At 71.7% G+C, this 111,738-nt stretch carries 106 protein-coding genes, 4 tRNA genes and 1 pseudogene (1 of these 111 only partly in view); 68 read left to right on the top strand and 43 right to left on the bottom strand.

All coding sequences use genetic code 11. The features are described 5' to 3' along the window. Positions 1-214 (bottom strand): thiamine pyrophosphate-binding protein (locus ABEB12_RS19500; protein WP_345702953.1); only part of this gene is annotated, 214 nt, incomplete at its 3' end. A 129-nt stretch (positions 215-343) separates the two neighbouring features. Here ABEB12_RS19500 and ABEB12_RS19505 point away from each other — a divergent pair. Together ABEB12_RS19505 and ABEB12_RS19510 are read left to right on the top strand one after the other, a co-directional pair. Beyond that, the gene (locus tag ABEB12_RS19505) at positions 344-862 is read left to right on the top strand and encodes a MarR family transcriptional regulator (protein ID WP_221497636.1); all 519 of its coding nucleotides are present in this window, start codon (positions 344-346) and stop codon (positions 860-862) included. 148 nt (positions 863-1,010) lie between these two features. Next, entirely contained in the window at positions 1,011-1,637 is a 627-nt protein-coding gene (locus tag ABEB12_RS19510) for a UdgX family uracil-DNA binding protein (protein WP_185060175.1), read from the top strand. A 22-nt stretch (positions 1,638-1,659) separates the two neighbouring features. Here ABEB12_RS19510 and ku read toward each other — a convergent pair whose 3' ends face one another. Next, the gene (ku, locus tag ABEB12_RS19515) at positions 1,660-2,577 is read right to left on the bottom strand and encodes a non-homologous end joining protein Ku (protein ID WP_185060176.1); all 918 of its coding nucleotides are present in this window, start codon (positions 2,575-2,577) and stop codon (positions 1,660-1,662) included. Between the two features lie 156 nt (positions 2,578-2,733). Between ku and ABEB12_RS19520 the strand changes: the two genes are divergently transcribed. Beyond that, positions 2,734-3,591 carry an SDR family oxidoreductase gene (locus ABEB12_RS19520; protein ID WP_185060177.1) on the top strand — a complete coding sequence of 286 codons (858 nt, stop codon included), beginning with the start codon at positions 2,734-2,736 and terminating at the stop codon, positions 3,589-3,591. 9 nt (positions 3,592-3,600) lie between these two features. On the opposite strand, the gene ABEB12_RS19525 is transcribed toward ABEB12_RS19520, so the two are convergent. Both ABEB12_RS19525 and ABEB12_RS19530 read right to left on the bottom strand, forming a co-directional pair. Beyond that, positions 3,601-3,795: a nucleoside triphosphate pyrophosphohydrolase family protein gene (locus tag ABEB12_RS19525; protein ID WP_221497637.1), complete on the bottom strand. Its 195-nt coding sequence runs from the start codon at positions 3,793-3,795 to the stop codon at positions 3,601-3,603. Positions 3,796-3,912: 117 nt separating this feature from the next. Then, positions 3,913-4,341: a MarR family transcriptional regulator gene (locus ABEB12_RS19530; protein WP_185060178.1), complete on the bottom strand. Its 429-nt coding sequence runs from the start codon at positions 4,339-4,341 to the stop codon at positions 3,913-3,915. 70 nt (positions 4,342-4,411) lie between these two features. Here ABEB12_RS19530 and ABEB12_RS19535 point away from each other — a divergent pair, with 70 nt between their 5' ends. Both ABEB12_RS19535 and ABEB12_RS19540 read left to right on the top strand, forming a co-directional pair. Then, on the top strand, positions 4,412-5,143 hold the full coding sequence (locus ABEB12_RS19535; protein WP_185060179.1) for an SDR family oxidoreductase: 732 nt from the start codon (positions 4,412-4,414) through the stop codon (positions 5,141-5,143). Between the two features lie 355 nt (positions 5,144-5,498). After that, a pseudogene (locus tag ABEB12_RS19540) lies at positions 5,499-6,404 on the top strand (RNA polymerase sigma factor); the annotation flags it as partial. Positions 6,405-6,702: 298 nt separating this feature from the next. Here ABEB12_RS19540 and ABEB12_RS19545 read toward each other — a convergent pair. Further along, the gene (locus ABEB12_RS19545; RefSeq protein ID WP_185060181.1) at positions 6,703-7,593 is read right to left on the bottom strand and encodes a LysR substrate-binding domain-containing protein; all 891 of its coding nucleotides are present in this window, start codon (positions 7,591-7,593) and stop codon (positions 6,703-6,705) included. Positions 7,594-7,738: 145 nt separating this feature from the next. On the opposite strand from ABEB12_RS19545, the gene ABEB12_RS19550 reads away from it, so the two are divergent. Genes ABEB12_RS19550 through ABEB12_RS19565 form a run of 4 tightly spaced genes read left to right on the top strand, consistent with a single transcriptional unit; the run spans position 7,739 to position 12,400 of the window. Further along, positions 7,739-8,950: an enolase C-terminal domain-like protein gene (locus ABEB12_RS19550; protein WP_221497638.1), complete on the top strand. Its 1,212-nt coding sequence runs from the start codon at positions 7,739-7,741 to the stop codon at positions 8,948-8,950. Continuing rightward, a complete protein-coding gene (locus tag ABEB12_RS19555) occupies positions 8,947-10,053 on the top strand; it encodes an iron-containing alcohol dehydrogenase (protein WP_185060182.1) in 1,107 nt (368 codons plus the stop codon). Before ABEB12_RS19550 ends, ABEB12_RS19555 begins: the two co-directional genes overlap by 4 nt. Continuing rightward, the gene (locus ABEB12_RS19560) at positions 10,050-11,027 is read left to right on the top strand and encodes an NAD(P)-dependent oxidoreductase (RefSeq protein WP_185060183.1); all 978 of its coding nucleotides are present in this window, start codon (positions 10,050-10,052) and stop codon (positions 11,025-11,027) included. The genes ABEB12_RS19555 and ABEB12_RS19560 overlap by 4 nt, the downstream gene beginning before the upstream one ends. Before the next feature lie 26 nt (positions 11,028-11,053). Beyond that, positions 11,054-12,400, top strand: coding sequence for an MFS transporter (locus tag ABEB12_RS19565; protein ID WP_185060184.1), 1,347 nt, complete (start codon positions 11,054-11,056; stop codon positions 12,398-12,400). 219 nt (positions 12,401-12,619) lie between these two features. Here ABEB12_RS19565 and ABEB12_RS19570 read toward each other — a convergent pair whose 3' ends face one another. Beyond that, positions 12,620-13,387: a helix-turn-helix domain-containing protein gene (locus tag ABEB12_RS19570; protein WP_185060185.1), complete on the bottom strand. Its 768-nt coding sequence runs from the start codon at positions 13,385-13,387 to the stop codon at positions 12,620-12,622. Positions 13,388-13,440: 53 nt separating this feature from the next. On the opposite strand from ABEB12_RS19570, the gene ABEB12_RS19575 reads away from it, so the two are divergent. The 4 genes from ABEB12_RS19575 (at position 13,441) to ABEB12_RS19590 (ending at position 17,475) form a co-directional block, all read left to right on the top strand. Next, positions 13,441-14,145: an O-methyltransferase gene (locus ABEB12_RS19575; RefSeq protein ID WP_345702957.1), complete on the top strand. Its 705-nt coding sequence runs from the start codon at positions 13,441-13,443 to the stop codon at positions 14,143-14,145. Between the two features lie 1,235 nt (positions 14,146-15,380). After that, the gene (locus tag ABEB12_RS19580; protein ID WP_185061271.1) at positions 15,381-15,809 is read left to right on the top strand and encodes an Hsp20 family protein; all 429 of its coding nucleotides are present in this window, start codon (positions 15,381-15,383) and stop codon (positions 15,807-15,809) included. A gap of 720 nt (positions 15,810-16,529) precedes the next feature. Beyond that, entirely contained in the window at positions 16,530-17,024 is a 495-nt protein-coding gene (locus ABEB12_RS19585; protein ID WP_185060187.1) for a J domain-containing protein, read from the top strand. Between the two features lie 106 nt (positions 17,025-17,130). After that, entirely contained in the window at positions 17,131-17,475 is a 345-nt protein-coding gene (locus ABEB12_RS19590; protein ID WP_345702958.1) for a MerR family transcriptional regulator, read from the top strand. A 37-nt stretch (positions 17,476-17,512) separates the two neighbouring features. On the opposite strand, the gene ABEB12_RS19595 is transcribed toward ABEB12_RS19590, so the two are convergent. Next, positions 17,513-18,016, bottom strand: a complete 504-nt coding sequence (locus ABEB12_RS19595) for a MarR family transcriptional regulator (protein ID WP_185060188.1) — start codon at positions 18,014-18,016, stop codon at positions 17,513-17,515. A gap of 305 nt (positions 18,017-18,321) precedes the next feature. Between ABEB12_RS19595 and ABEB12_RS19600 the strand changes: the two genes are divergently transcribed. Both ABEB12_RS19600 and ABEB12_RS19605 read left to right on the top strand, forming a co-directional pair. Next, entirely contained in the window at positions 18,322-19,266 is a 945-nt protein-coding gene (locus ABEB12_RS19600) for a zinc-binding dehydrogenase (RefSeq protein ID WP_185060189.1), read from the top strand. 187 nt (positions 19,267-19,453) lie between these two features. Then, positions 19,454-19,909 carry a hypothetical protein gene (locus tag ABEB12_RS19605; RefSeq protein WP_345702978.1) on the top strand — a complete coding sequence of 152 codons (456 nt, stop codon included), beginning with the start codon at positions 19,454-19,456 and terminating at the stop codon, positions 19,907-19,909. A gap of 74 nt (positions 19,910-19,983) precedes the next feature. On the opposite strand, the gene ABEB12_RS19610 is transcribed toward ABEB12_RS19605, so the two are convergent. From ABEB12_RS19610 to orn, 3 genes are all read right to left on the bottom strand, one after another. Then, positions 19,984-20,056, bottom strand: a tRNA-Lys gene (locus ABEB12_RS19610). A gap of 190 nt (positions 20,057-20,246) precedes the next feature. Next, positions 20,247-20,322, bottom strand: a tRNA-His gene (locus ABEB12_RS19615). A 99-nt stretch (positions 20,323-20,421) separates the two neighbouring features. Beyond that, positions 20,422-21,042: an oligoribonuclease gene (gene orn / locus ABEB12_RS19620; RefSeq protein WP_185060190.1), complete on the bottom strand. Its 621-nt coding sequence runs from the start codon at positions 21,040-21,042 to the stop codon at positions 20,422-20,424. A gap of 174 nt (positions 21,043-21,216) precedes the next feature. On the opposite strand from orn, the gene ABEB12_RS19625 reads away from it, so the two are divergent. Then, complete coding sequence (locus tag ABEB12_RS19625; protein ID WP_185060191.1) at positions 21,217-22,767, top strand: helicase HerA-like domain-containing protein; 1,551 nt, start codon at positions 21,217-21,219, stop codon at positions 22,765-22,767. Here the strand turns inward: ABEB12_RS19625 and ABEB12_RS19630 are convergent. The 3 genes from ABEB12_RS19630 to ABEB12_RS19640 are packed head-to-tail and all read right to left on the bottom strand — an operon-like array spanning position 22,764 to position 25,332. Next, positions 22,764-23,279, bottom strand: a complete 516-nt coding sequence (locus ABEB12_RS19630) for a hypothetical protein (protein ID WP_185060192.1) — start codon at positions 23,277-23,279, stop codon at positions 22,764-22,766. The genes ABEB12_RS19625 and ABEB12_RS19630 overlap by 4 nt on opposite strands. A gap of 58 nt (positions 23,280-23,337) precedes the next feature. Next, positions 23,338-24,825, bottom strand: a complete 1,488-nt coding sequence (locus ABEB12_RS19635) for a PH domain-containing protein (protein WP_185060193.1) — start codon at positions 24,823-24,825, stop codon at positions 23,338-23,340. 21 nt (positions 24,826-24,846) lie between these two features. Then, positions 24,847-25,332 carry a PH domain-containing protein gene (locus tag ABEB12_RS19640; RefSeq protein ID WP_185060194.1) on the bottom strand — a complete coding sequence of 162 codons (486 nt, stop codon included), beginning with the start codon at positions 25,330-25,332 and terminating at the stop codon, positions 24,847-24,849. Positions 25,333-25,425: 93 nt separating this feature from the next. Here ABEB12_RS19640 and ABEB12_RS19645 point away from each other — a divergent pair, with 93 nt between their 5' ends. Both ABEB12_RS19645 and ABEB12_RS19650 read left to right on the top strand, forming a co-directional pair. Next, positions 25,426-25,746, top strand: coding sequence for a metalloregulator ArsR/SmtB family transcription factor (locus ABEB12_RS19645; RefSeq protein WP_185060195.1), 321 nt, complete (start codon positions 25,426-25,428; stop codon positions 25,744-25,746). Then, positions 25,743-26,243, top strand: coding sequence for an SRPBCC domain-containing protein (locus ABEB12_RS19650; protein ID WP_185060196.1), 501 nt, complete (start codon positions 25,743-25,745; stop codon positions 26,241-26,243). The genes ABEB12_RS19645 and ABEB12_RS19650 overlap by 4 nt, the downstream gene beginning before the upstream one ends. A 330-nt stretch (positions 26,244-26,573) precedes the next feature. Here the strand turns inward: ABEB12_RS19650 and glgX are convergent, their stop codons facing one another. Next, the gene (gene glgX, locus ABEB12_RS19655; RefSeq protein ID WP_185060197.1) at positions 26,574-28,637 is read right to left on the bottom strand and encodes a glycogen debranching protein GlgX; all 2,064 of its coding nucleotides are present in this window, start codon (positions 28,635-28,637) and stop codon (positions 26,574-26,576) included. Positions 28,638-28,723: 86 nt separating this feature from the next. Between glgX and ABEB12_RS19660 the strand changes: the two genes are divergently transcribed. The 6 genes from ABEB12_RS19660 (at position 28,724) to ABEB12_RS19685 (ending at position 33,920) form a co-directional block, all read left to right on the top strand. Further along, positions 28,724-29,488 (top strand): ATP-binding cassette domain-containing protein, encoded by a 765-nt coding sequence (locus ABEB12_RS19660; RefSeq protein WP_185061273.1) that lies wholly within the window; start codon positions 28,724-28,726, stop codon positions 29,486-29,488. 55 nt (positions 29,489-29,543) lie between these two features. Beyond that, a complete protein-coding gene (locus ABEB12_RS19665; RefSeq protein ID WP_185060198.1) occupies positions 29,544-30,323 on the top strand; it encodes an enoyl-CoA hydratase-related protein in 780 nt (259 codons plus the stop codon). Between the two features lie 28 nt (positions 30,324-30,351). After that, complete coding sequence (locus tag ABEB12_RS19670) at positions 30,352-31,341, top strand: methyltransferase domain-containing protein (protein WP_185060199.1); 990 nt, start codon at positions 30,352-30,354, stop codon at positions 31,339-31,341. Between the two features lie 143 nt (positions 31,342-31,484). Next, positions 31,485-32,156, top strand: a complete 672-nt coding sequence (locus tag ABEB12_RS19675) for a LuxR C-terminal-related transcriptional regulator (protein ID WP_185060200.1) — start codon at positions 31,485-31,487, stop codon at positions 32,154-32,156. A 1-nt stretch (position 32,157) separates the two neighbouring features. Continuing rightward, the gene (macS, locus tag ABEB12_RS19680; RefSeq protein WP_185060201.1) at positions 32,158-33,297 is read left to right on the top strand and encodes a MacS family sensor histidine kinase; all 1,140 of its coding nucleotides are present in this window, start codon (positions 32,158-32,160) and stop codon (positions 33,295-33,297) included. Further along, positions 33,294-33,920: a response regulator transcription factor gene (locus ABEB12_RS19685; RefSeq protein ID WP_345702959.1), complete on the top strand. Its 627-nt coding sequence runs from the start codon at positions 33,294-33,296 to the stop codon at positions 33,918-33,920. Before macS ends, ABEB12_RS19685 begins: the two co-directional genes overlap by 4 nt. A gap of 116 nt (positions 33,921-34,036) precedes the next feature. Here ABEB12_RS19685 and ABEB12_RS19690 read toward each other — a convergent pair whose 3' ends face one another. Beyond that, entirely contained in the window at positions 34,037-34,966 is a 930-nt protein-coding gene (locus tag ABEB12_RS19690) for a nucleoside hydrolase (RefSeq protein ID WP_185060202.1), read from the bottom strand. 182 nt (positions 34,967-35,148) lie between these two features. On the opposite strand from ABEB12_RS19690, the gene ABEB12_RS19695 reads away from it, so the two are divergent. Both ABEB12_RS19695 and ABEB12_RS19700 read left to right on the top strand, forming a co-directional pair. After that, entirely contained in the window at positions 35,149-35,325 is a 177-nt protein-coding gene (locus tag ABEB12_RS19695; protein ID WP_185060203.1) for a hypothetical protein, read from the top strand. A 32-nt stretch (positions 35,326-35,357) separates the two neighbouring features. After that, positions 35,358-36,116, top strand: coding sequence for an acyltransferase (locus ABEB12_RS19700; RefSeq protein ID WP_185060204.1), 759 nt, complete (start codon positions 35,358-35,360; stop codon positions 36,114-36,116). A 248-nt stretch (positions 36,117-36,364) separates the two neighbouring features. On the opposite strand, the gene ABEB12_RS19705 is transcribed toward ABEB12_RS19700, so the two are convergent. Genes ABEB12_RS19705 through ABEB12_RS19715 form a run of 3 tightly spaced genes read right to left on the bottom strand, consistent with a single transcriptional unit; the run spans position 36,365 to position 39,933 of the window. Then, positions 36,365-37,627, bottom strand: a complete 1,263-nt coding sequence (locus ABEB12_RS19705) for a glycosyltransferase (RefSeq protein ID WP_185060205.1) — start codon at positions 37,625-37,627, stop codon at positions 36,365-36,367. A gap of 9 nt (positions 37,628-37,636) precedes the next feature. Next, positions 37,637-39,178 carry a 1,4-alpha-glucan branching protein domain-containing protein gene (locus tag ABEB12_RS19710; RefSeq protein WP_185060206.1) on the bottom strand — a complete coding sequence of 514 codons (1,542 nt, stop codon included), beginning with the start codon at positions 39,176-39,178 and terminating at the stop codon, positions 37,637-37,639. Then, complete coding sequence (locus tag ABEB12_RS19715; protein WP_185060207.1) at positions 39,175-39,933, bottom strand: methyltransferase domain-containing protein; 759 nt, start codon at positions 39,931-39,933, stop codon at positions 39,175-39,177. The genes ABEB12_RS19710 and ABEB12_RS19715 overlap by 4 nt, the downstream gene beginning before the upstream one ends. Positions 39,934-40,176: 243 nt before the next feature. Between ABEB12_RS19715 and ABEB12_RS19720 the strand changes: the two genes are divergently transcribed. The 8 genes from ABEB12_RS19720 to ABEB12_RS19755 all read left to right on the top strand — a co-directional run bounded on the left by ABEB12_RS19720 (position 40,177) and on the right by ABEB12_RS19755 (position 48,131). Then, positions 40,177-40,959 carry an electron transfer flavoprotein subunit beta/FixA family protein gene (locus ABEB12_RS19720; protein ID WP_185060208.1) on the top strand — a complete coding sequence of 261 codons (783 nt, stop codon included), beginning with the start codon at positions 40,177-40,179 and terminating at the stop codon, positions 40,957-40,959. Positions 40,960-40,986: 27 nt separating this feature from the next. Continuing rightward, the gene (locus ABEB12_RS19725; RefSeq protein ID WP_185060209.1) at positions 40,987-41,943 is read left to right on the top strand and encodes an FAD-binding protein; all 957 of its coding nucleotides are present in this window, start codon (positions 40,987-40,989) and stop codon (positions 41,941-41,943) included. A 194-nt stretch (positions 41,944-42,137) separates the two neighbouring features. After that, positions 42,138-42,923 carry a GNAT family N-acyltransferase gene (locus ABEB12_RS19730; RefSeq protein ID WP_185060210.1) on the top strand — a complete coding sequence of 262 codons (786 nt, stop codon included), beginning with the start codon at positions 42,138-42,140 and terminating at the stop codon, positions 42,921-42,923. Next, positions 42,920-43,870, top strand: coding sequence for a 1-acyl-sn-glycerol-3-phosphate acyltransferase (locus ABEB12_RS19735; RefSeq protein WP_185060211.1), 951 nt, complete (start codon positions 42,920-42,922; stop codon positions 43,868-43,870). The genes ABEB12_RS19730 and ABEB12_RS19735 overlap by 4 nt, the downstream gene beginning before the upstream one ends. 56 nt (positions 43,871-43,926) lie before the next feature. Continuing rightward, complete coding sequence (locus ABEB12_RS19740) at positions 43,927-45,147, top strand: aminotransferase class V-fold PLP-dependent enzyme (RefSeq protein WP_185060212.1); 1,221 nt, start codon at positions 43,927-43,929, stop codon at positions 45,145-45,147. Further along, positions 45,147-46,241 (top strand): tRNA 2-thiouridine(34) synthase MnmA, encoded by a 1,095-nt coding sequence (mnmA, locus tag ABEB12_RS19745; protein WP_185060213.1) that lies wholly within the window; start codon positions 45,147-45,149, stop codon positions 46,239-46,241. The genes ABEB12_RS19740 and mnmA overlap by 1 nt, the downstream gene beginning before the upstream one ends. Before the next feature lie 93 nt (positions 46,242-46,334). Then, positions 46,335-47,054: a hypothetical protein gene (locus ABEB12_RS19750; RefSeq protein WP_185060214.1), complete on the top strand. Its 720-nt coding sequence runs from the start codon at positions 46,335-46,337 to the stop codon at positions 47,052-47,054. A 36-nt stretch (positions 47,055-47,090) separates the two neighbouring features. Next, positions 47,091-48,131, top strand: a complete 1,041-nt coding sequence (locus ABEB12_RS19755) for a uroporphyrinogen decarboxylase/cobalamine-independent methonine synthase family protein (RefSeq protein WP_185060215.1) — start codon at positions 47,091-47,093, stop codon at positions 48,129-48,131. Positions 48,132-48,198: 67 nt separating this feature from the next. On the opposite strand, the gene ABEB12_RS19760 is transcribed toward ABEB12_RS19755, so the two are convergent. Further along, a complete protein-coding gene (locus tag ABEB12_RS19760; RefSeq protein WP_185060216.1) occupies positions 48,199-48,393 on the bottom strand; it encodes a hypothetical protein in 195 nt (64 codons plus the stop codon). Positions 48,394-48,480: 87 nt separating this feature from the next. Here ABEB12_RS19760 and ABEB12_RS19765 point away from each other — a divergent pair, with 87 nt between their 5' ends. From ABEB12_RS19765 to ABEB12_RS19780, 4 genes are all read left to right on the top strand, one after another. Next, positions 48,481-49,581, top strand: a complete 1,101-nt coding sequence (locus ABEB12_RS19765) for an aminotransferase class V-fold PLP-dependent enzyme (protein ID WP_185060217.1) — start codon at positions 48,481-48,483, stop codon at positions 49,579-49,581. A 47-nt stretch (positions 49,582-49,628) separates the two neighbouring features. Continuing rightward, positions 49,629-50,060 (top strand): YccF domain-containing protein, encoded by a 432-nt coding sequence (locus tag ABEB12_RS19770; protein WP_185060218.1) that lies wholly within the window; start codon positions 49,629-49,631, stop codon positions 50,058-50,060. After that, the gene (ligA, locus tag ABEB12_RS19775) at positions 50,057-52,159 is read left to right on the top strand and encodes an NAD-dependent DNA ligase LigA (RefSeq protein ID WP_185060219.1); all 2,103 of its coding nucleotides are present in this window, start codon (positions 50,057-50,059) and stop codon (positions 52,157-52,159) included. The genes ABEB12_RS19770 and ligA overlap by 4 nt, the downstream gene beginning before the upstream one ends. An 81-nt stretch (positions 52,160-52,240) precedes the next feature. Next, the gene (locus ABEB12_RS19780) at positions 52,241-52,960 is read left to right on the top strand and encodes a 3-keto-5-aminohexanoate cleavage protein (protein ID WP_185060220.1); all 720 of its coding nucleotides are present in this window, start codon (positions 52,241-52,243) and stop codon (positions 52,958-52,960) included. Between the two features lie 476 nt (positions 52,961-53,436). On the opposite strand, the gene ABEB12_RS19785 is transcribed toward ABEB12_RS19780, so the two are convergent. Then, positions 53,437-54,093: an ACT domain-containing protein gene (locus ABEB12_RS19785; RefSeq protein ID WP_185060221.1), complete on the bottom strand. Its 657-nt coding sequence runs from the start codon at positions 54,091-54,093 to the stop codon at positions 53,437-53,439. Between the two features lie 169 nt (positions 54,094-54,262). On the opposite strand from ABEB12_RS19785, the gene gatC reads away from it, so the two are divergent. The 3 genes from gatC to gatB are packed head-to-tail and all read left to right on the top strand — an operon-like array spanning position 54,263 to position 57,578. Further along, on the top strand, positions 54,263-54,565 hold the full coding sequence (gatC, locus tag ABEB12_RS19790; protein WP_185060222.1) for an Asp-tRNA(Asn)/Glu-tRNA(Gln) amidotransferase subunit GatC: 303 nt from the start codon (positions 54,263-54,265) through the stop codon (positions 54,563-54,565). Continuing rightward, entirely contained in the window at positions 54,562-56,082 is a 1,521-nt protein-coding gene (gatA, locus tag ABEB12_RS19795; RefSeq protein ID WP_185060223.1) for an Asp-tRNA(Asn)/Glu-tRNA(Gln) amidotransferase subunit GatA, read from the top strand. The genes gatC and gatA overlap by 4 nt, the downstream gene beginning before the upstream one ends. Further along, positions 56,079-57,578 carry an Asp-tRNA(Asn)/Glu-tRNA(Gln) amidotransferase subunit GatB gene (gatB, locus tag ABEB12_RS19800; RefSeq protein WP_185060224.1) on the top strand — a complete coding sequence of 500 codons (1,500 nt, stop codon included), beginning with the start codon at positions 56,079-56,081 and terminating at the stop codon, positions 57,576-57,578. The genes gatA and gatB overlap by 4 nt, the downstream gene beginning before the upstream one ends. Before the next feature lie 3 nt (positions 57,579-57,581). Here the strand turns inward: gatB and ABEB12_RS19805 are convergent, their stop codons facing one another. Beyond that, a complete protein-coding gene (locus ABEB12_RS19805) occupies positions 57,582-58,742 on the bottom strand; it encodes a PQQ-dependent sugar dehydrogenase (RefSeq protein ID WP_345702960.1) in 1,161 nt (386 codons plus the stop codon). A gap of 97 nt (positions 58,743-58,839) precedes the next feature. Between ABEB12_RS19805 and ABEB12_RS19810 the strand changes: the two genes are divergently transcribed. Continuing rightward, positions 58,840-59,451, top strand: a complete 612-nt coding sequence (locus ABEB12_RS19810; RefSeq protein WP_345702961.1) for a DoxX family protein — start codon at positions 58,840-58,842, stop codon at positions 59,449-59,451. On the opposite strand, the gene ilvD is transcribed toward ABEB12_RS19810, so the two are convergent. Both ilvD and ABEB12_RS19820 read right to left on the bottom strand, forming a co-directional pair. After that, complete coding sequence (ilvD, locus tag ABEB12_RS19815) at positions 59,444-61,285, bottom strand: dihydroxy-acid dehydratase (RefSeq protein ID WP_185060225.1); 1,842 nt, start codon at positions 61,283-61,285, stop codon at positions 59,444-59,446. The genes ABEB12_RS19810 and ilvD overlap by 8 nt on opposite strands. A 7-nt stretch (positions 61,286-61,292) precedes the next feature. After that, positions 61,293-61,673 carry a PH domain-containing protein gene (locus ABEB12_RS19820; RefSeq protein ID WP_185060226.1) on the bottom strand — a complete coding sequence of 127 codons (381 nt, stop codon included), beginning with the start codon at positions 61,671-61,673 and terminating at the stop codon, positions 61,293-61,295. Between the two features lie 299 nt (positions 61,674-61,972). Here ABEB12_RS19820 and ABEB12_RS19825 point away from each other — a divergent pair, with 299 nt between their 5' ends. From ABEB12_RS19825 to ABEB12_RS19860, 8 genes are all read left to right on the top strand, one after another. Then, positions 61,973-63,841, top strand: a complete 1,869-nt coding sequence (locus tag ABEB12_RS19825) for an acetolactate synthase large subunit (protein ID WP_185060227.1) — start codon at positions 61,973-61,975, stop codon at positions 63,839-63,841. Continuing rightward, positions 63,838-64,344, top strand: coding sequence for an acetolactate synthase small subunit (gene ilvN, locus ABEB12_RS19830; protein ID WP_185060228.1), 507 nt, complete (start codon positions 63,838-63,840; stop codon positions 64,342-64,344). The genes ABEB12_RS19825 and ilvN overlap by 4 nt, the downstream gene beginning before the upstream one ends. A gap of 28 nt (positions 64,345-64,372) precedes the next feature. Then, complete coding sequence (gene ilvC / locus ABEB12_RS19835; protein ID WP_185060229.1) at positions 64,373-65,377, top strand: ketol-acid reductoisomerase; 1,005 nt, start codon at positions 64,373-64,375, stop codon at positions 65,375-65,377. 136 nt (positions 65,378-65,513) lie between these two features. Continuing rightward, a complete protein-coding gene (locus ABEB12_RS19840) occupies positions 65,514-67,148 on the top strand; it encodes a DHA2 family efflux MFS transporter permease subunit (RefSeq protein WP_185060230.1) in 1,635 nt (544 codons plus the stop codon). Between the two features lie 393 nt (positions 67,149-67,541). Beyond that, complete coding sequence (gene serA / locus ABEB12_RS19845; protein ID WP_185060231.1) at positions 67,542-69,146, top strand: phosphoglycerate dehydrogenase; 1,605 nt, start codon at positions 67,542-67,544, stop codon at positions 69,144-69,146. A 267-nt stretch (positions 69,147-69,413) separates the two neighbouring features. Continuing rightward, positions 69,414-71,279, top strand: coding sequence for a hypothetical protein (locus ABEB12_RS19850; RefSeq protein WP_185060232.1), 1,866 nt, complete (start codon positions 69,414-69,416; stop codon positions 71,277-71,279). Further along, the gene (locus ABEB12_RS19855) at positions 71,276-71,890 is read left to right on the top strand and encodes a class F sortase (RefSeq protein WP_345702962.1); all 615 of its coding nucleotides are present in this window, start codon (positions 71,276-71,278) and stop codon (positions 71,888-71,890) included. The genes ABEB12_RS19850 and ABEB12_RS19855 overlap by 4 nt, the downstream gene beginning before the upstream one ends. A 218-nt stretch (positions 71,891-72,108) precedes the next feature. Continuing rightward, positions 72,109-73,155 carry a 3-isopropylmalate dehydrogenase gene (locus ABEB12_RS19860; protein ID WP_185060233.1) on the top strand — a complete coding sequence of 349 codons (1,047 nt, stop codon included), beginning with the start codon at positions 72,109-72,111 and terminating at the stop codon, positions 73,153-73,155. 26 nt (positions 73,156-73,181) lie between these two features. On the opposite strand, the gene ABEB12_RS19865 is transcribed toward ABEB12_RS19860, so the two are convergent. Next, complete coding sequence (locus tag ABEB12_RS19865; protein WP_345702963.1) at positions 73,182-73,580, bottom strand: NlpC/P60 family protein; 399 nt, start codon at positions 73,578-73,580, stop codon at positions 73,182-73,184. Between the two features lie 50 nt (positions 73,581-73,630). Then, entirely contained in the window at positions 73,631-73,942 is a 312-nt protein-coding gene (locus tag ABEB12_RS19870) for an EthD family reductase (RefSeq protein ID WP_185060234.1), read from the bottom strand. Positions 73,943-74,179: 237 nt separating this feature from the next. Between ABEB12_RS19870 and cimA the strand changes: the two genes are divergently transcribed. Beyond that, on the top strand, positions 74,180-75,844 hold the full coding sequence (gene cimA / locus ABEB12_RS19875; RefSeq protein ID WP_185060235.1) for a citramalate synthase: 1,665 nt from the start codon (positions 74,180-74,182) through the stop codon (positions 75,842-75,844). Here cimA and ABEB12_RS19880 read toward each other — a convergent pair. Beyond that, the gene (locus ABEB12_RS19880) at positions 75,787-77,025 is read right to left on the bottom strand and encodes an FAD-dependent oxidoreductase (RefSeq protein WP_185060236.1); all 1,239 of its coding nucleotides are present in this window, start codon (positions 77,023-77,025) and stop codon (positions 75,787-75,789) included. The two genes, cimA and ABEB12_RS19880, sit on opposite strands and share 58 nt — an antisense overlap. A 310-nt stretch (positions 77,026-77,335) precedes the next feature. Here ABEB12_RS19880 and ABEB12_RS19885 point away from each other — a divergent pair. Both ABEB12_RS19885 and ABEB12_RS19890 read left to right on the top strand, forming a co-directional pair. Beyond that, positions 77,336-77,407 (top strand) — tRNA-Gln (locus ABEB12_RS19885). Between the two features lie 27 nt (positions 77,408-77,434). Next, a tRNA-Glu gene (locus ABEB12_RS19890) sits at positions 77,435-77,507 on the top strand. 417 nt (positions 77,508-77,924) lie between these two features. Here ABEB12_RS19890 and ABEB12_RS19895 read toward each other — a convergent pair. Continuing rightward, on the bottom strand, positions 77,925-78,626 hold the full coding sequence (locus ABEB12_RS19895; RefSeq protein ID WP_185060237.1) for an IclR family transcriptional regulator domain-containing protein: 702 nt from the start codon (positions 78,624-78,626) through the stop codon (positions 77,925-77,927). Between the two features lie 47 nt (positions 78,627-78,673). On the opposite strand from ABEB12_RS19895, the gene leuC reads away from it, so the two are divergent. From leuC to ABEB12_RS19910, 3 genes are all read left to right on the top strand, one after another. After that, positions 78,674-80,086, top strand: a complete 1,413-nt coding sequence (gene leuC, locus ABEB12_RS19900; RefSeq protein ID WP_185060238.1) for a 3-isopropylmalate dehydratase large subunit — start codon at positions 78,674-78,676, stop codon at positions 80,084-80,086. Beyond that, positions 80,086-80,697 (top strand): 3-isopropylmalate dehydratase small subunit, encoded by a 612-nt coding sequence (gene leuD, locus ABEB12_RS19905; RefSeq protein WP_185060239.1) that lies wholly within the window; start codon positions 80,086-80,088, stop codon positions 80,695-80,697. Before leuC ends, leuD begins: the two co-directional genes overlap by 1 nt. A 101-nt stretch (positions 80,698-80,798) precedes the next feature. Further along, positions 80,799-81,347 (top strand): HU family DNA-binding protein, encoded by a 549-nt coding sequence (locus tag ABEB12_RS19910; protein WP_185060240.1) that lies wholly within the window; start codon positions 80,799-80,801, stop codon positions 81,345-81,347. Positions 81,348-81,553: 206 nt separating this feature from the next. On the opposite strand, the gene ABEB12_RS19915 is transcribed toward ABEB12_RS19910, so the two are convergent. The 3 genes from ABEB12_RS19915 to cofC all read right to left on the bottom strand — a co-directional run bounded on the left by ABEB12_RS19915 (position 81,554) and on the right by cofC (position 85,545). Continuing rightward, a complete protein-coding gene (locus tag ABEB12_RS19915) occupies positions 81,554-82,420 on the bottom strand; it encodes an NUDIX domain-containing protein (protein ID WP_221497642.1) in 867 nt (288 codons plus the stop codon). Positions 82,421-82,425: 5 nt separating this feature from the next. After that, the gene (locus ABEB12_RS19920; RefSeq protein ID WP_185060242.1) at positions 82,426-84,753 is read right to left on the bottom strand and encodes an RNA degradosome polyphosphate kinase; all 2,328 of its coding nucleotides are present in this window, start codon (positions 84,751-84,753) and stop codon (positions 82,426-82,428) included. A gap of 69 nt (positions 84,754-84,822) precedes the next feature. After that, entirely contained in the window at positions 84,823-85,545 is a 723-nt protein-coding gene (cofC, locus tag ABEB12_RS19925) for a 2-phospho-L-lactate guanylyltransferase (protein WP_345702964.1), read from the bottom strand. 72 nt (positions 85,546-85,617) lie between these two features. Here cofC and ABEB12_RS19930 point away from each other — a divergent pair, with 72 nt between their 5' ends. After that, positions 85,618-86,511, top strand: a complete 894-nt coding sequence (locus ABEB12_RS19930) for a lysophospholipid acyltransferase family protein (protein WP_345702965.1) — start codon at positions 85,618-85,620, stop codon at positions 86,509-86,511. Next, on the top strand, positions 86,508-87,542 hold the full coding sequence (locus tag ABEB12_RS19935; RefSeq protein ID WP_345702966.1) for an NAD(P)H-dependent glycerol-3-phosphate dehydrogenase: 1,035 nt from the start codon (positions 86,508-86,510) through the stop codon (positions 87,540-87,542). Before ABEB12_RS19930 ends, ABEB12_RS19935 begins: the two co-directional genes overlap by 4 nt. Before the next feature lie 762 nt (positions 87,543-88,304). On the opposite strand, the gene ABEB12_RS19940 is transcribed toward ABEB12_RS19935, so the two are convergent. Then, entirely contained in the window at positions 88,305-88,955 is a 651-nt protein-coding gene (locus tag ABEB12_RS19940; protein WP_185060243.1) for a pyridoxamine 5'-phosphate oxidase family protein, read from the bottom strand. 81 nt (positions 88,956-89,036) lie between these two features. On the opposite strand from ABEB12_RS19940, the gene pdxR reads away from it, so the two are divergent. Continuing rightward, a complete protein-coding gene (pdxR, locus tag ABEB12_RS19945; protein WP_185060244.1) occupies positions 89,037-90,470 on the top strand; it encodes a MocR-like pyridoxine biosynthesis transcription factor PdxR in 1,434 nt (477 codons plus the stop codon). On the opposite strand, the gene ABEB12_RS19950 is transcribed toward pdxR, so the two are convergent. Further along, positions 90,467-91,072, bottom strand: coding sequence for a LysE family transporter (locus tag ABEB12_RS19950; protein WP_185060245.1), 606 nt, complete (start codon positions 91,070-91,072; stop codon positions 90,467-90,469). The genes pdxR and ABEB12_RS19950 overlap by 4 nt on opposite strands. 82 nt (positions 91,073-91,154) lie before the next feature. Between ABEB12_RS19950 and ABEB12_RS19955 the strand changes: the two genes are divergently transcribed. Both ABEB12_RS19955 and ABEB12_RS19960 read left to right on the top strand, forming a co-directional pair. Next, positions 91,155-91,607: an Lrp/AsnC ligand binding domain-containing protein gene (locus ABEB12_RS19955; protein ID WP_185060246.1), complete on the top strand. Its 453-nt coding sequence runs from the start codon at positions 91,155-91,157 to the stop codon at positions 91,605-91,607. A 54-nt stretch (positions 91,608-91,661) separates the two neighbouring features. Further along, positions 91,662-92,789 (top strand): D-alanine--D-alanine ligase, encoded by a 1,128-nt coding sequence (locus tag ABEB12_RS19960; RefSeq protein WP_185060247.1) that lies wholly within the window; start codon positions 91,662-91,664, stop codon positions 92,787-92,789. A gap of 269 nt (positions 92,790-93,058) precedes the next feature. Here ABEB12_RS19960 and ABEB12_RS19965 read toward each other — a convergent pair whose 3' ends face one another. After that, positions 93,059-93,586 (bottom strand): DUF3515 domain-containing protein, encoded by a 528-nt coding sequence (locus ABEB12_RS19965; RefSeq protein WP_345702967.1) that lies wholly within the window; start codon positions 93,584-93,586, stop codon positions 93,059-93,061. Between the two features lie 2 nt (positions 93,587-93,588). After that, positions 93,589-93,825 (bottom strand): Lrp/AsnC ligand binding domain-containing protein, encoded by a 237-nt coding sequence (locus tag ABEB12_RS19970; protein WP_185060248.1) that lies wholly within the window; start codon positions 93,823-93,825, stop codon positions 93,589-93,591. A 268-nt stretch (positions 93,826-94,093) separates the two neighbouring features. On the opposite strand from ABEB12_RS19970, the gene ABEB12_RS19975 reads away from it, so the two are divergent. From ABEB12_RS19975 to ABEB12_RS19990, 4 genes are read left to right on the top strand one after another with little or no spacing between them, the layout of a single operon-like run. Next, positions 94,094-95,044 (top strand): thiamine-phosphate kinase, encoded by a 951-nt coding sequence (locus ABEB12_RS19975; protein ID WP_185060249.1) that lies wholly within the window; start codon positions 94,094-94,096, stop codon positions 95,042-95,044. Positions 95,045-95,080: 36 nt separating this feature from the next. After that, positions 95,081-95,902 (top strand): SAM-dependent methyltransferase, encoded by an 822-nt coding sequence (locus tag ABEB12_RS19980; protein ID WP_185060250.1) that lies wholly within the window; start codon positions 95,081-95,083, stop codon positions 95,900-95,902. Then, a complete protein-coding gene (locus ABEB12_RS19985; protein ID WP_185060251.1) occupies positions 95,899-97,053 on the top strand; it encodes an ABC transporter substrate-binding protein in 1,155 nt (384 codons plus the stop codon). Before ABEB12_RS19980 ends, ABEB12_RS19985 begins: the two co-directional genes overlap by 4 nt. Continuing rightward, on the top strand, positions 97,053-98,294 hold the full coding sequence (locus ABEB12_RS19990) for an amidohydrolase family protein (protein WP_185060252.1): 1,242 nt from the start codon (positions 97,053-97,055) through the stop codon (positions 98,292-98,294). Before ABEB12_RS19985 ends, ABEB12_RS19990 begins: the two co-directional genes overlap by 1 nt. A gap of 409 nt (positions 98,295-98,703) precedes the next feature. Here the strand turns inward: ABEB12_RS19990 and ABEB12_RS19995 are convergent, their stop codons facing one another. From ABEB12_RS19995 to ABEB12_RS20015, 5 genes are all read right to left on the bottom strand, one after another. Beyond that, positions 98,704-100,329, bottom strand: a complete 1,626-nt coding sequence (locus ABEB12_RS19995) for a lactate permease LctP family transporter (protein ID WP_185060253.1) — start codon at positions 100,327-100,329, stop codon at positions 98,704-98,706. Between the two features lie 31 nt (positions 100,330-100,360). Then, on the bottom strand, positions 100,361-101,641 hold the full coding sequence (locus tag ABEB12_RS20000) for a (Fe-S)-binding protein (RefSeq protein WP_345702968.1): 1,281 nt from the start codon (positions 101,639-101,641) through the stop codon (positions 100,361-100,363). After that, the gene (locus ABEB12_RS20005) at positions 101,638-102,804 is read right to left on the bottom strand and encodes an FAD-binding protein (protein WP_185060254.1); all 1,167 of its coding nucleotides are present in this window, start codon (positions 102,802-102,804) and stop codon (positions 101,638-101,640) included. Before ABEB12_RS20005 ends, ABEB12_RS20000 begins: the two co-directional genes overlap by 4 nt. After that, positions 102,801-104,255: an FAD-linked oxidase C-terminal domain-containing protein gene (locus ABEB12_RS20010; protein ID WP_185060255.1), complete on the bottom strand. Its 1,455-nt coding sequence runs from the start codon at positions 104,253-104,255 to the stop codon at positions 102,801-102,803. The genes ABEB12_RS20005 and ABEB12_RS20010 overlap by 4 nt, the downstream gene beginning before the upstream one ends. A 486-nt stretch (positions 104,256-104,741) precedes the next feature. Continuing rightward, complete coding sequence (locus tag ABEB12_RS20015; RefSeq protein ID WP_185060256.1) at positions 104,742-105,041, bottom strand: hypothetical protein; 300 nt, start codon at positions 105,039-105,041, stop codon at positions 104,742-104,744. A gap of 391 nt (positions 105,042-105,432) precedes the next feature. Here ABEB12_RS20015 and aceB point away from each other — a divergent pair, with 391 nt between their 5' ends. After that, on the top strand, positions 105,433-107,025 hold the full coding sequence (gene aceB / locus ABEB12_RS20020) for a malate synthase A (RefSeq protein ID WP_185060257.1): 1,593 nt from the start codon (positions 105,433-105,435) through the stop codon (positions 107,023-107,025). 63 nt (positions 107,026-107,088) lie between these two features. Further along, entirely contained in the window at positions 107,089-107,844 is a 756-nt protein-coding gene (locus tag ABEB12_RS20025) for a hypothetical protein (RefSeq protein ID WP_185060258.1), read from the top strand. A 67-nt stretch (positions 107,845-107,911) separates the two neighbouring features. Here the strand turns inward: ABEB12_RS20025 and ABEB12_RS20030 are convergent, their stop codons facing one another. The 3 genes from ABEB12_RS20030 to ABEB12_RS20040 are packed head-to-tail and all read right to left on the bottom strand — an operon-like array spanning position 107,912 to position 110,656. Beyond that, entirely contained in the window at positions 107,912-109,282 is a 1,371-nt protein-coding gene (locus tag ABEB12_RS20030; RefSeq protein ID WP_185060259.1) for an FAD-dependent oxidoreductase, read from the bottom strand. Then, on the bottom strand, positions 109,279-109,410 hold the full coding sequence (locus ABEB12_RS20035) for a hypothetical protein (RefSeq protein WP_345702970.1): 132 nt from the start codon (positions 109,408-109,410) through the stop codon (positions 109,279-109,281). Before ABEB12_RS20035 ends, ABEB12_RS20030 begins: the two co-directional genes overlap by 4 nt. Before the next feature lie 4 nt (positions 109,411-109,414). Further along, entirely contained in the window at positions 109,415-110,656 is a 1,242-nt protein-coding gene (locus ABEB12_RS20040) for a saccharopine dehydrogenase NADP-binding domain-containing protein (protein ID WP_185060260.1), read from the bottom strand. A gap of 98 nt (positions 110,657-110,754) precedes the next feature. Here ABEB12_RS20040 and ABEB12_RS20045 point away from each other — a divergent pair, with 98 nt between their 5' ends. Further along, the gene (locus tag ABEB12_RS20045) at positions 110,755-111,393 is read left to right on the top strand and encodes a TetR family transcriptional regulator (RefSeq protein WP_221497645.1); all 639 of its coding nucleotides are present in this window, start codon (positions 110,755-110,757) and stop codon (positions 111,391-111,393) included. Here ABEB12_RS20045 and ABEB12_RS20050 read toward each other — a convergent pair. After that, on the bottom strand, positions 111,390-111,738 hold the 3' portion of the coding sequence (locus ABEB12_RS20050; protein WP_185060261.1) for a DcrB-related protein. 218 nt of this gene lie beyond the right edge of the window; the window shows 349 of its 567 coding nt (coding positions 219-567); its start codon lies beyond the right edge, outside the window — the gene reads right to left on this strand; it ends in the stop codon at positions 111,390-111,392. The genes ABEB12_RS20045 and ABEB12_RS20050 overlap by 4 nt on opposite strands.

A 111,738-nucleotide genomic window follows, 5' to 3' on the forward strand; every position in this document is an offset into this window, starting at 1 on the left:
ACACGCCCACCCGCCCGGTGAACTTCGCATATCCAACGGCCTCGAACGCGGCCATCTCCTCATGTCGCGCCTGCACGAACTCCGGTTGGTTCTCCGCCCGCCCCCACGCGGCGAGCAGGCCGTTGATGCCGTCCCCGGCGTAGCCGAACACGGTCCGCACACCCCACTCCCGCAACCGGGACAACACGAAATCGCCCACCGTCTGTGCCGCCATCGCTCCTCCAAGCTCTCGCCTCGGCCATACTCGCGCGACCCGGGTATCACCCGATCCACATATTCCGCGAACCGCATTTCGTGCATCACGCATGTTCTGCGAAACGGTGAAGCCCGTTAGCGTTGATGGGTGCCCACTTTGACTGCGGCCACACCTGAGAACAGCCACGAGCCGTCGACGCCGGACCCGGACGACTACGCGCGCCAGCTCGAAGCCGCCACGCGCGCGCTGCTCGAGGTGAACGAGGCCGTCCTGCAGGAGATGGACAGAACCGTGGGCATCGCGTCGATCCGGGCACTGCAGGCCCTGGAACGCCGAGGACCGCTCCTGGTCACCGAACTCGGCAACGAACTCGACATGCTCGCCTCCACCGCCAGCCGCCTGTCCGACCGGCTCGCCGACGCACAACTGATCACTCGCCGCGTGGCGCCCAAGAACCGGCGCGCCACCCAGCTGGAACTCTCCGCCCGGGGCCGCACTGTCCTCGCGGAACTCGCCGAGGCCCGCACCGCCGCGCTGCACACGGTCACCCGGCACCTGAGCAACGACGAACAAGCAGCCCTGCTCACCGGAGCCCGTGCCTTCACCCAGGCGCGCAACCAGCAAGTCGACCAGCCGTCCGGCCCGAACCCCGACCAGAGACCGTGACCGACAGCTGGTGGTTTCCGGCACGAAGCGCGGGGTGACAGCCCGATCATGGTTCGCCCCGCGTCGAGCCGGATCGGCGGGTTGCTCGCCACGCTGTGCCACTACCGATCACATGGTTCGCCGCCGGACCAAGGGGTAGCGGCAAGGGATGGCGACCAAAGCTGAGTCGAAGACCGACCCCGATCCGGCCACCATCTCGGATCTGGACGGGTTGCGCGCGGCGTCGGCCGGTTGCACCCGTTGCGAGCTGTACCGGCCGGCCACCCAGACGGTGTTCGGGGAAGGGCCGGCGCACCCTTCCCTGGTGCTGGTGGGTGAGCAGCCCGGGGATCGGGAAGACCTTGCCGGGGAACCGTTCGTGGGTCCGGCCGGGCGGCTGCTCGACAAGGCGTTGGCCGAGGCGAAGATCCCTCGCGAGCGGGCTTACCTGACCAATGTGGTAAAGCACTTCAAGTTCGAGCAGCGTGGGAAGCGACGCATCCACCAGCGGCCCACCGTGGGCGAGATCCGTGCCTGCCGGCCGTGGTTCGACGCCGAGTTGCGCATCCTGCGACCGACCTTGTTGGTGACCCTCGGCGCCACGGCCGCGAAGGCGTTGCTGGGTTCCTCTTTCCGGGTGACCGCGCACCGGGGTGAGGTGCTGGACCGGCGGGCCGGGCCGCCGCTGTTGCCCACCGTGCACCCGTCCGCTGTGTTGCGCGCCCCGGACGACCGGCGCGCGGCCGAGTTCGATGCGCTGGTCGCGGATCTGAAGGTGGCCGCCGCCCGGTTGTGAACCGGTGGTGGTTCGGGCCGGGTCAGGAGGCTTTGCGGCCCTGGCCCTCGGTGGCTTGCTCGACGGCCCGCCGCAGCTCGATCCGGGTCATCTTGGACCGGCCCTTCACACCCAGCTCGCGTGCCATGTCGGTGAGCTGGGCCTTGCTGGCCGAGTCCAGGTCCGGTGTTCCGCGCCGGGCGGAGACGCTGCGCTCCAGGGCGTCCAGCAGGTCGGACATCGGGGTGGCTTCGGCCGGCTCGGCCTCGGCGACCACTTCCCGGCCGGCGCGTTTGTCCTCGATGAGCCGTTCCACGCGCTCGCGGTAGGTGTCGTGGTGGTCGCCGGGTCGCCACGGTCCGCTCATCGACTCGATCAGGGACAGCGCCATGTCCAGCTCCTTGCCGCGGGTGCCGGCCCGTTCGCCGGACTCGCCGGGTGGTTGGCGGATCTCGTCGGCGAAGTGCAGTGTGTCCAGTGCGAGGTGGCCCCGGTCGGCGCGGATCGCGGCCAGGTGCTCCCGGCCGCGCATGATGAAGGTGGCGATGCCGACCCGGTTCAGTTTTTCCAGCGCGGCGACGAGCAGTTGGTAGGGCTTGCGGCTGGCCTCGCCGCCCGGCGCGAGCCAGTAGGTGCGCTGGAAGTAGACCGGGTCGATCTCGTCCAGGTCCACGAACCCGTCGATGTCGAGCGACCTGGACCGGCCCGGCGCGATCGCGTCCAGTTCCTCCGGTTCGACGACCACGTACTCGCCGTCGCCGAGGTCGCGGCCCTTGACGATGTCGGCGTAGTCCACTTCGCGTTGGGTGCGTTCGTTGACCCGGCGGTTGCGGATGCGGTCTCCGGTGCCGCGTTCGAGCTGGTGGAAGTGGATGGCGTGGTCGTCGGTCGCGCTGTAGAGCCCGACCGGGATCGTCACAAGGCCGAAGCTGATCGATCCGGTCCAGATCGCGCGAGGCATAACGGTCCTCGCCCCTTTCGTCGGAGCCAATCGGTTCTCTGCCTCGGTACCTCTTCCCACCACGGCTTGCCGCAAACCGGGCCGGACAGGTGAACCCGGACCAGGGCCGCGTGCCGCGGTGGGTGTGACGGCCGTGCTTTCGGGTACCGACGTGGCATGACACACGATCCGACGCCGCCCAGCCAGCGGCAGTCCCCGCCCGGTCGTACCGGGGAAATGACGCCGCAACCAAGGGACGAGATGGCCGACTACGTCGGCCGAGGCCTGCTGGAGGGCAAGGTCGCGCTGGTCACCGGGGGTGACTCCGGGATAGGTCGGGCGGTGGCCATCGCGTTCGCGAAGGAGGGCGCGGACGTGGCAATCGCGTACCTGGAGGAACACGACGACGCCGAGCACACCGAGCGGCGCATCCGCGAGACCGGCCGACGTTGCCTGCGCACCAGCGCGGACCTGACCGGGCTGGCGGAGTGCGAGCGGGTAGTCGCGGACACGGTAAAGACGCTCGGCGGGTTGAACATCCTGGTCAACAACCAGGCCACCCAGCGGGAGGTCCAGGACCCGGAGGAGATCTCGGACGAGCAGTGGCTGCGCACCTTCGACACCAACGTGCACAGCTTCTTCCGGGTGACGAAGGCCGCCCTCCGGCACATGTCCGCCGGCGACACGGTGATCAACACCGGGTCGGTGAACGGCCTGCGGGGCAACAAAGCGCTGATCGACTACTCGGCGACCAAAGGAGCCGTGCACTCGCTGACCCATTCGCTGGCCCAGGCCCTGGTGGATCGGGGCATCCGGGTGAACTGCGTGGCGCCCGGCCCGGTGTGGACGCCGCTGATCCCGGCCACCCTGGACCCGGACCACGTGGGATCGTTCGGGGGCAACACCCCGATGGGCCGGCCGGCCGACCCGGACGAGATCGCCCCGTCCTACGTGTTCTTCGCCTCCGACCGGTTGTCCTCGTACTACTCGGGTGAGGTGCTCGCCCCGGTGGGTGGGGAGACGCTGCCCGGATGAGCTATCTGCTCAGTCCGTGCTCTCCGGGTCGAGTGGCGCGTCGTGCCAGACCAGCCACTTACGTGCGACCTCTTTCACGATGTCGATGTCGTGATGGTGGGCCAGCGGCAGGACGTGGCTCAGTACATCGGCAACCTCGGCGCGGAAGGTCGCGTCTATGTCTGCCGCGCTGAGTCCCTTCGATCGCGCCTGCCCTTGACGCATCAGGTGCGCCTGCGTCAGCTCCCCGACCTCCTCGTGCAGCTTCAGGATCTGCCAGTCGCTATCTCGGTCGATCCCAAGGCGAGAGGCGTAGGCCTGTGAGACGTGCGCGCGCGGTACCTACCCTTGCCGGGCCTGGGTGAGCGCGGCCAACGCGGCGCGCTCGGGCGCGCGGAGATCGCCATAGCGCTCCGCGACGGCTGCCGCGACCGACCGCTTGAGCGTGGTACCGAACGATCGCCCGTGGTCGGTGAGTTGTAACCGGGTGACTCGCCGGTCTCGTGGGTCGTGTTGCCGCGCGACCAGCCCTCGGCGGGCCAGCCGGTCGGCCATCCCGGTGATGTTGGTCTTGTCGCAGCCGAGCAGCTCGGCCAGCTCACCGAACGAGGGGTGCCGGTTCTCCAACACGCACAGCATCTCGATCTGCTGTGCGGTCAGCCCAGCTCCGCGGGCGACCGTGCCGAGGATGGCCCTCATCTCCCGGTGCACCTCCATCAGTGCACGGGTGAGCTCGTCGACGGCGCTTTCCACCAGGGAAGAGTACCTCATCGACAGTCCATCATCTCGACTATATAGTCGAGTATCTCAACTGACGATGTGCTCATGTATTGGAGAAACTATGACGGAGAAGGTCGCGCTGGTCACCGGCGCCTCCCGGGGAATCGGGCGGGCCATCGCCGAGCGGCTGGGTGCGGACGGCGCGCGCGTGGTGGTGAACTACCTGGCCGACCGGGTTGCGGCCGACGAGGTCGTCGCGGCAATCCAGCAGGCTGGCGGTGTGGGTGTGGCGGCCAGGGCCGACGTGGCGGACCCTGCTCAGTTGCGCGGCCTGTTCGACCTTGCCGAGAGCCGGTTCGGCCGGCTGGATGTGTTGGTGAGCAACGTCGGAACCGCGCGGTTCGGCCCGATCGCGGAGGCCGCCGACGAGGACTTCGATGCCATGTTCGCCACCAATGCGCGGGCCGGCTTCGTAGCACTGCGAGAGGCCGCCAACCGGCTCCGGCCCGGTGGGCGGGTGGTGGTGATCTCCAGCGGGGTCACGGTCACGACGCGGCCCGGCGCCGGGGTGTATGCGGCCAGCAAGGCCGCCGTGGAGCAGCTCGTGCGAATTTTGGCGCTCGAGCTCGGCCCTCGGGGCATCACGGTGAACAGCGTGTTGCCCGGCGCGGTCCGGACCGATGCGCTGGTGGCCGGACTCTCGGAGTCCGCGCTGGAAGAGGCGGTCGCGCAGACTCCGCTGGGCCGGCTCGGCGAACCGGCGGACATCGCCGATGTCGTCGCCTTCCTGGTCTCCGAGCAAGGCCGCTGGGTCACCGGGCAAGCTGTACGCGCCGGCGGCGGACTGTTCTGAAGGTCAACGCGTGGTCGCGCCGTCGTCCCGCGGCGGCTCATCGCTGGGGGGCGCCGAACGCCAACACGTTGTCCACGACCACACGCGGAGACGACACACCGTATTGGGGACGGTTTCGGCGAAAGGGTGTCCGGTCCTTCATGGTTGCCGGTGTCATGCGCGACGTGGATGTGCGGGCGGTGCTTTCGGGCCGAGGGCGGGAGTACGACATGGCGGCACGGTTGGTGACGTGTCGCCGCGTGGCCGCGCGTCCGGGCCGCGATAGCCGGCGCGGTCCGCGTTCGGGATGAAGGATCCCTCGGGTCGGCCCGTCGCGAGCGATGCTTCGCGTGATGAGGGTCCGGCCGCCCCGGTGTCGGTCGATTCGGTGCGGGACTACCTGCTGCGGATCAGGCGGGTGGTGTTGCTCACCGCGGAGGAGGAGGTGGACCTCGGCAAGCGGATCGAGGCCGGGCTGTACGCGAGCGAGCGGCTCGAGCGTGAGGGCGGGGCGAGTGGGCAGCTGCGGTGTGATCTGCGCGCGGTCGCGCTCGACGGGCAGCGCGCCAAGAACCGGCTGCTGGAGGCGAACCTGCGGCTGGTGGTCTCGCTGGCCAAGCGCTTGACCGGCCGGGGAATGCCGTTCCTGGATCTGATCCAGGAGGGCAACCTGGGTCTCATGCGCGCGGTGGAGAAGTTCGACTACACCAGGGGCTACAAGTTCTCCACCTACGCCACCTGGTGGATCCGCCAGAGCATGAGCCGGGCCATCGCTGAACAGGCCCGCACCATCCGCATCCCGGTGCACATGGTCGAGGCCATCAACAAACTCGGCCGCTACCAGCGCGAGCTGCTGCGGGATCTCGGCCGCGAGCCCACCGTTGAGGAACTTGCCCGGGAGCTGGACATCACCCCGGAGAAGGTGCTGGAGATCCAGCGTTATGCCCGCGAACCGTTGTCGCTGGACCAGGACATCGGCGCCGAGGGCGCCAGCCGGCTCGGCGACTTCATCGCGGACTCCGACGCCGTGGCGACCGTGGACGCCGCATCGTCGACCTTTCTGCGTGACCAGGTGTGTTCGGTGTTGGCCACGCTGCCCGAGCGGGAGGCCGGTGTTCTGCGGCTGCGCTTCGGACTGACCGACGGACGGGCGCGCACACTGGACGAGATCGGCCAGGTCTACGGGGTCACCCGGGAACGCATCCGCCAGATCGAAGCCAAGATCATGACCAAGCTGCGCCACCCGTCCCGCTCGGAGGCGCTGCGGGACTATCTCGAGTGAGCCTGCGCGGTGTGCGCCGAGCGTGTGCGATGGGGTTGCCCGGTCGTGGGCGCCGCGTGGTGGGCAGGCATCGGTGATGCGCACGTTCACCGGAGACATTGCGGGCCTTCTTTCGGCTGGTCGAGCAGGGCATCTCGCTCGATGTCGACACCGTCGATGACCTCGGTGTCGCGGACGGCGATGCCCATGCCACCTACCGCGCCTGGGCGTAGCGGCCGCTTTACCGGTGGGAGGTGCCCGTCACCGGCCGGCGGCCGTCGCTATGAGCAGGGCGCTGTGACGTCACTTTCGCGGCGGGTCAGCGCATCTTGGTGCCTGCTTCACGAGCCGCGTCGAGGAAGGCGCGTGCGGCTGGGGCGATGCCATCGCGGTGGTGGGCGACGGCGATGCGCATCGCCGGGCACGGGCCGGTGATCGGGCGGTAGAGCACGCCGGCCCTTGCCAGCCGCTGGGTCGCGGACGCGATGAATGCTAGTCCGACTCCTGAGGCGACCAGAGCGATGATCGACTGGGCTGGGTATGCCTCCATCGCGATCTTGAGGCTGAAGCCGGCTTCCCGGCACATCAGCAGCACGGTGTCGTAGATCTGTGGCGCGATCTGCCTGGGGAAGATCACTACCTGTTCGCCCTCCAGATCGGCCAGCGAGACCGTGTCCTGCTCGGCCAGCCGGTGGCCGGTGGGTAGCGCGAGTTGGTAGGGCACTTGCGCGATCTCTTCGGTGGCGAGTCCGTGGTCGGTGACCGGCGGGTGCAGCACCCCGACATCGATGTCGCCGATCAACAGTGCTCGCTCCTGCTGCGCGGTCGTGAGTTCGCGCACGACCAGTCCCGCGCTGGGTAGCCGGGCGCGGAAGCCCGCGGCGACTTCCGGGAAGGCGATGTAGAGCGCGGGCGCGGTGACTCCGACGGTCAACTGGCCGATCTCGCCGCGGGAGGTGCGTAGCGCGCGTTCGGCGGCGACGTCCATCTGCCGCAGCGTCTTGCGCGCCTCGACGAGGAACGCCTCGCCGGCTCTGGTGAGGGAGACCGTGCGCTTGGTGCGGTGCGCGAGCTGCACCGCGATCAGCCGCTCCAGCCTGCGGATCTGCTGGCTCATGGCGGACTGGCTGATGTGGCAGCGCTGCGCGGCGCGGTGGAAGTGCAGTTCTTCGGCGAGCGCCACGAAGCACTCCAGCGCCGATCGGTCCATGCGGCCACTATGCACCCGACGCCCGGCTCATTGAGAAGCAGACCGAATCAGTCAATGCGAACTGTGAGTTGGACCTTATCGGAAACCGAACCTACCTTCGGTCCAACGCAGTACTCACCGACGAGACGAACGGGAGCGGACGCAGATGCCGTCAGGCACGTTGCCGCTGGCCACCGGCGCGCCGATCCGGATCACCTCGGTGGAGACCACAGTGGTCAACGCGGAGATGCGCAACTGGGTCCTGGTGAAGGTCCGCACCGACCAGGACGGCCTGTACGGCTGGGGCGAGGCGAGCCTCAACTGGAAGACCCGCGCGGTCACCGGCGCCATCGAGGACCTGACCCCGCTGGTGCTCGGTCGCGACCCACGCGACATCGAGCAGCTGGTGCGGATCATGACTAAGCACAGCTACTACCGGCTCGGCATCATCGGGGTCACCGCGATCAGCGGCATCGAGCACGCGCTGTGGGACATCTTCGGCAAGTCGGTCGGCCAGCCGGTGTGGCGGCTGCTCGGCGGCCGGGTCCGCGATGCGGTCCGGGTCTACACCCACCTCGGCCTCGGTGACATGCGCTCGGTCTATGACACCGTCGACGTCGGTGTGCTGCGTGAGAAGGCCGCCGCCGTGGTGGAGCAGGGATACGACGCGCTGAAGGTCGTCATCGTCCCCTACGGGCACCACCTCACCGTCGCCGCCGAGCGCAGACACGTCGACACCATGATGGCCACGCTGCGCGACACCGTCGGCCCGGACGTCGATGTCATGGTCGACTTCCACGGCCGCACCGCCTCGGTCGCCGCCGCGCTCCAGTACATCGATGTGCTTGCGCCCTACGACCCGCTGTTCTGCGAGGAGCCGGTGCAGCCTGGCGACACCGAGGCGTTGCGGCAGGTCGCCGCGCGCGCCCGCTGCCCGATCGCTGCCGGGGAGCGGCTGGTCGGTCTCAGCGAGTTCCTCCCGGTGTTCGCGGCCAAGGCGCTGCACGTCGCCCAACCGGACCTCAACCACACCGGCGGGCTGCTGGAAGGCAAGCGGATCGCCGCGGTCGCCGACGCCGAGCTCATCGGCATCGCCCCGCACAACCCGAACGGCCCGATCGCCGGCGCGGCCGCGCTGCACTTCGACGTCAGCACACCGAACTTCCTGATCCAGGAGGAGATGAGCGGGGCCGTGAGCTGGTACGACGACGTCGTGCGCACCCCGATGCGTCGGACAGGTAACCAGTGGGCGATACCCACCGAGCCGGGCCTGGGGGTCGAGGTCGACGAGCGGGAGGCGGCCAAGCACCCGTACCAGCCCGAGGTGGCGCACTCCAGCGCCGCGGTGCTCGCCGACGGAACGGTGGTCGACTGGTGAGCGCACGGTCCTTCACCACCCCGGGCGGGGTGCACAACGCGACCCCGGCCCGGATCGTGTTCGGCGCGGGCAGATCGACCGATCTCCGTGCGGAGGTGACCCGGCTCGGCGCGCGCCGGGCACTCGTCGTCACCACCCCCGGCCGCGCCCCGCTCGGCGACCGACTCGCCGAGCTGATCGGCGACCGCTGCGCCGGGATGCTGCCCGAAGCGGTCAGCCAGGTGCCGGTCGAGCTGGCCCGCCGGGGCAGGGAGAAGGCCGCGAGCGCGGGCGCCGACTGTCTCGTCGCGGTCGGTGGCGGCGCCGCGACCGGACTGTGCAAGGGGATCGCCTACGAGACACGGCTGCCGATCATTGCCGTGCCCACCACCTACTCCGGTTCGGAGATGACCGGGTTCTGCGGCATGACGATTGACGGGGTCAAGCGGATGCATGAGAGCACCGCGATGCTGCCCGCGACCGTGGTCTACGACCCTCGGCTGTCCCAATCACTGCCCGTGACCATCGGCGCCGCGAGCGCCATGAACGCGCTCGCGCACTGCATCGACGCGATCTACCTGCCGTCACTCAGTCCGTTGCTCGCGCCCGCCGCCATCGAGGGCGCCCAGGTCGTTGCCGCCGCGCTGCCCGCGTTGCTCGCTGACCCCGACGCCCTTGACGCACGCACCGAGCTGCTCTACGGCGCCCACCTCGCGGGTGCGGCGCTCACCGGCGGATTCGCGATCCAGCACGCCGTCGCGCACACACTCGGCGGCAGCTTCGGTGTCGAGCACGGGCTCGCCCACACCGTCGTGCTGCCCTACGTCACCGACTACCTGGTGCGCCGCGCACCGCGGCCGCTCGGCCGCATCGCCGCCGCGATCGGCACCGACGAGCTGCCAGGGCATCTGTGGGACCTCGCGGTCAGTGCCGGGCTGCCGGTGCGGCTCGCCGACCTCGGGTTGTCGCGCGACGACATCGAACGAGCAGTGCGCATCGCGCTCACCGCCGAGGACCACGCGGATCCCCGGCTCGCGGGCAACCCGGCGCCGGTGACCGAGGAAGCGGTCCGCACGATCATGACCGAGGCCACCTCGGGTGCGCGGCCGGGCGGCGCATCGTGAAGATCGTCCTGGTCGGTGAAGCGGCGAACCACGAGCAGCGGCTTCGCCCACTGCTGGACCGCCCACACAAGATCGTCGCACTGCCCAGGGACGCCGCCGGGTCGGCCGAACACGACGCGGTGATCGAGTCCGACGACGTGGTGGTGACACTGCGCTGGACGCGGGAGGCCGGCTCGCCGCCGTTCCGACTGCTGCACGTGCCCGGCGCCGGGCTCGACGGCATCGACCTCCCATCGCTGGCCGCGGCGACCATGGTCGCCAACGTGTTCGAGCACGAGGTCCCGATCGCGGAGTACGTGCTGGCCCGGTTGCTGGAGTGGGAGATCCGCGCCTGCGCCATGCGGGCCGCGTTCGACCCGGTGCGCTGGCCCGCCCTGTACCGCGACCGGGTGCCGCACGGCGAGTTCGGCGGCCGCGCGCTCGGACTCGTCGGCTACGGCCGGATCGGGCGGGCGATCGCGGCCAGGGCGGCCGCGTTCGGGGTCGCGGTCACCGCGGTCGACGACCACGCCGAGTCCGACTCCGCCGCGACCGTGCTGCCCACCACACGGCTCGGCCAGCTGCTCGCCGGCTCCGACTACCTCGTCCTCGCCTGCCCACTGACCACCGAGACCAGCGGGCTGATCGATGCTCCCGCGCTGCGCGCGATGCCCGACCACGCGGTGCTCGTGAACATCGCCCGCGCCCAGATCATCGAGGAGACGGCGCTGTTCGCGGCGCTGCGAGACGGCGTGATCGGCGGAGCGATCCTCGACGTCTGGTACCACTACCCGGCCTCGGCCACCGACAACGCACCGCCCGCGGCATACCCCTTCTGGGAGCTGCCGAACGTCTGGTGCACCCCGCACTCGGGCGCATGGACCGAGCAACTGCCCGCCCGGCGCTACGCGGTCATCGCCGACAACATCAACCGTCTCGCCGCGGGACGGCCGCTGCGCAACGTCGTTCCCACCCCGCACCGCACCAGCCGCTGATTGGTCACGCTCAAGGAGGAGCCACCATGAACGCCACCGCGTCCCGCGAGCAGATCTGGGGAGAGTCGCGCAGCAGGCTCATCCCCGGAACGGTGATCGGCAGCCTCATCGAGTGGTACGACATCGCCGTGTACGGGCAGGCGGCGGCGCTGGTCTTCCCGATGCTGTTCTTCCCCGGGTTCTCCGACACCGCGAGCCGGGTAGCCGCATTCGCCACGTTCGGCGTCGGCTACTTCGCCCGCCCGCTCGGTGCGATCCTCTTCGGACACCTCGGCGACAAGTACGGCCGCCGCTTCTCCCTCGTCGCCACCCTGGTGCTCATGGGAGTCGCCACCGTCGCGATCGGACTGCTGCCCACCTACGCCGCCGTCGGGATCGCCGCGCCGGTCCTGCTGGTCATCTGCCGGCTCCTGCAAGGGCTCGGGGTCGGCGCGGAGTACGTCGGAGCGGTCACCATGGTCGCCGAGTTCGCGCCCGCGAAACGCCGCGGCTACTACGCCTCGCTGCCCGCGTCTGGCGTGTTCCTCGGCATCGGCCTCGCCGCCGCGGTGAGCGCCGCGGTGGCCACACTGCCCAACGAGCAGCTGATGAGCTGGGGCTGGCGCATCCCGTTCCTGCTCAGCTTCGTGGTCGTCGGGCTGGGCCTGGTAATCCGGCTGCGCGTGCCGGAATCGCCGGTGTTCACCGACCTGAAGGAGGCGAGGACGCGAGCCACGGTCCCGGCGTTGGAGATGGCCAAGGCCATGCCGAAACGGCTCTTGCTCGTGATGCTCGCCAACGGTGTGCTCGCGTTCAACATCTACGTCATCCAGACCTTCTCGCTCGGCTACCTCGCCGACAAGGGGGTGCCGAAGAGCATCGCGCTGGTGGCCCTGCTGTTCGGCTGCGCGGTCGGCGCGGTCGCGATCCCAATCGTCGGCGTGCTGTCGGACCGCTCCGGCCGCAAGCCCGCCTACATCCTGGTGACCGTGCTGTGCGCGATCGTGCCGTTCCCGTTCTTCCTGTTGCTCGACACCACGAACACCGTGCTGGTAGTCGTCGCATTCGGGGTGGCCTTCGGCAGCTGCCTCGCGATGTTCGGCTCGCAGGCCGCCTACTTCGCTGAACTGTTCCCCGCCGCGTACCGGTTCAGCGGCTTCGCGCTCGGCCGGGAGATCCCCGGCGCCGCGCTCGGCGGACCGGCCCCGGTGATCGCCCTGGGCCTGGTCAGCCTGGGTGCCGGATCGCCGTACCTGCTGGCCGCGGCGATGGCACTGGTCGCCGTGGTCAGCCTGCTCGCGGCGATCGCCCTGCCCGAAACCAGGGGAGTCGACCTCGACCAGATCCAGGCCACACCCCAGCGGCAGACCCGAGCACCCGAGGTACTCGGCTAATGACGGTCGCCACCCGCCCGGCAACGAGCCGCGGGGCAATGTTCTGGCGCTGCTCCAGCTGGGGCCGCCGGGGCGTGGACGACGAGGCGGGCACCCTCAACCTGACCACAAATCAAGTCGTGCGCCAAGCGCGGCACCACTCGGGCACGCTGACCGCATCCGGCAGTGCGTGGCTACCCGCACGACCGCGGTGGTTGCGGCGGCACGCGGAGTAGCGCGCTAATTCAGCGGGCCGCCGGCCAGCAGGTCTGCTTGGTAGCGGCCCGGGGTCTGGCCGACGATGGCGGTGAACGCCTCGATGAAGCTCGACGGGTTGGACCACCCGCACTCCATCGCGGTGTCGGTGACGGACCGGCCGTTGGTGAGATGGACCAAGGCGTGGTGGATGCGCAAGATGGTGCGCCAGCGGTGGAAGCTCATCCCGAGCTCGGTGTGAAACAGGCGGCTGAGGGTCCGCTCACTCGCTCCGGCGATTCGTCCCAGCTCGGCCAGGGTCACGGCCCGGGCGGGATCGGCATGCAGGAGATCGGTGATCGCGCGCAACCGGTCGTCGCGTGGTTGGGGCAGGTGCAGCGACTGATCGGGCGGCTCGGCGAGCTCGTCGATCACCACCGCGAGCAGTCGTTCGTCGGCGCCGGGTCGGCGCTCCGGTCGTCCGGTCAGGGCCAGGAGAACCTCCCGCAGCAAGGACCCCACCGCGAACACGCTCGGGTGCGCCACAAGCTCGCCGCACAATCCGAGCGGGATGGCGAGGACACGGGCGTCGGTGTCACCGTAGAAGCGGTGGGCGTGCTCGAACCCCGGCGGCGTCCAGGTCACCCGGTTGGCCGGTGCGACCCAGGTCCCGCGCTCGGTCGTGGTAGCCAGGGCGCCGGCGGCGGCGTACACCAATTGCCCCTCGGTGTGAGAGTGGGTGTCGAGGTGGTAGCCGTGCGGAACCCAACCACCGCGACGGGTCGTTGGGGAAGGTTGGCGGGTTTGCCGCATCGCCGGTCAGTTTACCGGTGGCCTGACACCCGCGGCCGGCCGAGGATCGCCGTATGAACCCCACCCCCGAGGTCCTGGCGATGCTTGACCCTCGTTGCGCCGCTGTGCTCGAACGTCTCTACGCCGAGGCTGAGAACCAGCCTCCTCCCGATCTGTTCGAGGGTGCTGGCGACGGGCTCGAGACGGTTCCGGTCGGCGCGGCGTTCACCGCTGAGCAAACCCGGGCACTGGACGACCAGTTCATGACCCTCGAGAAGGACCAGGCCGCGTTCTGCTATCTCCAGGCCCGCGCCACGCGGGCGCGCACGGTCGTGGAGTTCGGGACCTCGTTCGGGCTCTCGACGATCTGGTTGGCCGCCGCGGTTCGTGACAACGGTGGGGGCGTGGTGATCGGTACCGAGCGAGTGGCCCGCAAGGCCGAGCAAGCGCGGGTGAACCTCCGCGAAGCGGGACTCGAGCAGTATGTCGACATTCGCCTGGGCGACGCCCGAGAGACCTTGCGCGACCTCGACGGACCCGTGGACCTGCTGCTCAACGACGGTTTCCCCGATGTCGCGCTCGATGTTCACCGTGTGGTGACCCCGGCCCTGCGACCGGGTGCGCTGGTCATCACCGACAACGTCGGGCTGATGCCCGACCACTACGGCCCCTACCTCGCCTTCCTCCGCGACCCCGCCAACGGATTCATCTCCGTCCAATTGCCCTTCCACGGCGGCACCGAAGTCTCGGTACGGATATCGCCCAGTCCTGAAATCTGAGGCTGTATCACTGAGCCGGGCCGCCGGGCCCGCACCCGGGGAGGGCAAGACGTTCGCCGCCGGCCCGGAAATCGAACGCTCAGATCCGACGAGCGGTGGTGGTGTCACGACTGGTGTGGGTGAGGGGTGCCGCGCGACCGTTCGCCGCCGCCGGCCGAACGCTCGTCTTGCGCCCTTGGATACCAGCAAGGTTGGACCTTGACGGGGTTGTGCGCGGGTGTTAAAAAATGCGTCGTCAGTGACGGATGTTGGTTACAGAGGCGTCGCACAGGGTGGCGCGATGGCACGGTGCACAAGGGATTGAGGGAGGTTGAGGAACGGTCTGGATGGCGGCAGCCGCGATTCTCTGAGCGGCGCCCAGAATCCTGGATAGTTTCTCCCTCTGAGTGGGCCGGCCCGGCGCATTTCGCTGGGCCGGCCCCCTTTCCTTATTCAGGGTCGCATACCTACACCACGTCCCGTGCGGACACGAAGTTCCGCGTCCGCGTTCGACCGGCGGATCTACTCGAGTTGTGCCGCTGACCAGGCGACTCGCGCCACGAACGGGATCAAGGCCCGGACAACGGCTACGCCCCGGACAAGCTTCCGGCGAGGATGAGGAGCCGCGGTTGACAACCCGCGAACAAAGATGTAAAAAATGCGCCGTAAGTGAGCGCGGGTGACGCAAAGACGCCTAGCGAGGTAGGCGCAATGCCGAGTCCGCCAAGGATTGCCAGAGGTGAAGACGGTCTCGACGGAGGTGGTCACCACGACGTTTCGGTGTGCATCAGGATCAAGACAGGTTTGAAATTCCCTCTAGTGGGCCGGCCCAGTGAATCGCTGGGCCGGCCCCTTTCATTGGGGCCGGCCCAAGCCGCTGAAGACCGGCCGGCGCGTTACCGAGGTCGTGCTCGCGGCGGCTCGGGTGCGATGAGTGCGTCGGCCAACGTCGCGCTGAGGTTGAACCACTGGTCCGGCCCGATGATCTGGCCGGGTTCGGCGCCGCGTTCCGCTGCGCCACCACCTCGACTTGAGCACCACGCCTGAGTAACTCCGGGCCTGGCCTCAACGCTCGGCCCAGCCGTTCGACAGCACCTGCAGCACTATTCAGATAGTCCTTCCTGGTGAATATCTCCAGTCATTGCTGGAGATCTGTTGCGTGATCGTGTGTGACGGAGATACTTGGGTATGTCCGCGCAAGGAGCGGACGTGGGGCATCGCCAACAGGGCTGAGATGAAGGAGGAGCGTGGCCGCGATGCTGATGCGTACTGATCCTTTTCGTGAGTTGGACCGGTTGACCCAGCAGGTTTTCGGGGCGAACGGCACGCCGGGACGTCCGGCTGTGATGCCGATGGACGCCTACCGCGACGGTGACCGGTTCGTGGTGCATTTCGACCTTCCCGGTGTGGACCCGGAAAAGATCGATCTTGATGTGGAGCGCAACGTACTGACGGTGAAGGCCGAGCGCGCGCTCCCGGCGGAGAAGGGCGAGTACCAGGTCGCCGAACGACCGCGTGGGGTGTTCAGCCGCCAGTTGTTCCTGGGCGACACCCTCGACGCGGACCGGATCGAGGCCTCGTATGACGCCGGGGTGTTGACCTTGCGGGTACCGATCGCCGAGCAGGCCAAGCCACGCAAGATCGAGATCGCGGCCGGTTCCGGGGCCAAGCAGCTCAGCGCCTAACCGCACCCGGATCGCGCGGCCGGGGCCACGCCCCGCAACGCTGTCAGGTTTCGTCTGCTGGCGAGGTGAGCACGATGTCCAGCGCGGCAACGCTCGGCTCCCCGGTGCCCGGGGAGTTGGCTGACCAGGAGTGGGTGGACCGGCGGTTCACCGAGATCATGGCCCGCAACTGGCCGGCCGGGGACCTACCGGTCGCGGTGCGCCGGCCACCCACGACGTGGACCCGGCTCGCCGCCGTGCGCGACCAGCCCGCGAACGGCTGCTGCCGGGTCCGGCCGCGGCGGGGGGTGTCCGTGTGGTTGGCCGCCAAGCGCGTGCCGAGGCAACGTTCCCCGCCCGCACCCGCTGTGGTGGGCAGGACCGAAATGTGCAGAGCTTCGGTGAGTTCGAGGAAAGGGGGTGGCGGTCAAGGACCGAACGAAGGACGGTGTGGTGGATCGCTCGTCCCGCGCGATCGATCCGAACACGGCACCACAGGTCCGCCGACCGTGAGCGGTGAGGGTGTCCAGCGTCCGTTGACGCACACCGGCGGGAGCGGCCCGGGCCGTCACCACCAGGCGCGACCCGGCGGCACACCGCCCAAACGATCACATGGTTGACACCTCGCGCCATCGCGAAAGTGGCCCCGTCGGCATCCCCCTCGCCGGCGGGGCCAGCCACCGTTGCACCCACCCCCCATTGCCATTCATCCACCTACAGCGCGATCAGCGGTAACCAGTCATGACCAGCCATCACGACCACCCAGGCGGCACACCACCCCACCGGCCCAGGCGGGTGGGGTGGTGGGACCCCCGCGCGATGCTGCCGGTCGCCCCCGAGGCCACCCCGCAACAGATCAACACCGCCTACCGGGCCGCGGTACGCCGCCTGCACCCCGACACCCGCCCCACCATCCACGACCCAGCCACGCACGACTCAACCGGCGACCGCGCCACCGGTCAGGACCGCGAGCCCACCCTGGCCGAGCTGCAGGCCGCCCGCCGCGAGCTCCTCCGACAGGCCCACCAGAACCGACACGCCCGCGCCACACGACGCCGCGCCGCGACAACGACCGGGACACCTCGACAGCGCACCCAGGAGCCTGACCAGGTCACCTCCCCGCCCGCCCCCACCCCGCTGTCACGTCAACACCTACGCGATCGACCGCATGCCGGCTGGCCACGCGACCTCGATGCCCTTGCCGGCCCGGTCCGCTACCACGGCCCCGCTCCCTGAACACCTCTCACGCCACCAGACCGATCAGATCTACAATGGTCGATAGAGATAACTTGAATGATCGATCGGCGATCTCCGCCCACACGGAGGAGGGGAGGTAAACGCGGTGGACCTGGGCCGTCTCGATGACCGCGACTACCCGGCGGTCACCATGGGCCAGGCCGCCGAGCTGCTCGACGTACAGCCGGCGTTCCTACGCAGCCTGGATGCCGCACACCTCCTGCGCCCGGCCCGCTCCGCCGGCGGACACCGCCGCTACTCCCGCCGCCAACTCGAGCAAGCCGCCCGCATCCGCGGCCTGCTAGACGAAGGCCTCAACCTCGACGCCGCCCGCCGCATCGCCGAGCTCGAAGACCAGGTCGCCGAGCTGACCACCCAACTCGACACCGCGAGGCGCCACCTGCACTCCTCTCGTGGGGCCCATCCTGCCGTCGAAGATCCCGATGAGTGAAGCGCTTCGACATGAGCAGCGTCGAGCGGGCGAGTCCTTATGCTCCACCTTTGCGACGGCGAGGTGTAGCCGAGCGAGGCGGCGTCGAGCGCATGTGGTCGCGCACCGGCGCCAGCAGGCCGGCGAGGGTTTCGACGTCGTCGCGTGAGAGCGGTTCGAACAGCAGGCCGCTAACGACCTCGATGTGACCCGGCAGCACCTTCGCAAGCAGCGCACGTCCGGCATCGGTGATGGCGACCGTGATGCTCCGCTCATCGTCCGGAGAGGGACCGCGCGCGACCAGCCCCGCCTTCTCGAGCAGGCCCGCCTGGTAGGTCAGACCGCTGCGGCTGTAGACGACGCCGTCGGCCAGGTCGGTCATTCGATGACTGCCCGTCGGCGAGTCACCGAGCCGGGCGAGCAGCTGGAACTGGACGTAGCTGAGATCGCCGGCGTCACGCAGCTGCTGCTCGACCGCGTGCCGGAGCAGGCCGGTCACCTCGATCAGGTCGAAGTAGGCGCCGAGCTGCACGGGGTCCAGCGACGGCCGCGAGTCAGGCATGGTCGAAGCCTACTGCTTCGAATTCGAAGAGTGTGGACAGGTGCACGGTGTAGGCAATGCCGGGATGAGCCGTCCGTGTGGAGCCCGGCGAGTCTGGCCGTCCTCTGTGCCGGTGTCAGTTTACCGACGCCGACCCGCCGGTTCGGGAAGTCAAGTTCGCCGGGCGCTCGTGGCCGCCGAAATCGCCGCGGCGAGGGGCGCGGACCGGCGGTGACCGACATCACTTACTTCGAATTCGAAGCAACGGGTACCGTCTTCGGTGGATGCTTCAAATTCAAAGCAAGTGAGCGAAGGTGAGCACTTTGATGAAGGCAGTGCGTTTCCACGAGTACGGCGACCCGGATGTCCTGCGCTACGAGACCGTGGACCTGCCCGTCCCTGGTGCCGGGCAGGTCCGGATCCGGGTTGCCGCGACGTCGTTCAACTCCGTCGACGGCAACATCCGCGGCGGCTTCATGCGCGGCCCCATCCCGGTGGAGCTGCCCCATACTCCTGGCCTCGACGTCGCCGGCACAGTCGACGCGCTGGGCGAAGGCGTCGACGGCATCGAGGTCGATGAGCAGGTCATCGGCTTCTTGCCGATGGACGGCAATGGAGCCGCCGCGCAGTACGTTCTCGCGCCGGCCGAGGTCCTGACGCCGGCGCCCAAGAGCGTCCCGCTGGCCGACGCCGCCGCGTTGCCGGTGGTGGGACTTACCGCGTGGCAGGCGCTGTTCGACCATGGCAAGCTGACGGCGGGGCAACGCGTGCTGATCAACGGCGCCGGAGGGGCGGTCGGCGGCTACGCCGTGCAGCTGGCCAAGGGCGCCGGTGCCCACGTGATCGCCACGGCCAGCCCGCGCAGCGGCGACGCGACCACTTCCGCCGGCGCCGACGAGGTCATCGACCACACCACCACCGGTGTGACCGAGGCGGTGACCGAGCCGGTCGACCTCGTGCTAAACCTCGCACCGGTCGCCCCGGAGCAACTGGCCGCGCTCGTCACGCTGGTCCGGCCGGGCGGTGTCGTGGTGAACACGACGGTGTGGATGCCCGCCCCCAGTGACGAGGAACGCGGCGTGCGCGGCATCGACCTGTTCGTCCGCAGCGACGCCGAACAGCTGTCGCGGCTAGTGGCCCTGATCGACCGAGGCGAGCTGCGCGTCGACGTCGCCGAGCGGGTGGGCCTGGCCGAGCTGGCGGCGCTGCACGCACGGGCCGCGGCGGGCGCGGTGCACGGCAAGGTCATCGTCGTCCCGCCCATCGCCTGACTCCGACTCTGAAAGACAAGAGTCACGGCACTGAGCTTGGATCCCGAGATGGCCGAGGCGCTGGCCCCGATGGCCGGCGCGATGGCGGACGCCACCCCCCGGCCGTTGGCGATGGCGCGGGCGATGGCCAGCCTGTATCCGACCCCGTGGAGCTCGAGCTCGCGACGCTCCGCGTCTGTGGGCAGGCATCGACGCAGGTAAGGCCCACCACCACGTTGTGGTCGTCAACAGCGATGGGACGCGAATGCTGTCCCGCCGCGTCGCCAACGACCAACCGGCTGTCGAGGGGCGGCGCGTCGGTTTCGTGGGCACCGTCCCGGAGGCTTGTGGCGTCTGCCGGGCGTTCGCTTGGGGCGGCTGGGTCCGCTGGCTCGTGCGTCATGCCGTGGGCGTTACGGGTGCGGCAGCAATCGCGGCGGGGCGGCCCGGGACCGGCCGGCAGTGCGCCGGTATTCGCCTCTCCCGAAGGGAAGGCGTGGCATCCGGCCACGGTGACGCACCGATTCCGGCGGCGGCCGAGTTGGCGGGGGTGCGGCGCTGCCGGTTGCACGATCTGCGACACCTGGCGGCGTCACTGCAACTGGCCGCCGAAGCGGCCGCCCGAATCGTGCCCCGCCGCAAACACCGACCGCCAGCTGCCTAGCGACTCCCTAGCAACCCGGGAAAACGATAGCGGCCCGAGACACAGTCTCGGGCCGTTTGCGCTGGTAATGAGTGTGCGCCGCCAGGGACTCGAACCCCGAACCCGCTGATTAAGAGTCAGCTGCTCTGCCAGTTGAGCTAGCGGCGCGTGCAACCACCGTGCTGCTTGGTGCGGTGAAACCGTAGCACAGGGGGATAAGGGCACGACCAAGCGGGGGTCGTGTCCGTGTCGGTGGTGTCTGGAGCAGGGTAACCCGTTAGCCCGGGATGATGCGAGAGTCAAGTAACCCTGGGCAGAAAAATGCCCGCGCCCGGATGACTCCGGAAACGCGGGCTTCTGGGGTGAGTGACGGGGCTCGAACCCGCGACCTTCGGGACCACAACCCGACGCTCTACCAGCTGAGCTACACCCACCATGCACATCGCTTGCCGCTGATTCTACGTGCGGCACCTCGCGGTGCCCACACAGCCTAGCGTGCGCCGATCTGGCGCCTCCACCCGGTTCGACTTGGCTCAGCCGGCGGTGGGGCGGACCGGCTCGGCCAGCACGTCGGCGGCCACCGAGCGGGCCTGGTCGGTGCTCGGGCCGGGCTGCGGCACGAAGGCGGTGCCCCGGTAGTAGCGCAGCTCGCGCAGTGACTCCTCGATGTCCGAGAGCGCGCGGTGGGCCAGGCCCTTCTCCGGCTTGGCGTAGTAGATCCGCGGGTACCAGCGCCGGCACAGCTCCTTGATCGAGCTGACGTCGACCATCCGGTAGTGCAGGTGGGCGTCCAGCTCCGGCATGTCCCGGGCCAGGAACATCCGGTCGGTGGCGATGGAGTTGCCGGCCAGCGGAGCGGCGCCGGGCTCGGGCACGAACTTGCGCACGTAGTCCAGCACGGTCTGTTCCGCCTCGCCGATCGTCACCGCGGAGGCGGCCACCGCCTCGGTCAGCCCGGAGCGCTCGTGCATCTCCCGCACCACGTCCTGCATGCCGGACAGTTTCGCCGGTTCGGCATGGATCACTACGTCGACGCCCTCACCGAGCACGCGCAGTTCACTGTCGGTCACCAGCGCGGCGATCTCGATCAGGGCGTCGGACTCGACGTCCAGGCCGGTCATCTCGCAGTCGATCCACACCAAGCGGTCATTCACCCCGCCACTCTAGAGCGTGGTCTGTGGATCTATGCCGAGCGAGCGGCGATCCAGATGGATGCATGATCCACAGACCACGCTCTGGGTTGTCGACGGCGGGAACGCTCGTCCCAACGCTAGGCTGCGCCTGCAACAGGCGGGGTCATCGCGACTAGTCGAAAGGTCGATCCGAATATGGGGGACAAGGCAGGCGCGGCGCGGGAGATCGCGGCCGGTTACGTCAGCAGCGGAGCGGTGCTCGAGCTGGGCTCGGTCTACCTGGACGGCAAGGCCGACCCGGGCGCGCTGGTCCGGGTGCCGCTGGCCATGCTGAACCGGCACGGGCTGGTCGCCGGTGCCACCGGTACCGGCAAGACCAAGACCCTGCAGAACCTGGCCGAGCAGCTCTCCGGCGCCGGTGTCCCGGTGGTCATGGCGGACATCAAGGGTGACCTCTCCGGGCTGTGCCGGCCCGGCACCGAGTCGGACCGCACCAAGGCGCGCGCCGCCGAGACCGGCGACGACTGGGCGCCCACGCCGTACCCGGTGGAGTTCTTCTCCCTGGGTGACGACGGCATCGCGCTGCCGGTGCGAGCCACGCTGACCCAGTTCGGCCCGATCCTGCTGTCCAAGGTGCTCGGGCTGAACGACACCCAGGAGTCCACCCTCGGCCTGATCTTCCACTGGGCCGACCAGAACAACCTGCCGCTGCTGGACACCAAGGACCTGCGCGCGGTCATCCAGCACCTGACCAGCGACGAGGGCAAGGCCGACCTGAAGGGCATCGGCGGCGTCTCCTCGGCCACCGCCGGGGTCATCCTGCGCGCGCTGGTGAACCTGGAGGCCCAGGGCGGGGCGCAGTTCTTCGGCGAGCCCGAGCTGGACCCGCGCGACCTGATGCGCCAGCACGAGGGGAAGGGCGTCATCACCCTGCTGGAGCTGTCCGAGCAGCAGACCAACCCGAAGCTGTTCTCCACCTTCCTGATGTGGCTGCTGGCCGAGCTGTTCGAGGTGCTGCCGGAGGCCGGCGACCTGGACAAGCCGAAGGTGGTGTTCATCTTCGACGAGGCGCACCTGCTGTTCGCCGACGCGTCGAAGGCGTTCCTGGAACGCATCGAGCAGACGGTGAAGCTGATCCGGTCCAAGGGCGTCGGCGTGTTCTTCTGCACCCAGCTGCCCACGGACATCCCGAACAACGTGCTCTCCCAGCTGGGTGCGCGGATCCAGCACGCGCTGCGCGCGTTCACCCCGGAGGACCAGCAGGCGCTGGCCCGGACGGTGAAGACCTACCCGACCACGCCGCACTACAAGCTGGACGAGGCGCTCACCTCGCTGGGCATCGGCGAGGCGATCGTCACCGTGCTGTCCGAGCGGGGTGCACCGACGCCGGTGGCCTGGTGCCGGCTGCGCGCGCCGCGTTCGCTGATGGCCGCGATCGGCTCGGAGGCGATCACCGAGTTCTGCCAGGTCTCGCCGCTGCACCCGAAGTACGGCCAGACGGTCGACCGGGAGTCCGCCTACGAGAAGCTGACCGCCCGGATCGCCGAGTCGCAGGCCCCGGACGGCGAGGCGCCGGCCCCGGAGCCGGAGCGGGCGCCGGCCCGGCGAGCGGCGGCCGAGAAGGAGGATCCGGGCATGCTCTCGGAGATCATGTCCAACCCGGCGGTGAAGTCCTTCCTCCGCTCGGCGGCCAGCGCGGCCGGCCGGGAGATCACCCGAGGGCTGTTCGGCAACCGCCGGCGCTAACCGCGGATCCGGCCCCAGGGCTTGACCACGGACAGGGTGAACGCGACCAGCAGTGCCAGCGGGGACACGATCGGCGGGTAGATGTAGTCGCCGATGGACAGGTCGGCGGGCTGCCCGGCCAGCCACAGCCGGGACTGCCCGGCGGCGCCGTCCACCTGCCCGCGCAGGGCCACCAGGACCAGGCCGGTGAGCAGCACGTTCAGCGCCAGCTTGGCCGCCACCCACCAGTAGCGGACCAGGCCCCACTTGGTGCCCAGGCCGAGTACGACCCCGGTCGCCAGGCACACCAGCCCGGTGACCAGCAGGGGCCACACCGCGAACACCTCCAGCGCGAGGAAGCTCTGCGCGCGCACGGCCGGGTCGTCGGTGAGGCCGGCGCGGACGATGAACACGGCCATCACCAGGTCCACGCCCAGCCAGGCGCCGGCCGAGCTCAGGTGGGCGATCAGCACCGCCCGGCGGGCGTTTCGGCTGAGCCGGCGGGTTTGTTGCCGCGCCACGGTGGTGGTCATGCGGAAACTGTGCCCGGGCGGGAGGCCCCGGCGCGTCGGCCCAGCGGCGGCATCGCGGCTACCTCCCCAGGCGTACCACGTCCGGGTTGATCGCGGTCGCCAGCGCGAGGGCGTCGGCCAGCGGGATGTCCCGGACGACGTGCGCGGCCCCGCCGCCGGCGGTGATCGGGTCCAGCGTGACCAGGCCCGACCAGCGCTGCGTGGGGCTCTGCCGGATGCGCCAGCCGATGATGCCCCGCCGCTGCAGGGCGACCCGCCGGCGCACCACCGAGCCGTAGCCGATGACCAGGTACTCCGGGCGTAGTACGTGCCCGAGGTTGCGGTACCGGTCCAGGCCGAGCAGCGCGGCCGCCGGGAGCAGCAGCAGCGCCCCCGGCCAGAGCGGTGGCACCCAGGCCGACGCGCCCCACGCCGATGCGGTCCACGCCGATGCGACCCAGGCCACCCCGGCCAGCGCCAGCGCGGGCAGCACCGCGCGCACCACGGCCCGGCGCAGCGCGGCCGGGGGATGGCGGCGCAGCGGGGCGGATGCGCCGTCGGCCGGGTCGTCCAGCAGCAGCGCGGCGGCGGCCACCCGGTGCGCCTCGGCGCGCGGTGCGGCCGGCAACAGGGCACCGCCGCCGGTGCTCCTGGCGTCCAGGCCGGTGGTGATCGCCGTGCACCTGGCCGCCCCGGCCAGGCGCAGCGGCAGCGGTTCCACGATCACCACCCCGCGCACCCTGCGCTGCTCCAGGGACAGCGAGCGGGTGGTGAGCAGGCCCCGGCGCAATCGCAGGCTGCCGTCCTGCTCACGGCTGAGCCGGAACCGCCACCAGCCCTCCAGGTAGATCGCCACCGAGCCCAGGCCGGAAACCACCAGCACCGCCGCCGCGAGGGCCGGCACGGCCAGCCAGGCCGGCGTGGCGCTCAGCTCCTCGGCGGCCTCGGCGGTCGAGCCGATCAGGTCGATGCCGGCGTCGCTGGCGATCTTGAAGCCGCCGCCGAGCAGGGTGCCCAGCGCGACCAGGCCGGCCGGGGTGAGCGGCGCGTAGCGCAGCCAGGACAGGCGCAGCTCGGCCAGCTCCGTTCCGCCGGGCCCCGCGTCGGCGTCGGGCCGGGGGTCGTCGCACAGCAGCAGCTCGCGGCGCAGCCGGTCGGCCTCCTCCCGGGTCACCGCGTCCAGGGTCAGCCGGCCCTCCTCGCCCGAGTTCGAGCCGGTGCCGATCTCCACCACGCACAGCCGGAACAGCCGGTGCGGCGGGCTGGCCCGGACGTCCACCGTGCGCACCCGGTCGCGGCGCAGTGAGCGTTCGTGGCGGCGCAGCAGACCGCCGCGCAGCTCCACCCGTTCCGTGCTCACCCGGTAGCGCACGGTGGCCCAGCGGACCGCCCCGAGCGCGACCAGCACCGCCGGCCCGGCCATCGCGGCGAGCGGCTGCCAGCCGTCCGCGTGCCGGCCCCCGATCAGGGTGATGGCCAGCCAGGGGATCAGCGCGCCGGCCTGGCGCAGCGGGAAGACGGCGAGCACCCGGGCGTCCAGCCGGCGCCAGCCCGCGTCAGTTCGCATCGGTCGCGTCGGTTCGCATCGTCAGGTCGCGTCGCCGGGTTCGTGCTGGGTGACCTCGGTGAGCCGGCGGGCCAGCGCGGCGGCGACATCCGCGTCCAGGCCCTCGATGCGCACCGCGCCGGCCGAGGAGGCGGTGGTCACGGTGACCGTGGCCAGGCGGAACAGCCGTTGCAGCGGGGAGCGCTCGGTGTCGATGGTCTGGATGCGGGAGATCGGGGCCACCCGCCAGGCCAGCCACAGCCAGCCGGCCTGGGTGTAGACGGCCCGTTCGTCCACCTCCCAGCGGTGCACCCGGTAGCGCCACCGGGGCACGACCACCACGTAGCCGGCGCCGGCGACCAGGGTGATCACCAGCAGGGCCGTACCCATCGGCCGGTCCAGCTCGGCCAGCACCAGCGCGACCAGCTCGGCGACGGCCACGGTGAGCACGCCGAGCGCGGCCCGCACGGTCCAGCAGCGCAGCGCGCGCGGGTCGACCCGGTTGGCGGGCGGGCGCGGGGCGGTCACGCCGCCACTCTGCCAGCCGGCCGGCGGGTTCCGGGCGTGCGGCGCGATCTGTATCAGCTTGCGCGTATATAAGCTCTACGTAATACTCGGGCCATGGACGTGTTCGAGGCGGTGGCCGAACCCAGTCGGCGGGCGTTGTTGGACGCCCTCGCGGCCGGCGAACGGACCGCCGGTGAGCTGGTCGCCACGCTGCCCAACCTGACCCAGCCGGCCGTGTCGCGACACCTGCGGGTGCTCCGCGAGGTCGGCCTGGTGGAGGTCCGGCCGGACGCGCAGCGGCGCATCTACGCGCTGCGCGCGGACGGGTTGGTGGAGATCGACCGCTGGCTCGGCCGGTACCGCCGCTACTGGGCGGCCCACCTCGACGCGCTGGAACGCCACCTGGCCGACACCCACCGGAAGGACCCCGAATGACCGAGCCCCTGGGCACCCTGGACATCGACGGCGAGCACGCGACGATGACCTTCGTCCGGCATCTGCCCTACCCGATCGAGGCGGTATGGGCGGCGATCACCGACCCGGACCGGCGGGCGGCCTGGTTCGGCGAGACCAGCCTGGAACCGCGCCAGGGTGGCCGGATCGAGATGGTCGCCACCGACCCGCCCGCCCCGGTGGAGCAGAAGCGGATGACCGGCCGGATCCTGGTGTGGGACCCGCCCAAGGTGTTCGAGCACGAGTGGCACCAGCGGATCGTGAACGACGGAGTGGTGCGCTACGAACTGGCCGAGGAACCCGGCGGCACCGTCCTCACCTTCACCCACAGGGGGTTGACGGTGCGCAACGCCAAGGGCTTCATTCCCGGTACGCATGCGTTCCTGGACCGGCTGGGTGCTTACCTGGAGGGTGCTTGCCCGCCCGGGTGGGAAGCGCGTTATGCGGAGGTCGCGCCTTTGTACCCGACTTGGGGATGAGGTGGTGCGGGTAGGCGTCGGGGTGCCGGTTTAAAGATCGGCTTGGACGGCGCGGCCTGGTGGTCTGCCGTGGCTTGAGTGGCGCCTGTTGCGTTTGGGGCTTCTGGGCTGTGCGCGACATTACGACACGCCTGTTCGATCTTGGTCAAACCTGCCTCGTGTACATCTCGCGGGCCGCCGCGCGGCCGGTTCCATGATCAGCATGACACTGTGGTCGTTTCAGGCGAACGGAAGTGACCACCATGTCATGCTGATCACGAGCCGTGCCTGGCCCAACGGGCCCCGCCCAAGCCACGGCAGACCACCATGCCGCGCCGTCCCAGCCGATCTTTAAACCGGTGCCCGGGCGCCGGCGGCGAGCAAGAGCAGGGCAGACCGGGCCGGAAGCGGGAGGACGGCGCCGCCGGACAGGGGGGTGGGGTCCGGAGGGGTGCCGGTCGGGTCGGTGGAGTCCAGGACCGGCGCCAACGCGACATCCGGCAGGACGCAGTCGGTGGGTTCGCTCCCGGCGTGTAGGAGGAGCAGCCAGTGGCCGCCGGCCAGCATGCCGAGGGTGCGGGCGGCCGGGTCGTGCCAGTCGGGGTCGGCCATGGTGCGGCCGGACGGGTGCCACCACACCACGTCCTCCTGGCTCAGGAACCGGTTGCGGTCCGGGGCCAGCGGGTGGCGGCGCAGCTCGAGCAGGCGCCGGGTGAACGCGGTCATCGCGTCGGCGTCGGCGTCCGGTGTCCAGTCCAGCCAGGAGATCGGGTTGTCCTGGCAGTAGGCGTTGTTGTTGCCGCCCTGGGTTCGCCACCGCTCGTCCCCGGCCGTGATCATCGGGGTGCCGGTGGCCAGCAGCAACGTGGTGAGCAGCGCGCGGGCGGTGGCCAGCCGGCCGGCCCGGACCCCGGCGTCCGGGGTCTCGCCCTCCACCCCGAAGTTCTGCGAGCGGTTGTGGTCGCTGCCGTCCCGGTTCTGCTCGCCGTTGGCCTCGTTGTGCTTGCGCCGGTAGGAAACCAGGTCCCGCAGGGTGAACCCGTCGTGGGCGGTGACGAAGTTCACCGACGCCCACGGGCGGCGTTCGGAGGCCGCGTACAGGTCCGAGGAGCCGGTCAGCCGGGAGGCCAGCTCGTTCACCCCGGTCGCGCCGCGCCAGAAGTCCCGCGCGGTGTCGCGGAACCGGTCGTTCCACTCCGACCACTGCGCGCCGAACCCGCCCACCCGGTAGCCGTCGCCGGTGGCGTCCCACGGCTCGGCGATCAGCTTCCGGGTGGCCAGCAGCGGGTCGGCGGCGATCAGGTTGAGCAGCCCGGCGCGCGGGTCGAACGGGCCCGCCCCGGGCCGGCCGAGCACGCTGGCCAGGTCGAACCGGAAACCGTCCACGCCCAGCTCGGACCAGTGGCGCAGCGAGTCGGCGACCAGCCGGGCGACGGTCAGCGAGGCCGGGTCCAGGGTGTTGCCGGTGCCGGTGATGTTGGCCAGCTCGCCGTTCCCGTGCCGCGCGTAGTAGGCCGGCGAGTCCAGGCCCCGGTAGCACAGCGTCGGCCCGCCGACGCCGCCCTCGCAGGTGTGGTTGTAGACCACGTCCAGGATGACCTCGATGCCGGCGCCGTGCAGCGCCTCCACCATGGCCCGGAACTCCGCCACCTCCTCACCCGGCTCGGCGGCGTAGGCGGCGTGCGGCGCCAGGAAGCCCAGCGTGGCGTAGCCCCAGTAGTTGTGCATGCCCCGGGTGAGCAGCTGCGGCTCGTCGCAGAACGCGTGCACCGGGAGCAGCTCGACAGCGGTCACGCCGAGCCCTCGCAGGTACTCCAGCACCGCCGGGTGGGCCAGGCCCAGGTAGCTGCCGCGCAGCCGTTCCGGCACCTCGGGGTGGCAGCGGGTGAACCCGCGCACGTGCAGCTCGTAGATCACCGTGTCCGCCCACGGCACGTCCGGCCTCGGCTCGGTGGCCGGGGACACCGGCGAGGTGACCACGGACAGCGGCACCGCGCCCAGCGAGTCGACGGTGCTGGGCGAGCCGTGCAGCGGGTCCTCGGCGTAGTCCAGGGCGGCGGGCAGCGAGGTCAGCCGGCCGGTGATCCGCCGGGTGTACGGGTCGACCAGCAGCTTGGCCGGGTTGGCGTGCAACCCCGCCGCCGGGTCGTACCGTCCGTGGACCCGGTAGCCGTAGCGCTGGCCGGCGCGCACCCCGTCCACCGAGCCGTGCCAGACCCCGAAGGTCCGCTCGGCCAGCTCGATCCGCCGTTCCTCGGCGCCGAACTCGTCGATGAGACACAGCTCGACGGCCTCCGCGCTGCCCGAGGCGACCGAGAACCGAGCCCCGCTGTCGGTGAGGTGCGCACCCAACGGAAAGACTGTGCCGGTTGGCGGCGCGGCTATGGCGTGTCCCAAGCCTGGAGGCTGCGGCATCATCGGTAAGGATAGGGGCTGTGACGGAGGCCAGCGAGCGAACGGATCGGCGGGACCACACCGAGCTGACCGATCTGGTGATTCGGATGGACGGCGTCTCGGTACGTCGGGGCACGACCAACCTGGTCAGCGCGGTGGACTGGTCGGTGGAGCTGGACGAGCGCTGGGTGGTGCTCGGCCCGAACGGCGCCGGGAAGACCACGCTGCTGCGGATGGCCGCCGCCGAGCTGCATCCCAGCGAGGGCATCGTGGATCTGCTCGGTGAACGGTTGGGCCGGGTGGACGTGTTCGAGCTGCGGCCCAGGATCGGGTTCTGCTCGGCCGCGTTGGCATCCCGGGTGCCCGGCGACGAGATCGTCCGGGACGTGGTGGTGAGCGCCGGCTACGCGCTGCTCGGCCGGTGGCGTGAGCAATATGACACCTTCGATCTGACCCGCGCGGACCACCTGCTGAACGTGATGGGAATGAACGCGCTGGCCGGCCGCCGGTTCGCGACGCTCTCCGAGGGGGAACGCAAGCGGGCGCTGATCGCCCGCGCGCTGATGGCCGACCCGGAGCTGCTGCTGCTCGACGAGCCGGCCGCCGGGCTGGACCTCGGCGGCCGGGAGGACCTGGTCGAGCGGCTGTCCGGGCTGGCGCTGGACGCCGACGCACCGGCCAGCGTGCTGGTCACCCACCACGTGGAGGAGATCCCGCCCGGCTACACCCACGCGCTGCTGATGCGGGGCGGCGGGGTGGTCGCGCAGGGCCTGCTGCCCGAGGTGATGACCGACCAGAACCTGTCCCGCACGTTCGGCCTGCCGCTCAAGGTGCGGCTCGAGGACGGGCGGTACAGCGCGCGCCGGGGGTAGGGTGCCCTCACGCAGGCGATCACCGCTCGGCGAGTGGGCGAGGAGGCACAGAGGCGTGGGTGAATTCGTGGCCCTCGAGGTGGACGGCGCGGTCGGCACGATCCGGCTGAACCGGCCCCCGATGAACGCGCTGAACAAGCAGCTCCAGGAGGAGATCCGGGCCGCCGCCCAGGAGGCGGCCGGCCGGGCCGACGTGCGGGCCGTGGTCGTCTACGGCGGGGAGAAGGTGTTCGCCGCCGGCGCCGACATCAAGGAGATGGCGGCGATGTCCCACGCGGACATGACGGCGCGCGCCCGCGGCCTCTCCTCCTCGTTGAGCGCGGTCGCGGAGATCCCCAAGCCCACCGTGGCGGCGATCACCGGTTACGCGCTCGGCGGCGGCTACGAGCTGGCGCTGTGCTGCGACCGCCGGGTGTGCGGGGACAACGTGAAGGTCGGCCAGCCGGAGATCCTGCTCGGGATCATCCCCGGCGCGGGCGGCACGCAGCGGCTGTCCCGGCTGATCGGGCCGTCCCGGGCCAAGGAGGTCATCTACTCCGGCCGGTTCGTGGCCGCCGAGGAGGCGCTGGCGCTGGGCATGGTCGACCAGGTGGTCGCCCCGGACGACGTGTACGCCGAGGCGCACCGGTGGGCGTCGGGGTTCGCGGAAGGCCCGGCGATGGCCCTGGCCGCCGCCAAGAAGGCCATCGACGGTGGGCTGGACGGTGACCTGCGCAACGGCCTGCACCTGGAGAGCGAGCTGTTCGCCGCGCTGTTCGCCACCGAGGACCGGGCCGCCGGCATGGAGTCGTTCATCGCCAACGGCCCCGGCAAGGCGAAGTTCGTGGGCCGATGAGCGCCGAGACGAGCTTGCGAGTCGGGAAATGAGCGCGGCCGCCGTGCCGCCGCCCGATGCCGGGCCCGACCCGGAGCCGAACCCGCACGCCACCGCCGAGCAGGTCGAGGCGGCCCGGCGGGACCCCAAGCTGGCCAACGTGCTCTACCACGACTGGGAGGCCGGCTCGTACGACGAGAAGTGGTCGATCTCCTACGACGAGCGCTGCATCGACTACGCCACCGGGCGGTTCAAGCTGGTCGCCGGCTCGGACGGCTGGCCCTACGACCGCGCCCTGGAACTGGGCAGCGGCACCGGGTTCTTCCTGCTCAACCTGATCCAGGGCGGGGTGGCCAAGCGCGGCTCGGTGACCGACCTGTCCCCGGGCATGGTGCGGGTGGCGTTGCGCAACGCCGCCGGGCTCGGCCTGGACGTGGACGGCCGGGTGGCCGACGCGGAGCGCATCCCCTACGAGGACGACACGTTCGACCTGGTCGTGGGGCACGCCGTGCTGCACCACATCCCCGACGTGGCCGCATCGCTGCGCGAGGTGCTGCGGGTGCTCAAGCCGGGCGGGCGGTTCGTGTTCGCCGGTGAGCCCACCAAGATCGGCGACCTCTACGCCCGCAAGATCAGCCAGGCCACCTGGTGGGCGGCCACCCGGGTCACCAAGCTCGGCCCGTTGCGCGACTGGCGCCGGCCGCAGGCGGAGCTGGATGAGTCCTCCCGCGCCGCCGCGCTGGAGGCGGTCGTGGACATCCACACCTTCGACCCGGACCGGCTGGAAGCGATGGCCCTGGGCGCCGGCGCGCGGGACGTGAAAGTCGTCACAGAGGAACTCGCCGCCGCCCTTTTCGGGTGGCCGGTACGCACGTTCGAGGCGGCCGTGCCGCCGGGCAAACTGGGCATGCGCTGGGCCATGTTCGCCTGGCGGACCTGGGAACGACTCGGTGAACTGGACACCACGGTGCTACAGCGAGTGGTGCCGAAGCGGTTCTTCTACAACGCCCTGCTGACCGGGACGAAGGCCGTTCGGTAACGCTCCGGAGTTCCGTGCGCCGATTGGGTGTAGTGCACCCTTTCCGCGGATACGGGCGTCGTCTGGATGGAACCATTAGGCTCGGCTCGCCCGATTTGACTGCCTCCGTGCGGGTGACGGAAAGCGGAAGGGGAACCACAGTAGTGAGCGCGACCTACGACGACCCGAGCTCGATCACCGTCGTCGTCGTGGATGATCATCCGATCTGGCGGGAAGGGGTCGCGCGGGACCTTTCCGCGCAGGGTTTCGTGGTGGTGGCCACCGTGGCGGACTCGGCGTTCACCGCCCGGATCGCCGCCGCCACCCAGCCCCGCGTGGTGGTCATCGACCTGGACCTGGATGAGCTTTCCGCCGTCGAGGCCGTGCGTACCATCGCCAACACCATGCCGGACACCCGGGTGCTGGTGCTCTCCGAGCGCGCCGGGCACCGGGACGTGCTGGACGCGGTGAAGGCCGGCGCGGCCGGCTACCTGGTCAAGACCGCGTCCGCGGACGAGCTGGTGGACGCGGTGCGCCGCACTGCCGTCGGGGACGCGGTGTTCACGGCGGGCCTGGCCGACCTGGTGCTCGGCGAGTACCAGCGCCTGGCCGCCGAACCGGAGCCGGAGGCGGCCTCGGTGCCCCGGCTGACCACCCGGGAGACCGAGGTGCTCCGCCTGGTCGCCACCGGGCTCACCGCCCGCCAGATCGCCGCCAAGCTCACCCTCTCGCCGCGCACCGTGGAGAACCACATCCAGAGCACGCTGCGCAAGCTGCACCTGCACAACCGGGTCGAGCTGGTGCGTTACGCCATCTCGCAGGGCCTGACCGAATAGCGTGTCGGACCGGGCGCCCGAGCAGATGCTCGACCCTTTGTGGCGCGGGTTGGTCGGCTACCGGGTGATCGCGCTCGGCTACGCGGGCGTCCTGGTCCTGCGGGGCTTTCCCGAGTACCGGTGGCCTCTCGGTGCACTCCTGGTTCTGGGTGGGCTGGCCTGCTGGACCGCGGTCACCGGTGTCGGCTACCTGCGGCCGGTGTGGCCGGGACGGGGTTGGTTGGCCGTTGCCGACCTGGTCGTCTCCGTGGCGGCGGTGGCTTCCACGCTGGCGGTGGAGACCCCGGCCCGGATCGCGTCCGGGGTGCCGGTGCTGCCCACGGTGTGGGTGGCCGGGCCGGCGATCGCGCTGGCCCTGGTTCACGGGCCGTTGTTCGGCGTGCTCGGCGGGCTGGTCGTGCAGGCGTCGGTGGCGGCGGTGCGTGGGCACCTGGGCGCCCCGGAGCTGACCGACCTGTTGCTGATCGTGGCGTCCGCGCTGGCGGTGGGCTACGCGGCGACCGTGCTGCGCCGCTCGGCCGCGCAGCTGCGGGACGCGGTGGCGCTGCGCGCGGCGGTGGCCGAGCGGGAACGGCTGGCCCGGTCCATCCACGACGGCGTGCTGCAGGTGCTCTCCCAGGTCAGCCGGCGCGGCCGGTCGCTGGGTGGCGCCGCCGCCGAGCTGGGCGAGCTGGCCGGGGAGCAGGAGGTCGCGCTGCGCACGCTGATGACCACCGACCCGCCGTCGGTCCGGCCGGACGGTTCGGTGGACCTGGCGAACGAGTTGGCCGCGCTGGCCACCAGCCGGGTGACCGTGTCCACCCCGGCGACCGCGGTACCGCTGCCTGAAGCGGCGGCCCGCGAGGTGACCGACGCGGTGCGGACCGCGCTGGCCAACGTGCGGACCCACGTCGGGGCGGAGGCGCCGGCCTGGGTCCTGGTGGAACGGCTGGACGACCGGGTGGAGGTGAGCGTGCGCGACGACGGGCCGGGAATTCCGGCGGGCCGGCTGGCGGCGGCGGCCGCCGAGGGGCGTCTCGGCGTCACCGGGGGGATCGTCGGCCGGATCGAGGGGGTCGGCGGCTCGGCCCGCTGCGTCACCGGTCCCGGCCTGGGCTGTGAGTGGATCTTCGAACTGCCCGTGGGGGGTGGGTCGCGGTGACCGTGACGGTGATGGTCGTCGACGACCACCCGATGTGGCGCGAGGGCGTCGCGCGGGACCTCGGCGAGCGTGGTTTCCAGGTGGTGGCCACGGCGCCCGACGGCCCGTCCTCGGTGCGCATCGCGCTGGCCACCCGGCCGGCCGTGGTGCTGATGGACCTCAACCTGGGCGCGTCCTCGGGCGTCACCGCGATCGGTTCGATCCGGGCACAGCTGCCGGACACCCGGATACTGGTGCTCTCCGCGAGTGGGGAGCACCAGGACGTGCTGGCCGCCGTGGCCGCCGGTGCCAGCGGCTACCTGGTGAAATCGGCCAGCGCGGAGGAGCTCGTGGAAGCGGTGCGGCGGACCGCCGCCGGGGACGCCGTGTTCACCCCCGGCCTGGCCGGCCTGGTGCTCGGCGAGTCGAACCGCAAGGACTCCGGCCTGCGCCTGACCGACCGGGAGACCGAGGTCCTGCGCCTGGTCGCCAAGGGCATGACCGCGAAGCAGATCGCCGACCGGCTGGTGCTCTCCCACCGCACCGTGGAAAGCCACGTCCAGAGCACCCTCCGCAAACTCCAACTCCACAACCGCGTAGAACTCACCCGCTACGCCGTAGAACAAGGCCTAACCGACGACTAACCCACCCCACCCCCGCGCGAGTCGGGGATTCGTGCTCGGTGAGTCGGGGATCTGGGTACGGCGAGTCGGGGATCTGGGTACGGTGAGTCGGGGATTCGGGTACGCGCGCACCGGTTTCAGGTGTCGATGGTGAGTAGGCGGCGCAGGATCTCCGCGTGAAGGGCGGAGATGTCGGCGTCCACCGCAACCTCCACCGGCCGGCCGCCGGCGTTCGTGACGCGCAAGGTGCCGCGGTCGGCGGCGGGGGCGCAGTCGACGGCCAGGTGCATCGGCTCGGTGCGCAGTGTCCCGGGACAGGCCGCCTCCAGCACGGCGACCGCGTCGTGCAGCGGCACCGCGTCCACGCCGCGCCGGGCGCGGAACCGCGCGCGGTAGTACTCGGTGATCGCGGCCAGGGTGGCGCACCGGGGACCGCCGGCGGCCAGCCGGTCCACCCACTCGCCGGGCATGGCGCAGCGCAGCGTGAGGTCCAGTGGGACCAGGGTGATCGGCACGGACTCCTCGGCCAGCACCCGGTGCGCCGCCTCCGGGTCGCAGTGCACGTTGAACTCGGCGGTCGGCGTGGTGTTCCCGCCGCTGATCGCGCCCCCCATGGCCACGATCCGGCCGATCTTCGGCGTCAGCTCGGGGTGGCTGGCGAGCAGCAGGGCGATATTGGTCAGCGGGCCGATCGGGGCCAGGGTGACCGGCCGGTCGGCGGCTCTCAACACGCCGGCGAGCACCTCGACCGCGCCATCCGGGTGCACCGGCGGCGGCGTCGGCAGTGTGTCGGCGCGACCGCCGAGGCCGTCCTCGTGATGTACCTCACCGGCCCGTTGGGCCTGCGGGAACACCAGCGGCCGGGCGGCGCCGGCGGCCACCGGGACGTCGGTACGGCCGGCCATGGCGAGCAGCCGTCCGGCGTTGGCGGTGGTGGTGGCCAGGCCCACGTTGCCGAACACCGTGGTCGCCGCCGCCACCCGTACCTCGGGGCAGGCCAGCCCGAGCAGCAGTGCCACCGCGTCGTCGATGCCCGGATCGGTGTCGATGACCAACGGGTTCGGCATTCGGCGAGCCTTTCACACGAGCCGGGGACTCGCGCTGTGACGGGCCTCTCCGATAAGCTTGTAACCAGCATCGAAACGATTCGATTACGGCGTTCGACATACCTGGCGAGACCCGGTGCGCAACCCGCGCCACCGGGCGGGTGTTCGGCCACCGTCGGACCGCGTGAACCTGGGAGGAAGCCATGCCCACCGAGCTCCAGCTGCGGCTGCGTGAGCTGCACGATCACTACGCCTACGAGGTCAACTCGTTGATCGGGGAGGGTCGCGAGGCGGAGATCGACGCGCTGGTGGCCGGCTACCCGGACGAGGCCGCCCGGCTGATCGCCGAGTTCGAGGCCGCCGCGACCACCAGCGTCTGACTCCGGGAGCCCGGCGACTAGGCTGAACGGCCGTGACGAGCATGTGGGGCGCGCCGGTGCGGACCCGTTGGTCGGCCTGGTGGCGCATGCGACGGGACCCCCGCCAGGCCAAGTTTCTCACCCTGGCGTCGCTGCGCTGGGTGATCCGCAACCGCGCCTGGACGCCCTGGTACCTGGTGCGCTACGCGCGTCTGCTGAGGTTCCGGCTGGTCAACCCGCACGTGCTGCTGCACGGCATGGTCTTCCTGGGCAAGAACGTGGAGCTGCACGCGCGCCCCGGCTACGGCCGGCTGGAGATCGGCCGGTGGGTGCACATCGGCGACGGCAACTCACTGCGTTGCCACGAAGGCTCCCTGCGCATCGGTGACAAGGTCGTGATGGGCAAGGACAACACGATCAACTGCTACCTGGACATCGAGCTGGGCGCGGCCACGCTGGTCGCCGACTGGGTCTACATCTGCGACTTCGACCACGTCATCTCGGACATCAACCTGCCGATCAAGGACCAGGGCATCGCCAAGACTCCCGTGCGCATCGGCCCGGACTGCTGGATCGGCGTCAAGGTCTCCGTGCTGCGCGGCACCCGGGTCGGTCGGGGCTGCGTGCTCGGGTCGCACGCCGTGGCGCGCGGGGAGATCCCGGACTTCTCCATCGCGGTGGGCTCGCCGGCGCGGGTGGTACGCAACCGGCGCGACGACTACGAAGCGTCGGCCGAGCACCGTGCGGCGCTGGCCGACATCGCCCGCAAGACCGCCCGCGCGGTCCAGGAGTCCCTGCCCGACCCGACCTGACGCCGACCGGGCTCCCACTCGCCGGAGAACGCCGACTCGGTGTGCCGAGAACGTCGACTCGCCGTACCTGAAAGCCCGACTCGCCGTACCTAGATCCCCGACACACCGGGCACGAAAGCCCGACTCGTCGTACCTGGATCCCCGACACACCCGAGCACGAAAGCCCGACTCGCCGTACCCAGATCCCCGACTCGCCGTACCTGAAAGCCCGACTCGCCGTGTGTGCGAAGGCTGGGGGTGGGGGTGGGTTAGCGGGGGTCGGGGCCGAAGGCGTTGCCGGTGGGGATCTTGGGTTTGCCGATGGGGTCGCGGGGGCGGGGGCGGGTGGCGGTGTAGACCGCTACCGTCGCCTCGGTTATGCGGGACCAGTCGAAGTCGGTGCGCAGGCGGGCGTGGGCCGTGCGGGCGCGGGCGGCGGCCGCCGCCGGGTCGTCCAGGACGGTACGGACCGCTTCGGCGATGCCGGCCACGTCACCGGGGGCGAAGGACAGGCCGGTGATCCGGTCGCGCACCACCTCGCCCAGCCCGCCGGCGGTGGACGCGACCAGCGGCGTCTCGGCGGCCGCCGTCTCCAGCGCGACCATCCCGAACGGCTCGTAGCGCGAGGGCAGCACCACCGCGTTCACGGCGGCCAGGGTGGCGGCCAGCGCACGGTCCGGCAGGTGCCCGAGCAGGTGCACCGCGCGGCGCACGCGATGGGTGCGGGCCCGGGAAGCCAGGAAGTCGGCGTGCGTGCCGTCCCCGGCGACCAGCAGCCGGGTGCCCGGGTGGGTGCGGCGGATCCGGGGCAGGGCGGCGATCAGGTCCTGCACGCCCTTCTCGTACTCCAGCCGGCCGAAGTACAGCAGCAGCGCCGAACCGTCCGGGGCGTAGCGGGTGCGCACCGCGTCCACCTCGGCGCGCTCCACCCGCCAGCGGCGCGGCTCGATGCCGTTGTGCAGCACGTGGATGTCCGCCGGGTCCAGGTCGAACAGTTCGGAGACCTCACGCCGCATCGCCTCGGAACAGGTGATCAGTGCGTCCGCGCGCTGGGCCAGCCACCACTCCACCGAGTGCACCTGCTGGCTGATCACGCTGGTCAGCCAGCCGGAGTGGCGGCCGGCCTCGGTGGCGTGCACGGTGGCCACCAGCGGCACCCGCAGCAGGTCCGCGACGCCGATCGCCGCGTGCGCGACCAGCCAGTCGTGCGCGTGCACCACGTCCGGCCGCCAGCCGTCCAGCCAGACCGGGGCGGCGCGCAGCAGGCCGTGGTTCATGCCCAGCGTCCAGGCCACCATGTCCCGGTCGAACTCCAGGTGTGCCGGGTCCTCGGCCACCCGCAGCACCCGGACCCCGTCCACGGTCTCGTCCAACGTGGGGTGGGTGGTGGCGTCGGTGCCGTTCGGCTGGCGGGAGAGCACCCGCACGTCGTGACCGGTCGCGGCCAGCCGCCGGGCCAGTGCGTGCACGTGCCGGCCGAGGCCGCCGACCACGACCGGTGGGTACTCCCATGACACGATCAGCACACGCATGGCAGCAACTTACCGGCCGGTATGCACGAAACCGCCGATGTGGTCGGAGGAGTGGGCCAGATGCCGGGAGTCCAGTTGGCCGAACAGGGTGTCCCGCCCGTTCAGGGCCGCCACCACCTGGGCTGCCGCCGCCCAGCGCCCGTCCTCGATCAACTGTGAGATCTCCATCACATGCTGTGCGTGATGGTCCGCGCGGGCGCGCGCGTAGTCGGCGGCCGACGCCTTGCTGACCATGAACGCCCAGTCGCTGGACAACGCGAGCAGCGCCTGGCGGGCCATGCCGTCGAGAACCTCGTGACGACCCACCCCCCGGGGCGCCTCGGCGGCCAGCAACAGGCAGCGCTGCACTTTCCTGCCCAGCTCCACTAGGTCCTCGACCAGCGCGCCGTCCCACACCCGCCAGTCCTTGCCGGAACCCCACGATGACGCCGGCAGCTCCACCGGCCCGCCGAGCAGCCCGGCGTCCAGCGCGCCGCCCAGTGTGGACACCCGAACACCGGCATCCGGCAGTGACCGCAGCACCCGCTCCAGCCAGGCCGGCCCCTCGTACCACCAGTGCCCGAACAGCTCGGTGTCGTACGCGGCCACCACCAGCGCGGGCCGGCCGTGCCGGGCGGCGAGCGAGTCCAGCCGTTCGCGCACCACGCGCACGAAGTCGTCGGCGTGCTTGCGCACCGTGAGCGCGGCCCGGTCGGGGTCGTAGGGCTGCTTCTGGTCCGGTGGCACGGCGCGCCCGGTGACCCTGGCCGGCTTCAGGCCGGTCCGGTGGTCGTAGGTGTGGAAGTCGCGGTAGTCCCGGTGACCGGGGTAGCCGGCCTTCGGCGACCACACCCGGTAGGTCACGTCCAGGTCCCGCCCGAAGCACACCACGTCGCTGTCGCCGACCGTGCGGGCGAACGCGGTCTCCCCGCGCAGTGCCGGGCCGTCCACCAGGAACCGGTCCACGCCGGCGGCCGCGTAGCCGTGCTCCATGCCGGGCGCGTAGCCGCACTCCGGCGCCCAGATCCCGGCCGGCCGGTGGCCGAGCCGCCGCGCGGTGTCGGTCAGCCCGGCGCGCAGCGCGAAGTCCCGCACCTCCGGCTCCAGCAGCGGCTGGAACGGGTGCGTGGCCGGCCCGCCGAGCAGCTCGAACGCGCCGGCGTCCAGCAGCGGCCGGAGCACCGGGGAGGCACCGTGCCGCCAGCGGGACTCGAACTCGGCCAGCGCGGCCGCCGACCGCCGGTGCTCGTCCGCGCCCAACGACGACAGCGCGGGTTCGGGCAGCAGCGCCGCCTCGTGCGCGCGCAGCTGCCACCCGCCCAGCCAGTCGTGCATGCCGCGCAGGCAGTACGGGTCGTCCAGCTGGGCGGCCAGCACCGGAGTCACGCCCAGGGTGAGCAGCTCGGTGCGTCCCTCGGCGGCCAGCCGGCGCACCACGTCCAGCACCGGCAGGTAGGAACCGGCCCACGCCTGGTAGAGCCACTCCTCGCCGACCGGCCAGGCGCCGTGCCGGGCCAGCCACGGCAGGTGGCTGTGCAGCACCAGGCAGAAGGTGCCGACGGGCGCCCTCACGAAGGCCGCTCCGCCACCGCGACCAGGTCCAGGCTGTCGTCCAGGCGCTCGCCGTGCAGGTCGAAGTCGGCCGCCGCCACGCCGGCCACGTCCGCGCGCAGGCGGTCCGGCCAGTCGTCCCCGGCCACTGCCACCGCCACCTGGGCGTCGATCAGCGAGCCGCCGTGCGCGGCATCCAAGGCACGCAACGCCGGCCCGTGGTGCAGCCCGAGCAGCTCGCGCACCGCGAAACCGGCGTCGACCAGCAGCGACGCCAGCTCGGCGCCGGACAGCTCGCGGGTGTGGAACGGGTTCAGCGGGGTGTCCCGGCCAGGGGAGAAGGTGATCCGGTTGGGCGTGGTGACCAGCAGCAGGCCCCCGGGGCGCAGCACCCGGTAGCACTCCAGCAGGAAACCCTCCTGGTCCCAGAGGTGCTCGATGACCTGCAGGTTCGCCACCACGTCGACCGAGGCGTCGGCCAGCGGCAGGCTGGCCAGGTTGCCGCGCAGCACACGCACCGACGGATAGCGCACGGCGACGTGCGCGGTGGTCACCTCGTCGTAGTCCAGGCCGACCACGAAGCCGCCGTGAGAGGCCAGCAGCGCGGCGCCGTAACCCTCGCCGCAGCCGGCCTCCAGCACCACCGCGCCGGGCCGCACCAGGTCGACCAGCCGCAGGTAGGCGGCCTCGTGCCGGCGGAACCAGTAGTTCTCCTCCGGGATGTCGGGCACGGTGCGCTCACCGGTCAGCGGCAGCGTCGAGGCCTCTGGTTGCATCGTCCGACTCTAAACGTCTCAGCATCGGTGAGGAGGCTCACGGCCTCCGGTGAGAAGGATCACCGGTCGAGGTATGTCAGTGCGTGGCCAGGTCCGCAACTATGAATGCAAGTTCCGCTGACGTGGCGTTTTCAAAAGTGGCTCTTGCCACGGAGAGGCGGGGTGCCTGACTCGCGTGTTCCCGCGTAAGGTCGGCGCACCGCTTGAAATATCAAATGGCAGACAGGAGGTCGAAGGGGACCGATGAACATAGTCGTGCTGGTCAAGCAGGTGCCGGATTACAACTCCGAGCGCACGCTGGCCGATTCTGACCACACGCTCGACCGGGAATCCACGGACGCCGTGATCGACGAGATCAACGAGCGCTCCGTCGAGGCCGCGTTGCAGCTGAAAGAGGCGCAGGGCGGCGAGGTCACCGTCGTGTGCGTCGGCCCCGACCGTGCCACCGAGGCGATCCGCAAGGCGCTGTCCATGGGCGCGGACAAGGCGATCCACCTGTCCGACGAGGGCATGCACGGTTCCGACGCGGTGCAGACCGCCAAGGCGCTGGCCAAGGTGATCGGCACCGTGGACGGCTACGACCTGGTGCTCGCCGGCAACGTGGCCAGCGACGGCAGCATCGGCGCGGTGCCCGCGATGGTGGCCGACGTGCTCGGCGTGCCCGCGCTCACCCACGCCCAGGAGCTGACCGTCGAGGGCACCACGGTGAACGTCACCCGGGGCACCGACGAGGGCATCACCAAGCTCACCGCCGAACTGCCCGCGCTGGTCAGCGTCGGCGAGAAGATCAACGAGCCGCGCTACCCGTCCTTCAAGGGCATCATGGCCGCGAAGAAGAAGCCGGTGCAGACGATCACCCTGGCCGACGCGGGCATCGACGCGAGCGAGGTCGGCCTGGCCAACGCGCTCAGCTCGGTGGCCGAGGCCTCGCCGAAGCCCCCGAAGGCCGCCGGCGAGAAGGTCGAGGACGAGGGCGACGGCGGCGACAAGATCGCTGCCTACCTGGTCGCGCAGAAGATCATCTGATTCGGTCGACGAGAGGAGATTGAGGACATGAGTGAGGTTCTGGTCCTCGTCGACCATGCGGACGGCGAGATCAAGAAGACCACCTACGAGCTGCTCACCGTCGCGCGTGCGATCGGCGAGCCCTCGGCCGTCGTCGCCGGTGCGCCCGGCACGGCGAGCAAGCTGGCCGACGCCCTCAAGGCGTACGGCGCGGCCAAGATCTACGTGGCCGAGTCCGACGCGGTGGACAAGCACGTCGGGGTCGCCCAGGTGGCGGTGCTGGAGGCGCTGATCGGGTCGGCCTCGCCGGCCGCGGTGCTGGTCAGCGGCAGCGCGGACGGCAAGGAGATCGCCGGCCGGCTGGCCGTGCGCACCAACTCCGCGCTGCTGGCCGACGTGGTCGAGGTTGGCTCGGACGGCACCGCTACGCACTCCATCTTCGGTGGCGCGTTCGTGGTCAAGGCCAAGTCCAACACCGAGCACCCGGTGATCGTCGTCCGGCCCGGCGCGGTGGACGCGGAGCAGGCCGAAGGGGCCGGCACCGAGCAGTCCGTCGACGTCCCCGAGCTGGGCGGCCGGCAGGCCACCGTGGTGAGCCGGGAGCCGATCGTGGGCGGCGACCGCCCGGAGCTCACCGAGGCCTCCGTGGTGGTCTCCGGTGGTCGCGGTGTCGGCTCGGCGGACAACTTCGCCGTGGTCGAGGCGCTGGCCGACTCGCTGGGCGCCGCCGTCGGCGCGTCCCGCGCGGCGGTCGACTCGGGCTACTACCCGAACCAGTTCCAGGTCGGGCAGACCGGCAAGACGGTGTCTCCGCAGCTGTACATCGCGCTGGGCATCTCCGGGGCCATCCAGCACCGGGCCGGCATGCAGACCTCGAAGACCATCATCGCGGTGAACAAGGACGCCGAGGCGCCGATCTTCGAGATCGCCGACTACGGCGTGGTGGGCGACCTGTTCAAGGTGGCCCCGCAGCTCACCGAGGCGGTCACCAAGCGCAAGAGCTAGCGCGGTACGCGCTTGCCGAGCGCGCGCCCAGTTCGGCGCGCGCGGGAGATACTAGGCAGTAAGTCACGAAAGGGGGCCGGCGCCGGGTGCGTCGGCCCCTTTCGTGTGTGCGGCTGAGAGCGTTCACCGGTTTGCCATCGGTCGGTCAGTGCGGGTGTGAAATCTCGTTCCATCGGGCGCGTACACCTGCGGGTATGACTCAGTCGCAGCTGCTGGTTTCCACCCCGCCGGCCGGCCAGGCCGGCTCGGCTGCCCCGCAGACCCGCTACTCGCTGCTGTTGACCCGCAACGACGAGGAGGTCCGGGCCGCCCAGCGGCTGCGCTACCAGATTTTCGCCGGCGAGCTCGGCGCCACCCTCAGCGACCCGGAGAACGGGCTCGACACCGACCGGTTCGACGAGTACTGCGACCACCTGGTGGTCCGCGCGGACGACACCGGCGAGATCGTCGGCACCTACCGGATGCTGCCGCCGGAGCGGGCGGTCGAGGCCGGCGGCTACTACTCGGAGACCGAGTTCGGCATGTCCGCGTTCGACCACCTGCGGCCCTCCCTGGTGGAGGCCGGCCGGTCCTGCGTGCACCCGGACCACCGCAACGGCGCCGTGATCGGCCTGGTCTGGGCCGGGATCGCCCGTTATCTGCTGCTCACCGGGCACAACCACCTCACCGGCTGCGCCAGCATCCCGCTGGCCGACGGCGGCGCGTTCGCCCGGGGCGTGTGGGAGACCGTGCGGGCCAAGAACTACTCGCCCGAGGACCTGCGGGTGAACCCGCTGCACCCCTGGGACTTCGAGTCCGCGCCGCGCCCGGAGCGGGCCGTCGTCCCGCCGCTGCTGCGTGGCTACCTGCGGCTGGGCGCCTGGGTGTGCGGCCCGCCGGCGCACGACCCCGAGTTCGGCGTCGCGGACCTGCTGATCCTGCTCCCGCTGGAGCGGATCGACCCCCGCTACCTGAAGTTCTTCCTCGGCGGCGAGTCGTGACCAACACGCTGCTGACCATCCCCGGCGGGGCGACGGACCATCCCCGGCCGCCGTCGGCCCTGCGGCGCGAGGGGCACTCCTGGGCGCCGTTCTCGCCCTGTACCCCGGACTGCCTGCCGGCCGAGGGGAGCCTGCCCAGGGTTTCCCGGGCGCGGGTTGCCGCGCGGGTCACCGGGACGGTGTTCTGGTTCGTCTGCTCCGCCGGGCTGGCGCTCCTGCTGCCGGTGCTCAGCACGGGCCAGCGGGCCTGGGCCCAGCGCCGGGTGTTCACCGCGATGACCGGGGCGATGGGCGTGCGGCTGGTGCACTCCGGTGCCGCCCGGTTCGACGCGGGCCTGGACGGCGGCGTGCTGGTGGTGGCCAACCACCTCTCCTGGATCGACGTGCTGGGCCTTTCCACGGTGCAGCCGCTGCGCATCATCGCCAAGACGGAGATCCGGGAGTGGCCGGTCATCGGCGGCCTGATCGCCCGGTTCGGCACCCTGTTCGTGGACCGCTCGGAGCTGCGCTCGCTGCCCACCGTGGTCGCGGGGGCCTCGGCCGCGCTGGCCGACGGCGGGGTGGTCGGGCTGTTCCCGGAGGGCACCACCTGGTGCGGCGCCGCGTTCGGCGTGTTCCGCCGGGCCGGGTTCCAGGCGGCGCTGGACGCCGGGGTGCCGGTCCGCCCGGTGGCGCTGCGCATGCGGCTGCCGGACGGCACGCCGACCAGCGTGGGCTCGTTCATCGGGGACGACACGCTGTGCGCCTCGCTGGTGAGGGTCGCGCGGCTGCCCGAGCTGGTGCTCGAGGTCGAGGTGCTGCCGGTGCTGGAGACCGGGCCGGAGACCGACCGCCGCGAGCTGGCCCGCCGTGCGGAGCTGGTGCTGGCCGAGGCCACCGGGGCACCCGCCCCGCCGGCGCCGGTGGTTCCCCGGCGGCACCGGCGCCGGTTGCGGGTGGCCGCCTGAGCCGGATCACGGCGGTGCGGCCGTAGTCGACTTCGGCGACTAACCTGGAAGCCGCTATGACGTACCTGGACCACGCCGCCACCACGCCCATGCTGGATCGCGCGGTGACCGCGATGTGTGAGGCGCTGTCGCGCACCGGCAACGCCTCCTCGCTGCACGCCTCCGGACGCCACGCCCGCCGCGCGGTGGAGGAGTCCCGGGAGACGATCGCCGAGGCGGTCGGCGCGCGCCCGTCGGAGGTGATCTTCACCAGTGGCGGCACCGAGGGGGACAACCTCGCGGTGAAGGGCTTCTACTGGGCGCGCCGGGACGCCGACCCGCGCCGCGTCCGGGTGCTGGTCTCGGCCGTCGAGCACCACGCGGTGCTGGACACCGCCGAGTGGCTGGCCGCGCACGAGGGCGCCGAGCTGGTGCCGCTGCCGGTGGACGGGCACGGCCGGGTGCGCCCGGAGACGTTGCGCGCGGCACTCTCCACGGACCCCGAACGGGCCGCCGTGGTCAGCGTGATGTGGGCGAACAACGAGGTCGGCACGGTCAACGACATCGCCGAGCTGGCCGCCGTCGCGCACGAGTTCGGCGTGCCGCTGCACACCGACGCGGTGCAGGCGGTGGGCATCCTGCCGGTGGACTTCGCCGCCAGCGGCGCCGACGCGCTCACCCTCACCGGGCACAAGCTCGGCGGCCCCTACGGGCAGGGTGCGCTGCTGCTGCGCCGGGACGCGGCGTGCACGCCGCTGTTGCACGGCGGCGGCCAGGAGCGGGACGTGCGGTCCGGCACGTTGAACGGGCCGGCGGTGGTCGCGCTGGCCGTGGCGGTCGAGCACGCGGTCGCCGAAGCGCCGGCGCGCGCCGCGGCGCTGGCCGGCATGCGCGACCGGCTGGTCGCCGGGGTGCGGGAGCAGGTGCCGGATGCGATCTACAACGGTGACCCGGGGACGTACCCGCTGGCCGGCGGGCCGAGCCGGCTGCCCGGCAACGCGCACCTGTCCTTCCCCGGTTGCGAGGGGGACAGCCTGATCATGTTGATGGACGCCAACGGGATCGAGTGCTCCACCGGTTCGGCCTGTACCGCCGGGGTCGCCCGGCCCAGCCATGTGCTGCTGGCCATGGGCGCCGACGAGGCCATGGCCCGCGGTTCGCTGCGGTTCTCCCTCGGCCACACGTCGGTGCCGGGCGACGTGGACGCGGTGCTGGCGGCCATCGGCCCGGTGGTGGAGCGGGCGCGGCGGGCTGGCCATGCCGGCGCGCGGCGGGCCGTACCGGCCGGCGGCCGCTGATGCGCGTGTTGGCCGCGATGAGCGGCGGGGTGGACTCGGCGGTGGCGGCCGCGCGCGCGGTTGCCGCCGGGCACGACGTCACGGGCGTGCACCTGGCGCTGGCCGAGACCCCGGACGCGCTGCGCTCCGGGTCGCGGGGTTGTTGTTCGAAGGAGGACGCCGGAGACGCCCGCCGCGCGGCCGACGTGCTGGGCATCCCGTTCTACGTGTGGGACTTCGCCGGCCGGTTCGCCGAGGACGTGGTGGACCAGTTCGTCGAGGACTACGCGGCCGGCCGCACCCCGAACCCCTGCCTGCGGTGCAACGAGAAGATCAAGTTCTCCGCGCTGCTGGACAAGGCGCTGGCGCTGGGCTTCGACGCGGTGTGCACCGGCCACTACGCCCGCCTCGAGCACGGTGTGCTCCGGCGCGCGGTGGACCCGGAGAAGGACCAGTCCTACGTGCTGTCCGTGCTGACGGCCGAGCAGTTGGCGCACGCGATGTTCCCGGTCGGCGACACGCCGAAGCCGGCGATCCGGGCGGAGGCCGCCCAGCGGGGTCTTTCCGTGGCGAGCAAGCCGGACAGCCACGACATCTGCTTCATCCCCACCGGCGACACCGCCGGGTTCCTGGCCGAGCGGCTGGGCGAGCGGCCCGGCCAGCTGGTGGACGCGGCCAGCGGCGAGGTGCTCGGCGAGCACGCCGGGGTGCACGGGTTCACCGTCGGGCAGCGCAAGGGCCTCGGCGTGCACCGGCCGGCGCCGGACGGCCGGCCCCGCTACGTGCTGGCCATCGAGCCGGTGAGTGGCACGGTGCGGGTCGGCCCGGCGGATCTGTTGGACGTGCGGGAGATCGTCGGCGAGCGCCCGGTGTGGGCGTCCGGTCGTGCCCCGGACGGGCCGGTGGAGTGCGTGGCCCAGGTGCGCGCGCACAGCGGGCTGGCCGATGCGGTCGCCCAGCTGGACGGCGACGAGCTGCGGGTGTCGCTGCGCGCGCCGCTGCGCGGGGTGGCCCCCGGCCAGGCGGTCGCGCTGTACCGCCCGGACGACAGCGGGGACATCGTGCTCGGCTCGGCCACCATCCGGGCCACCGACGCCCCGGTGAGCTCCGGTTAGGGACTGCCCTACGTCCAGGACTGGGGCCTGCACGGTCGATTTCCCCGGCGGCGCCGATCAGGCTGAACTCGTCGAACGGTCGAGGGGGAGCCGATGTCCCGTAGGGCAGTGGGGTTGTGGGCGGTGGTCGCGGTGCTCGCCGTGCTGGTGGTCGGGATAACCGCGGCCCGGGAGCGGCCGCCCGGGATCAGCGCGGTCGTCGCCGCGTCGCCCGATGCCGGCCGCACGGCGTTGCTGGCCGAGGTGCGCCGTGAGCTGGTGGAAATGCGCGACACCGGCTACCAGCACCGGACCGCGGTGGCCGCCCGGGAAGGTGGGTACTACTTCGACTGCTCCGGCTTCGTGGACTACGCCCTGGCGCACTCCCGCCCGGCCAACCTGGACGCTCTGCCGGTCACCAGGTCGACCCGGCCGCTGGCCGCCGACTTCGTACGCCACTTCCGCGCGGTGGCCGCCGGCACCGCCGGGGGACCCTGGGAGCCGGTCGGCACGGTGCCCGAGCTGCGGCCCGGTGACGTGATCGCCTGGCTCAGGCCGGCCGAGGTGAAGTCCCGCAACACCGGCCACGTGCTGGTCGTGCTGGAGACCCCGGTGGCCAACCCGAACCGCCCGGGCGAGTGGCTGGTGAAGGCGGCCGACTCGACCACCTCCCCCCATGCCGAGGACTCCCGGGAGAAATCCGACGACGGGCTGGGCACCGGCACGATCGGGTTGTCCGCGGATACCGCCGGCCGCCCGGTCGGCTACTACTGGCGGGGCGGGGTGTCCACCGTGCTCAGGCACACCGAGATCGCTCTCGGGCGGCCCGGCTGACCGGACCGCCAGCCACCTACTGGTAGACAGCCCCCTGTGACTACCCAGTACTGGCCGCCGGGCTGCGCGACCGGCATCGGTTCGCTGCCCGGCACCGACCCGCTCGAGGCGGCCCGCACCGTGGCCGGCGAGCTGCCCCGGCTGCCCCACCTGCCCGAGCTGCCGGCCCGGGGAGTCGGCGCCGACCTGATCGGGCGCACGGCGGCGCTGCTGGTCGACCTGGCCACCGAGGTGGTGCCGTCCGGCTACCGGATCACCGCCCGGCCCGGCCGGGAGCACCGGCGCGGGGTGGACCTGCTGCGCACCGACCTGGACGCCCTGGACGAGGCGTTGGACGCCACCCGCCCGGCCTGGGTGAAGGTGCAGGCCGCCGGCCCGTGGACGCTCACCGCCGGGGTGGAGCTGCGCACCGGTCACCGGGTGCTCACCGACCGGGGCGCCCGCCGCGAGTTCGCCGCCAGCCTGGCCGAGGGCCTGGCCGGGCACGTCGCCGAGGTCGCCACGCGCACCGGGGCCCGGGTGGTGGTCCAGCTGGACGAGCCGAGCCTGCCCGCGGTGCTGGCGGGCTCGCTGCCCACGCCGTCCGGGTTCGGCACCGTGTCCGCCGTACCCGAACCGGACGCCGAGGCGCTGCTGCGCACGGTGATCGAGGCGCTGCCCGAGCCGGTGATCGTGCACTGCTGCGCGCCCAAGGCGCCGATCGGGCTGCTCCGCGCCGCCGGCGCCGGGGCGCTCGCGCTGGACGCCGGGCTCCTCGGCTCGCACACCGCCGCACTGGACGCGGTCGGCGAGGCCTGGGACGCCGGCACGCCCCTGCTCCTCGGCCTGGTGCCCTCTTCGCTCCCCGCCGGCCGGCGTGAGCCGGCCCTGCGCGACCTGGCCCGCCCCGCGTACGACCTGGCCGACCAGATCGGTTTCACCCGCTCCCGCCTGGCCGAGCTGGTGGTGCCCACCCCCACCTGCGGCCTGGCCGGCGCCACCCCCGACTGGGCCCGCCGCGCCATGACCCTGGCCCGCGACCTCGGCAACGCCTTCGTAGACCCACCCGAGTCCTGGGCGTCCCCCACCCCAACCTGATTCAGTGCCTTCAGCACGGTGATTCAGTCGGTCCAGCACGGTGATTCAGTGACTTTGGCAGGGTGATTCAGTCAGTTTGGGCCGGCGGGTCCGACCCGCTCGCGCCAGAACCGACTGAATCAGCGTGCTGAAGGCACTGAATGGGCGCGCGCACCCGGCCGTCCGGGGCGAACATCTCGTCGAACGCGTCGGGGTGCGCCCGGTCCGGCTTGAGATAGCCGCTGAACAGCTCGGACGTGGTGGGTTTCGCGGTGCGGCTCACGCCGGTCATCCGGCAGCGACGTGGCCCCGCAGGGCTATATCAGAGCTTGCGGTGGGTCGTTCCGGCGGTGTCGTAGGCTGCGAAACCGTGACGGCGCACGCGGATCGACTGCTGCTCGGGCCTGGCCCCTCCAACCCGTACCCGGACGCCACCGAGGCACTCGGCCGTCCGGTGCTCGGGCACCTGGACCCCGAGTACCTGGCCCTGATGGCGGACATCGCCGACCAGCTCCGCGCGGTGTTCGGCACCCGCAACGAGCTGACCCTGCCGGTCAGCGGCACCGGTTCGGCCGGCATGGAGGCCTGCCTGGCCAGCCTGCTGGAGGTGGGCGACAAGATCATCGTCGGGGTGAACGGCTACTTCGGCGAGCGGCTCTGCGAGGTGGCCGTCCGGGGCGGCGCCGAAGTCGTCCGGGTGGAGGCGCCGTGGGGGCGTTCGCTGGACCCGGAGGTGTTGCTCGGCACCCAGCGCGCGCACCCGGACGCCCGGCTGCTCGCCGTGGTCGCGGCGGAGACCTCCACCGGTGTGCGCAACGACGTCGCTCCGCTTTCCGCGCTGGCCGACACCGACACGTTGCTGCTGGTGGACGCCGTGACCGCGCTCGGCGGCAGCGAGCTGCGGGTGGACGACTGGAAGATCGACGCCTGCTACTCGGCCAGCCAGAAGTGCCTCGGCGCCCCGCCCGGGCTGGCCCCGGTGACGCTGTCCCCGCGCGCCGTCGAGCGGATGCGCAACCGGTCCACCCCGGTGCGCTCGTTCTACCTGGACCTGGGGCTGCTGCACGAGTACTACCTGGCCCCGTCGCACCGCTACCACCACACCGCCTCCGCCACCATGGCCTACGCGCTGCACGCCGGGCTGCAGGTGCTGCTGGAGGAGGGGCGTGAGGTGGTCTGGGCCCGGCACGCCTCGGTCGGAGCGCGCCTGCAGGACGGGCTGACCAAGCGCGGGTTCGGGCTGATCGCCGAGGAGGGCCACCGGCTGTCCCAGCTCACCGCCACCGCCCTGCCCACCGGCCTGGACGAGGCGCCGCTGCGGCACGCCCTGCTGGACCGCTACGGCATCGAGGTGGGTGGCGGCCTCGGCGAGTTCGCCGGCCGCGCCTGGCGGATCGGCCTGATGGGCCACGCCGCCCGCGAGCGCTCCGTGGTCACGCTGCTGTCCGCCGTGGACGAGCTGATCGGCTGAGAAATTAACCGGGCGCCGGCCGCCCGGGCGCTGGCACCATGGATGACATGCGCACTTTGCTGAACGTCATCTGGTTGGTCCTGTGTGGTATCTGGATGGCTCTCGGCTACGTGATCGCCGGAGTCATCTGCTGCCTGCTCATCGTGACGATCCCGTTCGGGCTGGCGTCCTTCCGGATCGCCAACTACGCGCTGTGGCCGTTCGGCCGGACGATGGTGGACCGGCCGCACGCCGGCGCGTTCTCCACGATCGGGAACGTGATCTGGTTCCTGGTCGCCGGCTGGTGGCTCGCGCTGGGTCACCTGATCACCGCCGTCGGCCTGGCGCTGACCATCATCGGCATCCCGCTGGCCTGGGCGAACCTGAAGCTGATCCCGATCTCCCTGGTCCCGCTGGGCAAGGACATCGTGCCCGCCGGCACACCCCACCACGCGCCGTCCACGAATTTCTCGGGGGTGCCGGCTAATCTGGCGCGGTGAGTGCAGCCGACGAGCCCCGGGACCGGCACGCCCGCCTGGCCACGGAGGTCGCCGACCACCAGTTCCGGTACTACGTGCTGGACTCGCCGGTGGTCTCCGACGGCCAGTTCGACGAGCTGTGGCGCGAGCTGGTCGCGCTGGAGGAGCAGCACCCGGAGCTGGTCACCCCGGACTCGCCGACCCAGCGGGTGGTCGCGCGGTTCTCCACCGATTTCACCGCGCACGACCACCTCGAGCGCATGCTCAGCCTGGACAACGTGTTCTCCGCCGACGAGCTGCGCGGCTGGATCGAGCGGGTGGAGAAGGAGGTCGGCCACGAGCTCCACTACCTGTGTGAGCTCAAGATCGACGGTCTCGCGGTGAACCTGCTCTACGAGGACGGCAAGCTCACCCGGGCGCTGACCCGTGGCGACGGGCGCACCGGTGAGGACGTCACGCTCAACATGCGCACCCTCGCCGAGGTGCCCGAGCGGCTCACCGGCACCGAGGAGTTCCCGGTGCCGAAGCTGGTCGAGGTACGCGGCGAGGTGTACTTCCGGCTGGAGGACTTCGCCGCGCTCAACGCGCTCATGGTCGAGGCGGGCAAGCCGGTCTACGCCAACCCGCGCAACACCGCCGCCGGATCGCTGCGGCAGAAGGACCCGAAGGTCACCGCCAGCCGCAACCTGCGGCTGATCTGCCACGGGCTGGGCAAGCGGGCCGGGTTCAACCCCGTGCGGCAGTCCCAGGCCTACGACGCGCTGCGCACCTGGGGCCTGCCGGTCTCCGAGCACACGGTGATCCGCCGGGGCATGGACGAGATCGTCAAGCACGTCCAGCACTGGGGCGAGCACCGGCACGACATCGAGCACGAGATCGACGGGATCGTCATCAAGATCGACGAGGTGGCCCTGCAGCGCCGCCTCGGCTCCACCTCCCGGGCGCCGCGCTGGGCGATCGCGTTCAAGTACCCGCCGGAGGAGGCCACGACCACGCTCCTGGACATCCAGGTGAACGTGGGCCGCACCGGCCGGGTCACCCCGTTCGCGGTGATGGAACCGGTGGTCGTCTCGGGTTCGACGGTGGCCATGGCCACCCTGCACAACGCCGACGAGGTGCGCCGCAAGGGCGTGCTGATCGGCGACCGGGTGACCATCCGCAAGGCCGGCGACGTGATCCCCGAGGTGCTCGGGCCGCTCGTGGACGTGCGCACCGGCGAGGAGCGCGAGTTCGTCATGCCCACGCACTGCCCGGAGTGCGGCACCGAGCTGGCGTACCAGAAGGAGGGCGACGTCGACCTGCGTTGCCCGAACGCCCGGTCCTGCCCGGCGCAGCTGCGGGAGCGGCTGTTCCACGTGGCCGGCCGGGGCGCCTTCGACATCGAGGTGCTGGGCTACGAGGCGGCCGCCGCACTGCTGTCCTCCGGTGTGGTCCAGGACGAGGGCGACGTCTTCAGCCTGACCGAGGAAGACCTGCTGCGGGTGGAGCTGTTCCGCACCAAGGCCGGCGAGCTTTCCGCGAACGGGCGCAAGCTGCTGGCCAACCTGGAGGCGGTGAAGACCCGGCCGCTGTGGCGGGTGCTGGTCGGCCTGTCCATCCGGCACGTCGGCCCCACCGCCGCGCAGGCGCTGGCCCGGGAGTTCGGCTCGCTGGACGCGATCGAGGCGGCGGCCGGCGAGGAGGACAGCGCGGCGATGGCGTCCGTGGACGGGGTCGGCCCGACCATCGCGGCGGCCGTGCGGGACTGGTTCACCGTGGACTGGCACCGCGAGGTGGTGGCCAAGTGGCGGGCCGCCGGAGTGCGGCTGGCCGAGGAACGCGACGAGTCGGTGCCGCGCACCCTGGAAGGGCTGTCCATCGTGGTCACCGGGTCGCTGGAGACCTACTCCAGGGACGAGGCCAAGGAAGCGATCACCAGCCGGGGCGGCCGCGCGGCCGGTTCGGTATCCAAGAAGACCTCGTTCGTGGTCGTGGGCGATAATCCCGGCAGCAAGCACGACAAGGCGGTGGAGTTGGGCGTCCCGGTGTTGGACGACTCCGGGTTCACCGTATTGCTCGAGCGCGGACCCGACGCCGCGCGTGAGTTAGCCAGCTCGGGGGAGTCGGCAAGCGGGGAATGAACCCGCTCGGGTGCCGCTTCCCTCGAGGCACCCATTTGGGCAGTTTCTTGGTTAATGTATGCACGTCGGGGAGGTCATGGGGTGCTTCAGGGATGTCTGAACGGCGCACGTCCGGCGGACGCGCACCCAGCGCTGCCGGTCACGCCGTACTACTTGGCCAGGGACGCCCGTGCGGTGTCCCGGTACGGCATCACGTCGGTGCACGTCCACCCGCGTGATCCCCGGGGCCTGGAGACCCTGGAGCCGCTGTACGTCGGTGACGCGGTATCCGCGATCCACGCCGAGGTGCCGCACATGGAGGTCGGCGTGCCGGCCGCGCGCTGGGTGATGCCGGATCCGAGGCTGCGGGTGGACGCGGTCATGCAGTGGGGCAAGCTCGGCTCCGGCAAGCCGGACGTGGTCGGGGTGAACGTGCACGACCTCGGCTGGCGAGAGGTGTGCGCGGCGGCGCACTCGCTCGGCATCGGCCTGGAGCTGGGCGTGTGGACCACCGCGGACGCGGTCACCCTGCGCAAACAGGGCATCCCGCACGGCACCGTGCGGATCGTCGCCGAGCCCACGGTGAGCGGCCCGGACACCGCCGTCGCGGAGGCCATCCGCATCCTGCGCGCGCTGGGCAGCCTGGACGTCCCGGTGCTGCTGCACGGCGAGGAGGAAGGCGCCTGGCCGGTGCTCGAGTACGCACTGCGCCTGGGCATCGACACCCGCATCGGCTTCGAAGACGTCCTGGTGCGCCCGGACAAGTGGCTGGCCACCGGCAACGAAGACCTGGTCAAGGCCGCTCTGGCCATCAAGGTCTGACTCTTCCCGCCCCTGCGCACGTCTCTCTCTGAGGTACCTCCGAGCACGCTATGGCTCTGCGTGGAAATACGCGACCTTGAGGCGCTCAGGCTCTGGATGGCTTGTGTTTCTGGAATTCCGTGCCTCGATGTCGCCTGGCGTGGTCGCCGTCCATGATCAACAGCGACTGAACCGCCACCCGGCGCGCGGGTGAAGCGGCCGGGCCGCGTGTCGCCACGTTGCGTAGTCAGGATCGGTCTTCTGGTGGCAGGTCGCCGGGTGTGGAGCACCGAGCGCCGGCGCAGTCCGGTTTGATCAAGGTCGGGACCGGACTGGGCCAGCGGTCGGCGTTGCCGGCGCCGACGGACGGTCGCGCTCCGTGATGCTGGCCCCGCACGAGGGCAGCCGCGGGGAGCGCCGCAATGTCGCATATCTCCACGCAGAGCCATAGCGTGCTCGGAGGTAGCCCGGAGAGAGGCTCGAGGGGCGGGTGAGCCTCAGGTGGTACCGAGCAGCGTGGTGACGATGCCGCCGAGGTGGGACAGGCGGGCCAGCTCGGTGGCGCGGAAGACCGGGCCTCCGGGGCGGCCGACCACGAGCACCTTGTCCGGGCCGGCGAACGGTGCGGCGGCCAGCTCGGTGTCCAGTTCGTACCAGGGTTCCGGCGCCCAGTGCACGGACGGGTCGAGCACGATCGGCCGGGACAGGGGCAGCCACGGCAGGCTGCCGGCCCGGGTCTGCGGGGAGGCCTGGCTCTCGGCCAGCCGCCAGGCCCGCTGTCCCTCCTGGACTATCACCAGCGCCCACCCGGCGCGGAAGATGCGCGGGATGCCGTCCACGAACAGCTGCAGGCCCTTGTCCGGGTGTGAGCTGATCTCCTCGATCAGCTCCAGCTCACGGTGCGAGTCCAGCCGGCCGGGATGCGGGCGGACCGACTCCACGTGCACGTCCGGGATCGACTCCACGGCGGTGATCAGCACGTCCGGCGGGCGCTCGGTGGGCATCTCCACGGTCAGGTCGTCCACCGCGATGTCGCCGGAGCGCTCCACCACGTCCAGTCCGACGATGTCCACGCCGGCCCGGCCGAGAGCGGTGGCGATCGCGCCGAGCATGCCTGGCCGGTCCGGGACCTCGACCCGGATCAGGTACGACACGCCCGAACCGCCTCCTCCACACCGCCAAACCCTCCAGATTGTGTCAGGCGGCGGTTCCGAACGTGTTGCGCGGAAGGAGATTCCGGCGGCACGAGTGAGTGGTAACCGGTTACGTAGGGTGCCGAACTAGACTTGCATAGTTCGCACGCCATTCCTGAGCAGGAGAGAGATGCCCGAGTCCATCTCCCGGGCCGAGGTCGCGCACCTCGCTCGACTGGCTCGGCTCGCCGTCACCGAGGAGGAGCTGGACCGGTTCGCCGGTCAGCTCGACGTCATCCTCGGCGCGGTGGCCCGGGTCGGCACGGTAGCCGCCGACGACATAGAGCCCACCTCACACGCGGTCCCGGTGACCAACGTGTTCCGGGCCGACCAGGTCCGCCCCGGGCTGACCCAGCAGCAGGCGCTCTCCGGTGCGCCCGCGCAGGAAGAGGGCCGCTTCCAGGTGCCGAGGATCCTGGGGGAGGAAGCATGAGCGCCGAGCTCACCCGGCTCACCGCCGCCGAGCTGGCCGCGAAGATCCACGCGCGGGAGGTCTCCGCCGTGGAGGTCACCCAGGCCCACCTGGACCGGATCGCCGAGGTCGACCAGGTGGTGCACGCCTTCCTGCACGTGGGCACCGAGTCCGCGCTGGCCGCCGCCGCCGCGGTGGACGCCGCGCTGGCCGGTGGGGAAGCGCCGGCGTCGGCGCTGGCCGGGGTGCCGCTGGCGCTCAAGGACGTGTTCACCACCAAGGACATGCCCACCACCTGCGGTTCGCGCATCCTGGACGGCTGGCGCCCGCCGTACGACGCCACGGTGACCGCGCGGCTGCGCGCGGCCGGCATCCCGATCCTGGGCAAGACCAACATGGACGAGTTCGCCATGGGCAGCTCGACCGAGCACTCCGCGTTCGGGCCGACCCGCAACCCGTGGGACACCGAGCGCATCCCGGGTGGCTCCGGCGGCGGTTCCTCGGCCTCGCTGGCCGCCTTCGAGGCGCCGCTGGCCATCGGCACCGACACCGGCGGCTCCATCCGCCAGCCGGCGGCGGTGACCGGCACGGTCGGCGTGAAACCCACCTACGGCGGGGTGTCCCGGTACGGCCTGGTGGCCGCCGCGTCCTCGCTGGACCAGGGCGGCCCGTGCGCGCGCACCGTGCTGGACGCGGCGCTGCTGCACGAGGTGATCGGCGGGCACGACCCGATGGACTCCACCTCGATCGACGCGCCGGTGCCGTCGGTGGTGGCGGCCGCCCGCCAGGGCGCGGACGGCGATCTCTCCGGGGTGCGGGTCGGCGTGGTCCGGGAGCTGAGCGGCGAGGGTTACAGCCCCGACGTGCTGCACAGCTACCAGTCCGCACTGAACCGGCTCAAGGAGCTGGGGGCCGAGCTGGTCGAGGTGAGCTGTCCGCACTTCGAGTACGCGCTCCCGGCCTACTACCTGGTGATGCCCAGCGAGGTGTCCTCCAACCTGGCCCGGTTCGACGCGATGCGCTACGGCCTGCGCACGCTGCCGAACGCGGGCGCGTCGGCCGAGGAGGTCATGGCGGCCACCCGCGACGCCGGCTTCGGCGACGAGGTGAAGCGCCGCATCATGCTCGGCACGTACGCGCTGAGCTCGGGTTACTACGACGCCTACTACGGGCAGGCGCAGAAGGTGCGCACGTTGATCACCCGCGACTTCACCGACGCCTTCCGGAGCGCCGACGTGCTGGTCTCGCCGACCGCGCCGACCACCGCTTTCCGCATCGGCGAGAAGGTGGACGACCCGCTGGCCATGTACCTGAACGACCTGTGCACCATCCCGGCCAACATGGCCGGCAACACGGCGATGTCGGTGCCGTCCGGGCTGGGCGAGTCCGACGGCCTGCCGGTGGGCCTGCAGGTGATGGCGCCGGCACTGGGCGAGGCGGTGATGTACCGGGTGGCCGCCGCCTTCGAGGCCGCCCGGGACGCCGCCGAGGGCGGTCCGCTGATCCGCCGCATGAACGGGCTGGAGGCCTCGGTATGAGCACGCCCACCCTCATCGACTACGACGAGGTCGTCGAACGCTTCGACCCGGTGCTCGGGCTCGAGGTGCACGTGGAGCTGTCCACCGCGACGAAGATGTTCTGCGGCTGCCCGACCACGTTCGGCGCGGAGCCGAACACCCAGGTGTGCCCGACCTGCCTCGGGCTGCCCGGCTCGCTGCCGGTGGTCAACGGCGACGGCGTCCGGTCGGCCATCCTGATCGGCCTGGCGCTGAACTGCGAGATCGTCCCGTGGTGCCGGTTCGCCCGGAAGAACTACTTCTACCCGGACATGCCGAAGAACTTCCAGACCAGCCAGTACGACGAGCCGATCGCCGTGAACGGCTGGCTGGACGTGCAGCTGGACGACGGCGAGACGATCCGGGTGGAGATCGAGCGCGCGCACATGGAGGAGGACACCGGCAAGTCGCTGCACGTGGGCGGTGCGACCGGGCGGATCCACGGCGCTGACTACTCGCTGCTGGACTACAACCGGGCCGGCGTGCCGCTGATCGAGATCGTCACCAAGCCGGTCGAGGGCACCGGGGTGAAGGCGCCCCAGGTGGCCCGGGCCTACGTGACCGCGCTGCGCGACCTGCTGCGCGCGCTGGGCGTCTCCGACGTGCGGATGGACCAGGGTTCGCTGCGCTGCGACGCGAACGTCTCGCTGATGCCCAAGGGAGCGACCGAGTTCGGCACCCGCACCGAGACCAAGAACGTGAACTCGCTGCGTTCGGTGGAGCGGGCGATCCGCTACGAGATGACCCGGCAGGCCGGCGTGCTGGACGCCGGGGAGAAGGTGATCCAGGAGACCCGGCACTTCGACGAGTCCAGCGGCACCACCTCGGCCGGCCGGCGCAAGGAGACCGCCGAGGACTACCGGTACTTCCCCGAGCCCGACCTGGTGCCCATCGAGCCCTCCCGGGAGTGGGTGGAGGAGCTGCGCGCCGGGTTGCCCGAGATGCCGTGGCAGCGGCGCAAGCGGGTGCAGGCGGAGTGGGCGCTTTCCGACGAGGAGCTCCGTGACCTGATCAACGCCGGGGCGCTGGAGCTCATCGCCGCTACCGTGGAGGCCGGTGCGCCGTCCGGCGAGGCCCGGTCGTGGTGGGTGTCCTACCTGACCCAGCAGGCCAACAACCGGGGCATCCCGCTGGACGAGCTGCCCATCACCCCGGCCCAGCTGGCCCGGGTGATCGAGCTGGTCGCCTCCGGCGAGCTGACCAACAAGCTGGCCCGCCAGGCGGTGGACGGCGTGCTGGCCGGCGAGGGCGACCCGGACCAGGTGGTGGCCGCGCGCGGGCTCAAGGTGGTGTCCGACGACTCCGCGCTGATCTCCGCCATCGACGACGCGGTCGCCGCCCAGCCCGATGTGGCGGAGAAGATCCGCGCCGGCAAGGTCGCCGCCGCCGGGGCCATCGTGGGCGCGGTCATGAAGGCCACCCGGGGCCAGGCGGACGCCAAGCGGGTCCGCGAGCTGGTCCTGGAACGCTGCTCGTAGTAACTACTCCGGTCCGGAACCGCCGCTGCCGGCGGGCGGGTGGATGCGCACGGCGCGGTCGTCGCTGCTGACCACCGGCCCGCCGGCACCCTTGTTGGTGGTGCCCAGCCAGATCAGCCCGTCCGGCGCGAGCGCGAGCGGGCCGATCCGGCCGTAGACCCCGGCCAGCACGGTCTGCGGGGTGCCGGTGAACGTGCCCGGCGCGTTCGAGTGCAGCAGGAACAGCGCGGACGCGCTCCGCTCGGCGATCACCAGCGCGCCGGGCGGGGCCACGCAGCCGGCGACACCGGGGCGGTCCGGCCAGGTCCATGCCGGTTCGGGCAGCGGACCGGGCCTGATCATGTGCAGCGCGTCCCGGCCGGGGGTGCGGTCGGTGACCCAGATGGCGCCGGTGTCCGGCGCCACGCACATCCCGCCGGGGCTGTGCAGCCCGCTGCTGTACACCGGTGATCCCGGTGCGGGGTTGCCCTTGAACGGGTGGCCGAAGGTGTCGATGCGCAGCAGCTTGCCGCCCAGGGAGCCGTCGCCCCCGGTGGCCACCAGCAGCTCGCCCTCCTTGCCCGTGGCGATCGCGCCGGAGTCGTCGCCGCTCCGGGGGAGGCCGGTGAGGATGGGGGTCGGCGGGTCGCCCGGCACCAGCCGGACCACCCGCCGATCACTCGGACTGGCCACCAGGGCGTAGAGCAGCTGGTCCTCCGCATAGCTGGGGGAGAGCACCAGACCGATCAGCCCGCCCCCGGAAGGGTCCACCGGAATGGTGGCGACCAGTTGCGGGTCCTTGTCCTTGTGCACCCGCAGGATGCGCCCGGTGGGGCGCTCGGCGACCAGCGCGGACTCCGCGTCCGGCTGCACGATCACCGAGGAGAGCGGGCTCAGGCAGGTGGCGACCACCTGGGGGTCCGGGTCGGTGCAGCCGTCCGGCATCGGGGTGCCGCCCTGCTGCCCCGGGGGCGGCGGGCGCTCCGACTCGGGCTCCTGGTCGGGGATGCGGGGCGGTGCGGCGAGCGGGCCGCCGTCGTCCGGCTTCTCCCGCCACTCCCTCGGACCGTTGTCCGGGAACGTGGCGCAGCCCGCGACGAAGAGCGCGGCGAGAGCCAGCGCGACCGCCGCGACCAGGAAGGACCAGCGACGGCGCGCCGATACGCGGGACGGCGGTCGGGACACGCGGCAAGCCTAGGCAGGCGTACGTGAACCTCGGGTGAGTCCAGGAAATCCGGCCCGCCTACCGGGTGAACCACCGAGTAGTGGTTACGCTGCGTCGATGACGCGCGGCGGATACTTGGACTCGGGTTACCAGTACGGGGTCGACGCGGAGGCGCCGACCACGGCGATCGACATGCGGGGCGGCCGGGGGCGGTCCGGTCTGCGCTGGAACACGGGGGCGGACCTCGGCCTCCTGGTGCTCCGGCTGGTGCTGGGCGTGATCTTCATGGCGCACGGCGCGCAGAAGATGTTCGGTTCCTTCGGCGGCCCGGGCATTGCCGGGTTCACCCGGTATCTGGAGGAGGCCGGGTTCCGCGAGGCCGGCCGCCTCGCCTGGATCACCGCCGGCACCGAGCTGGGCGGCGGCGCCCTGCTGGTGGTCGGCCTGTTCACCCCGCTGGCCGCCGCCGGCCTGCTCGGCGTGATGATCAACGTGATCTGGCTGAAGTGGTCCGGCGGCTTCTTCCTGGCCGAGGGCAAGGGCTACGAGTTCGAACTGGCCCTGGCCGCCATGTCCGCCGCACTGGTCTTCGCCGGCGCCGGCCGGACCGCCCTGGACCGCGCCATCCCCGGCATCCGCCGCCCCCTGGGCGCCGGCCTCGTCTGCCTGGTGATCGGCGTCGCGGCGGCGGTCGCCGTCCACATCCTGTTGCGCGGGCCGGCTACCTGACCTCGCGGACCGCCCCGGTGTGCGCCGAGGTGGCCAGGGCGGCGTAGGCGCGCAGGGCCTTGGAGACCGGGCGCTGGCGGTCGACCGGCTGCCACGGGCGCTCGGAGGCTTCCATCTTGGCCCGGCGTTCGGCCAGCACCTCGTCCGCCACGTGCAGTTGGAGGGTGCGAGCGTGCACGTCCAGGGTGATCCGGTCACCGTCCTGGACCAGCCCGATCGTCCCGCCGGCCGCCGCCTCCGGGGAGATGTGCCCGACCGAGATGCCCGAGGAACCGCCGGAGAACCGCCCGTCGGTGATCAGTGCGCAGGCCTTGCCCAGTCCGGCGCCCTTCAGGAACGCGGTCGGGTGCAGCATCTCCTGCATGCCGGGCCCGCCGGCCGGGCCCTCGTAGCGCACCACCAGCACGTCGCCGGGCTGGATCTGCTTGCCCAGGATGACCGAGACGGCCTGCTCCTGGCTCTCCACCACGCGGGCCGGGCCCTCGAAGCTGCGCAGGTCGTCCGGGATTCCGGCGGTCTTGATCACCGCGCCGTCCTCGGCCAGGTTGCCGTACAGCACGGCCAGCCCGCCGTCGGCGGTGTAGGCGTGGTCGAAGTCCCGGATGCAGCCCCCGGAGGCGTCGGTGTCCAGCGAGGACCAGCGGTTCTCGGTGGAGAACGCCTCGGTGGTGCGCACCCCGCCGGGCGCGGCGTGGAACAGCTCCGCCGCCGCCTCGGACGTCGCGCCGGAGCGGATGTCCCACTCGTCCAGCCAGGCCTCCATGGACGGCGAGTGCACGGTGTGCACGCCGGTGTTGAGCAGCCCGGCCCGGCGCAGCTCGCCCAGGATGGCCGGGATGCCGCCGGCCCGGTGCACGTCCTCCATGTGGTAGTCGGAGTTCGGCGAGACCTTGGCCAGGCAGGGCACCCGCCGGGAGACCGCGTCGATGTCGGCCAGGCCGAAGTCGATCTCGCCCTCCCGGGCGGCGGCCAGGATGTGCAGCACCGTGTTGGTGGACCCGCCCATGGCCACGTCCAGCGCCATGGCGTTCTCGAAGGCCTTGCGGTTGGCGATGGAGCGGGGCAGCGCCGACTCGTCGTCCTCCGCGTACCAGCGCCGGGCCAGCTCGACCACCGTGGTCCCGGCCCGGGTGAACAGGTCCCGCCGGGCCGCGTGCGTGGCCAGCGTGGACCCGTTGCCGGGCAGCGCCAGGCCGAGCGCCTCGGTCAGGCAGTTCATCGAGTTCGCGGTGAACATGCCGGAACAGGAGCCGCAGGTCGGGCAGGCGGACCGCTCCACCTCGGTGAGCCCGACGTCGTCGACCGACGACGAGGCGGAGGCGGAGATCGCGGTGATCAGGTCGGTCGGCGCGTGGGCGACACCGTCCACCACGACCGCCTTGCCGGCCTCCATCGGGCCGCCGGAGACGAACACCGTGGGGATGTTCAGCCGCATGGCCGCGTTCAGCATGCCCGGGGTGATCTTGTCGCAGTTGGAGATGCACACCAGGGCGTCCGCCGCGTGCCCGTTGACCATGTACTCCACCGCGTCGGCGATCACCTCGCGGGACGGCAACGAGTAGAGCATGCCGCCGTGGCCCATCGCGATGCCGTCGTCCACCGCGATGGTGTGGAACTCGCGCGGCACCCCGCCGGCCTCGCGCACCGCGTCCGCGACGATGTCCCCGAGGTCCTTGAGGTGTACGTGACCCGGCACGAACTGGGTGTAGGAGTTGGCGATCGCCACGATGGGCTTGCCGAAGTCGCTCTCGCCCATACCGGTGGCGCGCCAGAGGGCGCGCGCGCCGGCGGCGTTGCGCCCGTGGGTGGTGACTCGGGATCGCAGTGCGGGCATGTGGTGGTCACTCCTTGGGAGAAGCCAGGTCGGGCAGCCGGCCGTCGCTCACCTCGGCCAGCAGCGGCAGATCCCTGACGCGCACGGCCGGCAGTGGTAGCTCCGACCCGTCGATCAGCACCGCGCTCACCCTGGATCGTGTCCGCAGACGCAGCGCGGTGATGTCAGTCCAGGCTACGCGCCTGGCGCGGACAATGTTGCGCGCCGTCACCGACTCGCCGTCCACCGTGGTGCGCAGCCGGACGATCCCCGCCATCCAGCCCAGCGGCAGCAGGTAGAGCAGCGCGCCGTACGGCACGGTCGCGGCGACCGGGGTGACACACACCACCAGGGTGATAGCCGCGACGTGGCCTAGGGCGGAGATCCGGAAGACGACGGGGCCAGCCATTCGACCATCGTCGCAGGTGGCTCCGGGCGGCCGGCGGGCAGCGGGGCGGTGCCGGGGGTGCTGAGTGGCCTCCCAGGATCCGGGACACGGGTCTCACCTGGTTGACCGACGCAGGGGCGCCGGTTACGGTCAACCGCGTGCGCATCATCATCGACCTCGTAGTACTTGCAGGGCGCGTCGACGCCTGAGTGCTTTCGAAGTCGACGCGCGACCCTCGCTCCGCCACACGCACGGCGGCGAGGGTTTTTTAATGCCCGGAGCACAAACCGAACACACGACACGCGAGGCTTGAGTCCAAAATGACCACCGCGACGCCCCGGCCGGCACCGGTTCCCGGCCCGCCGAAACCCACCCCGCCACCGGTCCGAGCGACCCAGCAGATCACCCCGCCGGTGACGGTTACCGGCGCGCAGTCGCTCGTACTCTCCCTCGAAGCGGTCGGTTGCGAGGCGGTGTTCGGCATTCCGGGCGGCACCATCCTCCCCGCCTACGACCCGCTGCTGGACTCCACCGCCGTGCGCCACGTCCTGGTCCGCCACGAGCAGGGCGCCGGGCACGCGGCCACCGGGTACGCGCAGGCCACCGGCAAGGTCGGCGTGTGCATGGCGACCAGCGGCCCCGGCGCGACCAACCTGGTCACGCCCATCGCGGACGCCTACATGGACTCCATCCCGGTGGTGGCCATCACCGGTCAGCAGAGCCGGGCGCTGATCGGCACGGACGCCTTCCAGGAGGCGGACATCACCGGCATCACCCTGCCGATCACCAAGCACAACATGCTGGTCACCGACCCGGTGGAGATCCCGCGCGCGATCGCCGAGGCGTACCACCTGGCTTCCACCGGCCGCCCCGGCCCGGTGCTGGTGGACATCCCCAAGGACGTGCTGCAGGAGCAGACCACGTTCTCCTGGCCGCCGGAGCTGAAGCTGCCCGGGTACCGGCCGACCACCCGCCCGCACGGCAAGCAGATCCGCGAGGCGGCGCGGCTGATCGCCACCTCCCGGCGCCCGGTGCTCTACGTGGGCGGCGGCGTGATCAAGGCCGCCGCCGACAAGGAGCTGGCCGAGCTGGCCGAGCTGACCGGTGCGCCGGTGGTCACCACCCTGATGGCCCGGGGCGCGTTCCCGGACAGCCACCCGCAGCACGTCGGCATGCCGGGTATGCACGGCACGGTGTCCGCCGTGGCCGCGATGCAGCGCTCGGACCTGCTGGTCGCCCTGGGCGCGCGGTTCGACGACCGGGTCACCGGGCAGCTGTCCAGCTTCGCGCCGGAGGCCGCCGTGGTGCACGCGGACATCGACCCGGCGGAGATCTCCAAGAACCGGCGGGCCGACGTGCCGATCGTGGGTGACTGCAAGGAGGTCATCACCGAGCTGATCGACGCGGTGCGCCGGGAGCAGCAGGAGTCCGGCGGCAAGCCGGACCTGTCGGCGTGGTGGGAGCAGCTGAACGGCTGGCGGGAGACCTTCCCGCTGGGCTACGACTGGCCGGCCGACGGCACGCTCTCCCCGGAGTACGTGATCGAGCGGATCGGCCGGATCGCCGGGCCGGACGCGGTGTACGCGGCCGGCGTCGGCCAGCACCAGATGTGGGCCGCGCAGTTCGTCCGCTACGAGAAGCCGAGGTCCTGGATCAACTCCGGCGGGCTGGGCACCATGGGCTTCGCGGTGCCCGCCGCGATGGGGGCCAAGCTGGGCCTGCCGGACACCACGGTGTGGTGCATCGACGGTGACGGCTGCTTCCAGATGACCAACCAGGAGCTGGCCACCTGCGCCATCGAGAGCATCCCGATCAAGGTCGCCGTGATCAACAACGGCAACCTGGGCATGGTCCGGCAGTGGCAGAACCTGTTCTACGGCGAGCGCTACTCGAACACCGACCTGGGCACGCACAAGCACCGCATCCCCGACTTCAAGCTGCTCGCCGAGGCGATGGGCTGCGTGGGCCTGCGCTGCGACAGCAGGGACAAGGTGGACGAGGTGATCAACCAGGCGATGGAGATCAACGACCGGCCGGTGGTGATCGACTTCGTGGTCGGCGCGGACGCCCAGGTGTGGCCCATGGTCGCCGCCGGGACCAGCAACGACGAGGTCAAGACCGCGCGCGGCATCCGCCCGCTGTTCGACGACGACGACGCCTCCATCGACGCGAAGGGGTCGCAGGCATGAACCGGCACACCCTTTCCGTCCTGGTGGAGGACAAGCCCGGCGTGCTGGCCCGGGTGGCCGGGCTGTTCAGCCGGCGCGGGTTCAACATCGAGTCGCTGGCCGTCGGCCCGACCGAGCTGCCCGACGTCTCCCGCATGACCATCGTGGTCGCGGTGGACGAGCTGCCCCTCGAGCAGGTCACCAAGCAGCTCAACAAGCTGATCAACGTGATCAAGATCGTGGAGCTGGAGCCGGCCGTGTCGGTGCAGCGGGAGCTCCTGCTGGTCAAGGTCCGGGCCGACGCCACGGTGCGCAGCCAGGTGCTGGAGACCGTGCAGCTGTTCCGGGCCAAGGTGGTCGACGTGGCCCCGGAGGCGTTGACCGTCGAGGCCACCGGCACCACGGACAAGCTGTCCGCGTTGCTGCGCATGCTGGAGCCTTACGGCATCCGGGAGATGGTGAAGTCCGGCATGGTGGCGGTCGGCCGGGGCCCCCGGTCCATCACCGCCGCCGCGGTCCGTTAGAACAATTCGAGAGGAACACCCAACGGCAATGCCTGCCAACATTTACTACGACGACGACGCCGACCTGTCGATCATCCAGGGCCGCAAGGTGGCCGTGATCGGCTACGGCAGCCAGGGCCACGCCCACGCGCTGAGCCTCCGCGACTCCGGCGTGGACGTCCGGATCGGCCTGCCCGAGGGCTCGAAGTCCCGGCAGAAGGCCGCCGACGAGGGCCTGCGCGTGCTAACCCCGGCCGAGGCGTCGGCCGAGGCGGACGTGATCATGATCCTGGCGCCGGACACCAAGCAGCGGTTCATCTACGCCGATGACATCGCGCCCAACCTGAAGAGCGGCGACGCGATCTTCTTCGGGCACGGCTTCAACATCCGCTACGACCTGATCAAGCCCCCGGCCGACGTGGACGTGGCCATGGTCGCGCCCAAGGGGCCGGGCCACCTGGTGCGCCGGCAGTTCGTGGACGGCAAGGGCGTGCCCTGCCTGATCGCGGTCGAGCAGGACTCGACCGGCGGGGCCAAGGCGCTCGCGCTGTCCTACGCCAAGGGCATCGGCGGCTCGCGGGCCGGGGTCATCGAGACCACCTTCAAGGAGGAGACCGAGACCGACCTGTTCGGCGAGCAGTCGGTGCTCTGCGGCGGGGCGAGTGCCCTGGTGCAGACCGGTTTCGAGGTGCTCACCGAGGCCGGCTACGCCCCGGAGATCGCCTACTTCGAGTGCCTGCACGAGCTCAAGCTGATCGTGGACCTGATGTACGAGGGCGGCATCGCCGGGCAGCGCTTCTCCTGCTCGGACACCGCCGAGTACGGCGACCTCACCCGGGGCCCGCGGGTGATCACGCCGGCGGTCAAGGACGAGATGCGCAAGATCCTGGCCGAGATCCAGGACGGCCGCTTCGCCCGCGAGTGGGTGGCCGAGGACGAGGCCGGCCGCCCCAACTTCACCCGCCTCCAGAAGGAGGGCGCCGAGCACCCCATCGAACAGGTCGGCGCCAAGCTCCGCGGCCTCATGTCCTGGGTCGCCCCGCCCGCCAACTAATCACCGGCACAAACCGTTCGGCGCTGGCACACGCTCTGTAGCACGTGTGCCAGCGCCGAAACGCGTGGACCGGCGACCTGTTACCGGGGACACAGGTGTGCTCCGGTAAAGCTGTTCGGGTGGGACAGTACGGATCATGAGTGTCTCGGGTGGGAGGACGGCGAACGGCGGCTGGGTGGTGCCGCTGGCGGTGCTGATCGTCGGCATGTTCATGTCGCTCCTGGACATGACCATCGTGAACGTGGCGGTGCCGTCCATCCAGAAGGACTTCGGTGCCAACACCGACGAGATCCAGTGGGTCACCACCGCCTACTCGCTGGCCCTCGGCGTGATCGTGCCGGTCAGCGGCTGGCTGGGCGACAAGATCGGGCTGACCCGGACCTACATCCTGTCGATGCTGGGGTTCGCGGTGGGGTCGGCGCTGTGCGGGCTGGCCTGGGACCTGGAGAGCCTGGTCGCCTTCCGCATCGTGCAGGCCGTGCCCGGCGGTGTGCTGCCGGTGGTCACGCTGGCCATGGTGTACCGGATGGTGCCCCAGGGGCAGATCGGCAGCGCGATGGGGATGTACGGGCTGGGCGTGGTGTTCGCCCCGGCGTTGGGCCCCACCCTGGGCGGCTACCTGGTGGAGCACACCGACTGGCGGCTGATCTTCTTCATCAACGTGCCGATCGGGCTGGTGGGCATGGTGCTGGCGGTGCTGGCCCTGCCCAAGTTCCCCGGTGGCCAGGCCGCCCGGTTCGACCTGTGGGGTTTCGCCACCGTGGCCTCGGGGCTGTTCGCCCTGCTGCTGGCCTTCTCCAAGGGGGAGGACTGGGGCTGGGACTCCTACCCGATCATGATGTTGCTGGTGTTCGGCGCACTGACCCTCGCGCTGTTCGTGGTGATCGAGCTGGAGGTCACGCACCCGCTGATCGACGTGCGCATCTTCCGCCGATGGGCGTTCACCAACTCGGTGCTGCTCACCGGGGCACTCTCGGTCGGCCTGTACAGCGTGCTGTTCTACGTGCCGCTGTACGTGCAGGAGTCGATGGGCATCACGCCGCTGCGCACCGGCCTGATGATGATGCCCGAGGCGATCGTGATGGGTTGCCTGATGCCGGTGGCCGGCGAGCTGTACGACCGGTTCGGCGCCCGCTGGCCGGCGGTGATCGGCCTGCTCATCGCCGCCTGGGGCACGTACCTGCTCACCGGGATGAACCCGGACGTGCCGCTGTCCGACGTGGTGCTCTGGACGTGTATCCGGGCCATCGGCAACGGCCTGTGCATGATGGCGATCATGACCGCCGGGCTGGACGCGCTGCGCCGCTCGGAGATCAACGAGGGCAGCGCGCTGAGCAACGTGGCGCAGCGGGTCTCCGCCGCGCTCGGCCTCGCCGTGATGACCTCGCTCGCCACCAGCCAGCAGGCCCAGTCCATGGCCGACCGGGGGGCACTGCTGGAGACCGGCGACACCGCCGGGCGCCCCGAGCTGGCGCATAGCCTGGCCGAGGGGCCGCTGGGCCTCTACCCGCTGCTGCTGCGCACCCAGGCCGACGTGACCGCCACCGCCTACGGCAAGGTCTTCTTCGTCAGTGCGGTGATCACCGCGCTCTGTGCGCTGCTCGCCCTGGGCTTCCGCCGAACCGAGCGTCCGGCCCCCGAACCGGCCGCCCCGCCTCGGGACGCGGGGGATGCCGCCGTCCGGCGAGACGTCGGTACGCCGGTCGAGCGCGAAGCGGGCGAGGCACCCGGACGGCGCGAGCCGGCCGGGGTGGGCTTCCCCGGCGGATAGGTTCGGCCGCCGTCGCGGCGCGGCGCCGGTTCAAAGAGCGCTTGGACGGCCTGGCTTGCCCGGTCTTCCGCTGCTTTAGTGCGGCCCCTCGCGCTGGGTTCGGGGCTCGCCGGCCGGCACGGGGCGGGGCGGTCTCGCCGAGGGGTAGCACAGTCGCCTTTTGATCATGATTCGGGGCGACTGGGCTGCCACTCGGCGCCCCTGATCCGGCCTACCTCTCAGGTCATGCTCACCTGGGCTGAGCGTGCGCTCGGCGACAACGGTCCGCGGAACTCGGTGACCGGGTTGAGAGGCAGGTCGGCTTCGTTATCGCGCTGGTCACGGTGACAGTGGTGCCGGTGGGGGCCGCTACTACGATGAGCGCGATCCTGGCACCTCGATAATTGGAGCACCGTGAGCACCGCCGCCACCCGTCGCCCCGTCGTCCTGCTCGCCGAGAAGCTGGCCCCCTCCGTGGTGGAGATGCTCAGCCAGTCTTGTGAGATCCGGCAGGTGGACGGGACCGACCGCCCGGCCCTGCTGGCCGCCGTAGCGGAGGCGGACGCGCTGCTGGTCCGGTCGGCGACGAAGGTGGACGCCGAGGTGTTCAACGCCGCGCACCGGCTCAAGGTGGTGGCACGGGCCGGGGTCGGGCTGGACAACGTGGACGTCGCGCCGGCCACCGCGCGCGGCGTGATGGTGGTCAACGCGCCCACCTCGAACATCGTCTCGGCCGCCGAGCACGCGATCGCGCTGCTGCTGTCCGCGCTGCGCAACGTGCCGGCCGCCGACGCCAGCCTGCGCGGCGGCGAGTGGAAGCGCAGCGCCTACACCGGCGTCGAGCTGAACGGCAAGACCGTCGGCGTGGTCGGCCTGGGCAAGATCGGCCAGCTGGTGGCCCAGCGGCTGGCCGCCTTCGGCACCAAGCTGGTCGCCTACGACCCCTACGTGGCCCCGGCCCGCGCCGCCCAGCTGGGCATCGAACTGCTCTCCCTGGACGAGCTGCTCGAGCAGGCCGACGTGATCTCCATCCACCTGCCCAAGACCCCGGAGACCCTGGGCCTGATCGGCAAGGACCAGCTGGCCCGGACCAAGCGGGGCGTGGTCATCGTGAACGCCGCGCGGGGCGGCCTGGTGGACGAGGACGCGCTGGCCGAGGCGGCCCGCTCCGGCCAGGTCGGCGCGGCCGGCGTGGACGTCTACCTGAAGGAGCCGACCACCGCCAGCCCGCTGTTCGAGCTGCCCAACGTGGTCGTCACCCCGCACCTGGGCGCGTCCACCCTGGAGGCGCAGGACCGCGCGGGCACCGACGTGGCCCGCTCGGTGCTGCTGGCGCTGGCCGGCGAGTTCGTGCCGGACGCGGTGAACGTGCAGACCGGCGGCGTGGTCGGCGAGGAGGTGCGGCCCTACCTGCCGCTGGCGCGGAAGCTGGGCACGCTGCTCTACGCCCTGGCCGGCCGGGTGCCCACCTCGATCACCGTCGAGGTGTACGGCGAGCTGTCCGGCGAGGACGTCTCGGTGCTGCCGCTGGCGGCGCTGCGCGGGCTGTTCAACGACGTGGTCGAGGACCAGGTGACCTTCGTGAACGTGGCCTCGCTGGCCGAGGAGCGCGGGGTCACCGTGGAGGTCACCACCGCGCCGGAGAGCGACAACTATCGCAGCGTGGTGCGGCTGCGCGCGGCCATGCCGGACGGCGAGGGGATCACCGTCTCCGGCACGCTCACCGGCCGCGCGGCGGTGGAGAAGCTGGTCGAGGTGAACGGCCGGCACTTCGACCTGCGCGCCGAGGGCGACGTGGTGCTGCTGGAGTACAACGACCGGCCGGGCGTGATGGGCCGGGTCGGCACGCTGCTCGGCGAGGCGGCGGTGAACATCGAGGCCGCGCAGATCAGCCAGACCACCGACGGCGCCGACGCGATCATGTTGCTGCGGGTGGACCGCCCCGTGGACAACACGGTCCTCGCCCCGGTCGGCGCCGCGATCGGCGCCCGCACGATCAGCCAAGTCAGCTTCGACTAGGCGCGTCTGAACGGGTGGGTGAACGGGGGACCGCCACGGCCGGTGGTCCCCCTAATGGGCGTTATGTGTTTGCACTTAATGAGTGTCTCGTGAGAATTCTGATGCGGAAGCATCGGAGGATCATCCAGTTGGAGTAAGGATCAGATCACGTTTTGGTAACGAGCCGAAACGTTCCTGGCCTTCTCAGCGGTTTCTCCGAGCGAGAGCCCCTGGCGACCCCGCCAGCGGGTCCCAGTGAGGGGAAAGAGAAGCATGCGAGTCCGCACGATGCTGGCTAGCACGACGCTGGCACTGCTGACCTTGGTCTGGAGTGCACCGGTCGCGCTTGCCCAGAGCGACGAGAACGACCCGAGTCCGCCCACCACCACGACGCGGCAGCAGCAACAGGAGCGGGCGCAGGAGCAGCCCACCACCCGCGCCAACACGCTGCGTCAGCAGGAGCAGGACACGGAGACCCCGACTCCCCCCAGGACCACGCGGCAGGAACGGCCGGCGCAGGAGCCGACCACCACCCGGGAGACCCCGCGCCCGACCACTCCGAGGGAGACCCCGCAGCCGCAGCCCTCGCCCAAGCCGATCGAGCGGCCGACGACGACCACGGCGCCGACCACCACGACGACCACGAGCAGCAGCGCGGCGGCCGAGATCGCCATCCCGGAGCCGAAGGCCAACCTGTCGGTCTCGCCGAAGCAGGTCCGGCAGGGCGAGACGGTGACCGCCGACGCACGCTGTGAGAACGGCCGGGTCCGGTCGCTCACCTCGTCGGACGTGAACTTCTCCGGCACCACCGGGCGGGTCGACCAGAACGCCCCGATCGGTGGCCGCACGGTCACGCTGATCTGTGAGAACGGGTCGAAGACCGCCACCGCGAGCGACAGCTTCACCGTGGTGTTCCGCAACGGCGGACCGGAGCAGGACGTCCGCGCCTCGCTGTCGGTCTACCCGAACGTGGTGCGCCCCGGCGACACCCTGTCCGCCAACCCGCGCTGTGAGAACGGGCGCATCGAGTCGCTGCGCGGCGACGATGTGAACTTCTACGGCAACAGCGGCCGGGTCAACGACCGGGCCGGTGAGGGCAACCGCACCGTCACCCTGGTCTGCGTCTCCGACCGGGGCAACAAGCGGGTCACCGCCACCGACAACTTCCGGATCGCCCGGGACGGCGGCTGGGGCAACGGCGACCCGAGGGCGACCCTCTCGGTCTCGCCGAGGACGGTCCGCCCCGGTGACTACATCTGGGCCAACGGTGGCTGTTACGACGGCTACGAGGAGTCGCTGCGCGGCGACGACGTGAGCTTCCGGGGCAACCGGGGCTGGGTGGACGACAACGCCCGCGAGGGTGAGCACACCGTCCGCCGGGTCTGCCGCAACAACGGCAAGACCGTGGAGGCCACGGACACCTTCCGGGTGGACCGGGACGGCCACGGGGAGTGGCCCGGCCACGGGCCGGACGACTTCTGGCTGAGTGACCGCTCCGGCTACCAGGGTGACGACGTGGACGCCTCGGTGCGCTGCCGCGACGACCGCGCCCGCCTGGAGTCCAACGCGCTGGAGGACATCACCCTGCGCCGCGAGGGCGGCCGGCTGCGCGGCACCACCCACGTCGACAACAACGCCGACGAGGGCTGGCACCGGGTCACCGTGTACTGCGACGGGAACTCGCAGAGCCGCTGGTTCCTGGTCAAGGACGACGACGACAACGACGGCCCGCAGTGGCTGGACTTCGACCCGGGTTACGGCAACCGGGGCGACGAGGTCGACGTGCACGTGCGCTGTGAGCACGGCGTCGGCCGGTTGGACGGCAACGGAATCCTGGACAACATCGAGCTGGACCGCGACGGCGAGAACCGGTGGAGCGGCACCACCTCGGTGGAGGACGATGCCGACTACGGTGAGCACACCATCAAGATCAGGTGTGGTGACGACACCCTTTCCGAGGACTTCTTCGTCCGGGGCGAGGGCGACAAGGACGACGATGACTCGCCGGACGGCGGCGAGTACGTGAGCGTGTACCCCAAGGGCGGCATCGAGACCGGCGGCGGACCAGTCGGCGCTCCGATCGGCCTTGGCGCGCTGACCCTGACCGGCGCTGGCATCACCAACGGCGGTCGCACGCGAAGGAGTGAGCGGTGAAGCACTGGAGTCGCGCGGCGGTAGTCGCGGTCGGGGCGGCCCTGGTCCTTGCGGTGGCCGGTTGTAGCGAGGCGGAGCCGGGGCCCAACGACGGCCCCATGCTTTCCTCGCCGACCATCACCGGCGGTCCGGTCACGGCGATTCCGCCGCTGGACCCGTCCGCTCCGACGGAGGTGCGCATCGACAAGATCGGTGCCAGCTCCAGCCTGGTCGCGCTCGGGCTCAACCCGGACCGGACGGCCGCCGTGCCGCCGGTCAGCGAGCCCAAGCAGGCCAGCTGGTACAAGTTCAGCTCGACGCCGGGTGCCAAGGGTCCTTCGGTGATCCTGGGTCACATCAACGGCGGCGGGACGCCGGGAATTTTCTCCCGGCTGCACGAGCTCAAGCCCGGTGACCAGGTGTCGGTGAAGCGGGCGGACGGCAAGACCGCCGTCTTCACCATCACCAAGCTCGAGCAGTTCCCCAAGGGGAACTTCCCGACGCAGCTCGTCTACGGTGACACGCCGGACGCCCAGGTCCGGCTGATCACCTGTGGCGGGGCCTTCAACCGGGCCGCGAAGAGCTATATCGACAACATCATCGCGTCGGGGACGCTTACCTCCGTCGCCTGATTCAGCGGTACCTTCCGACCCCGTCCGGACCGGTAAACCACCTGGTCCGGGCGGGGTCGGCGCTTGTTCACCCAAGAAGTGGGCCGATCTTCACCACTTAGGGTGAACTCCAATGGGTGGCCAGCGGCGAACCGGAATGGCGGTTGCGGGTAGCGTGCCGCTGGGACATCGGTTCCCCGCTGGCTGGACTGCCCGCGCAGGCACATGGGAGGGGCAAAATGCGATTGGCGGTGGTTCCCGGAGACGGGATCGGGCCGGAAGTCATCGCCGAGGCGCTCAAGGTGCTCGGGGAGGTGGTTCCCGGCACGGAGACGACGACCTACGACCTCGGCGCGGCGCGTTGGCACTCGACCGGTGAGCTGCTGCCCGAGTCGGTGCTCACCGAGCTGGCCGAGCACGACGCGATCCTGCTCGGCGCGGTGGGCGACCCCTCGGTACCCAGCGGCATCCTGGAGCGCGGCCTGCTGCTGCGGCTGCGCTTCGAGCTGGACCACCACGTGAACCTGCGCCCCGCCCGCCTCTACCCGGGGGTGCGCAGCCCGCTGGCCAATGCGCCGGAGATCGACATGGTCGTGGTCCGCGAGGGCACCGAGGGGCCGTACGCCGGCACCGGCGGCCACCTGCGCAAGGACACGCCGCAGGAGATCGCCACCGAGGTCAGCGTGAACACCGCCTACGGCGTGGAGCGGGTGGTGCGCGACGCGTTCGCCCGCGCCGCCAAGCGCCCGCGCAAGCACCTCACCCTGGTGCACAAGACCAACGTGATGGCGTACGCCGGCGGCCTGTGGTCGCGCATCGTGGAAGAGGTCTCCCTCGAGTACCCGGACGTCGGCGTGGCCTACCAGCACGTGGACGCCACCACCATCCACCTGGTCACCGACCCGGGCCGGTTCGACGTGATCGTCACCGACAACCTGTTCGGCGACATCCTCACCGACCTGGCCGCCGCCGTCACCGGTGGCATCGGGCTGGCCGCTAGCGGCAACCTGGACGTCAGCCGGCGCAACCCGAGCATGTTCGAGCCGGTGCACGGCAGCGCGCCGGACATCGCCGGCCAGGGCATCGCCGACCCGACGGCCGCTGTCCTCTCGGTGGCTCTGCTCCTGGACCACCTGGGCAGTTCCGAAGCGGCCCGCAAGGTCGAGGCCTCGGTGGCCTTCGACCTGGCCACCCGCGACCACGGCGCCGCCGGCCACACCCAGTCCATCGGCGACCGCCTGGCCGCCCTGGTAGGCCGCCCCGCCACCTTCGACGTCTCCTCCTAACCCACACCCCCGGCGATTCAGTCACTTCAGCACGGTGATTCAGTCACTTCAGCAGGGTGGTTCGGTCGCTTTGCGCCCACCAGGGCGCGGTACCAGGGCTCGCGCGCGAAGTCGTCGGGCGCCCACACCACCGGGCGCCCGACCGCGCGACACAGGTGCAGGATCTGGCCCTCGGCCAGCCAGACACCCACGTGCGCCCCGTAGGCCTCGGCCGACCGGTTGAACAGCCAGAGGTCCAGCGGCCGCGGCGGACCGATCACCCGGTCGGTGTACACCGTGTCCGCCCACAGGTCGCTGGAGCGCAGGGCGGGCAGGCGGATGCCGAACAGCTCGAGCACGGCGTAGGCGTAGCGCTGGCAGTTCGCGCCGTGCTCGATCGGACCGGGCGCCGGCGCTCCCGGGTAGGCCCACCCGGCGTACGGCACGGTGAACAGCCAGCCGGGCCAGCCGTCCGCCGGGGTGGGCCAGTCCCGGGTCAGACCACCGTCTCGGACTCGCCGAAGATCAGTTGCGCACCGGCGGCGGCGAAGTTGGGCAGGTCCGCGCCGGCCGCCTGGAACTCCGGGCTGGCCAGTGACGCCTTCAACGCCTCCTCGGTCTCCCAGCTCAGCACGGCGATCAGGTGGTAGGCCGGCTTGCTCCCGTCCGGACCCGGCCGGCACCACGTGACCGTGTAGCCGGCCAGGCCGGGTGCCTTCGCGGCCAGCGGGGCGTGCACCTCGCGGTAGTGCTTGTCGAACGCCGCCGGGTCGGCCGGGTGGTTGTAGAGCACGGTGAGTTGGTGCAACGCGGTTCTCCTCGTCGAGTTGGTGGATCTATCTTGGCCCCGGTGCCGGGCGCCCGCAGGACTAGTGCTAGCATCCGCTCCGTGGCACTTCAGCACGTGATCATTATCGTGAGGCGCGTCGGGTAACCAGCACCACCACCCGACGCGCAGACCTCTCGCATCCCGCGGGGGGTCTTTTTGTTTGTCAAGACACAGCGTTTGTCCAGCCCAGTGTTTGTCCAGACAGGAGCGGTCCGAATGCGCACAGAGCCCGCCGGAACCCCGTTGGGCGATGGCTTCCACCTCTACGACACCACGCTGCGGGACGGCGCCCAGCGCGAGGGCATCAGCTACTCGGTGCCGGACAAGCTGGCCGTCGCGCGCCACCTGGACGCGCTCGGGGTCGGGTTCATCGAGGGTGGCTGGCCCGGTGCGCTGCCCAAGGACACCGAGTTCTTCGCCCGCGCGGCCGCCGGTGAGCTGGTGCTCAAGCACGCCGTGCTGGTGGCGTTCGGGTCCACCCGGCGCGCCGGGGTGCGGGCGGAGGACGACCCGCAGGTGCGCGCGCTGGTGGACTCCCAGGCGCCGGTGGTCACCCTGGTGGCCAAGTCGGACCGCCGGCACATCGAGCGGGCGCTGCGCACCGATGTCGCGGAGAACCGGGCCATGGTGGCGGACACGGTGGCGTTCCTGCGCTCCCAGGGGCGCCGGGTGTTCCTGGACGCGGAGCACTTCTTCGACGGCTACACGTTCGACCCGGACACCGCCGTCGGCGTGCTGGACGCGGCGGTCGGGGCGGGCGCGGACGTCGCGGTGCTGTGTGACACCAACGGCGGCATGTTGCCGCTGCGCATCGCCGAGGTGGTGGCCGAGGTGGCCGAGCGGACCGGGTTCCGGCTGGGTATCCACTGCCAGGACGACACCGGGTGCGCCGTGGCCAACAGCGTCTCCGCGGTGCAGGCCGGCGCTACGCACGTGCAGTGCACCGCCAACGGCTATGGCGAGCGGGCCGGCAACGCCGACCTGTTCGCGGTCACCGGGAACCTGGTGGCCAAGCTCAGCATGCCCGTCCTACCGGAAGGGGCATTCGCCGAACTCACCCGCACCTCGCACGCGTTGGCCGAGCTGGCCAACATCGCTCCCGACACCCACCAGGCCTACGTCGGGACGTCAGCGTTCGCTCACAAGGCGGGCCTGCACGCGAGTGCGATCAAAGTGGATCCGGAGCTGTACAACCACGTCGACCCGTCGGTTGTCGGCAACGGACAGCGGGTGCTGGTCACCGAGATGGCCGGCAGGTCGAGCGTCGAACTCAAGGGAGCCGAGTTCGGCCTCGACCTGGCCGGCCACCCGGACGTGGTCACCTCGGTGGTGACCACGGTGAAGGACCGGGAGGCGCAGGGATGGTCCTTCGAGGCGGCGGACGCCTCGCTGGAGCTGCTGATGCGTTCCGCGCTCGGCGAGCCGGCCGCGACCCCGTTCACCCTGGAGTCCTACCGGGTGATCATCGACCGCGGCGTGGACGGCGAGGTGATCGCCGAGGCCACGGTGAAGATCTGGGCCGCCGGTGAGCGGGTGATCGCCACCCGGGAGGGCAACGGCCCGATCAACGCGCTGGACGCGGCGCTGCGAGCGGCGCTGACCTCTTCCTGCCCCTGGCTGGAGGACGTCGAACTGTCCGACTACAAGGTGCGCCTGCTCTCGCCCAAGCACGGCGCCGGGCACGGCACCGACGCGGTCACCCGGGTGCTGGTGGAGTCCACCGACCGGGCCGGCTCGTGGACCACCGTCGGCGTGCACGGCAACGTGGTGGAGGCGTCCTGGCTGGCCCTGGTGGACGCGCTCGCCTACGCCTCCGGGGCCCGTCAGCGGCGCGCCCAGTCGGGCGCGTGCTCCGGGAGCGGGCCGATCGCCACCAGGTAACCGGGCACGGTGCCCAGCACCGGGAACCGCTCGAGCAGCCGGAACGGCAGTGGCAGTCGGCTCGGCCTGGGCTGGTCGGCCAGCGCGACGCTCAGCGCGCGGCCCAGCACGAAACGGTGGGCCAGCCGCTGGCCGGTCTGGATCAACACCGTCGGCAGCCAGCGGCGGCGCTGCACCTTGCGCAGGTCGTCCAGCCGGACCCGGCCGGCGCGCAGCGGCTCGGCCAGCAGCCGGGCGGCGGCCACCGCGTCGGCCACGGCCAGGTTGATGCCCACCCCACCGACCGGGGACATGGCGTGCGCCGCGTCCCCGATGAGCAGCAGCCCGTCCCGGGCCCAGTTCTTGACCCGGTTCAGGCTGACGTTGAGCAGCTTCACGTCGTCCCAGGTCTCGATCGTGTCCAGTCGGTCGGCGGTCCACGGCTCCAGCTGGGCGAACTCGTCGCGCAGCGCCTGGATGCCGGCGGCGCGCAGCCGGGCGTCCGAACCCTTGCGGATCAGGTACGCGCACTGCCAGTAGTCACCCCGGTCCAGCATGATCGCCACGTGCCCCGTCGAGAACCGGCCCAGCGCGCCGACCGGGTCACCCTCCTTGCGGGGCAGCCGGAACCACCACACGTCCATCGGCACCCCGAACTCCCGGGGGTGCAGCCGCGCGGCCGAGCGCACCGTCGAGCCACGCCCGTCGCAGGCCACGGTGAGCTCGGCCCGCAGCTCGTGCTCCTGGCCGCCGCCGTCCGGACGCCGGTCCCGGTAGCGCACCCCGACGACCCGCCCGCGTTCGGTGACCAACCCGATCACCTCGGCGTCCCGGATCAGCGTGAAGGTGGGCTCGGTCTCGGCGGCTGACGCGAGCATCTCCAGGAAGTCCCACTGCGGCACGAACGCGATGTGTTTGTGCGGGCCGGGCAAGTGGTCCAGCCGGATCGCGACCTTGCCGGCATCCAGCTCGGCGGTGACCCGGTCCACCATCCGGTGCGGCAGCTTGTCGAACGTCTCGCCGAGGCCCAGCTCGTCCAGCAGTGTCAGGGTGGACGCGTGCACGGTGTCGCCCCGGAAGTCGCGCAGGAAGTCGCCGTGCTTCTCCAGCACCGTGACGGGCACGCCCGCCCTGGCCAGCAGCAGGCCGAGCACCATCCCGGCCGGCCCGCCACCGACCACCACACATCCGGTCTCCGGCATTGCGATCGCCTCCTTTCAACGTTAGTTGAATTATGCCATACGAAATGGCCGGTTGGTTAGACGGGTAATGCTGAGACGCTCGTCACGCTCGGCCCGGCAGCCGGCCGGGCAATTGTTCGGGGGTCAATTCGGTGCATTTCGGCTCATGGGGTGGTCCCGGGCTCGGGGCGCTCGGCGCGCCGGGGTGGCTGGGCATAAGCCCAGCTCAGTGGTCTGATCAAGTCGATCCGGGGTGGCGGTTTGGGGTCTCCGGGTGGCGTCGGCTACCATTGCTTCAGCACGGAGCACCGGGAACGGGGCTCCAAGGTAGTGGGGTATGGTGTAATCGGCAGCACGACTGATTCTGGTTCAGTTAGTCTAGGTTCGAGTCCTGGTACCCCAGCGGATACGGAGCAATTCGATATCCCTCGGCCCCGTCGTCTAGCGGCCTAGGACGCCGCCCTCTCAAGGCGGTAGCGCGGGTTCAAATCCCGTCGGGGCTACAGAGCCGAAAGAGCCCTGCTCGCGGAGTACGCGAGCAGGGCTCTTTCGCATTTCACTGCGGGGGTCCAACCCCCGCGCCCCGGGCCGGAGGGGCTGCGCCCCCCGGCACCCCCTCCGCCGGGCGCGTTCAACCACCCCCACCTGATTCAGTCACTTCAGCACGGTGATTCAGTCGGTTCAGCAGGGTGGTTCAGTCGTTCTGGCAGGGTGGTTCAGTCACTTCAGCGGGGTGATTCGGTCGGTTTGGCGGGTGCGGGTGATGCTCGATGTCGAAGTCGGCTTTACCGGCGGGTCGCCCGAGGTGGGTTGGCTGGGGTGATCCTTGAGGTCCCCATCCTGCTGAAGTGACTGAACCACCCTGCCAAACCGACTGAATCACCGTGCTGAAGTGACTGAATCAGGTGGGGGTGGGTGGGTTAGAGGCGTTGTTGGAGGGCTTCGGCGGCGGATAGGAGGTTGGCGGCCCAGCGGGCGCCGGGGCGGCGGCCGATTCGGTCTACGGGGCCGGAGACGGAGACGGCGGCGACGACTTCACCTTCCAGGTTGCGGACGGGGGCGGAGACGCTGGCGACGCCGGACTCGCGTTCGGCGACGCTTTGTGCCCAGCCTCGGCGGCGCACTTCCAGGAGGGTGCGCTCGGTGAAGGTGGCGTCGGTGAGGACGGCGCGCTGGGTGGCGGGGTCGGCCCAGGCGGCCAGGACCTTGGCGCCGGAGCCGGCGCCCATGGACAGCCGGGTGCCCACCGGCACCGTGTCGCGCAGGCCGCTTGCCGGCTCGGAGGCGGCGACGCAGATACGCTGCATTCCGTCCCGGCGATAGAGCTGCACGCTCTCCCCGGTGAGGTCGCGCAGCCGGGGCAGCACGGCCGACGCGGCTTCCAGTAGCGGGTCGCCGGAACGGGCGGCCAGCTCGGTGAGCGCCGGGCCGGGGCGCCAACGGCCGTCCGCGTCCCGGTGCAGCAGGCCGTGCACCTCCAGGCCGACGGCCAGGCGGTGCGCGGTGGCCCGGGGCAGCCCGGTGCGTTGGCACAGCTCGGCGAGACCGCACGGTTCGGTGGCGGCGGCCCACAACACCCCGACCGCCTTGTCCAACACGCCGATACCGCTATGCTGTCTCACGAACCGATACTAACTTCTCAAATTCTGGGAAGTCCAGGAGGAAGCAGATGGGACGGACGCTCGCGGAGAAGGTCTGGGACGGGCACTTGGTGCGCCAGGGAGAGGGCGCCGAGCCGGACCTGCTCTACATCGACCTCCACCTCGTGCACGAGGTGACCAGCCCGCAGGCGTTCGACGGGCTTCGGATGGCCGGCCGCAAGGTCCGCCGCCCGGACCTCACCGTGGCCACCGAGGATCACAACGTGCCCACCAAGGACGTCGAGCTGCCGATCGCCGACCCGGTGTCCCGCACCCAGGTGGAGACGCTGCGCCGCAACTGCGCCGAGTTCGGCGTGCCGCTCTACCCGATGAACCACGCCGAGCAGGGCATCGTGCACGTGGTCGGCCCGCAGCTGGGACTGACCCAGCCCGGCATGACCGTGGTCTGTGGCGACAGCCACACCTCCACCCACGGCGCGTTCGGCGCGATGGCGTTCGGGATCGGCACCTCCGAGGTGGAGCACGTCATGGCCACCCAGACGCTGCCGCTCAAGCGGTTCAAGACCATGGCGATCAACGTGAACAGCGCCGACGGCCGGCTGCGGCCCGGCGTGACCAGCAAGGACGTCGTGCTGGCCATCATCGCGCAGATCGGTACCGGCGGCGGCCAGGGCTACGTGCTGGAGTACCGGGGCAACGTCATCGAGAACCTCTCGATGGAGGCCCGGATGACGGTGTGCAACATGTCCATCGAGGCGGGCGCGCGGGCCGGCATGATCGCGCCGGACCGGACCACCTTCGACTACCTCAAGGGCCGCGACCACGCGCCGAAGGGGGCCGACTGGGACACCGCGGTGGCCGCCTGGGAGGAACTGCGCACCGACGAGGACGCGGTGTTCGACACCGAGGTGGACATCGACGCCGACGCGCTCACCCCGTTCGTCACCTGGGGCACCAACCCGGGCCAGGGCCTGCCGCTGGGCGCGAGCGTGCCGGACCCGGAGCGCATCGCCGACGAGAACGAGCGGATCGCCGCCGAGAAGGCGCTGACCTACATGGGGCTGGAGGCGGGCACCCCGCTGCGCGAAATCTCCGTGGACACCGTGTTCGTCGGCTCCTGCACCAACGGCCGGATCGAGGACCTGCGGGCCGCCGCCGAGATCATCCGAGGCCGGCACGTCGCCGACGGCGTGCGCATGCTGGTGGTACCCGGCTCGATGCGGGTGCGCTTCCAGGCCGAGAAGGAGGGCCTCAACGAGGTCTTCACCGAAGCCGGCGCGGAGTGGCGGTCCGCCGGATGCTCCATGTGCCTCGGCATGAACCCGGACCAGCTGGCGCCGGGGGAGCGCAGCGCCTCCACCTCCAACCGCAACTTCGAAGGCCGCCAGGGCAAGGGCGGTCGCACGCACCTGGTGTCGCCGCTGGTCGCCGCCGCGACCGCCGTGCGGGGCACCCTGAGCAGCCCGGAGGACCTGGACTGATGGAACCGTTCAGCACGCACACCGGCATCGGCGTCCCGCTCCGCCGGTCCAACGTGGACACCGACCAGATCATCCCGGCGGTCTACCTGAAGCGGGTGACCCGCACCGGCTTCGAGGACGGGCTGTTCTCGGCGTGGCGCCAGGACGAGAGCTTCATCCTCAACACCGAGCCGTTCTCCCGGGGGACCGTGTTGGTGGCCGGCCCGGACTTCGGCACCGGTTCGTCCCGGGAGCACGCCGTTTGGGCGCTGATGGACTACGGCTTTCGGGTGGTGATCTCCTCTCGTTTCGCGGACATCTTCCGGGGCAACTCCGGCAAGGGCGGCCTGCTCACCGCGCAGTGCAGCCAGGACGACGTCGAGCTGCTCTGGAAGCTCCTGGAGAACTCCCCGGGCACCGAGGTGACCGTCGACCTGGCCGAGAAGACGATCACCGCACGGGACCTGACCGTGCCTTTCTCGGTGGACGACTACACCCGCTGGCGGTTGCTGGAGGGTCTGGACGACATCGGGCTCACGCTGCGCAACGTGGCGGCGATCGACCGGTTCGAGGCGGCCAGGCCGGCCTGGTTCCCGCGCACCGAGCCGGTTGAGGCGGGCTCATCCGGGTGACCCGGGCCGGCGAGCCGCTGGCGTTTTACCTGGCCTGGGTTCTACCGTAGCCCGGATCTCCTCGGCAGACAGCGACCGGGGACCTGGGAAGGGATCACACGGTGAACAAGGCTGAGCTCGTGACGGCGCTCGCCGAACGTTTGGACGGGGACCGTAAGTCGGCCGCGGAGGCCCTGGATGGGCTGGTGGACGTCATCGTGCGTGCGGTGCAGGCCGGCGAGACGGTGACGGTGACCGGCTTCGGCGTCTTCGAACGGCGCGAGCGGGCGGCCCGGGCCGGGCGCAACCCGCGCACCGGCGAGGTGATCCAGCTGCCGGCCGCGGCGATCCCCGGGTTCCGGGCCGGCGCGATGTTCCGGGACGTGGTGAGCGGGGCGCGCGAACTCGGCGAGCCCGCGCCGTCCCGGCCGCGCACCCGGCCCGCCGCCGCGCCGGCCGCCGCCGCGCCGGCGCCGAGGACCCCGGTCGAGGATGCCCCGGCGGCGACCGACGGCAAGGCGGCGAAGGCGCCCAAGTCCGGCAAGGCCACCAAGCCCGCCAAGCCGGCGGCCAAGGACGCCAAGCCGGCCAAGGACGGCAAGGCGGCCAAGGGGGCCAAGGCGAAGGACGCCAAGGGTAAGGACGCCGGGAAGAAGAAGGCCAAGAAGTAGCCTGCGGCACCGCGGCGCCGCATTGGAGTGCGGCGTGGTGTTCCGGCGACGTGGCGCCGGGGTCGTGCTCGGCGTGCGCGCGGCCTCGCGCTTTGGCGTACCTAAATCTCCGACTCGCTGTACCCAAATCCCCGACTCGCTGTACCCAAATCCCCGACTCGCCGTACCTAAATCCCCGACTCGCGGTACCTGGTGGGCGTTGGGGGTCAGGCGTAGGGGTCGGGGTAGTAGTCGGCGGTGACCGGGAGGCCGGGGCGGGTGGTCAGGACCCAGGTGCTGCCCTTGCGGGCGGGCGGGTCGGGTTGGCCGGTCAGCCGGGTGATCAGGTCGGGGATGACCGCGCCCTGGCTGCACACCACCGCCACCCCCGGCGCGGCGGCCAGCTCGAGCAGCCGGGCGAACCCGGCCTCCGGGTCGGCCGCGTACCCGTGCTCGCTCATCGACGGTTCGTCGCCGATCGCCAGGCCCAGCGGTTCGGTGAGCGGGCGCAGCGTCTCCACGCAGCGGACCGGCGGCGCGGAGTAGGCCCGGGTGGGGCCGAACAGCGCCAGGAACTGGGACAACGCGGCGGCCTGCTCGCGGCCCTTGTCGGTGAGCGGGCGCACCCGGTCGTCACCCTCCCAGCTCGCCCGGTCGCCGGCCTTGGCGTGGCGGACCAGCAGCAACGGCTCGGACGGCGGGTCGATGGCCTGGAACCGGTCCAGGACCCCGACGTCGTGGGCGTAGCTGAGCAACGAACGGGCCGCGTCCGGGGCGAGCCAGCGCAGCTGGTCCACCTCGTCGTTCGGTTCGAAGGCGCCGCCGGCGGCCAGGGCGGCCCAGTAGCGCACCACCTTCTCGCCCTGCTCGACGCGGTAGTTGGTGTCGCCCAGCCGGGCGCCCAGCCGAACGGTGTGGCCGGTCTCCTCCAGCACCTCGCGCGCGGCGGCGGCGGCGAAGGACTCGCCCGGGTGCAGCTTGCCCTTGGGCAGGGACCAGTCGTCGTAGCGCGGCCGGTGCACCACCGCGACCTCGCTCGGACCCTCGGGAGAGGGACGCCAGAGCACCGCGCCGGCGGCGAGCACCTCGGGCATCGGATTCATTCGGCAGCCAGGGCGTGCCGGCGCACCGACTCGGTCTGGTGGTCACGCACCGGGGTGCCGTCGTCGGTTCCGGCCGGCGACGGCGTCCACCCCCCGTCCGGGCCGAGCACCCAGCACCGGGTGGACGGGTCCAGCGCGGAGTTGAACATGTCGTCCAGCTGGCCGGTGAGCCGCTCGCTGACCCGCAGCAGCACCTCCACCCGGCGGTCCAGGTTGCGGTGCATGATGTCCGCGCTGCCGATCCAGTACTCGCCGGCTCCCACGTAGTGGAAGACCCGGGAGTGCTCGAGGAACTGGCCCAGGATGGAGCGGACCTCGATGTTCTCGCTCAGTCCCTGGCGGCCGGGGATGAGCGCGCAGATGCCGCGCACCACGACCTGCACCTTCACCCCCGCCTGGGACGCCCGGTACAGCGCGTCGATGACCTGCTCGTCGACCATCGAGTTCATCTTGAACCGGATGCCGGAAGGGCGGCCCGCCGCGTGGTGGGCGATCTCCGCCTCGATCCGGTCGATCAGCCCCCTCCGCACGCCGGCCGGTGCGACCAGCAGCGTCCGGTACTTGTTCTGCCGGGCGTAACCGGTCAGCGAGTTGAACAGGTCGGCGACGTCCGCGCCCACCTTCGGGTCGGCGGTGAGCACGCCCATGTCCTCGTAGAGCCGGGCGGTCTTGGGGTTGTAGTTGCCGGTGCCCACGTGGCAGTAGCGGCGGATCCGGGAGCCTTCCTGGCGCACCACCAGCGAGGTCTTGCAGTGCGTCTTGAGCCCGATCAGCCCGTACACCACGTGCACGCCGGCCTTTTCCAGCTCGCGGGCCCAGCGGATGTTGGCCTTCTCGTCGAACCGGGCCTTCAGCTCGACCAGCGCCACCACCTGCTTGCCCGCCTCGGCCGCGCTGACCAGCGCGTCCACGATCGGCGAGTCACCGGAGGTGCGGTAGAGCGTCTGCTTGATGGCCAGTACCTGCGGGTCGGCGGCGGCCTGCTCGATGAACCGCTGCACGCTTGTGGAGAACGAGTCGTACGGGTGGTGCACCAGCACGTCGCCCTCGCGCAGGGTGGCGAACACGCTGCGCGGCGTCTCGCCCTCGGCGAAGGCGGGGTGGGTGGCCGGCACGAACGGCGGGTCCTTCAGTGCCGGCCGGTCCTCGCCGTAGACCCGCCACAGCATGGTCAGGTCCAGCAGGCCGGGCACCACCATCACGTCGTGCGGATCCACGTCCAGCTCCCGCAGCAGCAGCTCCAGCACGTGCTCGCTCATCGAGTCGGTGATCTCCAGCCGCACCGGGGGGCCGAACCGCCGCCGCGCCAGCTCCCGTTCCAGGGCCTGCAGCAGGTCCTCGTCCCGGTCCTCCTCGACGTCCAGGTCCGCGTTGCGGGTGACCCGGAAGGCGTGGTGCTCGACCACCTCCATGCCGGTGAACAGCTCGCCCAGGTGCGCGGCGATCAGGTCCTCGATCGGGATGAAGATCAGGTCGCCCTGGCGGGACTCCACGGGGACCAGCCGGGGCACGTTGTTGGGCACCTTGACCCGGGCGAACCGCTCGGTGTGGCCCTGCGGGTCGCGCACCGTGACGGCCAGGTTCAGCGACAGGCTGGAGATGTACGGGAACGGGTGCGCGGGGTCCACCGCGAGCGGGGTGAGCACCGGGAACACCTGCTCGGAGAAGTACAGCGAGAGCTTGTCGCGCTGCCCCTCGGTGAGCTCCTCCCAGTGCAGCACGCGGATCCCGTGGGTGGCCAGTTCGGGCTGGACCGAGTCGCGGAACGCGATGGCGTGCCGCTCGGCCAGCGCCTGGCTGCGCTCCGAGATGCGGGCCAGCTGCTCGCGCGGGGTGAGGCCGTCGGCCGACCGGACGGTGAGGCCGGTCTCGTCCCGGCGCTTCAGCCCGGCCACCCGGACCATGAAGAACTCGTCCAGGTTGGACGCGAAGATGGCCAGGAACTTGGCCCGCTCCAGCAGCGGCTGGCTGGTGTCCTCGGCCAGCGCGAGCACCCGGGCGTTGAAGTCCAGCCAGGACAGCTCGCGGTTCAGGTAGCGGTCGTCCGGCAGGTCGGTGCGCACCTCGGCCGGGGTCGGAGCGGGCGGCGCGGCCGGCGCCTGGGGGAGCAGCACCGCCGGCCGGGGCGGCGGCCGGCGGGCCGAGCTGGCGCTCACCGGCGCCGGGCCGATGCGTCCGGCGGCCTCGGTGCCCGGATCCTCGGCGGTGGCTACCGCGCCCCTCGCGGCCCGCGCCGAGCGGGTTTTCGCGGCCGTCCGGCGAGGGGCGGCGGCGCGGGCTCGCCGTCGGCCGTTCTGTCCATCGGATGCCGGTTCGGAAGCCACCCGGCCATTCTGACCCACTGAAGGGCTAACCGTGTTCCCTGTACCGGTCGGTACTAGGTGAACAGCAGGTCACAATCCGTCCGGCCTCGCCCGAATGGGTGTCACGTGTCCCAGTGTCGCCCGCGTGTTCTCGCCCAGCCCCAGGGCGGCCGCCGCGCGCAGGTCCTCCGGGGTGTCCACGTCCCGGCGCAGGCCCGGCCAGCGCCCGGTCAGCCGCAGCGCCCCGCCGCGCTGGTGGGCGGCCGCGGAGTCCGGCCCGAACTCCGGGTCCAGCTCGGTGTCCGCCGTGCAGAGCAGCAGCGTCGTGCCGGTGCCCCCGGCGTCCGGGCAGAACGCCCGCTCGGCCAGCCCGGCCCGGAACGCGGACAGCGAGGTGGCCACCGCCTCGGCCAGCTCCTCGGCCCGCAGCGCGGGCAGGTCGGCCTGCAGCGCGCCGAGCGGGGCGCGCGGGCCGGGTTCGGCACGCAGCAGCTCGGCGGCGTGCCGCAGCGCCTCGTTCAGCCCGCGCTGCGGGTGGTCGGGCAGCGTGGGCACGTCCGCCGCCAGTGCACCGGTCACCTCGGGGTCGGACGTGACGACGAACACCCGGCGAACACCAGGTGCCGAGCGGGCCACCGCGAGGGTGTCCCGGACCATGGCCATGGCCAGCCGGGCATGCGCCCCGGGGTCGCCGACGCCGTTGTCCGCCGCGCCTCGCAGCCGGGTCTTGGCCCTGGCCAGCGACTTTACCGGGACCAGCAGGTCGACGGTGCGGCCGTGGTCGCCGCGCGCGGCCGGCGTGTATGGGGACACCCGTCCATGGTTACATCTGGATGCGGCGCAGGCGCGCCGCACGGGCGCAGTGGTCGATCGGGGAGGTCCAGGGTGGCGCGGGAGAAGGGCGGCTTCTGGGTTGGGTTAACGGCGGTTTTCTTCTACCCGCTCACCTGGCTGTGCGGGAGGTGGCGGGTGGAGGGGCTGGACCGGATCCCCCGGTCCGGGCCGGCGCTGATCGTGGCCAACCACATCTCGTACCTGGACCCGGTGTACACGGCGGTGTTCGTGCACCGGGGCAAGCGGGTACCCCGGTTCCTGGCGAAGGACAGCATCTGGCGGCTGCCGGTAATGAAGTGGATCATGCCGGGTTCCGGTCAGATCCCGGTGTACCGGGACTCGGCGGACGCGCAGCGCAGCCTCAGTGCGGGCATCGAGGCGCTGGAGGACGGCAAGATGGTGATCATCTACCCGGAGGGCACCATCACGCGCGACCCGGACCAGTGGCCCATGCAGTCGCGGACCGGGGTGGCCAGGTTGGCGCTGTCCGGCGACGTACCGGTGATCCCGCTGGTGCACTGGGGCACGCTGGACGTGTTCGACATGTACCAGAAGAAGTTCCGCCCGCTGCCCCGCAAGGAGATCGTGGTGCGCTGCGGCGACCCGATCGACCTGTCCGCCTACCGGGGCCGCCCGGTGGACGCCGCGCTGCTGCGGGAGGTCACCGACCACATGATGGGCGTGGTCCGGGACCTGCTCGCCGAGGTGCGCGGCGAGCCGGCGCCGGCCGGCTTCTACCGGAAGGGCCGCGCCGGGCGCCCGGCCGCGCCGGAAGGCCCGGTGGACGGCTCACCGGACGGCTCGGCGAGTGGCTTGACGGACGGCTCGGCGGGTGGCTCTGAAGCCTCGGCGGGTGGCTCTCCGGACGGCTCGACGGACGGCTCGGCGGGTGGCTCGACGGGTAGGTCAGCGAGTGGCTCGGCGGGCGGGGAAGCGGCCTCGTGACGCCGGAAGCGGCCACGGGGACGGTGCCGAGGATCCGGCGCGCGGCGGTGCTCGGCGCCGGCTCCTGGGGAACCTCGTTCGCCAAGGTCCTGGCCGACGCCGGGCGGGAGGTCTCGCTCTGGGCGCGCCGCCCCGAGGTGGTGAAGGTGATCAATGCCGACCACCGGAACCCGGACTACCTGCCCGGCATCCGGCTGCCGGAGAACCTGGTCGCGGTGGCCGACCCGGCCGAGGCGATGGCCGGCGCGGACGTGGTGGTGTTCGCGGTGCCCTCGCAGACCCTGCGGGCCAACCTGACGGGCTGGCGGCCCGCGCTGCCCGAGGACGTGACGCTGGTCAGCCTGGCCAAGGGTGTGGAGCTGGGCACGCTGAACCGGATGAGCCAGGTGATCGCCGAGGTGGCCGGCGTGGCCGATGACCGGATCGCCGTGCTCTCCGGCCCGAACCTGGCCCGGGAGATCGCCGAAGAGCAGCCGACCGCGACCGTGGTGGCCTGCCCCGACCACCAGCGGGCCGTCGACGTTCAGCTGGCCTGCACCTCCGGCTACTTCCGGGTCTACACCAACACCGACGTGGTCGGCGCTGAACTGGGTGGCGCCGGCAAGAACGTGATCGCGCTGGCCTGCGGGATCGCCGCCGGCATGGGCCTCGGCGACAACACCAGGGCCTCGCTGATGACCCGAGGTCTGGCCGAGCTGGGCCGGCTGGGCGTGCGCCTGGGCGCGGACCCGCTGACCTTCGCCGGGCTGGCCGGCATGGGTGACCTGGTGGCCACCTGTTCCTCCCGGCTGTCCCGCAACCGAACCTTCGGCGAGCACCTCGGCCGGGGGGAGAGCCTGGCCGAGGCGGAGGCGGCCAACCACGGCCAGGTGGCCGAGGGGGTCAAGTCCTGCCTGTCCATCTGCGAACTGGCCCGCCGCCACCAGGTGGACGTGCCGATCACCGACGGGGTGCGCCAGGTCTGCCACGAGGGCCTCTCCGCCTCCGCAATGGCCAAGGCGCTGGTGACGAGGACTCCCAAGCCGGAATGAGGCGGTTCGCGCGGTCTAGAGATCGCTTGGACGGCGGGACTTGGTGGCCGGTCGCGCGGGTTGGGCCGCCGGGCGGGCGGTTTTAAAACCGCTTGGACGGCGGAGCTGGGTGACCTGCCGCGGCTCGAGTCTGCCGGGCCGCCGGTTCCGGAGGCGGCACGGGCTCGCCCGGTGAGTGCTACCCGGTTCCTTTTTGATCTAGGAAAACCTGAAGGATGTAACACTCGATGCCCCGTTCCATGGTCATCAGGACATGAGGGCCACCCTGAATCGATCCGGAGCGGCCACAGTGCCCTGATGACCATGAAAGGCTCGCGGGGTAGTGCCCGGCTCGCTGGTCAAACGGCCGAAAGCCACAGACCGCGCCGGTGGTGTCGGGTGATCGCCGCTGCTGGCGGTTTAGCCTCGATTTTCGACGCTGAACCGCCACGATCGGCGATCAAGCCTGGATCCCCGCCACCACTACCCGTCCAAGCCGTTTCAAACCGCCGCCCGGCGGCTCAACTTGCGGCAGGCCGCTAAGCTCCGCCGTCCAGGCGGCTTTAAACCGCCGCCCGGCAGCCCAACCTGCGGCAGGTCGCCAAGCTCCGCCGTCGAGGCGGCTTTAAACCGCCGGCCCGGCGGCCCAACCCACGCCTCGCCGTCCAAGCCGTTTCAAACCGCCGGCCCGGCGGCCCAACCTGTGGCAGCCCGCCCACGCCTCGCCGTCCAAGCGGCTTTAAACCGCCGCCCGGCAGTTCGAGCCGCGGAAGAAACGCCCACCTACCGGTCCCGTACGTGCGCCGGCACCGGGACGTCGGCCGGCAGCAGCGGGCACGGCCGCGGCGGCCCGTAGCTGGTGTTCACCGGCAACACTCCGGCCCACACGCCCGCCGTGGCCACGTCGGTGTCCTGGTCCACGGGCGGTCCGCCGCGCGCCTTCACGCTCGCCTCGGTGAGCCGGACCGCCAGCACGGCGGTGGCGGCCAGCTCCTTGCGGTTCGGCCGGCGGGCGTGGTTCCAGGAGCCGGGGGTGGTGTGTTCCACGATGGCCTCGAGGGCGAGCAGCTTCTCCTCGGGGTCGGTGACCGGCCGGGCGGCGCCGTAGATCACGGCGGAGCGGAAGTTGGCCGAGTGGGAGAACACCGAGCGGCTGTACACCAGCCCGTCCACCAGGCTGACCGTGATGCACACCTCCGCGCCGGAACCGCCGCGCAGGCTGCGCGCGCCGGTGGACCCGTGCAGGTAGAGCGTGTCCTCCAGGTAACCGAAGCAGGTGGGGAGCACCATCGGGGCGCCGGCCGGGTCGTCGCCGGCCACGCCGAGGTGGCAGATGAGTGCCTCGTCGAGCACCCGGTACAACTCGGCGCGGTCGGCGCGGGTGCGTTCGGAGTGTCGGCCCAGTTGGGTGCGTGGGGTGGTGGATAGCTCCATGTCGCCATGGTCGGTCGGAGAGTGGCATTCTGACAGGGCCATTTCAGAGCAAACAAGACAGTCCACTTGAGGGAGGGCGCTGTGGCGGTGGACGAACTGCCGATCGTGCTGGACCGCGAGGCCGAGGCGCCGCTCGCCGTCCAGGTGGCCGACGCACTGCGGGCCGCCGCGGCGGGCGGGGTGCTGCGGGTGGGGGAGCGGCTGAGCTCCACCCGCGCGCTGGCCGCCCGGCTGCGGGTGAGCCGCAGCGTGGTGGCCGCCGCGTACGACCAGTTGCTGGCCGAGGGCTGGCTGGTCGGCCGGCGGGGTTCCGGCACGTACCTGGCGGCCGCGCCGAACACCAGCGCCGGGCAACCCGCCCCCGCCCCGCGCCCGGCCGCCCCGCCCGCCGCGCGGGTGGACCTGAACAGCGGCCGCCCCTGCCTCGAGGTGCTGGACCGGGCGGCCTGGCGACGCGCCTGGCGGGCGGCGGCGGACCGGCGCCCGGACACCTTGCCGGACTACCCGGGACGGCCCGAGTTCCGCCGCGCCGTGGTCGAGCACCTGCTCCGTCACCGGGGCCTCAACGCCCACCCGGACCAGGTGCTGGCCACCGCCGGGGTGACCGCGGGCCTGCACGAGGTGGCCGCCCGGCTGCCGCCGGGCGCGGTCGTCGCCATGGAGGAGCCCGGCTACCAGCGCGCGGCGAACGCACTGCTGGACCGGGGCCTGCGGGTGGTCCCGGCCGAGATGGACGACGACGGCCTGCGGGTGGACCGCCTGCCGGCCGGGCTGGCCGCCGTCTACTGCACCCCGGCGCACCAGTTCCCCCTGGGCAGCCGGCTGCCGGCGGACCGGAGGGTGGCGCTGGTGGAGCGGGCCCGCGCGGAGGGCTTCCTGGTGATCGAGGACGACTACGACGGCGAGCTGCGTTACGACGTGGCCCCGCTGCCGTTGCTGGTGGCGCTCGGCCCGGACGTGGTCGCCCACCTGGGCACGGCCAGCAAGCTGCTCACCCCGACGCTGGGCGTCGGCTGGCTGGTCGCCCCGCCCGCGCTGCACGCCGGCGTACTGGCCGCCCGGGAGCGCAGTGGCAGCCGGCCCTCGCCGGCCGGCCAGCTGGTGTTCGCCGGGTTGGCCGAGTACGGCGACCTGGCGCGGCACCTGCGCCGGCTGCGGGCCACCCTGGCGGTGCGCCGGGAGATGGTGATCGAGGCGATGGCCGGTTCCGGGGCCCCGGTGCTCGGCGACGCGGCCGGTGCGCACCTGCGGGTGGGGCTGCCCTCGGCGGCGGCGGAGCGCGCGGTGGTCGCCGGGGCGGACGCGGCCGGCGTGCTGGTGCCTCCGCTCGGCGACTACCACGTGGGAGCGGCCAGGGTGTTCGGCGTATCGGTGGGGTACGCCGGGCCCGGGACGGCGGAGCTGCGCCGGGCGGTGCCGGTGGTCGCGGACCTGGTCGGCGAGGCCTGGTCAGGGCAGGGTGTTCCCGCACGCGCCACACTGGGCGCGCGCTCGGCCGAGCGCCTTCGGCGCTAGAGCGCGGCAAGCAGGCCGACGCCGAGCAGCAGCATGCAGGTGGCGGAGATCCGGGAGATCAGCGCCACCGCGCCGGGCCGGGCCCGCCGGATGCGCCGGGCCGACGCGCCGACCAGCAGGTAGACCACCGCACAGGTCAGCGAGAACAGCAGGCCCAGCGCGGCCAGCTGGCCGGGTATCGGCCAGCTCGACGCCGGGTCGGTGAACTGGGGCAGGGTGGCCAGGAAGATGAGCAGGCCCTTTGGGTTCAGGCCGCTCACGCCGACGCCCCGGGCGATGACCGACAGGGGGCCGCGCACGGTGGGTTCCGCCGCGCCGGGCAGTGACGCGGGGCGGAGCAGGCCGCCGACGCCGAGCCACACCAGGTACCCGCCGCCGAGCACGCTCAGCACGGTCAGCGCGGCCGGGGTGGTGACGACCAGCGCGCCGATGCCGGCGGCGACCGCGGCGGTCATGGCCAGGTAGCCGAGCACGATCCCGGCGGCGGCCGGGACGACGTGCCCGCGCAGGCCGGCGCCGATGGCGAACGCCCAGTCCGGGCCGGGCACGACGATGAGCAGGGCGGCTACCGCCCAGAAACCGAAGAAGGCACTGGCTGGCATACCTGGAACGCTATGTCCGAATCGCCGGGATGTGCTTCCAAGTTCTGTTGCCAATCGGCGCTGTGATGGAAAAATCTTCTCCATGGACGCGATCGACCGGAAGATCCTTGCCACACTGCAGGAACAGGGCCGGTTGACGCTCACCGAGCTGGCCGCCCGGGTGAAGCTGAGCGTGTCCCCGTGTCACCGGCGCCTGCGTGAGCTGGAGCGCACCGGGGCGATCCTCGGTTACCGCGCCGTGGTGGACCCGGCCGCGCTCGGCCTGACGTTCGAGGCGCTGGTGTTCGTCACCATGCGCCAGGAGGACCGGGACACCCTGCTGGCCTTCGAGGAGGCAGTCGCCCGGATCCCCAACGTGTTGCTGGCCCAGCGGCTGTTCGGCGACCCGGACTACCTGCTGCGGGTCGTGACCGCCGACCTGGCGGCCTACCAGCGGCTGCAGGACGAGGTGCTGGCCGGCCTGCCCGGGATGGCCCGGATGAACTCCACCCTGGTGATGAAGCGCGTGGTGGACGACCGCCCGCTGCCGGCGTGAGAGCTTGAGAGCCTGACCGGCGCTCCGCCGGGCCGCCAGCTACGCTCGCCGGCCATGGAGCACCCTGGAACCGAGTCCGGCAAGATCCGAGTGGCGGTGGTCTTCGGCGGCCGCAGCAGCGAGCACGCCATCTCCTGCGTTTCCGCCGGCAGCGTGCTCACCCACCTGGACCGGGAGCGGTTCGAAGTGGTTCCGGTGGGCATCACCACCGAGGGCCGCTGGGTGCTCGGCACGGACGACCCGGCGGTGCTGGCCATCCACGACCGCGCGCTGCCCGAGGTGGACCCGGCCGGCGCCGGCCTCGCGCTGCCCGCCGACCCCACCCGGGGCGGCCTGGTGCTGCTGGACCCGGGCCGGGCCGGCGAGGTGCTCAGCGGGGTCGACGTGGTCTTCCCGGTGCTGCACGGCGCCTACGGCGAGGACGGCACCATCCAGGGCCTGCTCGAGCTCGCGGGCACCCCTTACGTGGGGGCGGGCGTGTTGGCCAGTGCGGTGGCGATGGACAAGGAGTTCGCCAAAAAGCTGCTGGCCGCCGAGGGCCTGCCGGTCGGGGACCTGGTGGTGCTGCGGCCCGGCACGGACACGCTGACCGACGAACAGCGGGAGCGGCTGGGCCTGCCGGTGTTCGTCAAGCCGGCGCGGGCCGGTTCCTCGGTGGGCATCACCCGGGTCGCCGACTGGGCCGACCTGCCGGCGGCCGTCCGGCTGGCCCGCCAGCACGACCCGAAGGTGCTGGTGGAGGCGGCGGTTCCGGGCCGGGAGGTGGAGGTCGCGGTGCTGGAGTTCCCGGACGGCTCGGTGCGGGCCAGCCTCCCGGGCGAGATCCGCATCGTCGGCGCGGGCACCGGTGGCGCGGTGCCGGACTTCTACGACTTCGCGGCCAAGTACCTGGACGACGTCACCGAGCTGGACATCCCGGCCAAGCTGGACGACGTGACCACCGAGCGGGTCCGCGAGCTGGGCATCGCCGCGTTCCGCGCGCTGGACTGCCAGGGCCTGTCCCGGGTGGACTTCTTCGTCACCGACGAGGGGGACGTGGTGCTGAACGAGGTGAACACCATGCCCGGCTTCACCTCCATCTCGCTGTACCCGAAGGCCTGGGCGGTCACCGGGATCGACTACCCGACGCTGCTCACCACGCTGATCGAGACCGCACTGGCCCGGGGCACCGGGCTGCGATAGCGCTGGTCCGCCGTGGCCCGGGTGGGGCCGCGTTGCTTCCCGCGGCGCCGCACGGCCCGCACCATGGGCGGCTGTGAGGTTGCGCGGTGCCGGCTGGAGGGCGGCTTGGACAGCCGCTGGGGTGGCCTTGCCGCCGCCTGCACCGAGTTCATCCTGAGAGACCCTGCTGACCGGCGAAGGGTCTCTCAGGATGAGTTGATGTTGCACGGGCACACTGGAGCGACCGATGGTGCGGCGCCGGCGGCCAGGTCAACGCTTCGAAACCCGTCCTAGCGAGGTGGGAGTGCCGTGCGCACGGTGTCCGAGACGGTCTGAACCGGGCCGGTGCCGAGCGCCCGGGGCACGGTGAGCGCCAGGTAGACCGCGCGGTCCACGGCGATGAAGGTGTCCCGGTCCGGTTCGGAGAGGTTCAGCCAGCTCACACCGTTGATCACGATCAGCTGCGAGGTCGGGGTCAGCTCGGCCGGCCGGGGCAGCCCGCAGCGCAGGACCACCGGCTGCCGGCGGTCGCCGCCGGGCGCCCAGGCCTGGGCGCCGGCCGGGGCCGGGGCGGCCAGCGGCAACCGGTCCGCCACCCCCTGGCTGACCGGCAGCGCGGCGGGCAGCGCGGCCAGCAGCGCCGTGCAGGCCGGGGCGCCCGCGTCCGGCGCCTCCACCGGGGGCAGCGCGAGCGGGCCGGTGGAGGGCTCCGGGCGGGCGTCCCGACCGGCCCCGACGGCCAGCACGACGGCGCCCAGCAGCAACAGCACCGGCAGCACGAACAGCAGTACGGTGGCCGGGTGGCGGCGCGTTTTCACCGTCAGGACAGGTGCACTACCGGGCAGGTGAGCGTGCGGGTGATGCCCGGGACGTTCTGCACCTGCGCCACCACCAGGTTGCCCAGGTTGTCCATCGTGTCCGCCTCGGCGCGCACGATCACGTCGTAGGGGCCGGTGACGTCCTCGGCGGACAGCACGCCGGCCAGTCCGGCGATCTCGGCCGCCACGGTGGACGCCTTGCCGACCTCGGTCTGGATCAGGATGTATGCCTGTACCACTGAGCCCCCTAGGGCGTGTCTGATGGATCATCCAGCCGGCTGCGCGGCGCCCAGATGGCGCCTCGCGGCGTTGTCGTCGTCGCACATAGCTCCGCTATGAGCTCCTCCTCCGCCTTGCGACGCATCCATCTGGATCACCGCTCGCTCGGCATAGATCCATCAGACACGCCCTAACCCGCGGGTGGAGCCGCCGGTCGGGTAAGAACGACGGCGAGGTGAAACCTACCGCGGTCCAATATCGGATACCCGATTGGCGGAACGGAGAGTTTTGGTAGCCAAAAGAACTGTCTCGGAGGTCGGCGAGTTCGGGCTGATCGGGCGGTTCACCGAGGGCCGGGTGCAGCCGGTGAGCACGCTGCTGGGGCCGGGCGACGACGCGGCGGTGGTGGCGGCGCCGGACGGCCGGGTCGCGGCGAGCACCGACGTGCTGGTGGCCGGCGTGCACTTCCGGCTGGACTGGTCGACCCCGGAGCAGGTCGGCCGCAAGGCCGCCGCCGTGAACCTGGCCGACGTGGCCGCGATGGGCGCCGTGCCCACCGCACTGCTGGTCGGCCTCGGCTGCCCGCCGGACCTGCCGGCCGACGTGGCCGAACAGGTCGCGGCCGGCCTGTGGGCGGAGGCGTCCCGGGTGGGGGCCGGCGTGGTCGGCGGGGATGTGGTGTCCGCGCCGGCGCTGGTGGTTTCCGTGACCGTGCTCGGGGACCTCCGCGGGCGGGCCCCGGTCACCCGGGCCGGCGCCTCCGCCGGGGAGGTGCTGGCGCTGGCCGGGCGGACCGGCTGGGCGGCCGCCGGGCTGGCGCTGCTGGCCGCCGGCCGGGAGACCCCACCGGGACCGGTCGCCGCCCAGCGGGTGCCCGAGCCGCCGTACCGCGCCGGGCCGGCCGCCGCCGAGGCCGGGGCCACCGCGATGATCGACATATCCGACGGCCTGCTGGCCGACCTCGGCCACATCGCCGAGGCCTCCGGCGTCGGCCTGGACGTGCGTTCCTCGGCGCTGCCGGTACCGCCCGAGCTGGCCGAGGCGGCCGCCGAACTCGGCGCCGACGCGGTGAGCTGGCTGCTGACCGGCGGCGAGGACCACGCGCTGGCCGCCACCTTCCCGGCGGACGCGGCGCTGCCGGACGGCTGGCGGGTGATCGGCCGGGCCACCCCCGGGGCGGCCGTGACGGTGGACGGCGAACCGTACGCCGGACCCGCCGGCTGGACACACTTCACTTAGTACTCACTGACTCCAAAACCGGCTAGCGTGACACCGGTGACGGACGGGTCGAACGCCGACGGGCCACCGGCCCTGCCCAGTGACTACTTCGCCAGGCCGTCGCCGGCCCGGATGTGGAACTACCTGCAGGGCGGCAAGGACAACTACCCCTTGGACCGGCGCGCCGGCGAGATCATGGCCGCGTCCTACCCGGACATCTTCTACCTGGCGAGGCAATGCCGGCTGTTCCTGGCCCGGGCGGTGCGGCTGGTGGCCTCCGAGGGCGGGGTGCGGCAGTTCCTGGACCTCGGCTGCGGCCTGCCGGCCCCGCCGGACCTGTTCGACCTGCACCTGGTCGCGCAGCGGGTGCACAAGGACTCCCGGGTGGTCTACCTGGACAACGACAAGGCGGTGCTGGCGCACGCCAGGGCGCTGATGACCAGCTCGACCGACGAGGGCGTGTGCGTCTACGTGGAGTCGGACGCGCGCAAGATCGACTACGTGCTCAACGAGGCGCGGCAGACGCTGGACTTCGACCGCCCGATCTGCGTGGTGCTGTTCGGCCTGCTCGGCGCGATCGGGCTGGACGAGGCGATGGCGCTGGTCGCCCGGCTGCGCGACGAGGTGGCCGGCGGCAGCTACTTCATGGTCAACGACAGCGTCCAGCTCGGGGACGAGATGGTCCGGGCGCAGGAGCGGCGGCGGGAGACCGGCATCGACAACTACACCCTGCGCACCCCCGAGCAGTTCGCCGCCTACTTCGAAGGGCTCGAGCTGGTGGACCCGGGTATCGTGCCGTGCACCCTGTGGCGCCCCGGGCTGAGCCTGGACCGGCCCCGACCGGTGGACTCGTACGGCGGAGTGGGGCGCAAGCCGTGACCGGGCGGATCGCGCTGGTCGCGGCGCTGTGCGCGGCGGCGCTGGCCGGGTGTTCCGCCAATCCGCCGACGCCCGGGCCGGCCGCGCCCGCACTGCCGGCCGCGACCGGCGCCGAGCGGCTGGCCGGGGACTGCCCGGAGACCGTGGCGGTGCAGGAGTCCTGGGAGCCGGAGGCCGAGCACGGCGTGCTCTACCAGCTGGTGGGGCCGGGCCACACCATCGACGCCGAGCGCAAGCGGGTGTCCGGCCCGCTGGTCATCGACGGCCGGGACACCGGGGTCAGGATCGAGATCAGGGCCGGCGGCGCGGCGATCGGGTTCACCGCGGTGCCGGCGCAGATGTACCTGGACCGCTCGCTCACCCTCGGCGCGGTGCACACCGACCTGGCCATCGGCACCTCGGCCAACCAGCCGGTCACCGCCGTGGTGGCCCCGCTGAACAAGAGCCCGCAGATGCTCATGTGGGACCCGGCCACCCACCCGGACTGGCGGACCTTCGCGGACATCGGCGCCTCCGGGGCCAAGGTGCTGACCTCCAAGGCGAACAACTCGTCCGCGCTGCTCGTCGCCGAGGGCCTGATCAAGCCGGACCAGGTGGACACCGGCTACACCGGCGCGCCGACGCGATTCGTCGCCGACCCGACGATCGCCCAGGACGGCTACGCCACCATGGAGCCGTACATCTACCAGCACGAGATCCCCAGCTGGAACAAGCCGATCAGGTACCAGCTGCACGCCGACGCCGGCTACTCGATCTACCCGGAGGCGCTGTCCGTGCGCACCGGGGAGCTGGACCGGCTGTCCGGCTGCCTGACCAAGCTGGTGCCCATCATCCAGCGCGCGCAACGCGACTACCTGCGTGATCCGGCGCGGGCCAACCGGCTGATCGTGGAAACCGTGGCGAAATACGACGACGGCTGGAGCTACTCGGCCGGGGTCGCCGGGTTCGCCGCCAACGCGATGCGCGAGCTGGGCATCGTGGCCGACGACCGCAGCGGCCCGCTGGGCGGCATCGACCCGGCCCGGATGCAGGCCACCATCGACACCTTCGCCCCGATCCTGACCCGGTCGGGCGCGTCCGTGCGGCCCGGCCTGACGGCGGCCGACCTGGCCACCGCCCGGTTCCTCGACCCGTCGATTACGCTCAACTGATGGCCGCCGAACCGCGCGTCGGGCAGGCCGTCTCGGCGCTGCGCGGCGTGCGCACGGTCGACGGGGCGTCGGTGGATGTGTCAATCGGCCCGGACGGCCGGGTCGGTTCGGTGGTCCCGGCGACTGGCGACCCCGCCGGGAAGGGCGAGCTGGAGCTGCCCGGCTGGGTGGTGCTGCCCTCGGCGGTGGAGCCGCACGCGCACCTGGAGAAGGCGCTGACCTGGTCGGCGATGGGCGCGCCGTACGGGGACCTGTTCACCGCGATCGAGTCGTGGAGCCGGTACGCCGTGGACATGACCGAGGCGGACGTGGCGGACCGGGCCAGGCGCGCGCTCGGCCGCTACCTGGCCGCCGGGTTCACCGCTGTGCGCAGCCACGTGAACGTGGTGGTCGCCGCGGCCGATCCGCTGTGCGGGGTGCGCGCGCTGGTGGGGCTGCGCGAGGAACTGCGCGACGTGCTGGACCTACAGGTGTGCCTGCTGGCCGACCACCAGATGCCGGTGGAGCTGATCGAGCGGGCGCTGGATCTAGGCGTGGACCTGCTGGGCGGCAGCGCGCACCGGGCGCCGGACCCGGCCGCCGAGGTGAACCGGCTGGTGGACATCGCGCAGCGGCGCGACCTCGAGATGGACCTGCACACCGACGAGCAGACCAACCCGGAGGCGCTCACCATCCTGGAGCTGGCCCGGCAGTGGCGCAGCCGGGGGCTGCGCCGGCGGGTCGCGGCCAGCCACTGCGTGAGCCTGGGCTGCCTGGCTCGGCCGGCACTGGACGCGGTGCTGGCCGAGGTGAGCGCGGTGGGGATGTCCGTCGTCACCCTGCCCATCACCAACCTCTACCTGCAGGGACGTTCTTCCGATCGGCCGAAGCCGAGGGGGCTGACGGCCGTGCGCGAGCTACTCGCGGCGGGCATCACCGTGGCGGCCGGCGGGGACAACCTGCGCGATCCGTTCAACCCGGTCGGCCGCCCCGACCCGTTCGAGACCACGTCCTTGCTGATCACGGCGGCGCACCTGGATGCGGGGGAGGCGTTGACGGCGGTGACGGACGCCGGGCGGGCGGTGCTGGGCCTGCCGGCGGCTGGTCCGGTGGCGGGTCGGCTGGCTGATCTGCTTGTGGTCCAGGCGGAGGATCTGTCCGACGTGGTCGCCGGTCCTGTTGGCTCCCGGTTGGTACTGCGTCGGGGTCGGGTGGTGGCTTACACCTCCGTGCGGCGGGAGACGGCGCTGGGCGTTGGCTGAGTTGGGCTGTTGGGCTGGGGTTTAAAGATCATCTTGGACGGCCGCGGCTGGGTTTTCTGCCGTGGCCTGGTGAGGGCTGTTGCGTTTGGCGATCGATGCGGCTCCCGTCTGGCTTCCCGCATGATCAACAGGGCGCCACGGCCGCTTCGAGCACCTGAAAGCGGCCGCCATGCCCTGCTGATCATGAAATCCGGCCGTCACCGTCCCCGGGCGGGCCCGCAACGGCCGAATCGATGATCACCATGACATGGCGGTCAAATGTGGGCGCCCGGCATGGCCGCCACGTCATGCTGATCATGAAATTGGGCCGATGCCGGCCCCGGGCGGGGCCGCAACGGCCGGGACCAAGCCGCGGCAGACCACCCAGCCGCGGCCGTCCAAGCCGATCTTTAAACCGGCACCTGCTTCCCTAAGGCAACATCCAGCCCAGTACCGGAGTCGCCTGGAGGCCGATGATGAGGGCCAGGACGGCCAGCATGGCCAGGCTCCAGCCGATCACCTTGCGCAGGAGCACGCCTTCCTGACCGTCCAGGCGGACCGAGGCGCAGGCGATGGTCAGGTTCTGCGGGGAGAGCATCTTCCCGAGGACGCCGCCGGAGGAGTTGGCCGCCGCGAGCAGCTCCGGCGAGAGGCCGGCCTGTTGGGCCGCCGTGACCTGCAGTGACCCGAACAGCGCGTTGGCCGAGGTGTCGGAGCCGGTGACCGCGACGCCGAACCAGCCGAGCACCGGGGAGAGCACGGCCAGCGCGCCGCCGGCGGCCGCCACGAAGGTGCCGATCGAGGTGGTCTGCCCGGACGCGTTCATCACGTAGGCCAGGGCCAGCACGGTCATCACGGTGAGGATCGCCCAGCGCAGCTCGTACAGCGTCTTGCCGTAGATGCGCAGCGCCTGGCCGGCGCGCACCTTCAGCAGAAGTAGCACCAGCAGACCGGCGATGAGCATCAGCGTGCCGGCGGTGGTCAGGTAGGTGAGTGAGAACGTCATCGTGCTGTGTTCGGCGCCGGACGGCGTGCGCACGTCCAGCCCCGGCCAACGGAACTTGATCAGCGCCTTGTCCAGCACCGGCTTGATCCCGGGCAGCTGGGCCAGCGAGAACACCGCCACGATCACCACGTACGGCAGGTAGGCCCGCCACACCTCGGACCGGGACGGCGGGGCGGTGGCGGTGCCGGGCCCGCCGACCGCCACCACCCGGCTGCGGATCGCCCAGGTGGAGGCCGGCCGCAGCTGGGCCAGCGCCACCACGGCCAGCGCGGCCAGCAGCGCGGCCACGATGTCGGTGAGCGGCACGGACAGGTAGTTGGAGGTGACGAACTGGGCGACCGCGAACACCACGCCGCACATCACGGCGGGCGCCCACGCCTCACGCACCCCGCGCTTGCCGTCCACCAGGAACACCAGCACCAGGGGCACGAACAGGGCGAGGAACGGCGTCTGCCGGCCGACCACCGAGGCCACCGACTCCAGCGGCAGCCCGGTCACCTTGGACAGGGTGATCACCGGCACGGCCATCGCGCCGAACGCCACCGGCGCGGTGTTCGCCACCAGCGCCACCACGGCCGCCTTGATCGGCCGGAAACCCAGAGCCACCAGCATCACCGAGGTGATCGCCACCGGTGCCCCGAACCCGGCCAGCGCCTCGAGCAGCGCGCCGAAGCAGAACGCCACCAGGATGGCCTGGGTGCGCCGGTCGGCGGACAGCGCGCCGAAGCTGCCGCGCAGCACGTCGAAGTGGCCGGTGGCCACGGTTATGTTGAACACCCACAGCGCATTGATCACGATCCACAGGATCGGGAAGAACCCGAACACCGCCCCGTGCGCGGCCGAGGACAGCGCCGGGGTGGCCGGCATGCCGTACCCGATGACCGCCACCGCGAGTGCGGCGACCAACCCGGCCAGCGCCGCCCAGTGCGCGCGCAGCTTGACCACGCCGAGCAGCACCAGTACGACGGCCAGCGGGATCATCGAGGCCAGCGCGGAGAGGGCGAGTGACCCGCCCACCGCGTTGACCTCCTGTTGGTAAGCCAAGAGCATCGTTGCTCTCTCCCCTCGGAAATGTGCGTGATCAGTGCACCGGGACGCCCCGGATTGAGGCGTCCAGCAGTTGGACGGGATGCAGCAGCTTCACGTCCGCATCCAGGTGGCGGCGGATCTGCAGCAGGCACCCCGGGTTCGCGGTGACCACTAGGTCGGGCCGGGCAGCGCGCACGTTGGCCGCCTTGCGGGCGCCCAGCTCGGCCGCCGCCTCCGGCGCCACCAGGTTGTAGATGCCGGCCGAGCCGCAGCACAGCTCGGCCTCGGCCAGTTCGACCAGTTCCACTCCGGGCACTGCCCGCAGCACCGCGCGCGGCTGGGCGCGCACGCCCTGGGCGTGCCCGAGGTGGCAGGCGTCGTGGTAGACCACGCGCGCCTTCACCGGGTGCCGGGGCGCCACCGGCTCCAGCTCGGCCAGCAGCTCGGTCACGTCGCGCACCTTGGCGCTGAAGGCGGCCGCCCGCTCGGCCCACTCCGGGTCGTCGGCGAGCAGCGCGCCGTACTCCTTCAGGGAGGAACCGCAGCCGGCCACGTTGGCGACCACCGTGTCGGCGCCGCGGCGCTCGAAGGTGGCGATGGTCCGGCGGGCGCGGGCCAGCGCGGACTCCTCCCGGCCGGCGTGCAGTTCCAGCGCGCCGCAGCAGCGCTGGTCCCTCGGCACGAGCACGTCGCAGCCCTCGGCGGCCAGCACCCGGGCGGTGGCCTCGTTCACCGGGTGGAAGAACACGTCCTGCACGCACCCGGCCAGGAGCGCCACGGTGCGCCGGCGGGTGCCCTGGGCGGGGATCCGCTCGGGCAGCCGGGCGAACGCATCGCGCAGCCGCACCGGCGGCAGCAGCGCCTCCATCGCGGCGAACCGGCCGGGCAGCTTGGCGGCCAGCCGCGCCACGGCCGGTATCGCGCGCAGCTTCTGGTAGGCCACCCCGGGCACGGCGGCGGCCAGCAGCCGGCGGCGGTGGGGGAACAGCGCGAAGATCGCGTCCCGGAACCACCGGTCGGCCCGGCGCCTGGGCACGTTGCGCTCCAGCTGCGGCCGGACCGACTCGAGCAGCCGGTCGTACTGCACCCCGGACGGGCAGGCGGTCACGCAGGCCATGCATCCGAGGCAGGCGTCCACGTGCTCGTGCAGCGCGCCTGTCAGGCCGATCTCGCCCTGCTCGGCCAGGCTCATCAGGTAGATCCGGCCGCGCGGGGAGTCCATCTCCTCGCCCCACAGCTGGTAGGTGGGGCAGGTGGGCAGGCAGAAACCGCAGTGCACGCAGTCGTCCAGCAGTTCCCGGGCCGGCGGGTGGTGGGCGTCGAACGAGCTCACGCTGTTTCCTCCAACCAGGGAGTGAAGCGGCCGGCGCCCAGCCGGCCGGTGGGGTCCAGCTCGGCGTGCACCGCGCGCAGCAGGCCGAGCGCGGACGGCGGTGGACCCCAGGCGGGCAGTTCCGTCCCGGCCGGCCGGGACCGCAGCATCGATGTGCCCCCCACGGCGTGTACCCGGCGGTGCGCCTCGGCCACCACGTCGGGTTCGGCAGGCAGGGTGAGCGTGCCCACCCCGGTGGCCAGGCCGGCGGTGACCCGGGTGCCGGCCAGCTCGCCGAGCAGTGGCGCCAACCGGGACGGCCGGGTGCCCACCCGCAACACCGCGCCGCTCGGGTGCACTGTTTGTTGCGTATCTCCACGCAGAGCAAGGGGGTGGGGGTGGACCTGGGCGGCGTGCCCGTCCCAGGCGGCCGCCGCCGCATCCTCGTCCAGCGCCTCGGCCCCGGCGCCGAGCGCCTCGACCACCCGGGCCACCCGGGCCGGCAGTGCGGCGGCGCCGCCCTCCAGCCGCACCAGCAGCGCGTCGTCCGACCACTCGACCGCCACCGGCTCCAACGGCTCGCGTAGCAGCCGCCCGGTCGCCTCGGCGGCGTCGTCCAGCGGGCCGGCCAGTCGCACGGTGGCTTCCGCCTCGGGCAGCGGGTGCAGCCGCAGCGTCACCTCGGCGATCAGGGCCAGGGTGCCGTGGCAGCCGTGCACCAGCTTGGCCAGGTCGTACCCGGCCACGTTCTTGATCACGTGGCTGCCGGTGCGGGCCGGGGTGCCGTCCGGGAGCACCAGCACCGCGCCGATCACCAGGTCCCGCATCGAACCGTTGGCCAGCGCCAGCGGGCCGGCGTCGGCGGTGGCGATCAGACCGCCCACGGTCGCGCCGTGGGCCACCCGGGCGGCATCCAGCGCGACCCGCTGCCCGTGCGCGGCCAGCAGCGTGTTCAGCTCGCGCAGCGGCGTGCCGGCCCGCACCTCGACGGTCATGTCCGCCGGGTGGTGGGCGATCACCCCGGTCAGCCCGGTGGTGTCCAGCAGGTGCTCGGCCGGTGCCGGTGCGCCGGCCCAGTCGGGCGCGGTGCCCGCGCCGGTGATGCGCACCCGGCCGGTGGTCTCGGCCAGCGCGGCGGCCGCCTCGGCCATCGTGGTGGGGTTCAACCTGGTCACGACGCTCATAGCCGCTCGATCACCCCGGCCTGCTCCAGCGGGTGCGGCCGGTACGGTCCCGGCCGCTCGCCGCACAGCCGGGGCGTGGGCAGCAGCTTGCCCGGGTTGCACAGCCCGGCCGGGTCGAACGCCGAGCGCACCCTGGCCATCACCGCCAGGTCCACCTCGCCGAACATCTTCGGCATCGAGCAGGCCTTGTCGGTGCCGATGCCGTGCTCCCCGGAGAGGGACCCTCCCAGCTCGACGCACAGTTCGGCGATCCGGCCGGACAGCGCCTCGGCGCGCTCGGTCTCCCCGGCCGCGGCGTCGTAGAGCACCAGCGGGTGCAGGTTGCCGTCCCCGGCGTGGAACACGTTGGCCACCCGCAGGCCCTCGTCGGCGCCCATGTCGGCGATCCGCCCGAGCACCTCGGCCAGCCGGGTGCGCGGCACCACCCCGTCCTGCACGAAGTAGTCCGGGCTGATCCGGCCCACCGCGGCAAACGCCGACTTGCGCCCGCGCCAGATCGCCGCCCGCTCCTCGGCGTCACCGGCGATGTGCAGCCGGGTGCAGCCGTGCCTCTCGCAGATCTCGCGCACCCGGTCGAACTGCGCGGCGCACTCCTCCACCGGCCCGTCCAGCTCGACCACCAGGGCCGCCGGCACGCCCCGGGTGTAACCGGCGTGCACGGCTTCCTCGGCGGCCTCGATGGCCAGGGTGTCCATCATCTCCACGGCGGCCGGCACGATCCCGGCGGCGATGACGTCGCTGACCACCTCGCCCGCCGCGGCCACCGAGGGGAAGTCGGCGAGCAGCGTGCGCACCGTCTCCGGGGTGCGCAGCAGCCGCACAGTGATCTTGGTGGCGATGCCCACGGTGCCCTCCGAGCCGAGGAACACCCCGCGCAGGTCCGGGCCGAGCTGCTCGGCGCTGTCCCCGCCGAGGGTCACCACCTCGCCGCTGGCCAGCACCACCTCGAGGGCGAGCACGTGGTTGGTGGTGAATCCGTACTTCAGGCAGTGCGCGCCGCCGGAGTTCTCCGCCACGTTGCCGCCGATGGTGCACACCTGCTGGCTGGAGGGGTCGGGTGCGTAGTAGAGCCCGTGCGGCGCGGCGGCCTTGGTGATGTCCAGGTTGGTAACGCCGGGCTCGAGCACCGCGCGCTGGTCCACCGGGTCCACCTCGAGCACGCGGCGCAATCGTTGCAGGCTGATCACCACGCCGTCCGCCACCGGCAGCGCGCCGCCGGACAGCCCGGTGCCCGCGCCTCGGGCCACGAACGGGACGTCGTGTGCGGCGCAGACCCGGACGGCGGCGGCCACCTCCTCGGCGGTGCGCGGCAGCAGCACCAGCGCGGGGACCACCCGGTAGCCGGTCAGCCCGTCGCACTCGTAGCTGCGCAGCCGGGGCGGGTCGCTGATCACGTTGTCCGGGCCGAGCGCCACTTCGAAGTCGCGCTGCGCGGCACCGTCGACGGACATGGCCAGCTCCCTTCCACCTGGCGGAAAAGTCTTCCTGCTGAGAGGAATAACGTCAAGTTGAGAGCTAAAGAATTAGGCCAGCCCAAATACTCCGGCGCCGACCCACCACCTCCCCCCTCCCCCTGATTCAGTCACTTCAGCACGCTGATTCAGTGACTTCAGCACGTTGTTTCAGTCACTTCGGCAGGCGGTTTCAGTCACTTCGGCCAGGTGGGGCGGGTCGGCCATGCCGGGTCGGTTCACGTCGCACCGCCGGATCACGCGAGGCGGGCCCGGCGCTGAGCGCACTGGTCACTCTCGGTGCGTGGCGATGGGCGACGCTCAAGCCCAGTTCCGGCGCCATCCCGGCGATTTGACCGCCACGCCTGCTGAAGTGACTGAATCAGCCTGCTGAAGTGACTGAAACAACGTGCTGAAGTCACTGAATCAGCGTGCTGAAGTGACTGAAACAGCGTGCTGGAGTCACTGAATCAGGGGGTGGGTGGGTCAGTGGGAGCGGGTTAGGCTCGGGTCGCGCCAGAGGACGGTGATGCCGGTTTCCCGGGAGCCGATCAGGTCGAGCAGGCGGTCGTCGTCGAAGCCGGGGAGCTGGCGCAGCCGGGCGACCAGGTCGCAGACCACGGGATGGCCGAACGGGATCACCTGCCACTGGCTGGAGGCGGAGCCGAGCAGGAAGCAGGCGTGCTCCTGCCAGGAACCGTGCTCGCTGGTGCGCACGGCGACCTCGGCGAGCGTGGCGAAGACCTCATCCAGGTCGATGGCTTCCGGTTCCTCCGGGCGCGGCATCAGCCGCCGGATCGACTCGGTGATCGGAGCGCGCGGCCGGGGAATGCGGGGCTGCCCGTCCTCGGCCGGCTGCGTCGGGTTGGCCCCTGGGGTCGATCCGGTAATGGGAGCCTCCGACGGTTCGGTTAGGGCGCGGGCGGCGGTTGCCGACCGGTTGGCGGGTGCGATGCCCGTGGGCTCCGCGCCGATGCCTGATTGTTGGCTGGCGGATGGTCACATGTAAAGGGTCGTACTCAATTCTTGCGACACCCTTTAGCTTGAATGTTACGTTCCCGCGTCGATCGGCGCCCCACCCAGGGTGAGACAAGTGAGTGACACGCTCCACGATCGGGTGATATATTCTTCCGCCTTGCGAAATGACAAATCCATTTTGTAGAAGTACGCTCGTCCTATGAGCGCCCAGACGACGTCAGCAGAGATCAACGGTTACCCCGTGGACCGGCAGGACGAGGTGCTCACGGCCGAGGCGCTCGACTTCGTGGCGGCACTGCACCGCACGTTCGAACCGACCCGCCGTGAGCTGCTCGCCGCCCGCGCGGAGCGCCGGGCGGAGATCGCCCGCACCGGCCGGCTGGACTTCCCCCCGGACACCGCCGAGATCCGCGCCGCCGAGTGGCGGGTGGCCGAGGCGCCGCCCGCGCTGCGCGACCGGCGGGTGGAGATGACCGGGCCGACCGAGCGCAAGATGACCATCAACGCGCTGAACTCCGGGGCCAAGGTGTGGCTGGCCGACTTCGAGGACGCCACCACGCCCACCTGGCACAACGTGGTCGCCGGGCAGGTCAACCTGCTCGACGCGAACACCGGGGAGATGGCGTACACCAGCCCGGAGGGCAAGGAGTACAAGGTCACCGCGACCGAGCAGCCCGCCATCGTGGTCCGCCCGCGCGGTTGGCACCTGGACGAGCGGCACGTCACCGTGGACGGCCGGCCGGTCGCCGGTGCACTGGTGGACTTCGGGCTCTACTTCTTCCACAACCCCTCGGTGCCCTGGTTCTACCTGCCGAAGCTGGAGAGCCACCGCGAGGCGCGGCTGTGGAACGACGTGTTCACCTTCGCGCAGCGGGAGCGCGGCGTGCCCCACGGCTCCATCCGGGCCACCGTGCTGATCGAGACGATCACCGCCGCCTTCGAGATGGAGGAGATCCTCTACGAGCTGCGCGAGCACGCCTCCGGGCTGAACGCCGGCCGTTGGGACTACCTGTTCTCGCTGATCAAGAACTTCCGGGACGCCGGGCCGGAGTTCGTGCTGCCGGACCGCAACGCGGTGACCATGACCGCGCCGTTCATGCGGGCGTACACCGAGCTGCTGGTGGCCACCTGCCACCGGCGCGGGGCGTTCGCCGTCGGCGGCATGGCCGCGTTCATCCCCAGCCGCCGCGACCCCGAGGTGAACGAGAAGGCCGTGGCCAAGGTGCGGGAGGACAAACAGCGCGAGGCCTCCGCCGGCTACGACGGCTCCTGGGTGGCGCACCCGGACCTGGTGCCGATCTGCCGCGAGGTGTTCGACGGCGTGCTCGGCGACCGGCCGAACCAGCTGGACCGGTTGCGCGACGAGGTCACGGTGACCGCCGACCAGTTGCTGGACGTGGCGTCCACGCCGGCCGAGCCGACCGAGGACGGGCTGCGCAACGACGTGAGCGTCGGCATCCTGTACATCGAGTCCTGGCTGCGCGGCAACGGCGCCGCCGGGATCAACAACCTGATGGAGGACGCGGCCACCGCCGAGATCGCCCGCTCGCAGATCTGGCAGTGGGTGCACGGCGGGGTGAAGCTGACCTCGGGCGCGGTGGTCACCGAGGAACTGGTCCGGAAGGTGATCGACGAGGAGCTGGCCGCGATCCGCTCGGCGGTCGGTGACGACGCCTACGCCGGCGGCCGGTTCGACCAGGCCCGGGAGGTGTTCGAGGAGGTCGCGCTGGCCAAGGACAGTGCGGACTTCGTCGAGTTCCTCACCCTGCCCGCGTACCGCCTGATCGATTAGCGTTCGCGAACGAGTCCGCCCGATCTCCGCCGGGACGGGACGGCGGCCGGGGAGCATGCCGGAATGCCCCAGCCGCCTCCGCCCGGACCCGACGCTGCCCTGGTCGCGCCCCTGATCCGCCCGCGCCGCGCCTCGCCGGCCGGCGCCCGGGCGGAGCTGGCCGAGGCGCGGCTGCGCGCCGCCGGTGAGCTGGCCGAGGCGCTGCGCACGCTGCGCGACGACTCCCGGGCCTACCTGGAATCGGCCCACGGCCCGGCCCGCGCGGAGTTCCCCGCCGTGTTCCGTACGGCCGTCCTGGAGCTGACCGACCGGTTCGGCGCCCGGCTGAACCACCGGTTCGGTCCCGGGCCACCGCCCAGCCCGCCCCGGTCGTGCCCGCCGGGGCGCGCCGCCCGGTTCCGCCTGGAGGCCCGGCTGACCGTGGCGGCCAGCGTGTCCGGCGCGATCGGGCTGGGCCGGCTGGCGGTGGAGCCGGCGCTGGCCGCGCCCCGGGCGGTGGGTCTGCCGGCCGAGTTGGGCCTGGTGCTGGTGTCGGTGCTGGTCGGTGTGCTGGTCGGACTGGCCGGTCAGGTGGCCCGGTCACGGCGGGCCGGCGCGGAGCGGGCCTGCCTGGCCCGGTGGGCGGCCGAGGGGCTGGCCGACCTGCGTGCCGCGCTGGAGACCGCGCTGGCCCAACGCGTCCTGCACGCCGAACGCCGACTGCTCTCCACCACCCCGAGGCCCTCGATCCCCGCGGCCCGCCGCCCGTCCGACCCACCGCCGTGCCAATCTCCACCCGGGCAACGCGACCACCGGCCGACGCCGCACAAGAAGGTGTGACGTCGTTTAGCCCGCACCCCGTGCGGCGCCGCCCGGATTGCCCGGATCAGCGGTGCACGTAGGTGGCTCAGAGTTCGCGGGCGATCCGCTGGGCGACCCGTTTTCCCTCGGAGACCGCGCCGTCCATGTACCCCTCGTTCCGGGTGGCGGTCTCCGCGCTGGCCCAGTGCACCCGCCCCACGGGGTCGGTCAGGGCCGTCGTGTACTGGGTGGTCAACCCGGGAGCCCGGGCGGCGACGCAGCCGCTGATCCACGGTTCGTGCGCCCAGTCCTTCTCCAGGAGGTCCACCGGGTGCGCGGCCCTCGGTCCGAAGATCGTGGTGAGGTCGGCGACGAAAGCGGCCCGCCGGGCCTCGGGATCGTCGAGGATCTCGTCGCTCCAGGTCAGCCCGTACCCCGCGCCGGCGGTGCCGACGAAGGTCAACAGGATGCCCAGGCTGCCGTCGGGCGGGGAGTTGTCGATCACGAACCCGGCCACCGGCAGGTCGGTCAGGGCCATCCCGCTCAGGCCCTGATCCCGCCAGAACGGCCGGTCGTAGACGGCGAAGAGCTTGCTCTCCGTGCCGTTGTGCCACTTGCGCTGCAGGGCGGCGCGGCGGACCGGGAGCTCCGGGGTGAAGCGGATGCGGTCCGCGTCCGCCGGCGCCATCGCCACGATGACGTGCCGCGCCCGCACCTCGGCGCGGTGCGACCTCACCAGGGCGCCGTCGCCGTCCCGCACGACCTCGGTGACCGGCGAGCCGAGCACCACCCGGTCGCCCAGCCGCTCGGCGATGGTCAGCGCGATCAGCTGGGTGCCGCCGGCGACCCGTGTCTCCTGGGCTCCGCCGGTGACCTCGATCAGGTGCCCGATGCCGCCCGCCGAGGCGATCCGGGACAGCATCAGCAGCAGGGAGGTGCTGTGCGGGTCCTCGCCGTTGACGATCGTGAAGCAGAGCGTCAGCAGCCGCCGCGCCTCCCGGGTCAGCGTGTTCACGTCGATCCAGCGGCCGAAGGTGGTGCCGTCCCACCGGCGCGCCCGTTTCGCCGCCCAGGGCCGGTCGACCGGCACCGACCGGGCCATCCGCTCCAGCCGCAGCTGCGCCTGCGCGAAGTCCGCGAAGGCGGCCCGGGACATCGGCGGGATCGGCCCGGTGAACAACTTCCTCCGGCCGTCGCGCAGGTAGACGTGCCGGCCGTGGATGTGCGTGTCGAAGGTCGCCAGCCCGAGCTCGTCGATGAGGGCGAGGATGTGGTCCTGCCCGGGGCCCACCCACTGGCCGCCTCCGTCGGCCACCACCCCCGGGGCGACCTCGACGTTGACCGTCCGGCCGCCGACCCGCTCGTTGGCCTCGAGCACGACCACCGAGTGCCCCGACCGGGTCAGCTCGCGGGCGGCCGTGAGGCCGGCGAGCCCGGCCCCTATGACGGCCACGTCGGCGGCGCGGTGGCCGCTCACCGGGCCGCCCGGTGGAGCCGGTCGGCGAGTGAGCCGAGGTGGGGAGCCTGGGCCAGGCCGGGCCCATTGCAGCCGATCAAGTAGAAGATGTTGTCCGTTGCTTTGCCGGCCACCGGCAGCCGGGCCATCTCCTCAGGCCACCGTCTCGACGATCTCGTGGCGGGCCACGCCGACCTGCTCGAGCGCCTGGTAGAAGGCCGCCGGGTCGGCCCAGTCCTCGGGTGCGAACGCGCCCTTCCGCTCCGGGTCGGCCAGCGCGAGCAGCGCGAACGCGGCACAGGCCGTGCCGGTGACGCCGCCCATGTTGTTGAGCGCGCCGTGGGGGCGCATCCGGGTGCGCCGGGCGGAGACCGCCGGCTTGCCGTTCCTGGTGCCGTAGACCTGGGCCAGCAGGCCGCCGCGGTACGGGTAGGTGCGGCGCAGCGCGGACATCGCCAGGAACCTGGCCATCTCGGTCGGGCCGCACTCGCCCCGGCGGACCTGGCCCGCCATGCCCCGCAGGGTGTTGCGCCAGCCCTTGGCCGAGCCCGGGCCGCCCTTGACGACGTCCTCGATGAAGTCCACCGCCTCCCGGGCCGTCATCCGCCCCTCCTGGACGGCCAGGCCCATGCCGCGGGCCAGCCCGTTCAGCGGGGCCGGGTCGAGCCCGCCGACGCAGCGGATGCGCCGCGCGCCGGGGTAGCGGCGGGGCAGGGTGACGGGTTCGGGGTGGGCGGTCTCGTACAGCAGCACGTCCGCTGCGCCGGCGAGGATGGGGAAGGTGCCGGTCTCCACGAACGTCTCGTGCACCACCTGGCGACCCTGCTCCCAGGTCAGGCAGTCGCCGGCGGAGATGTGCAGCAGGTGCTCGAGGACGGCCCGGCCCACGGCGGGGCGCTCGTCGCCCACCAGCCAGCAGAGGTCGATGACGTCGACGGTGTCGAGATCGCTCGCGGCGTCGACGGCCAGGACGTTGGACATGCCCGGTGAGGCCCCGCAGCCGACGTAGACCGGTACGCCCGCCGCCCGGGCCTTCTGGTCCAGGCTCAGGGCGTGTTCGGTGCTCTCGACGTCGTCGTCGAAGTCGAGGTAGGGCACCTTCGCCTCCAGGCAGGCCTCGATCACCGGTGCCGAGGTCCGGATGTACGGGCCGGCGCCGAGGACCACCAGCGCCGCGTCGCCCACCAGCTTCCGCAGGGCTTGGTCGTCGAAGAGATCCAGGCGATGGACACTCGCCCGCCCCGCCGGCAGCTTCCGGGCCAGGGGTTCGAGTGACTCCGGGCGAATGTCGGTGAGCACCAGCTCCCGGCCGCCGGGGGCCAGGGCGAACTGTTCGATCGCCACCCGGCACATCTCACCGGCCGCGCCGATGAAGACCACCTTCGTCCTCGCCATGGGTCTCTCCTCGTCATCCCGACATGTAATCGAACTCGATTCGAGTTTGACTCTTGGCATTGACGTCGTCAAGACCTCGGTTGATACGATCTCGAATCGTGGTCGAGTTTTCCGGGGCGCGGGCCCGGCAAGCCCCCGCGCGGCCCAACGCCGTGCTACAGCGCCGAGGGGTGGAACGCGTCGAGGCGATCCTGGACGCCGCCGAGCGGATCCTCGGCGGGGAGGGTTACCCGGCGGCGACCCTCAAGGCCATCGGTGAACGCGCCGGCATCCCCACGGCCTCGGTCTACCACTACTTCTCCGACCGCAACCAGGTGGACGCCGAGCTCATCCGGCGCCACATCCGCGCCCTCGACCAGCGGGTCTCCACCGCACTGGAGGATGAGGCGCGACCGGTCTCGCTGCGCGCGGCGGTCGACGCGGTGATCGACTCGATGCTCGGCTACTTCCGCGAGCACCCGAGCTGTGTGGAGCTGTGGTTCTCCGGGCGCAGCGACCCGCTGCGGGAGCTGGTCCAGGCGTTCGACGATGCGACCGCCGAGCACGTGTGGCGGCTGGCGACCGAGCGCGGGCTCCTGCGCGAGGACACGCCACTGCTGGTCATGCAACTGGCCTTCGAGGCCGGAAACCGCCTGTTCGACGTGGCGTTCCGGCGCACCCCGACCACCGGCGACGACGCCACCCTCGACGAGGCCCGCCGCCTGGTCACCGCCTACCTGGAGACCTACGCCGCCTAGAGCAGGACCAGGGACATCATGGACTTGCGGATCACCGGTTCGTGCCGGGGGAAGCTGGCGTCCGGCGTGGTGGCCGTGACCACGTAGATCTTGCCCGGGACCACGACCACCAGCTGCAGGTTCCGCATCGTGATCTGCTGGGTGAAGGTGGAGCCGAACAGGTGGCCCGGTAACCCGCTGGGCAGGGTCACCGCCTCGTCGACCACCGGGTGGTAGCCCGGCGCCAGGGCGGGCAGCTGCTGGCGGGTCTGGGTGACGGTGGTCGCCAGGTCGTCCTCGGTGGCGGCGGTGACCACGTTCATGGTCACCGTCACCGGCGGGCCGGCCGAGGTGTCCGGGGCCGGC

It is taken from the genome of Actinospineispora eucalypti (genome assembly GCF_039543365.1).
Taxonomy (GTDB): domain Bacteria; phylum Actinomycetota; class Actinomycetes; order Mycobacteriales; family Pseudonocardiaceae; genus Pseudonocardia; species Pseudonocardia eucalypti.

Excerpts from the sequence above, each read along its gene's own strand:
- ABEB12_RS19510 (WP_185060175.1), top strand. The coding sequence starts at position 1,011 with ATGGCGACCAAAGCTGAGTCGAAGACCGACCCCGATCCGGCCACCATC.
- ku (WP_185060176.1), bottom strand. The coding sequence starts at position 2,577 with ATGCCTCGCGCGATCTGGACCGGATCGATCAGCTTCGGCCTTGTGACG.
- ABEB12_RS19520 (WP_185060177.1), top strand. The coding sequence starts at position 2,734 with ATGACACACGATCCGACGCCGCCCAGCCAGCGGCAGTCCCCGCCCGGT.
- ABEB12_RS19525 (WP_221497637.1), bottom strand. The coding sequence starts at position 3,795 with ATGCGTCAAGGGCAGGCGCGATCGAAGGGACTCAGCGCGGCAGACATA.
- ABEB12_RS19530 (WP_185060178.1), bottom strand. The coding sequence starts at position 4,341 with ATGAGGTACTCTTCCCTGGTGGAAAGCGCCGTCGACGAGCTCACCCGT.
- ABEB12_RS19535 (WP_185060179.1), top strand. The coding sequence starts at position 4,412 with ATGACGGAGAAGGTCGCGCTGGTCACCGGCGCCTCCCGGGGAATCGGG.
- ABEB12_RS19545 (WP_185060181.1), bottom strand. The coding sequence starts at position 7,593 with ATGGACCGATCGGCGCTGGAGTGCTTCGTGGCGCTCGCCGAAGAACTG.
- ABEB12_RS19550 (WP_221497638.1), top strand. The coding sequence starts at position 7,739 with ATGCCGTCAGGCACGTTGCCGCTGGCCACCGGCGCGCCGATCCGGATC.
- ABEB12_RS19565 (WP_185060184.1), top strand. The coding sequence starts at position 11,054 with ATGAACGCCACCGCGTCCCGCGAGCAGATCTGGGGAGAGTCGCGCAGC.
- ABEB12_RS19570 (WP_185060185.1), bottom strand. The coding sequence starts at position 13,387 with ATGCGGCAAACCCGCCAACCTTCCCCAACGACCCGTCGCGGTGGTTGG.
- ABEB12_RS19575 (WP_345702957.1), top strand. The coding sequence starts at position 13,441 with ATGAACCCCACCCCCGAGGTCCTGGCGATGCTTGACCCTCGTTGCGCC.
- ABEB12_RS19580 (WP_185061271.1), top strand. The coding sequence starts at position 15,381 with ATGCTGATGCGTACTGATCCTTTTCGTGAGTTGGACCGGTTGACCCAG.
- ABEB12_RS19585 (WP_185060187.1), top strand. The coding sequence starts at position 16,530 with ATGACCAGCCATCACGACCACCCAGGCGGCACACCACCCCACCGGCCC.
- ABEB12_RS19595 (WP_185060188.1), bottom strand. The coding sequence starts at position 18,016 with ATGCCTGACTCGCGGCCGTCGCTGGACCCCGTGCAGCTCGGCGCCTAC.
- ABEB12_RS19600 (WP_185060189.1), top strand. The coding sequence starts at position 18,322 with ATGAAGGCAGTGCGTTTCCACGAGTACGGCGACCCGGATGTCCTGCGC.
- ABEB12_RS19625 (WP_185060191.1), top strand. The coding sequence starts at position 21,217 with ATGGGGGACAAGGCAGGCGCGGCGCGGGAGATCGCGGCCGGTTACGTC.
- ABEB12_RS19630 (WP_185060192.1), bottom strand. The coding sequence starts at position 23,279 with ATGACCACCACCGTGGCGCGGCAACAAACCCGCCGGCTCAGCCGAAAC.
- ABEB12_RS19635 (WP_185060193.1), bottom strand. The coding sequence starts at position 24,825 with ATGCGAACTGACGCGGGCTGGCGCCGGCTGGACGCCCGGGTGCTCGCC.
- ABEB12_RS19645 (WP_185060195.1), top strand. The coding sequence starts at position 25,426 with ATGGACGTGTTCGAGGCGGTGGCCGAACCCAGTCGGCGGGCGTTGTTG.
- ABEB12_RS19650 (WP_185060196.1), top strand. The coding sequence starts at position 25,743 with ATGACCGAGCCCCTGGGCACCCTGGACATCGACGGCGAGCACGCGACG.
- glgX (WP_185060197.1), bottom strand. The coding sequence starts at position 28,637 with ATGCCGCAGCCTCCAGGCTTGGGACACGCCATAGCCGCGCCGCCAACC.
- ABEB12_RS19660 (WP_185061273.1), top strand. The coding sequence starts at position 28,724 with ATGGACGGCGTCTCGGTACGTCGGGGCACGACCAACCTGGTCAGCGCG.
- ABEB12_RS19670 (WP_185060199.1), top strand. The coding sequence starts at position 30,352 with ATGAGCGCGGCCGCCGTGCCGCCGCCCGATGCCGGGCCCGACCCGGAG.
- ABEB12_RS19690 (WP_185060202.1), bottom strand. The coding sequence starts at position 34,966 with ATGCCGAACCCGTTGGTCATCGACACCGATCCGGGCATCGACGACGCG.
- ABEB12_RS19695 (WP_185060203.1), top strand. The coding sequence starts at position 35,149 with ATGCCCACCGAGCTCCAGCTGCGGCTGCGTGAGCTGCACGATCACTAC.
- ABEB12_RS19705 (WP_185060205.1), bottom strand. The coding sequence starts at position 37,627 with ATGCGTGTGCTGATCGTGTCATGGGAGTACCCACCGGTCGTGGTCGGC.
- ABEB12_RS19715 (WP_185060207.1), bottom strand. The coding sequence starts at position 39,933 with ATGCAACCAGAGGCCTCGACGCTGCCGCTGACCGGTGAGCGCACCGTG.
- ABEB12_RS19720 (WP_185060208.1), top strand. The coding sequence starts at position 40,177 with ATGAACATAGTCGTGCTGGTCAAGCAGGTGCCGGATTACAACTCCGAG.
- ABEB12_RS19725 (WP_185060209.1), top strand. The coding sequence starts at position 40,987 with ATGAGTGAGGTTCTGGTCCTCGTCGACCATGCGGACGGCGAGATCAAG.
- ABEB12_RS19730 (WP_185060210.1), top strand. The coding sequence starts at position 42,138 with ATGACTCAGTCGCAGCTGCTGGTTTCCACCCCGCCGGCCGGCCAGGCC.
- ABEB12_RS19740 (WP_185060212.1), top strand. The coding sequence starts at position 43,927 with ATGACGTACCTGGACCACGCCGCCACCACGCCCATGCTGGATCGCGCG.
- mnmA (WP_185060213.1), top strand. The coding sequence starts at position 45,147 with ATGCGCGTGTTGGCCGCGATGAGCGGCGGGGTGGACTCGGCGGTGGCG.
- ABEB12_RS19750 (WP_185060214.1), top strand. The coding sequence starts at position 46,335 with ATGTCCCGTAGGGCAGTGGGGTTGTGGGCGGTGGTCGCGGTGCTCGCC.
- ABEB12_RS19770 (WP_185060218.1), top strand. The coding sequence starts at position 49,629 with ATGCGCACTTTGCTGAACGTCATCTGGTTGGTCCTGTGTGGTATCTGG.
- gatC (WP_185060222.1), top strand. The coding sequence starts at position 54,263 with ATGCCCGAGTCCATCTCCCGGGCCGAGGTCGCGCACCTCGCTCGACTG.
- gatA (WP_185060223.1), top strand. The coding sequence starts at position 54,562 with ATGAGCGCCGAGCTCACCCGGCTCACCGCCGCCGAGCTGGCCGCGAAG.
- gatB (WP_185060224.1), top strand. The coding sequence starts at position 56,079 with ATGAGCACGCCCACCCTCATCGACTACGACGAGGTCGTCGAACGCTTC.
- ABEB12_RS19810 (WP_345702961.1), top strand. The coding sequence starts at position 58,840 with ATGACGCGCGGCGGATACTTGGACTCGGGTTACCAGTACGGGGTCGAC.
- ilvD (WP_185060225.1), bottom strand. The coding sequence starts at position 61,285 with ATGCCCGCACTGCGATCCCGAGTCACCACCCACGGGCGCAACGCCGCC.
- ABEB12_RS19820 (WP_185060226.1), bottom strand. The coding sequence starts at position 61,673 with ATGGCTGGCCCCGTCGTCTTCCGGATCTCCGCCCTAGGCCACGTCGCG.
- ABEB12_RS19825 (WP_185060227.1), top strand. The coding sequence starts at position 61,973 with ATGACCACCGCGACGCCCCGGCCGGCACCGGTTCCCGGCCCGCCGAAA.
- ilvN (WP_185060228.1), top strand. The coding sequence starts at position 63,838 with ATGAACCGGCACACCCTTTCCGTCCTGGTGGAGGACAAGCCCGGCGTG.
- ilvC (WP_185060229.1), top strand. The coding sequence starts at position 64,373 with ATGCCTGCCAACATTTACTACGACGACGACGCCGACCTGTCGATCATC.
- ABEB12_RS19840 (WP_185060230.1), top strand. The coding sequence starts at position 65,514 with ATGAGTGTCTCGGGTGGGAGGACGGCGAACGGCGGCTGGGTGGTGCCG.
- ABEB12_RS19850 (WP_185060232.1), top strand. The coding sequence starts at position 69,414 with ATGCTGGCTAGCACGACGCTGGCACTGCTGACCTTGGTCTGGAGTGCA.
- ABEB12_RS19860 (WP_185060233.1), top strand. The coding sequence starts at position 72,109 with ATGCGATTGGCGGTGGTTCCCGGAGACGGGATCGGGCCGGAAGTCATC.
- cimA (WP_185060235.1), top strand. The coding sequence starts at position 74,180 with ATGCGCACAGAGCCCGCCGGAACCCCGTTGGGCGATGGCTTCCACCTC.
- ABEB12_RS19880 (WP_185060236.1), bottom strand. The coding sequence starts at position 77,025 with ATGCCGGAGACCGGATGTGTGGTGGTCGGTGGCGGGCCGGCCGGGATG.
- leuC (WP_185060238.1), top strand. The coding sequence starts at position 78,674 with ATGGGACGGACGCTCGCGGAGAAGGTCTGGGACGGGCACTTGGTGCGC.
- leuD (WP_185060239.1), top strand. The coding sequence starts at position 80,086 with ATGGAACCGTTCAGCACGCACACCGGCATCGGCGTCCCGCTCCGCCGG.
- ABEB12_RS19915 (WP_221497642.1), bottom strand. The coding sequence starts at position 82,420 with ATGCCCGAGGTGCTCGCCGCCGGCGCGGTGCTCTGGCGTCCCTCTCCC.
- ABEB12_RS19940 (WP_185060243.1), bottom strand. The coding sequence starts at position 88,955 with ATGGAGCTATCCACCACCCCACGCACCCAACTGGGCCGACACTCCGAA.
- ABEB12_RS19950 (WP_185060245.1), bottom strand. The coding sequence starts at position 91,072 with ATGCCAGCCAGTGCCTTCTTCGGTTTCTGGGCGGTAGCCGCCCTGCTC.
- ABEB12_RS19955 (WP_185060246.1), top strand. The coding sequence starts at position 91,155 with ATGGACGCGATCGACCGGAAGATCCTTGCCACACTGCAGGAACAGGGC.
- ABEB12_RS19960 (WP_185060247.1), top strand. The coding sequence starts at position 91,662 with ATGGAGCACCCTGGAACCGAGTCCGGCAAGATCCGAGTGGCGGTGGTC.
- ABEB12_RS19990 (WP_185060252.1), top strand. The coding sequence starts at position 97,053 with ATGGCCGCCGAACCGCGCGTCGGGCAGGCCGTCTCGGCGCTGCGCGGC.
- ABEB12_RS19995 (WP_185060253.1), bottom strand. The coding sequence starts at position 100,329 with ATGCTCTTGGCTTACCAACAGGAGGTCAACGCGGTGGGCGGGTCACTC.
- ABEB12_RS20005 (WP_185060254.1), bottom strand. The coding sequence starts at position 102,804 with ATGAGCGTCGTGACCAGGTTGAACCCCACCACGATGGCCGAGGCGGCC.
- ABEB12_RS20010 (WP_185060255.1), bottom strand. The coding sequence starts at position 104,255 with ATGTCCGTCGACGGTGCCGCGCAGCGCGACTTCGAAGTGGCGCTCGGC.
- ABEB12_RS20015 (WP_185060256.1), bottom strand. The coding sequence starts at position 105,041 with ATGCCGCGCCCGGAGGAACCGGAAGCCATCGACCTGGATGAGGTCTTC.
- aceB (WP_185060257.1), top strand. The coding sequence starts at position 105,433 with ATGAGCGCCCAGACGACGTCAGCAGAGATCAACGGTTACCCCGTGGAC.
- ABEB12_RS20025 (WP_185060258.1), top strand. The coding sequence starts at position 107,089 with ATGCCCCAGCCGCCTCCGCCCGGACCCGACGCTGCCCTGGTCGCGCCC.
- ABEB12_RS20035 (WP_345702970.1), bottom strand. The coding sequence starts at position 109,410 with ATGGCCCGGCTGCCGGTGGCCGGCAAAGCAACGGACAACATCTTCTAC.
- ABEB12_RS20040 (WP_185060260.1), bottom strand. The coding sequence starts at position 110,656 with ATGGCGAGGACGAAGGTGGTCTTCATCGGCGCGGCCGGTGAGATGTGC.